The 85370-nt window shown below is 65.4% G+C and carries 74 protein-coding genes, 1 other RNA gene and 3 pseudogenes; 41 read left to right on the plus strand and 37 right to left on the minus strand.

Going from position 1 to position 85370, the window contains the following annotated elements; all coding sequences use genetic code 11:
* Positions 1 to 55: 55 nt before the first annotated feature.
* Both ACFFWD_RS39115 and ACFFWD_RS39120 read right to left on the minus strand, forming a co-directional pair.
* On the minus strand, positions 56 to 898 hold the full coding sequence (locus tag ACFFWD_RS39115) for a GNAT family N-acetyltransferase (RefSeq protein WP_376974731.1): 843 nt from the start codon (positions 896 to 898) through the stop codon (positions 56 to 58).
* 109 nt (positions 899 to 1007) lie between these two features.
* Entirely contained in the window at positions 1008 to 1652 is a 645-nt protein-coding gene (locus tag ACFFWD_RS39120) for a TetR/AcrR family transcriptional regulator (RefSeq protein ID WP_376974732.1), read from the minus strand.
* Positions 1653 to 1839: 187 nt separating this feature from the next.
* Between ACFFWD_RS39120 and ACFFWD_RS39125 the strand changes: the two genes are divergently transcribed.
* The 4 genes from ACFFWD_RS39125 (at position 1840) to ACFFWD_RS39140 (ending at position 7158) form a co-directional block, all read left to right on the plus strand.
* Complete coding sequence (locus ACFFWD_RS39125) at positions 1840 to 3135, plus strand: HlyD family secretion protein (RefSeq protein WP_376974733.1); 1296 nt, start codon at positions 1840 to 1842, stop codon at positions 3133 to 3135.
* Between the two features lie 62 nt (positions 3136 to 3197).
* Positions 3198 to 4787 carry a DHA2 family efflux MFS transporter permease subunit gene (locus ACFFWD_RS39130; RefSeq protein WP_376974734.1) on the plus strand — a complete coding sequence of 530 codons (1590 nt, stop codon included), beginning with the start codon at positions 3198 to 3200 and terminating at the stop codon, positions 4785 to 4787.
* A 342-nt stretch (positions 4788 to 5129) separates the two neighbouring features.
* Positions 5130 to 6932, plus strand: a complete 1803-nt coding sequence (locus tag ACFFWD_RS39135) for an ABC transporter ATP-binding protein (protein ID WP_376974735.1) — start codon at positions 5130 to 5132, stop codon at positions 6930 to 6932.
* Between the two features lie 64 nt (positions 6933 to 6996).
* On the plus strand, positions 6997 to 7158 hold the full coding sequence (locus tag ACFFWD_RS39140) for a hypothetical protein (protein ID WP_376974736.1): 162 nt from the start codon (positions 6997 to 6999) through the stop codon (positions 7156 to 7158).
* A gap of 19 nt (positions 7159 to 7177) precedes the next feature.
* Here ACFFWD_RS39140 and ACFFWD_RS39145 read toward each other — a convergent pair whose 3' ends face one another.
* Positions 7178 to 7921 carry a sulfite exporter TauE/SafE family protein gene (locus ACFFWD_RS39145; protein ID WP_376974737.1) on the minus strand — a complete coding sequence of 248 codons (744 nt, stop codon included), beginning with the start codon at positions 7919 to 7921 and terminating at the stop codon, positions 7178 to 7180.
* A gap of 124 nt (positions 7922 to 8045) precedes the next feature.
* Between ACFFWD_RS39145 and ACFFWD_RS39150 the strand changes: the two are divergent.
* Positions 8046 to 8159: pseudogene (locus ACFFWD_RS39150) on the plus strand (alpha/beta fold hydrolase); the annotation flags it as partial.
* Between the two features lie 81 nt (positions 8160 to 8240).
* On the opposite strand, the pseudogene ACFFWD_RS39155 reads toward ACFFWD_RS39150, so the two are convergent.
* The 4 genes and pseudogenes from ACFFWD_RS39155 to rnpB form a co-directional block, all read right to left on the minus strand.
* Positions 8241 to 8379: pseudogene (locus ACFFWD_RS39155) on the minus strand (ClpX C4-type zinc finger protein); the annotation flags it as partial.
* Between the two features lie 173 nt (positions 8380 to 8552).
* Entirely contained in the window at positions 8553 to 10352 is a 1800-nt protein-coding gene (locus ACFFWD_RS39160; RefSeq protein WP_376974738.1) for an adenylate/guanylate cyclase domain-containing protein, read from the minus strand.
* Between the two features lie 135 nt (positions 10353 to 10487).
* On the minus strand, positions 10488 to 12146 hold the full coding sequence (locus ACFFWD_RS39165) for a tetratricopeptide repeat protein (protein ID WP_376974739.1): 1659 nt from the start codon (positions 12144 to 12146) through the stop codon (positions 10488 to 10490).
* A 200-nt stretch (positions 12147 to 12346) separates the two neighbouring features.
* Positions 12347 to 12771: RNase P RNA component class A (gene rnpB / locus ACFFWD_RS39170), an RNA gene on the minus strand.
* 134 nt (positions 12772 to 12905) lie between these two features.
* Here rnpB and ACFFWD_RS39175 point away from each other — a divergent pair.
* Entirely contained in the window at positions 12906 to 13805 is a 900-nt protein-coding gene (locus ACFFWD_RS39175; RefSeq protein WP_376974740.1) for a LysR family transcriptional regulator, read from the plus strand.
* A gap of 104 nt (positions 13806 to 13909) precedes the next feature.
* Positions 13910 to 14335: a PAS domain S-box protein gene (locus ACFFWD_RS39180; RefSeq protein ID WP_376974741.1), complete on the plus strand. Its 426-nt coding sequence runs from the start codon at positions 13910 to 13912 to the stop codon at positions 14333 to 14335.
* Between the two features lie 30 nt (positions 14336 to 14365).
* Here ACFFWD_RS39180 and ACFFWD_RS39185 read toward each other — a convergent pair whose 3' ends face one another.
* Positions 14366 to 14545, minus strand: a complete 180-nt coding sequence (locus tag ACFFWD_RS39185) for a hypothetical protein (protein ID WP_376974742.1) — start codon at positions 14543 to 14545, stop codon at positions 14366 to 14368.
* Between the two features lie 282 nt (positions 14546 to 14827).
* Here ACFFWD_RS39185 and ACFFWD_RS39190 point away from each other — a divergent pair, with 282 nt between their 5' ends.
* On the plus strand, positions 14828 to 15181 hold the full coding sequence (locus ACFFWD_RS39190; RefSeq protein ID WP_376974743.1) for a YciI family protein: 354 nt from the start codon (positions 14828 to 14830) through the stop codon (positions 15179 to 15181).
* A gap of 152 nt (positions 15182 to 15333) precedes the next feature.
* Positions 15334 to 16569: an RNA polymerase sigma factor gene (locus ACFFWD_RS39195; protein ID WP_376974744.1), complete on the plus strand. Its 1236-nt coding sequence runs from the start codon at positions 15334 to 15336 to the stop codon at positions 16567 to 16569.
* A gap of 90 nt (positions 16570 to 16659) precedes the next feature.
* Here the strand turns inward: ACFFWD_RS39195 and ACFFWD_RS39200 are convergent, their stop codons facing one another.
* Positions 16660 to 16878 (minus strand): hypothetical protein, encoded by a 219-nt coding sequence (locus ACFFWD_RS39200; protein WP_376974745.1) that lies wholly within the window; start codon positions 16876 to 16878, stop codon positions 16660 to 16662.
* Positions 16879 to 17044: 166 nt separating this feature from the next.
* Positions 17045 to 17926 (minus strand): N-acetylmuramoyl-L-alanine amidase, encoded by an 882-nt coding sequence (locus ACFFWD_RS39205; RefSeq protein ID WP_376974746.1) that lies wholly within the window; start codon positions 17924 to 17926, stop codon positions 17045 to 17047.
* A gap of 470 nt (positions 17927 to 18396) precedes the next feature.
* Between ACFFWD_RS39205 and rsmH the strand changes: the two genes are divergently transcribed.
* The 7 genes from rsmH (at position 18397) to murD (ending at position 27104) form a co-directional block, all read left to right on the plus strand.
* Entirely contained in the window at positions 18397 to 19386 is a 990-nt protein-coding gene (rsmH, locus tag ACFFWD_RS39210) for a 16S rRNA (cytosine(1402)-N(4))-methyltransferase RsmH (protein WP_376974747.1), read from the plus strand.
* 2 nt (positions 19387 to 19388) lie between these two features.
* Positions 19389 to 19805: a cell division protein FtsL gene (gene ftsL, locus ACFFWD_RS39215; RefSeq protein ID WP_376974748.1), complete on the plus strand. Its 417-nt coding sequence runs from the start codon at positions 19389 to 19391 to the stop codon at positions 19803 to 19805.
* Positions 19806 to 19816: 11 nt separating this feature from the next.
* A complete protein-coding gene (locus tag ACFFWD_RS39220) occupies positions 19817 to 21562 on the plus strand; it encodes a peptidoglycan D,D-transpeptidase FtsI family protein (protein ID WP_376974800.1) in 1746 nt (581 codons plus the stop codon).
* Between the two features lie 65 nt (positions 21563 to 21627).
* Positions 21628 to 23133, plus strand: a complete 1506-nt coding sequence (locus ACFFWD_RS39225; protein ID WP_376974749.1) for a UDP-N-acetylmuramoyl-L-alanyl-D-glutamate--2,6-diaminopimelate ligase — start codon at positions 21628 to 21630, stop codon at positions 23131 to 23133.
* Between the two features lie 8 nt (positions 23134 to 23141).
* The gene (locus ACFFWD_RS39230) at positions 23142 to 24575 is read left to right on the plus strand and encodes a UDP-N-acetylmuramoylalanyl-D-glutamyl-2,6-diaminopimelate--D-alanyl-D-alanine ligase (protein WP_376974750.1); all 1434 of its coding nucleotides are present in this window, start codon (positions 23142 to 23144) and stop codon (positions 24573 to 24575) included.
* A gap of 10 nt (positions 24576 to 24585) precedes the next feature.
* A complete protein-coding gene (gene mraY, locus ACFFWD_RS39235) occupies positions 24586 to 25692 on the plus strand; it encodes a phospho-N-acetylmuramoyl-pentapeptide-transferase (RefSeq protein WP_376974751.1) in 1107 nt (368 codons plus the stop codon).
* 11 nt (positions 25693 to 25703) lie between these two features.
* Positions 25704 to 27104: a UDP-N-acetylmuramoyl-L-alanine--D-glutamate ligase gene (gene murD / locus ACFFWD_RS39240; protein WP_376974752.1), complete on the plus strand. Its 1401-nt coding sequence runs from the start codon at positions 25704 to 25706 to the stop codon at positions 27102 to 27104.
* A 172-nt stretch (positions 27105 to 27276) separates the two neighbouring features.
* Here murD and tnpC read toward each other — a convergent pair whose 3' ends face one another.
* Together tnpC and tnpB (ACFFWD_RS39250) are read right to left on the minus strand one after the other, a co-directional pair.
* The gene (gene tnpC, locus ACFFWD_RS39245) at positions 27277 to 28941 is read right to left on the minus strand and encodes an IS66 family transposase (RefSeq protein ID WP_376974753.1); all 1665 of its coding nucleotides are present in this window, start codon (positions 28939 to 28941) and stop codon (positions 27277 to 27279) included.
* Between the two features lie 45 nt (positions 28942 to 28986).
* On the minus strand, positions 28987 to 29160 hold the full coding sequence (gene tnpB, locus ACFFWD_RS39250; protein ID WP_376974754.1) for an IS66 family insertion sequence element accessory protein TnpB: 174 nt from the start codon (positions 29158 to 29160) through the stop codon (positions 28987 to 28989).
* A 23-nt stretch (positions 29161 to 29183) separates the two neighbouring features.
* Here tnpB (ACFFWD_RS39250) and ACFFWD_RS39255 point away from each other — a divergent pair, with 23 nt between their 5' ends.
* The 4 genes from ACFFWD_RS39255 to ACFFWD_RS39270 all read left to right on the plus strand — a co-directional run bounded on the left by ACFFWD_RS39255 (position 29184) and on the right by ACFFWD_RS39270 (position 32515).
* Positions 29184 to 29513, plus strand: a complete 330-nt coding sequence (locus ACFFWD_RS39255) for a DUF5372 family protein (protein ID WP_162136713.1) — start codon at positions 29184 to 29186, stop codon at positions 29511 to 29513.
* A gap of 118 nt (positions 29514 to 29631) precedes the next feature.
* On the plus strand, positions 29632 to 30096 hold the full coding sequence (locus tag ACFFWD_RS39260; protein ID WP_376974755.1) for a helix-turn-helix domain-containing protein: 465 nt from the start codon (positions 29632 to 29634) through the stop codon (positions 30094 to 30096).
* 29 nt (positions 30097 to 30125) lie between these two features.
* On the plus strand, positions 30126 to 30401 hold the full coding sequence (locus ACFFWD_RS39265; protein ID WP_376974756.1) for a hypothetical protein: 276 nt from the start codon (positions 30126 to 30128) through the stop codon (positions 30399 to 30401).
* On the plus strand, positions 30398 to 32515 hold the full coding sequence (locus ACFFWD_RS39270) for a recombinase family protein (protein ID WP_376974757.1): 2118 nt from the start codon (positions 30398 to 30400) through the stop codon (positions 32513 to 32515). Before ACFFWD_RS39265 ends, ACFFWD_RS39270 begins: the two co-directional genes overlap by 4 nt.
* A gap of 6 nt (positions 32516 to 32521) precedes the next feature.
* On the opposite strand, the gene tnpB (ACFFWD_RS39275) is transcribed toward ACFFWD_RS39270, so the two are convergent.
* On the minus strand, positions 32522 to 32731 hold the full coding sequence (gene tnpB / locus ACFFWD_RS39275) for an IS66 family insertion sequence element accessory protein TnpB (protein WP_376974758.1): 210 nt from the start codon (positions 32729 to 32731) through the stop codon (positions 32522 to 32524).
* Positions 32728 to 33132: an IS66-like element accessory protein TnpA gene (gene tnpA, locus ACFFWD_RS39280; RefSeq protein WP_376974759.1), complete on the minus strand. Its 405-nt coding sequence runs from the start codon at positions 33130 to 33132 to the stop codon at positions 32728 to 32730. The genes tnpB (ACFFWD_RS39275) and tnpA overlap by 4 nt, the downstream gene beginning before the upstream one ends.
* A gap of 816 nt (positions 33133 to 33948) precedes the next feature.
* Between tnpA and ftsW the strand changes: the two genes are divergently transcribed.
* The 3 genes from ftsW (at position 33949) to murC (ending at position 37886) form a co-directional block, all read left to right on the plus strand.
* Positions 33949 to 35100 carry a putative lipid II flippase FtsW gene (ftsW, locus tag ACFFWD_RS39285; protein ID WP_376974760.1) on the plus strand — a complete coding sequence of 384 codons (1152 nt, stop codon included), beginning with the start codon at positions 33949 to 33951 and terminating at the stop codon, positions 35098 to 35100.
* A gap of 140 nt (positions 35101 to 35240) precedes the next feature.
* Positions 35241 to 36341 carry an undecaprenyldiphospho-muramoylpentapeptide beta-N-acetylglucosaminyltransferase gene (murG, locus tag ACFFWD_RS39290; RefSeq protein ID WP_376974761.1) on the plus strand — a complete coding sequence of 367 codons (1101 nt, stop codon included), beginning with the start codon at positions 35241 to 35243 and terminating at the stop codon, positions 36339 to 36341.
* Between the two features lie 141 nt (positions 36342 to 36482).
* Complete coding sequence (murC, locus tag ACFFWD_RS39295; RefSeq protein ID WP_376974762.1) at positions 36483 to 37886, plus strand: UDP-N-acetylmuramate--L-alanine ligase; 1404 nt, start codon at positions 36483 to 36485, stop codon at positions 37884 to 37886.
* A gap of 59 nt (positions 37887 to 37945) precedes the next feature.
* On the opposite strand, the gene ACFFWD_RS39300 is transcribed toward murC, so the two are convergent.
* Positions 37946 to 38281: a GIY-YIG nuclease family protein gene (locus tag ACFFWD_RS39300; RefSeq protein WP_376974763.1), complete on the minus strand. Its 336-nt coding sequence runs from the start codon at positions 38279 to 38281 to the stop codon at positions 37946 to 37948.
* A 20-nt stretch (positions 38282 to 38301) separates the two neighbouring features.
* Here ACFFWD_RS39300 and murB point away from each other — a divergent pair, with 20 nt between their 5' ends.
* The 10 genes and pseudogenes from murB to ligA all read left to right on the plus strand — a co-directional run bounded on the left by murB (position 38302) and on the right by ligA (position 51066).
* Positions 38302 to 39225, plus strand: a complete 924-nt coding sequence (murB, locus tag ACFFWD_RS39305; protein WP_376974764.1) for a UDP-N-acetylmuramate dehydrogenase — start codon at positions 38302 to 38304, stop codon at positions 39223 to 39225.
* Positions 39225 to 40211: a D-alanine--D-alanine ligase family protein gene (locus tag ACFFWD_RS39310; RefSeq protein ID WP_376974765.1), complete on the plus strand. Its 987-nt coding sequence runs from the start codon at positions 39225 to 39227 to the stop codon at positions 40209 to 40211. Before murB ends, ACFFWD_RS39310 begins: the two co-directional genes overlap by 1 nt.
* A 67-nt stretch (positions 40212 to 40278) precedes the next feature.
* A pseudogene (locus tag ACFFWD_RS39315) lies at positions 40279 to 40604 on the plus strand (D-alanine--D-alanine ligase); the annotation flags it as partial.
* Positions 40544 to 41536 carry a cell division protein FtsQ/DivIB gene (locus ACFFWD_RS39320; RefSeq protein ID WP_376974766.1) on the plus strand — a complete coding sequence of 331 codons (993 nt, stop codon included), beginning with the start codon at positions 40544 to 40546 and terminating at the stop codon, positions 41534 to 41536. The pseudogene ACFFWD_RS39315 and the gene ACFFWD_RS39320, both read left to right, overlap by 61 nt.
* Positions 41533 to 42849 carry a cell division protein FtsA gene (gene ftsA, locus ACFFWD_RS39325; RefSeq protein ID WP_376974767.1) on the plus strand — a complete coding sequence of 439 codons (1317 nt, stop codon included), beginning with the start codon at positions 41533 to 41535 and terminating at the stop codon, positions 42847 to 42849. The genes ACFFWD_RS39320 and ftsA overlap by 4 nt, the downstream gene beginning before the upstream one ends.
* Positions 42850 to 42936: 87 nt before the next feature.
* Positions 42937 to 44745 (plus strand): cell division protein FtsZ, encoded by a 1809-nt coding sequence (gene ftsZ, locus ACFFWD_RS39330; RefSeq protein WP_376974768.1) that lies wholly within the window; start codon positions 42937 to 42939, stop codon positions 44743 to 44745.
* Between the two features lie 353 nt (positions 44746 to 45098).
* Entirely contained in the window at positions 45099 to 46061 is a 963-nt protein-coding gene (lpxC, locus tag ACFFWD_RS39335) for a UDP-3-O-acyl-N-acetylglucosamine deacetylase (protein ID WP_376974769.1), read from the plus strand.
* Positions 46062 to 46322: 261 nt separating this feature from the next.
* Complete coding sequence (locus ACFFWD_RS39340; RefSeq protein WP_376974801.1) at positions 46323 to 47216, plus strand: outer membrane protein assembly factor BamD; 894 nt, start codon at positions 46323 to 46325, stop codon at positions 47214 to 47216.
* Between the two features lie 13 nt (positions 47217 to 47229).
* The gene (gene recN, locus ACFFWD_RS39345; RefSeq protein WP_376974770.1) at positions 47230 to 48903 is read left to right on the plus strand and encodes a DNA repair protein RecN; all 1674 of its coding nucleotides are present in this window, start codon (positions 47230 to 47232) and stop codon (positions 48901 to 48903) included.
* Positions 48904 to 48918: 15 nt separating this feature from the next.
* Positions 48919 to 51066: an NAD-dependent DNA ligase LigA gene (gene ligA, locus ACFFWD_RS39350; protein WP_376974771.1), complete on the plus strand. Its 2148-nt coding sequence runs from the start codon at positions 48919 to 48921 to the stop codon at positions 51064 to 51066.
* Between the two features lie 118 nt (positions 51067 to 51184).
* Here the strand turns inward: ligA and ACFFWD_RS39355 are convergent, their stop codons facing one another.
* Positions 51185 to 52462: a multidrug effflux MFS transporter gene (locus tag ACFFWD_RS39355; protein ID WP_376974772.1), complete on the minus strand. Its 1278-nt coding sequence runs from the start codon at positions 52460 to 52462 to the stop codon at positions 51185 to 51187.
* Positions 52463 to 52735: 273 nt separating this feature from the next.
* Positions 52736 to 54565: an aminopeptidase P family protein gene (locus ACFFWD_RS39360; protein ID WP_376974773.1), complete on the minus strand. Its 1830-nt coding sequence runs from the start codon at positions 54563 to 54565 to the stop codon at positions 52736 to 52738.
* Between the two features lie 242 nt (positions 54566 to 54807).
* On the opposite strand from ACFFWD_RS39360, the gene ACFFWD_RS39365 reads away from it, so the two are divergent.
* Entirely contained in the window at positions 54808 to 54990 is a 183-nt protein-coding gene (locus ACFFWD_RS39365; RefSeq protein ID WP_376974774.1) for a hypothetical protein, read from the plus strand.
* A gap of 119 nt (positions 54991 to 55109) precedes the next feature.
* On the opposite strand, the gene ACFFWD_RS39370 is transcribed toward ACFFWD_RS39365, so the two are convergent.
* From ACFFWD_RS39370 to ACFFWD_RS39380, 3 genes are all read right to left on the minus strand, one after another.
* Positions 55110 to 55616 (minus strand): hypothetical protein, encoded by a 507-nt coding sequence (locus ACFFWD_RS39370; RefSeq protein ID WP_376974775.1) that lies wholly within the window; start codon positions 55614 to 55616, stop codon positions 55110 to 55112.
* Complete coding sequence (locus ACFFWD_RS39375) at positions 55613 to 56497, minus strand: 50S ribosomal protein L11 methyltransferase (protein ID WP_376974776.1); 885 nt, start codon at positions 56495 to 56497, stop codon at positions 55613 to 55615. The genes ACFFWD_RS39370 and ACFFWD_RS39375 overlap by 4 nt, the downstream gene beginning before the upstream one ends.
* A 328-nt stretch (positions 56498 to 56825) precedes the next feature.
* Positions 56826 to 58427, minus strand: coding sequence for a phytoene desaturase family protein (locus ACFFWD_RS39380; RefSeq protein ID WP_376974777.1), 1602 nt, complete (start codon positions 58425 to 58427; stop codon positions 56826 to 56828).
* A gap of 260 nt (positions 58428 to 58687) precedes the next feature.
* Between ACFFWD_RS39380 and ACFFWD_RS39385 the strand changes: the two genes are divergently transcribed.
* On the plus strand, positions 58688 to 60952 hold the full coding sequence (locus ACFFWD_RS39385; protein ID WP_376974778.1) for a fused MFS/spermidine synthase: 2265 nt from the start codon (positions 58688 to 58690) through the stop codon (positions 60950 to 60952).
* Positions 60953 to 60976: 24 nt separating this feature from the next.
* Here ACFFWD_RS39385 and ACFFWD_RS39390 read toward each other — a convergent pair whose 3' ends face one another.
* Complete coding sequence (locus tag ACFFWD_RS39390) at positions 60977 to 61816, minus strand: alpha/beta fold hydrolase (RefSeq protein ID WP_376974779.1); 840 nt, start codon at positions 61814 to 61816, stop codon at positions 60977 to 60979.
* 257 nt (positions 61817 to 62073) lie between these two features.
* Here ACFFWD_RS39390 and ACFFWD_RS39395 point away from each other — a divergent pair, with 257 nt between their 5' ends.
* Complete coding sequence (locus tag ACFFWD_RS39395; RefSeq protein WP_376974780.1) at positions 62074 to 63357, plus strand: hypothetical protein; 1284 nt, start codon at positions 62074 to 62076, stop codon at positions 63355 to 63357.
* A gap of 20 nt (positions 63358 to 63377) precedes the next feature.
* Here ACFFWD_RS39395 and ACFFWD_RS39400 read toward each other — a convergent pair whose 3' ends face one another.
* Positions 63378 to 64154, minus strand: a complete 777-nt coding sequence (locus ACFFWD_RS39400; protein ID WP_376974781.1) for a L,D-transpeptidase — start codon at positions 64152 to 64154, stop codon at positions 63378 to 63380.
* Positions 64155 to 64441: 287 nt separating this feature from the next.
* Between ACFFWD_RS39400 and ACFFWD_RS39405 the strand changes: the two genes are divergently transcribed.
* Positions 64442 to 64771: a hypothetical protein gene (locus ACFFWD_RS39405; RefSeq protein WP_376974782.1), complete on the plus strand. Its 330-nt coding sequence runs from the start codon at positions 64442 to 64444 to the stop codon at positions 64769 to 64771.
* A gap of 113 nt (positions 64772 to 64884) precedes the next feature.
* On the opposite strand, the gene ACFFWD_RS39410 is transcribed toward ACFFWD_RS39405, so the two are convergent.
* The 7 genes from ACFFWD_RS39410 to ACFFWD_RS39440 all read right to left on the minus strand — a co-directional run bounded on the left by ACFFWD_RS39410 (position 64885) and on the right by ACFFWD_RS39440 (position 71606).
* A complete protein-coding gene (locus tag ACFFWD_RS39410) occupies positions 64885 to 65646 on the minus strand; it encodes an ABC transporter permease (protein WP_376974783.1) in 762 nt (253 codons plus the stop codon).
* Positions 65643 to 66566, minus strand: a complete 924-nt coding sequence (locus ACFFWD_RS39415) for an ABC transporter ATP-binding protein (protein ID WP_376974784.1) — start codon at positions 66564 to 66566, stop codon at positions 65643 to 65645. Before ACFFWD_RS39415 ends, ACFFWD_RS39410 begins: the two co-directional genes overlap by 4 nt.
* Positions 66567 to 66692: 126 nt before the next feature.
* Positions 66693 to 66983 carry a type II toxin-antitoxin system HicB family antitoxin gene (locus ACFFWD_RS39420; RefSeq protein ID WP_376974785.1) on the minus strand — a complete coding sequence of 97 codons (291 nt, stop codon included), beginning with the start codon at positions 66981 to 66983 and terminating at the stop codon, positions 66693 to 66695.
* 84 nt (positions 66984 to 67067) lie between these two features.
* Complete coding sequence (locus ACFFWD_RS39425; RefSeq protein ID WP_376974786.1) at positions 67068 to 67742, minus strand: OmpA family protein; 675 nt, start codon at positions 67740 to 67742, stop codon at positions 67068 to 67070.
* Entirely contained in the window at positions 67739 to 68152 is a 414-nt protein-coding gene (locus tag ACFFWD_RS39430; protein ID WP_376974787.1) for a hypothetical protein, read from the minus strand. Before ACFFWD_RS39430 ends, ACFFWD_RS39425 begins: the two co-directional genes overlap by 4 nt.
* Positions 68153 to 68216: 64 nt before the next feature.
* Positions 68217 to 70742 carry an ATP-dependent helicase gene (locus ACFFWD_RS39435; RefSeq protein ID WP_376974788.1) on the minus strand — a complete coding sequence of 842 codons (2526 nt, stop codon included), beginning with the start codon at positions 70740 to 70742 and terminating at the stop codon, positions 68217 to 68219.
* 378 nt (positions 70743 to 71120) lie between these two features.
* On the minus strand, positions 71121 to 71606 hold the full coding sequence (locus tag ACFFWD_RS39440; RefSeq protein ID WP_376974802.1) for a thioesterase family protein: 486 nt from the start codon (positions 71604 to 71606) through the stop codon (positions 71121 to 71123).
* 155 nt (positions 71607 to 71761) lie between these two features.
* Here ACFFWD_RS39440 and ACFFWD_RS39445 point away from each other — a divergent pair, with 155 nt between their 5' ends.
* The 3 genes from ACFFWD_RS39445 (at position 71762) to ACFFWD_RS39455 (ending at position 75243) form a co-directional block, all read left to right on the plus strand.
* Positions 71762 to 73180 (plus strand): FAD-binding oxidoreductase, encoded by a 1419-nt coding sequence (locus ACFFWD_RS39445; protein WP_376974789.1) that lies wholly within the window; start codon positions 71762 to 71764, stop codon positions 73178 to 73180.
* Between the two features lie 132 nt (positions 73181 to 73312).
* Complete coding sequence (locus ACFFWD_RS39450) at positions 73313 to 74701, plus strand: Spy/CpxP family protein refolding chaperone (protein WP_376974790.1); 1389 nt, start codon at positions 73313 to 73315, stop codon at positions 74699 to 74701.
* 152 nt (positions 74702 to 74853) lie between these two features.
* Positions 74854 to 75243 (plus strand): hypothetical protein, encoded by a 390-nt coding sequence (locus ACFFWD_RS39455; protein ID WP_376974791.1) that lies wholly within the window; start codon positions 74854 to 74856, stop codon positions 75241 to 75243.
* Between the two features lie 9 nt (positions 75244 to 75252).
* Here the strand turns inward: ACFFWD_RS39455 and ACFFWD_RS39460 are convergent, their stop codons facing one another.
* The 8 genes from ACFFWD_RS39460 to ACFFWD_RS39495 all read right to left on the minus strand — a co-directional run bounded on the left by ACFFWD_RS39460 (position 75253) and on the right by ACFFWD_RS39495 (position 82492).
* Positions 75253 to 76941, minus strand: coding sequence for a SulP family inorganic anion transporter (locus ACFFWD_RS39460; protein WP_376974792.1), 1689 nt, complete (start codon positions 76939 to 76941; stop codon positions 75253 to 75255).
* Between the two features lie 105 nt (positions 76942 to 77046).
* Positions 77047 to 78036, minus strand: coding sequence for a hypothetical protein (locus ACFFWD_RS39465; RefSeq protein WP_376974793.1), 990 nt, complete (start codon positions 78034 to 78036; stop codon positions 77047 to 77049).
* Positions 78033 to 78806 carry a creatininase family protein gene (locus ACFFWD_RS39470; RefSeq protein WP_376974794.1) on the minus strand — a complete coding sequence of 258 codons (774 nt, stop codon included), beginning with the start codon at positions 78804 to 78806 and terminating at the stop codon, positions 78033 to 78035. Before ACFFWD_RS39470 ends, ACFFWD_RS39465 begins: the two co-directional genes overlap by 4 nt.
* Before the next feature lie 12 nt (positions 78807 to 78818).
* Complete coding sequence (locus tag ACFFWD_RS39475) at positions 78819 to 79604, minus strand: HvfC/BufC family peptide modification chaperone (RefSeq protein WP_376974795.1); 786 nt, start codon at positions 79602 to 79604, stop codon at positions 78819 to 78821.
* Positions 79601 to 80449, minus strand: a complete 849-nt coding sequence (gene bufB / locus ACFFWD_RS39480) for an MNIO family bufferin maturase (protein ID WP_376974803.1) — start codon at positions 80447 to 80449, stop codon at positions 79601 to 79603. Before bufB ends, ACFFWD_RS39475 begins: the two co-directional genes overlap by 4 nt.
* A 162-nt stretch (positions 80450 to 80611) precedes the next feature.
* Positions 80612 to 80869, minus strand: coding sequence for a BufA2 family periplasmic bufferin-type metallophore (bufA2, locus tag ACFFWD_RS39485; RefSeq protein WP_376974796.1), 258 nt, complete (start codon positions 80867 to 80869; stop codon positions 80612 to 80614).
* A 289-nt stretch (positions 80870 to 81158) separates the two neighbouring features.
* A complete protein-coding gene (locus ACFFWD_RS39490; RefSeq protein ID WP_376974797.1) occupies positions 81159 to 81623 on the minus strand; it encodes a DoxX family protein in 465 nt (154 codons plus the stop codon).
* Positions 81624 to 81760: 137 nt separating this feature from the next.
* Positions 81761 to 82492: a cytochrome c biogenesis CcdA family protein gene (locus ACFFWD_RS39495; protein WP_376974798.1), complete on the minus strand. Its 732-nt coding sequence runs from the start codon at positions 82490 to 82492 to the stop codon at positions 81761 to 81763.
* Positions 82493 to 82682: 190 nt separating this feature from the next.
* Here ACFFWD_RS39495 and ACFFWD_RS39500 point away from each other — a divergent pair, with 190 nt between their 5' ends.
* Positions 82683 to 84728 (plus strand): adenylate/guanylate cyclase domain-containing protein, encoded by a 2046-nt coding sequence (locus tag ACFFWD_RS39500; RefSeq protein WP_376974799.1) that lies wholly within the window; start codon positions 82683 to 82685, stop codon positions 84726 to 84728.
* Positions 84729 to 85370: the final 642 nt, after the last annotated feature.

Genomic DNA, 85370 nt, shown 5'->3' on the forward strand with positions numbered 1-85370 from the left:
ATGCGCAAGCTACTTCGCAAACTCAGGATATGGACGAACCTAACTTCATCATGCTTTAGCCCAGCTCGAACGTGGTGACGCCGAAAATCCGCTGCAGCGCAAGTTGCGGGATGGCGCCGGTGTACATGCGCGCGGTCTCGAACACCGGCGAAAGCTTGAGGTCCTGCGCCAGCGCGACTGCGTCGCGGTTGACCGCGGGAACATCGAGGAAAATCTCGCCGCCGCCTGCGTCGGCCAGCAACGCAGATAAAACAATCTCGGCGCTCGCGCGGTCGTCGGCAATGAGCGGACCGATCTTGCGGCCGCTCCGGCATGGCCGGATCACACCCCAGCCGGCAAGCCGGCCGTCGCGCATCAGCGCGCGTCCGATGTGTCCCGGAGCGTTGATCCAGGCGCGCAAGAACGCCGGCCGCGGTGCCGGGAATACCGTTGCGTCGTCAGCTTCCAGGATCGCCGTCGACACGTCGCCCAGCGCGATGACATTGGCCGTCGGCGCAATCGGTCCCGTCACGCTGCCGCCATAGCGCACGTTGGCGTAAGCGAGCCGGAAACCGGACTTCGCGTAGTTCGCCTGTTGCGCCACCACGCCGTCGAGCCCGATCACGCGCGGATCGGCATGCGCGATCGCCGCGTTCCAGATCCGCAATCCATGGCCGCGGCCGCGCAAGTCGGCGCGCACGATATAGAAGCCGAGGAAGGCAAAGCGTGCGCCGTAATTGATGCAGGAGATGACCGCAGCCGGCCGGCCGTCGAGTTCGCCGATGAAGAAACCCTCAGGGTCTTCGGCGGCAAAGCAGGCGGCGTCGCTAAGGCCGGGATTCCAGCCCTCGGCCGCAGCCCAGTCGACGGCGAGCGCGATCTCGCTCGGCTGCATATGCCGAATGCGCAGTTCGGACATTGATGATCCTCGAGCTGGCGTCGCGGTATCCAGAGTAGCGTGCCAATCTCTCTCCGTCATTGCGAGGGATTGCTTCGTCGCTGACGCTCCTCGCAATGACGGCGAGGGCTCAATCCGTCTTCTTCTGCCGGTACGCCGCAAAGAACACCCGCGTCGCGCTGTCGACCACGGTTGCGATCCGCTCAGCCGAGGGCGAGGGCTTGGCCTGGAAGATGAACGCCTGGAACAGCGTCGCCTGGCACATCTGCATGAACTGCCAGGCGGCGAGCTGGGTGTCGTCCATCACGAGCTCGCCGAGCTTGGCGCGCGCCTCGAGATAGGCCGCGAAGCGGTCGACGGTGTGGGCGATCACGTGGGTATAGAACCGGCTGCCGACCTCGGGCATCCGCTCGGCAATCGCCATCACGGTTCGGATCGCCGAACCGCCGCCGGGCCGACACAGCAGGGCGACATAGGCGCGCCCGAATTCGGGGAGGGTGGTGTCGACGTCGCGCTCGGGATCGAAATTGAAGGCGGTCTTGCCCTGCTCGATCTTCTCTTCCTCGACGATCGCTTCGAACAGCCCGCACTTGTCGGCGAAATACACATAGAGCGTGCCCTTGGAGACGCCGGCCGCGCGGGCGATCTCGCCCATGCTCGCGCCGTCAAAGCCGAGGTCCATGAACACCTTGCGGGCGCCATCCAGGATCTGGCGGCGCTTCGAGGAATCCTCGTCGCCGACGACGTGGAGGGGATCTTGGGACGCTGCAACCATTGGTTCAGGCTCTCAGGAACGAAATCAGCCCAAAGTCGGCAAGGGCGAGAATCGAAACATTATAATCCACCGCATGGCAATATAGATTGACCGAACCGTTCGGTCAATGCTATCTGTGACAAGGACGATGCTCTCGTGGGCTGTTTCCGGCCGCGCGACCATCGGGATTTTTGTGAGGAGGCCACTGATGGCCGCTGCGAGAGACCAGGCCGCGCGTATCGTCCGTTCCGAGCCTGAAGTGGCCGAGGACGAAGTCGCGCGCGAGGCGGCCGCCAATCCCGGCGAGCAGCTCAGGGCTCCACTCGCCGACGAAGCGAAGCGCCGTCCGGCCGACGCGCCCGTTGAGCCTGCGCCCGAGAAACCGGCGGCCTCGCCCGCCGCTGCCGCGCCGAAATCCGGCAAGCGAAAATTCATGATGATGGGCGTGCTCGGCCTGCTTGCGCTCGCCGCCGCGAGCTACGCCGCCTATTACCTGATGGTCGGCCGCTTCTACATCTCGACCGACGACGCCTATGTCCGCGCCAACAACACCATGCTCGGCGCCCGGGTCGCGGGCCATGTCGCCGCGATCTTTCCGGCCGACAACACGCTGGTGCGTGCCGGCGACGTGATCTTCCGGATCGACGATGGCGACTATCGCATCGCGGTCGACGCCGCGCGCACCAAGATCGCAACCCAGCAGGCGACCATCGACCGCATCGGACGCCAGGTCACGGCGCTGGAAAGCGCGGTCGCGCAGGCCAAGGCGCAGCTCGTCTCCGCCGAAGCCGGCCTGAAGCGCGCCGATCTCGATTACGACCGCCAGCAGGCGCTGAGCAACAAGGGCTTTGCCTCGCGCGCCACCTTCGAGGTCTCCGAGGCCGGCCGCGACCAGGGCGCCGCCGCGGTGAAGTCGGCGCAGGCCGCCTATGATGCCGCCAAGGACAATGTCGAGGTGACCAAGGCGCAGCAGGCCGAAGCCCGCGCGCAGCTCGCGGAATTGCAGACCCAGCTCGCCAAGGCCGAGCGCGATCTCGATTTCACCTCGGTACGCGCGCCGGTCGACGGCACCTTTTCCAACCGCCTCGTCAATGTCGGCGATTTCATCCAGGCCGGCCAGCGCCTCGGCAATGTGGTGCCACTCGACGAGGTCTTCATTGACGCCAACTACAAGGAGACGCAGCTCAAGCGTATCCGCAAGGGGCAGCCGGTGACGATCAAGGTCGACGCCTACGGCTTCCGCAAGTTCACCGGCACGGTCGATAGCCTTTCACCGGCGGCGGGTTCGGTGTTCACGCTGCTGCCGCCCGACAACGCGACCGGCAACTTCACCAAGATCGTGCAGCGCCTTCCGGTGCGGATCCGTGTGCCGCGCGGCGTCGCCAGGCAGGGCCTGCTGCGTGCCGGCATGTCGGTCTACACCACCGTCGACACCCGCGAGGGCGCGGCGGATGCCGACAGCGACGCCGACCTCGACGCGCCGATGATGATCCATCCGCAGTGATGTCTGAGCTTCGGGCCGCCGGTCCGAAGTCCAGGAGCCCGGTGAGCCCATGGCTGATACGAATGGCTGATACGACCACCGCTTCCCCCTCAATGATGAGCGCCGCGCCGGCCTCGGAACGGATCCAGCCGAAGCGGCTGTTCGCGTTCATCATCATGGTGTTCGGGATGTTCATGTCGATCCTGGACATCCAGGTCGTCTCGGCCTCGCTCACCGAAATCCAGGCCGGCCTGTCGGCGAGCTCGACCGAAGTGTCGTGGGTGCAGACCGCCTACTTGATCGCCGAGGTGATCGCGATTCCGCTGTCGGGCTTCCTGTCGCGCGCGCTCGGCACGCGGCTGTTGTTTGCGATCTCGGCGTTCGGCTTCACGGTCTCGAGCCTGCTCTGCGGCTTCGCCACCACGATCGAGCAGATGATCCTGTGGCGTGCGCTTCAAGGCTTTTTGGGCGCCGGCATGATACCGACGGTGTTCGCATCGGCCTACACGATCTTCCCACGGACAAAATTCCACATCGTGGCGCCGATCATCGGCCTCGTCGCGACGCTGGCGCCGACCGTCGGTCCGACGGTGGGCGGCTTCATCACCGACCTGATGTCGTGGCACTGGCTGTTCTTCATCAACGTCGTGCCCGGCATCGGCATCACCATTGGCGTGCTGGCGCTGATCGATTTCGACCAGCCGAATTTCGCGCTGCTCGACCGCTTCGACTGGTGGGGCCTGATCTTCATGGGTGGCTTCCTCGGCACACTGGAATATGTGCTCGAGGAAGGTCCGCAATATGAATGGCTGCAGGACACATCGGTCGCGGTCTGCGCCGCGATCTGCTTCGTCTCGGCGATCGCCTTCTTCTGGCGGGTGCTGACGGCGGAGGAGCCGATCGTCGACCTCTATGCCTTCGCCAACCGCAACTTCGCGGTCGGCTGCGTGCTGCAATTCTGCATCGGCATCGGGCTCTACGGCCTGACCTATGTCTATCCGCGCTATCTCGCCGAGGTACGCGGCTACAGCGCGCTGATGATCGGCGAGACGATGTTCGTCTCCGGCGCGACGATGTTCTTCATGGCGCCGGTGGTCGGGCGTCTGATGCAGAAGGTCGACCTGCGCTACATCATCGCCTTCGGCCTCGTCACCTTCGCGCTGGGCTCCTGGCAGATGACCTGGATCACCCGCGACTATGATTTCTACGAGCTGTTGCTGCCGCAGATCCTGCGCGGCATCGGCATGATGTGCGCGATGGTGCCGACCAACAACATCGCGCTTGCCACCTTGCCGCAGGACCGCGTCAAGAACGCCTCGGGTCTGTTCAACCTGATGCGCAATCTTGGCGGCGCGGTCGGCCTTGCCGTCATCAATCAGGTGCTGAACGATCGCACCGACCTGCACATCGCCCGCCTGCATGACCGCGTCACCTGGGGCAACGCGACCGCGGTCGAGACGCTCAACATGTTCACCCAGCGCATGCAGGGGATCGGCGATTCCGCGCTGATGGCGATGAAGCAGCTGTCGCAGATCGTGCACCGCCAGGCCACGGTGATGAGCTATGGCGACGCCTTCCTGATGCTGGCGCTATTCTATGTCGGCCTTAGCCTCCTGGTGCTGCTGGTCAACAAGCCGCCGTCGTTGACCGCGGCCGGCGGCGACGCGCACTGAGTCTTCGCGGTCACACTCGCGCGGTTTGAATCGCGACAAAATGCGCTCACGCGTTTGTCAACTTGCAAATCGCGCGTGACGCATTTATAAGCAGCGCATCGTTGCTCGAACCGGGGAGATGTGCATGATTTCGACATATTCGCAGATCGCGCGCCCGCGTTCGATGGTCCTGCTGGACGCCCTCGCGCGTTGAGCACCAGCTCTGATCGGGCGTGATCCCCGATCGCCCAAACTTCCCAACACGTTACCGATTGTTTTCGACGACGCTTGCGGCCGGATTCCGTCCGCGCGTCGTCTCAAGTGGAGCCGGTTGGCGCGGATAACGCGTGGCCGGAATTTGCAATGACCCGACAGACGACTAAACGCCCCGCCGCGATCCGGATGGTGATCCCGTTCGTGTTCCGCCACTGGCTGGAGCAGCCGCTGCGCGCCTGCGTGGTGACCGCAGCCTTCCTCGGCGCGACCGTCGCCGACCTGTTCATGCCGCTCTATTCCGGCCATCTGGTCGACGCGCTGACCGCGGGCGCCTCGGAACCCGCCGCGCGCCATGCGGCGCTGCTCGCGTTCGGCGCGATTGTCGCCCTCGGCCTCGCGCAGGTGATCGTGCGCATTGTGGGCCTGCAGGCGATCGTGCCGTTCACGCTGAAGACGATGTCCGACGTGGCGCAGCAGGCGTTCATGCGCGTGCAGCGCTTCTCGACCGACTGGCACGCCAACTCGTTCGCCGGCTCGACCGTGCGCAAGATCACGCGCGGCATGTGGGCGCTCGACCTGTTGAACGACACCATCCTGATGGCGCTGCTGCCGTCGCTGGTGGTGCTGGTCGGTTCGATGATCCTGCTCGGCCTGCACTGGCCGTCGCTCGGCGCGGTGATCGCGATCGGCTCGGTGATCTATGTCGCGATGACGATGGCGTTCCAGGTGCGCTACGTCGCGCCGGCCGCGCGCGTCTCCAACGCATGGGACACCAAGGTCGGCGGCACGCTGGCGGACGCACTGACCTGCAACGCGGTGGTGAAGTCGTTCGGCGCGGAAGAGCGGGAGGACGCGCGCCTCGCCGGCGTCGTCGGCCGCTGGCGCCGTCGCGTGCGGCGGACCTGGTACCGCTATAACCACACCGGCGCGGCGCAGCTCGTGGTGCTGTTGTGCTTCCGCACCTCGGTGATCGGCGGCGCGATCCTGTTATGGGCCGCCGGCCACGCCACGCCGGGCGACGTCACCTATGTGCTGACCAGCTACTACATCATCCACGCTTACCTGCGGGACGTCGGCATGCACATCAACAACCTGCAGCGTTCGGTGAACGACATGGAGGAACTGGTGGCGATCCATGGCGAGCCGCTCGGCATCGTCGACGCCGTCGATGCCACGCCGATCGACATCCAGGGCGGCCGCATCGTGTTCGACGACGTCACGTTCCACTACGGCGGTCACCGCCGGCCGCTCTACGACGGGCTGGCGGTCGACATCCGCGCGGGCGAGCGCGTCGGCCTGGTCGGACGCTCCGGCTCCGGCAAGACGACCTTCGTCAAGCTGGTGCAGCGGCTCTACGACGTCTCCGGTGGCCGGATCCTGATCGACGGTCAGGACATCGCCAAGGCGACGCAGCAATCGCTGCGCAGCCAGATCGCGATCGTGCAGCAGGAGCCGATCCTGTTTCACCGCTCGCTGGCGGAGAACATCGCCTACGGCCGGCCGGGCGCCAGCATGGACGCGATCGAGCACGCGGCGCGGCTTGCCAATGCGCACGACTTCATCATGCGGCTGCCGAAGGGCTACGGCACGCTGGTGGGCGAGCGCGGCGTCAAGCTGTCGGGCGGCGAGCGGCAGCGCGTGGCGCTGGCGCGCGCATTCCTCGCCGATGCGCCAGTCCTGATCCTGGACGAGGCGACCTCGAGCCTCGATTCGGAATCGGAGGCGCTGATCCAGGAGGCGATGGAGCGGCTGATGAAGGGCCGGACATCGATCGTGATCGCGCACCGCCTGTCGACGGTGCGCAGCATGGACCGCATCCTGGTGTTCGATCGCGGCGAGATCGTCGAGCAGGGCACACACAAGGCCCTGACCGCTCGGCCGGGCGGCATCTATCGCGGCCTGTTCGAGCGTCAGGTGACCGAGTTCGGCCGGATCGACGCGGCGGAGTGAGTTCGACGTGGTCGAAGGAGCTTCGCCGAAGCGGCGGCGTCTAAACGCTGATCAGAAGCGTGCCTTGGTGGCAGCAACAGTGCGCGTGTTCGTGCAGCAATGCGGTCGCAAGGCGCAACGCGGCGTCGAGCCAAACGACCGCCGTTATAGTCGAGAGGTGGAGAGGGCTCTCAGGCAATTGAAGGCGGAAGAGCTCGATCGGTTGATGCGAGACAACGAGGAGTAGCAGCGCCGTTCGCGGCGCGCTATCTCGGCACAAATCCGCTCCACAATAGTCCGAGCCCAGAGAGCACCAGCAGCGCCAGCACGACGTCGGAGAAATTCCGGTCGCTCATCGCGTGATAGACCCGCGCGCCGAGCCATGCGCCGAGCAATGTCCCGGGGAACGCGCAGACCACGAGCCAGATGATCTCGAGATCGACCAGGCCGCTTGCGACCTGCACGCACAGCGCCGTTGCGAGGATGGTGAAATTGAAGGTCTGGAAGATGCCGCGCCGTTCTTCCTTGGCCCAACCGCGGATGCTCGCCCACAGGATCGGAAGCGGGCCGGAGAGGCCGGCCAGGCCGCCGAGGATGCCGCCGGCAAATCCAATCGCAGCATCGGCCCATTTGCCGCCGATGCGGACCGCCATCGGCTTCTTCTGGAGATAAAGCACGATCGGAAACACCACCAGGAACACGCCGATGGTGCGCTTGAAGACAACCGGGTCGGCATGGGCGATCAGGAGGATGCCGATCGGCACGCCGGCGAGGCCGCCGACGATGAAGGGCCAGACCAGGCGGAAATCGATGGTCTTCCAGATCGACGGCAGCGTCGAGACCTGCGCGATGACAGAGCAGATCAATACCAGCGGCACCGCAAGCGTCGGCGGCAGCACGTAGAGCCAGATGCCGAGCGCCATCAGCGCGGTGCCGAAACCCGCAAGCCCGGATACAAATCCTCCGGCAAGCGCGCCGGAGAAAAGGATCGCGTAGGTCGCCGCGGTCATAGTCGTCTCGTTTTCTTGGTCATTGCCGCGACGTTTACACGACGCCGCCTGCGGGTACTATTCGAAATCGCTCTTCTCCAGCGATAATCGAAAGTGGACGCATCGCCATGAATGCCAGCTCATTTTTGCGAAGCGCACGAAGAGCGAGCCGGGCTGGCGCTATTTCGAGATCGACGCCAGCCACGCGCCGAACGTCACCGCGCCGGAGGCGCTGATGGCGCTGCTGGAGGAGATCGTTCACCGAGTCAGGGCTTGCCCGTCAGGCTGTCGACATACTTCCGGTGCTCCGGCAACCATTCCGGGTGCTTGATGGAAATCAGTTGCACGCACAGCTGGACGCATTCGTTGCAAATGAATCCACTCGGTCCGGCGATCAGTTGCAGGACCTGCGGCTGGGCCTTTCCGCAGAACGAACATGCAGGGTCCGACGCCTGCGCCGGATCGTCGGCAAGCCGGATTCCTTCCTCCCTGAGAGCCGCAAAGATCGCCTCGATATCCTCGGCCCCAAGGTCCTTCGGGCACAGCTCACTCAGTTGATCTGATGTGATGACGCCGGATTGACCGCTGATCGCGCGTGCGGACTGGATGATCTTTTGCAGGTCCATCTGCGATTCTCCTGAAAGCGCGCGCCTCAATCCGGCACGCCGGCTTGGCGCAGCGCCTCGGCATATTTGGCAAAGCGTTCGGGAAGCAGGGGTCCAATGCGTGAACTCAGATTGGAGAGGCTGAGATCGGGGTCGAGCTGAAGGGCACGGGCTGCGAACGCCCGTGCCTCCGCCAGGCGTCCGGCGGCGGCATTACTGGCCGCGGCGACGCGCAACGCCAGCAGGAAGTGGGGCTGATCGCGGCACGCCCGTTCCGCGAGCGGCCACGCCGCATCGGCCTGACCGGCGAGGAAATTGGCGAGCGCGGCGTAGCTCAGCGTGCAGAAGCTGAGGGGATCAAGCGGGCTGAGCCGCAGCGCATGCGACAGCCGCTCGCTCGCTTGGTCCAGCGGCCCCCGCGGGACACAAACCGAGCCGGAGGCATGCCAGGCGATCGCGAGATTGGTGTTCAGCAGCCGCGCCCGGTCGGCGAGGGCAAGACCCGCCTCGGCCTCGCCGGCAACATGGCCCAGAGCCATGCCGGCATAGGAAAGGGCGATGGCATCGTCCTGCCCGAACGCGGCTGCGCTGGCGGCCAGGCGTGCGGCGTCGCCGATCTCCCGTTCATGCTCGGTGGTCCAGCGATTCACACGGCGCCAGTAATAGCACCAGGCGCCGAGGCCGTACGCGGTGGCGAACCCGGGATCGAGCTCGATCGCCTTCCCCACAAATTCCATCGCCTCGGCGATGCTCTCCCGGTCCATGCGATAGCTGCAGGCGAGGCCGCGCAGATAATGGTCGTAGGCATCGAGGCTGCCGGTCGGCTTGCGCCGCGCGCGCTCGATCTCGGCCTGCTCGAGCCGGGGCGCGATCGCGCCGACGACGTCATGCGTCACCTGGTCTTGCAGCTCGAAGATCTCGGCCAGCTCGCCGTCGTAGCGGTCGGCCCAGATATGGGTGCCGGTGTCGGCCTTGATGAGCTGGCCGCTGATCCGCACGCGGTTGCCCGCCTTGCGTACGCTGCCTTCCAGCACGTAGCGCACGCCGAGCTCGCGGCCGACCTGCTTGATGTCGACGGCACGACCCTTGTAGGTGAAGGTCGAGTTCCGCGCGATCACGAACAGTGACTTGAAGCGCGACAGCGCGGTGATGATGTCCTCAACCAGACCGTCGACAAAATACTCCTGCTCGGGATCGCCGCTCATGTTCTGGAACGGCAGCACCGCGATTGACGGCTTGTCGGGAAGTTGCAGTGGCTGAGAGGTTTCGGCCGCGGAGGTCACCGGGGTTGTCGAACGAGGCGCGTTACCCAGCCGTGCACGCCAGGCGCGCATCGGCTCGGTGATGTTCTTGAGCACCTGCGGTCCCATGTCTTCGAAGGCGGTGTCGACCTTGCCGCGGATCTGGCGGTGCGCATCCTCGGACAGGCAGACGCCGCCGGGCTCGGCGAGGCCTTCAAGACGCGCGGCGATATTGACGCCGTCGCCAAAGATATCGTTGTCATCGACCATGACATCGCCGACGTGAATGCCGATCCTGAAATCGATCCGGGCCTCTTGCGGCAGCTCGGCGTTGTACGCTGCCATGCCACGCTGAAGCTCGACCGCGCATCGTGCCGCGTCGACAGCGCTTGCGAACTCCACCAGCATGCCGTCGCCCGTGGTCTTGACGATGCGGCCACGATGCGTCGCGACAGTTGGATCGATCAGCCTCTGCCGGAGCGATTTCAGCTCGGCAAGCGTGCGCTCTTCGTCACGGCCCATCAAGCGGCTATATCCCACGACATCGGCCGCCAGCACCGCAGCCAGTCGCCGCTCGACACGTGATTCCGGACCGCGCTGCTCCATCGTCGACCCCAAGCGTTGCTTAACAAGCAAGCGTTACTCAGCAAGAATGTCACGATGCGCGATCGATGCCAACTCGCACGGCGGGCCCGGCGCAGTCCGCATCATCATGTCCGCCCTTGGGTTGGCGACGAATGCCTACGCGGCCGCCATCGCCGTCCGTCGACAGAAGCAGGAGGCCTTGATCGGAATCTCCGCCCGCGCCTGCGCGAGATCGAGCCGCTGCTTGATCAGCGCGCTCTCGGCCTTCTCGCCGCGGCGAAGCAGGCATTCGTGCAGGCCATGGAGCGACCACAGATTGTCGGGATGCTGGCAGGCCCGGCTGAGCGTGCCGTCGAGACCGAGATCGGAACGGTAGACCGCCTCGGCTTCCTCGATCCGTCCCTGCTCGAGCAGCAGCGCGCCGAGCGCGTGCCGCGGCGGCTGCATCCATCCCCAGGGCTCGTCATAGGGCAGCGCGTCGGAGAGCTCGACCGATTTGCGCAGCTCCGCGAACGCGGTGTCATAGTTGCCCTTGCGGTATTCCAGCTCGCCGTTCAGCATCGCCTCGGCGACGTTGAGCAGGTTCACGATCAGGTTGTTGTGGACGCGCCGGGTCTCCGGCACGCGGGCCTTCGCCGCCGCGAACTGCGCCCGCTCGGCCTCGGCCTCGGCGACATTGCCGAGCGCCGAATGCGCGACTGCCTTGGCGTAGTGGATCATGGCCGTCACCGAGCAGTAGAGGTCGCGATCGTCAGGCAGCTTCTGTGCGATGATCTCGCGCCATTTGCCGAAGCGCACGAGAACGTGCTGCTTCATCGTCAGATAGCCTTCGAGGAAATCGGCCATCGGCGGCGACGTGATGCGGAGCACCGGCTCCGGCACGGTTGCGATCAGCTCTTCGGCGGCCGCGATGGCCGGCGTGTACTGGCCGAGGAACATCGCGCCGTAGATCGCGAAGTGGAAATTGTGGATGACGTAGACCAGGTAGACGCCCGGATCGTCAGAATAGGCGAGGAAGCTGCGGTCGGTCGCCAGCGCCTTCTGATTGTAGCGCAGCACGTCGTTGTACTGTCCGCACAGCACGTCGAGATGCGTCGGCATGTGGATCAGGTGACCGCTGTCGGGGACGATCTCGCGGAGCCGGTCGCCGGCCCGCAACGCCCGCTGCGGAAAGGGCGACATCTCCATCAGGTGGACGTAGAGATGCAGCAGGCCGGGGTGATCCCACGCCGCCGGCGCGCGCTCGAAAGCCTGTTCGAGGATCGCCGTGCATTCCTCGGTGCCCGCGCCCTCGGCCGGTTTGCCCGAGGGCAGATCCCACATCTGCCACGGGGTCTCGTTCATGATCGATTCGGCCAGGACCGCGCGGACCTCGAGATCATCGGGAAAGGCCGCGAACACCTTGCGCACCTCCTTGGTGTAGGCCCTGTCCCACGGCGCCATGTCCTCGATTGCCTCGCGCTGCGGATAGCGCGCGGGCAGGGCCTGGATCATCGCCCGCTCGACCGCGCTCGCTTTCGCCGCATGCGCGAGCGCGTCCTGCATGGCGTCGTAGGAGGCCGACAGGGCCATCTGCCGCCCCTGCGCGTCATAGCGAACCCACGGCAGATTGTAGTTTGGTCCCGAGGCGTAGCTGACGCCCCAATGCGCCATCGCGCATTCGGCGTCGTGCGCGAGCGCCTTGCGGAAGCACTTGATCGCCTCGGCATGGTTGAAGCCGAACAGCCAGTTGAGCCCGCGGTCGAACCAGAGCTGCGCGTCGGGCGAGGATGTGGTGACTTTGCGGCTGTACGGTCCGAGATCAAAATAGGTCATGCCTTTTTGCCTCCTGCGTGTGTCCTGCATCACGGATTGCTTCGGGGAAGTCAGCAGCGTGGCTTGGTGCTGCCGAAGGTGCAGTGCCGTGCCGGGACCTTAGCAAAGAGGCGATCGACATCACAGCGGGGGGATACGACCGGGGGGGCGCCCAAAATGGCGAGGGGCCCGGCGCATTACGCCGAGCCCCTCATTGGTCAAGCATCAGCCGGCCTGTAAGCCGGGTTCTGTAGGGCACCATTCTCGCGAATGGTACGTGACGGCCATTCCTCTGGGACAAGGTTCGCACCTTGCCTCGAGCAACCTACCCGGACGGCGGGCCTGACATCGCCCTGCGGTGTTATCGCTATTTGCGAACTGACCGCGCTGCCGTCCCTATTCGGTTTTGCTCCCGGTGTGGTTTGCCATGCCGTCTCCGTTGCCGGAAACGCGGTGCGCTCTTACCGCACCTTTTCACCCTTACTCGCCCCCTCCCTTTCGGGTGGGGGAAGCGGTTCGTTCTCTGTGGCACTTTCCCTGGGGTTGCCCCCGCCGGACGTTATCCGGCACCGCATGTCGATGGAGCCCGGACTTTCCTCTCCCGCGGCCTTTCGGCGCTTGCAGGAGCGGCCGTCCGGCCGACTGACGGGCTAGGCATGAAGTCTTTGGCGTGCGGCGTCAAGCGATTGCGATGGTTAATCCGGGCCAGTTTGCCAGGTTTTGACATCCGCAAAAGATAACCCTTTGATATCGAATTCATCGATCCAAGGGTTTCGCACCATGGATACCGAACTGGCCCGGACGTTCCTGACGGTGGTGAGCGCCGGCAACTTCATCACCGCCGCGGAGCGCCTTCACGTCAGCCAGTCGACGGTCAGCACCCGCATTCACACACTCGAGCAGCAACTCGGCTGCGTGCTGTTCGTGCGCAACAAGGCGGGGACGACGCTGACGCCGGCGGGTCGGCAGTTTCAGCGTCACGCCTCGGTGCTGGTTCGCACCGTCGAGCAGGCGCGCCACGATGTCGGAATCCCGAAGGGGTTTTCCGCAACGCTCGTGGTTGGTGGCCGCATCGGGCTGTGGGAAGAATATCTGCTGCGCTGGCTGCCGCTGATGACGCGCGCGCATCCGGATATTTCGATCCGGGCCGAGAGCGCGCTCGAGCCCGAGCTCATGCAGGGGCTGGTCGAGGGCCGCATCGATATCGGCGTCATGTACACGCCGCAAAGCCGCCCCGGCCTCAAGGTCGAGCTGTTGTTCGAGGAGCAGCTCATTTTGGTGTCGAGCGATCCCAAGAGCGCGCCGGAGCCGGGGCAGGGCTATGTCTATGTCGATTGGGGACCCGAATTCTACGCGCGCCACAGCACGCTGTTTCCGAATTTCGCTGGCCCCGCGCTGACCGTGAACATCGGCTGGCTCGGATTGCAGCACCTCCTGGAGAATGGTGGTTCCGGCTTCTTCGCGCGCCGCATCGTCAAGCCGCTCCTGAAGGCGCGGCAGCTTCACGCCGTCGCCGGCGCGCCGGCATTTGCGATGCCGGCCTATGTCGCCTATCCGGCCGACCGGCAGGACGATCATCTGGCGCGCGCGATCGAGATCATGCATAGCCTTGCCGCGTCCCAGACGCATGCCGGCACGGAAGCGCCGCGGACAAAGTCCGGCGCGCGAAGGCGGCGCTGACCGCGATTGATATCGGTATCGCCGATTGATTCCATCGCCATTCTTCGCTTGTCACGGCGAACGGCTGGGTCCAGAGCAGGATCGGGACCGGCAGGAGGCGACCGATGGATATTGCGGCAGCCGTGGGGGATGCGCTGCTCGCCGGCGCGTCCGACGCGATCATCGCGACCGATCGCGAAGGCCGTATCACCTTCTGGAATCCCGGCGCGGCCAGGGTGTTCGGCTTCACCGCCGATGAGGCGATCGGACAATCGCTCGACCTCATCATTCCCGAGAACCTGCGCGCGCGCCATTGGGCCGGCTTCCGCCACACGATGGCGACCGGGACCAGCCGCTACGATCACGGCGATCTCCTGTCGGTGCCGGCGCTGACAAGGGACGGCGCGCGCATTTCCGTCGAATTCACCATCGCGATGCTGCGCGACGCGACGCACGAGATCGCTGGCACCGTGGCCGTGATGCGTGACGTGACCAAGCGCTTCGAGGAGCTCAAGGAGCTGCGGCGGAGGGCTGCGCAAGCGAGAACGTAACAGTGATGCCGGGCGGGCGCCGCCCTCCGGTCATTTCCCCGAGCGCAGACGGGTTTCGGCAACCGCGGTCACGACGCCGATGATCAACATCGAGGCGACGATTTCGGACTCCGCACCGAAGCCGAACGCCATCACGCTCGCCGTGGCGACTGTTGCGAGGATTGCAATCGTCAACCCTTCGTCGGCAATCAGCCGGCGCAGCTTCCTCAAGAATACTGCGTCTCGTTGCATCGCCGGTCCCGATGGCTTCACGGCCGGTTCCACCCGGCACATGGCTTAAGGCTACGCGGCCCGATAGCTTTGACAAACGAATAATATTGGCCGTTATCATCGGCTTGTTAGATACAAAGCGTGGCCTGGGGCGCCGGTGGCGGCCGTGAGCGGATGCTTTCGCCGGCACGGGTCAAAATAATTTATCCTGACGATGTCGTCTTGCGCGTCGCCCGTTCGACTGGGTGTCGGCGATCCAGCCGATCAAAAAGGAGTTTCAAGATGCAGTACCTGCTGTTGATCTACCAGAACGAAGTCGAATACGCGAAGAATGATGAGGCGACCTCCAAGCGGATTCTCGAGGAATATGGCGCGTTCACCCAGTCGATCATCCAGAGCGGCAATTTCAAGGGCGGCGACCGGCTGCGTCCGACCACGACCGCGACCACCGTCCGCGTCCGCGACGGCAAGACGCTGCATACCGATGGTCCGTTCGCGGAGACCCGCGAGCAACTCGGCGGCTACTACATGATCGACGCCAAGAATCTCGACGAGGCGACCGCGATCGCTGCGCGAATTCCCAGCGCGCGGATCGGATCGATCGAGGTGCGGCCGATCTGGGTGTATGACAAGTGACGGCGTTGCCGGCATTCCGGGGCGCATCGACGATGCGAACAATGATGTGCAATTGCACATCTGAGAATCTCGAGGTTCTCTGGCGCGCAACCGCGCGCCAGAGTTCGATGCTTCGCATCGCCCCGGAACGACGGTGATCAACCGGCACTCCCATGACCCCCACCCAGATCGAAAAAATCTTCCGCGACGAGGCGGGCCGGGCGCTGGCGACGCTGATCCGGCTCGTCGGCGATTTCGATCTCGCCGAGGATTCGCTTCAGGACGCTTTCGCGGTGGCGATGGAACGTTGGCCGATCGGCGAGCTGCCGTCGAACCCGCGCGCCTGGCTCGTCAATGTCGGCCGCAACAAGGCGATCGACCGCGTGCGCCGGGCGATCGCATTTCGCGGCAAGCAGCAGGAGCTGACCCATCAATTTTTGCTCGATGCGACGTGTCCCGCCGAGGCCAGCGAGGCCGTGCTCGACGACGACGTGCTGCGGCTGATCTTCACCTGCTGCCATCCGTCCTTTGCGGAGCAGGTGCAGGTCGCGCTGACCCTGCGGACGGTGTGCGGGCTGACGACGGCGCAAGTCGCGCGCGCCTTCCTGGTCGGCGAAGACGCGATGGCGCAGCGGCTGTTGCGCGCCAAGCAGAAGATCAGGCTCGCCGGCATCCCCTATGAGGTTCCCGAGCGCGAGGCGCTGGGGCCGCGGCTCCGTGGTGTACTTGCGGTGATCTATCTCGTCTATACCGAAGGCTATGCCGCGACCTCGGGCGACGATCTGATGCGGCCCGATCTGGTGCACGAGGCGATCCGGCTGGCGCGGCTGCTCGATGCGCTGATGCCGGCGCGAGGCGAAATCAAGGGCCTCCTGGCGCTGATGCTGCTGCATGATGCGCGGCGCGCCGGGCGCCAGACCGAGGGCGGCGACATCGTGCTGCTCGAGGAGCAGGACCGTTCGCTGTGGGATGCCGGCCAGATCGCCGAGGGCTTGCGGCTGGTCGAGGATGCGCTGCGGACGCCGGGCCCACCGCAATCCTATGCCGTGCAGGCTGCGATTGCGGCGCTCCATGCCCGCGCGCCCAGTTACAAGGATACCGATTGGCCGCAGATCGCGGGCCTCTACGAGGTGCTGCTGCGGATCAGCCCGTCGCCCGTGATCGAGCTCAATCACGCCGCCGCGGTGTCGATGGTCGACGGCCCGGCGCGCGCGCTCGATTTGATCGACGCGCTGGACGCGCGCGGCGGTTTGAAAGGGTACGAGTTATTGCCTGCCGTGCGCGCCGACCTGCTGCGCCGGCTCGGCCGGAAAGCGGATGCGCGGAAGGCATATCTCGCGGCCACCGACGCGACGCAACTCCAGCCGCTCCGGCGGCTCTATGCACGGCGAATCGCGGAGATGGGGTGACTTCACCTCACCCCCGCGTGTGGCCTGCAAGAGGGACCACGCTCGCATCAACGATCAACGACCGTCAGCGTGCCGCGACGTTAGACGTCCTCAGTACCCCGATTTTGCCTTTGCACCACCAGTCGTTTTTTCGGTCGCCGCTCCGCTCGACATGCCGGTCGTGGTGCCGGGTGCCATCTTCTTCTGCGCGTGATGGATCTTGTGGGTCTTGTGGGTCGAGGTCTTGTGCTGGGTCGACATGGCGCCTGCGGCTACTGGAGCGACGATGAGGCCGGTGGCGACCGCTCCCGCAATGAGTGCTTTGAACATGGATGAATCTCCACTCAAATCGCCCCAAGAAAAAACCGGCGCAGGGATGAAAAGTTCCTCTTTTTGCGCGTGCTCGCGTGGCCAGAAAGGCGACGCGAACTCGCGGGACCCGTTGGCTCGCAACGCCGGCGGAGAGGCTGCCGGCCTACTTCGCCTGCGCCACGACCTACTTCGCCGCAACCACCGGCAGGCTCGCGAGCAGGGCGTGCAGCGTCGCCATGGTCGACTGGTCGGCGATGCCATCGACCTTTTCGGGGCGGAAGTGGCGCTGGAACGCGGTGACCACCTCCATGGTCGGGCCGTCGAACTTGCCGTTGGTCGGCATGTTGTAGCCGTAGCGCGCAAACGCAGCCTGCATGTCGGCGACGGCGTCGCTGATGGCGCCGAGCTTCAGCGCGTCGCCGCGCACGATCGGCGCCGGCTGTACCCAGTGGCCGACGCCGGAATTGGCCAGCGAATGCCACGGGAATTTCTCGCCGGGATCCTTCTTGCGGCCCGGCGCGACGTCGGAATGGCCGAGCACGCGATGCGACGGCACCTTGCGGCGGAGCATGATGCCGCGGCACAGCGCGATCACGGCGGCGATCTGGCGCAGCGGAAAGTCCGGATAGCCCCAGTCATGGCCGCGGTTGATGATCTCGATGCCGATCGAGCAGGAATTGATGTCTTCCTCGCCGGCCCAGAACGAGACGCCGGCGTGCCAGGCGCGCTTGCTCTCCGGCACGGATTGCACGATGCGGCCGTCCTCGAGCACGATGTAATGCGCGGAGACCTCGGTGCCGGCGGTCACGAGCTGCGCGATCGCTCCCTCGACGTCGGGCATGCCGGTATAGTGCAGCACGATCATGTCGGGCTGGCGCCCGTTCGCGCGCTCGCCGTAGTTCATCGAGGGGATCACGTCGGAGGCAATCGAGGAATCGGGCGTGAACGTCTTCATGTCGGCAATCGCCCTGGGAACGGGAAGGGCGCGTTGACGCTTCGAATCAGAGTCTTTCGAATCGGGGCCCTTCGAACCAGGACCTGGAGACATGAACGAACCTGAAGCCATCAGATAACCTAAACCCGGCAGGAGAACGGCAATACCGATTGGTGAACGATATGCGTTTACTATTCCTTTACCCTGCGAGGCAGCGCAATCGGCCCGCGGGTTCCCGGTGCCGCATTTTACGGCGGGTGTGTGCCAGGGGCATCACCCCGGTTCCGGCCCAATAAAAGGCGTGCAATTCCGCTAACGGATCATCAACGTTTTCTTAACGCTAAGTGCCGTTACTGAGTGGTGAATAGCCGAACCGGTTTGAGGGACGGCCGAGGTCCGCTTTTGCGCGAAATCCCATGGAAGCCCAGCAAATTCCGGTCGGAAATCAGGATTTGCGGCCGAAAACGGGAACCAGCGCGCGCATCTCGCAGCGGCGCTTTCACCGGAGCGGCCAGGCAAGGCGCGAGGATTCGAGGCGCAATGGGCCGGCGCGCATCCATTTTCGTCATCATCTGCGCGGCGTCCTTTGGGGGCGGCGAATAATGACCGCTGCGCGTCACATCTCCGTGCTCGGCCGCGAGGCGGTGGACTATCTCGCGCCGCGCGCGGGCGGGATCTACGTCGATGCCACCTTCGGCGCCGGCGGCTACAGCCGTGCCATCCTCGATGTCGCGGGAACCCGCGTGATCGGCATCGATCGCGACCGCACCGCTGTCCTCGGCGGGTTCGATCTGGTCGATCGTTCCAACGGACGGCTGACGCTGGTCGAGGATCGCTTCTCCGAGCTCGGCGAGGTCTGCGCCGCGCAAGGGATCGACGCGGTCGACGGCGTCGTGATGGATGTCGGCGTCTCCTCGATGCAGCTTGACCAGGCCGAGCGCGGCTTTTCGTTCCGTCTCGACGGCCCGCTCGACATGCGCATGGCGCAGCACGGCCCGACCGCCGCCGACGTGATCGCAAAGGCGTCCGAGAGCGAGCTCGCCAACATCATCTACATCTTCGGCGAGGAGCGGCATTCGCGTGGCGTCGCCCGCGCCATCGTCGCCGCGCGCAAGAATGCACCGATCACGACGACGCAAGGACTGGCCGAGATCGTCGCCAAGGTCGTGCGCGCCAAGCCGAACGAGATCCATCCCGCGACGCGGACGTTCCAGGCGCTGCGCATCTTCGTCAACGAAGAACTCGACGAGCTGCATCTGGCGCTCACCTCGGCCGAGCGTGTGCTGAAGCCGGGCGGCCGGCTCGTCGTCGTCTCCTTCCATTCGCTGGAAGACCGCATCGTCAAGAACTTCCTTGCCGAGCGCGGCAAGGTCTCCGGCGGGTCGCGGCATCTGCCCGAGGTCGCGCAATCCGCGCCGAGCTTCCAGATCCTGACCAAGCGCCCGGTGACGCCTGGCGAGGCCGAGATCGCGGCCAATCCGCGCGCGCGGTCGGCCAAGCTGCGGGCGGCGGAACGGACCGCGGCGCCGGTGCACAAGATCGACGCGCTGCCGTCATGGCCGCGGCTGTCCGACGTGATGAAGGGGGGCTGAGATTGCGCATCCTCCACTTCCTCGTCATCGGCATGCTGATCTTCGCCGCCGCCTATGTCTATCGCATCAAGATGGAATCGACCTCGCGTGTCGAGCGCGTGCTGCGGCTAAACGCCGAGATCCGCGAGCAGCGCGATGCGATCGCGACGCTGCGCGCCGAATGGGCCAAGCTCGACGCGCCGCTCCGGCTGCAGGGGCTTGCCGAGCGGCATCTGCAGCTCAAGCCGATCGGTGCCAACCAGTATGATTCCCTGAAGAACCTGCCCGAGCGGCCGCCGAACTTCGCGCGGCCCGGTGCGCGCGATCCGATCGGGGCGATGCTCGACACCATCGAGGCGGCCACCGACGCCAATACCGTGACCGGTTCGGTCCCGGCGGCGACGCCTGAAACCGAGCAGGCCGGCGGAGATCAGCAATGACTGGATCAGCGATGACCGATCCGGCCCCAGCCAAAAAGCGCGCCGAGCCATGGCGCCAGCGGCTGATTCGCACGCTCCTGTATGGCAAGAATGTCGACCGTGCCGCGAAGGCGCGCGCCCGCGTCGGCTTCGCGATCCTGGCCTTTGCCGCGGTCTATTCCATTCTCGCCGGACGCCTCGTGCTGTTTGCGCTCGGCGCCGACAGCCATGGCGCGCGGCGCGCCGCCTCGCAGGATGCGATCGCGACCGCGCGGCCCGACATCGTCGACCGCAACGGCGCGATCCTGGCCACCGACGTCAAGGCGCCGAGCCTGTTCGGCGAGCCGCGCCGCATCATCGACAAGGACGAGGCGATCGAGCTTCTGACCGCAACCTTGCCCGATCTCGACACCGGCGAGGTGCGCGACCGCCTGTCGTCGCGCAAGGGGTTCGTCTGGCTGAAGCGCGAGATCTCGCCGAAGCAGCAGCAGGACATCCACCGCCTCGGCATTCCCGGCATCGGCTTCCTGCGCGAGAACAAGCGCGTCTATCCGACCGGCGCCGAGGTCGCCCACCTGATCGGCCTCGTCAATATCGACAACCAGGGCATTGCCGGCATGGAGAAATGGCTGGACAGCAACGGTCTGGCCGATCTGCACCGCGCCGGCTTCGCCACCGACCGGCTGCAGAAGCCGGTGGAGCTGTCGGTCGACCTGCGCGTCGAGCACGCGCTGCGCGACGAGCTCTTGAAGGCAAAGGACAAGTACAAGGCCAAGGCCGCCTCCGGCCTCGTCTCCAACGTTCGGACCGGCGAGATCGTCGCGCTGGTGTCGCTGCCCGACTTCGATCCCAACAATCCGAAGGAAGCGCACGATCCCGATCGCATCAACCGCCTGACCACCGGCGTGTTCGAGATGGGTTCGACCTTCAAGACGCTGACGCTGGCGATGGCGCTCGACTCCGGCAAGGCGACGCTCAACACGCTCTATGACGCGCGCGGCGCGCTGCATTACGGCAAGTTCGCGATCCACGATACCCATCCGCTCGGCCGCTCGATCTCGTTGTCGGAAGTGTTCACCTTCTCCTCCAACGTCGGCGCGGCGCGCGTCGCGCTGAGCCAGGGCGTCGAAGCGCATCGCGCGTTCCTGAAGAAGGTCGGGCAGCTCGATCGGCTGCGCACGGAATTGCCGGAGAGCGCCTCGCCGATCGTGCCGAAGCACTGGGGCGAGCTCAACACGATCACGATCTCATTCGGCCACGGCATCGCCGTCGCGCCGCTGCAGGCGGTGATGGGGATCAATGCCATGGTCAATGGCGGCTATCTGATCCCGCCGACCTTCCTGAAGCGTTCGGAGGACGACGCCAAGGCGGCCGCCAAGCGGGTGATCAAGCCCGAGACCTCGGAGAAGATCCGCTATCTGATGCGGCTCAATGCCGAGATCGGAACCGCCAAGAAGGGCGACGTGAAGGGCTATTACATCGGCGGCAAGACCGGCACCTCGGAAAAGGTCGTAGGCGGCCGCTACTCGAAAAAGCAGGTGCTGAACTCCTTCACCGCCATCATTCCGGCCGATAATCCGCAATATCAGCTGCTGGTCATGCTGGACGAGCCGAAGGCGATACCGGAGACCATGGGCTTTATCACCTCGGGCTGGAACGCGGTGCCGACCGGCGGTAAGGTGATTGCGCGCATCGCGCCGCTGCTCGGCCTCGAGCCCCGCTTCGATTTGCCGCCGTCCGACCGCCTTATTCTTGCGGCATCCAGAGCAACCCAGTAAGGCGTACATTCACGAGGCGCGCCCGCATACACGAGAGAGAGCCGCGCCGGCCAGACTGGAAGATCATGAACCTTCGCGACCTCTTCAGCGATGATGCCAAGATCGATCCGGGCGCGAATGCCGTCGTGATCAAGGGACTTGCGGTCGACAGCCGCGCGGTGAAGCCGGGCGATCTGTTCTTCGCGCTCGCCGGGAGCAAGACCGACGGCGCGCGCTTCATCGATGCGGCGATTGCGGCAGGCGCGGTCGCCGTTGCCGGCGATCACCCGCCGCAGGGCGAACTGCGCGTTCCCTTCGTCGTCACCGCGAATGCGCGCCGCGCGCTGGCGCTTGCCGCGGCAATATTCTATCCGCGGCAGCCCGCGACGATCGCGGCGGTCACCGGCACCAGCGGCAAGACCTCGGTCGCGGCCTTTGCGCGCCAGATCTGGCAGCGGCTCGGTCACGTCTCCGCGAGCATCGGCACGATCGGGCTGGTGTCGCCGGCGCGCACCGTCTATGGCTCGCTGACCACGCCCGATCCGATCGCGCTGCACCGCCAGCTCGACGAGATCGCGGGCGACGGCGTCACCCATCTGGCCTTCGAAGCCTCGTCGCATGGCCTCGATCAATATCGTCTCGACGGCGTGCGCGTCTCGGCCGGCGGCTTCACCAATCTCTCGCGCGACCACATGGACTATCACCCCGACGTCGCGCACTACCTCAACGCCAAGCTGCGGCTGTTCCGCGATCTCGTCGCTGATGGCGGCGCGGCGGTGATCTCGGCCGATCATGACTGCTCGGACGAGGTGATCGAGGCGGCGCGTGCGCGAAAACTTCGGATCGTCGCGGTCGGCCGCAAGGCCGATGGCACAGGCGAGGGCATCCGCCTGGTCCAGGCAGCGATCGACGGCTTTGCGCAGAAGCTCTTAATCGAGCATCGCGGCCGCAAGCATATGATCAAGCTGCCGCTGGTCGGTGAATTCCAGATCGAGAACGCGCTTGTCGCCGCGGGACTGGCGATCGGCACCGGCAGCGCTGACGATGCGGTGTTCGGCAGCCTCGAACATCTCGAAGGCGCCAAGGGCCGGCTGGAATTGGTCGGCGAGCACAATGGCGCACCGATCTTCGTCGACTATGCGCACAAGCCCGATGCGCTGGCCAAGGCGCTGCAGGCACTCAGACCCTACGCCAGGCGCAGGCTGGTCGTGATCTTCGGCGCCGGCGGCGACCGCGATGCCGGAAAACGGCCGATCATGGGCGCGATCGCGGCCGAGAACGCCGACGGTGTGATCGTTACCGACGACAATCCGCGCAGCGAGAAACCGGAGACGATCCGCGCCGCGATCCTCGCCGCCGCCCGCGGCGCACGCGAGATCGGCGACCGTGCGGAGGCGATCCGCACGGGGATCGCGGATCTTCAGCCGGGCGACGCATTGCTCGTCGCCGGCAAGGGCCATGAGGTCGGGCAGATCATCGGCGACACGACGTTGCCGTTCAGCGATCACGAGGCGGTTGCATCAGCATTGGAGCATGATCCGGAAAAGTGTGGAGCGGTTTTCCGGACAGATCATGCTCAAGAAAAGAGCTAGAGGGGTGCATGAACGCATTGTTGTGGACGTCGGATGCGATGGTGAAGGCGATGCGCGCCGCGACGCAGGGCGTGCTGCCGGACGGCGTCACCGGCCTTTCGATCGACAGCCGCACCATTGCCAAGGGCGAGGCCTATTTCGCGATCAAGGGCGACGTCCATGACGGCCACAGCTTCGTCGAGGCCGCGCTGAAGGCCGGCGCCGCGCTGGCGGTGGTCGAGGCGGCGCAGCGCGACAAGTTTCCGGCGGACGCGCCGCTGCTGGTGGTCGACGACGTGCTCGGCTCTCTCGTCGAACTGGCGCACGCCTCGCGCGCGCGGCTCAATGCGCAGATCATCGCCGTGACCGGCTCGGTCGGCAAGACCTCGACGAAGGAGGCGCTGCGGCGCGTGCTGTCGGCGCAGGGCGAGACGCATGCCTCGGTCGCCTCGTTCAACAATCACTGGGGCGTGCCGCTGTCGCTGGCGCGCTGCCCGGCAGCCACGCGCTTTGCGGTGTTCGAGATCGGCATGAACCATGCCGGCGAGATCACGCCGCTGGTCAAGATGGTGCGCCCGCATGTTGCCGTCATCACCACGATCGAGCCGGTGCATCTGGAATTCTTCGCAGGGCTCGAGGCGATCGCCGACGCCAAGGCCGAGATCTTCGAAGGTGTCGAGCCCGGCGGCGCCGTCGTGCTCAACCGCGACAATTCCCAGTTCGCCCGATTGCAGAAGCAGGCCAAGAAGGCCGGCATCAAGCGCATCGTCTCGTTCGGCACCAACAAGAAATCCGATGCGCGGCTGATCGACGTCTCGCTGCACGCGACCTGCTCGGCCGTGCACGCCGACATCCTCGACCACGACATCACCTACAAGATCGGCATGCCCGGCCGGCACATGGCGATGAATTCGCTCGCGGTGCTGGCGGGGGCTGCGCTGCTCGGGGCCGATCTCGCGCGCGCGGCGCTGTCGCTGTCGCAGCTCGAGGCGCCGACCGGCCGCGGCCTGCGCCGCGCCCTCGAGGTCGGCCATGGCGAAGCGATGCTGATCGACGAGAGCTACAATGCCAATCCGGCCTCGATGGGGGCCGCGCTGAACGTGCTCGGGCAGGCTCCGGTCGGGCCGCACGGCCGGCGCATCGCTGTGCTCGGCGATATGCTCGAGCTCGGCCCGACCGCGCCGGCGCTGCACCGTGGCCTCGCCGAGGCGATCAAGGCCAATCACATCGACCTCGTATATTGTTGTGGTCCGCTGATGCGGAATTTGTGGGATACCCTTTCCACCGGCAAGCGGGGAGGCTATGCCGAGAGTTCGGCGGCCCTCGAGGCCCAGGCAGTCGCCGCGGTCCGCGCCGGCGATGCGATCATGGTCAAGGGATCGCTGGGGTCGAAGATGAAGGTCATTGTCAGCGCACTGGAAAGGCGCTTTCCCGGCAAAGCCGCGCATGAAGAAGCGGTATAAGGCTTTTTGAATGTTTTACTGGTTGATCGAGCTGTCCAACACCGTCCCGGGCTTCGGGGCGTTCCGCAGCGCGTTGAACGTGTTCCGCTACATCACCTTCCGCACAGGCGGCGCGATGGTGACGGGCGCGTTGTTCGTGTTCCTGTTCGGGCCCTGGATCATCGATCATTTGCGGCTGCGGCAGGGCAAGGGCCAGCCGATCCGCACCGACGGCCCGCAGTCGCACTTGATCTCCAAGAAGGGCACGCCGACCATGGGCGGCCTGATGATCCTGTCGGGCCTCGTGGTGTCGACGCTGCTCTGGGCCAACCCGATCAACCCTTACGTCTGGATCGTGCTGGCGGTGACGCTCGGCTTCGGCTTCGTCGGCTTCTATGATGACTATCTGAAGGTCACAAAGCAGTCACACAGCGGCTTCGCCGGCAAGCTGCGGCTCCTGATCGAAGCGGTGATCGCGCTCGCGGCCTGCTACGCGCTGGTGCGGCTCGGGCGCGACGTGTCCTCGACGTCGCTCGCGATCCCGTTCTTCAAGGACATGGTGTTCAATTTCGGCTGGTTCTTCGTGATCTTCGGCGCCTTCGTCATGGTCGGCGCCGGCAACGCGGTGAACCTGACCGACGGCCTCGACGGCCTCGCCATCGTGCCGGTCATGATCGCGGCCGCAAGCTTCGGCATGATTGCCTATCTCACGGGCAATGCCGTGTTCTCCGACTATTTGCAGATCAACTACGTCGCCGGCACCGGCGAGCTCGCGGTGCTGTGCGGCGCGGTGCTCGGGGCCGGCCTCGGCTTCCTCTGGTTCAATGCGCCGCCCGCCTCGATCTTCATGGGTGACACCGGCTCGCTCGCGCTCGGCGGCATGCTGGGCGCCACCGCGGTCGCGGTGAAGCACGAGATCGTGCTCGCCGTGATCGGCGGATTGTTCGTGCTGGAAGCGGTGTCGGTCATCGTGCAGGTGGTGTCGTTCAAATTGACGGGCAAGCGCGTGTTCCGGATGGCGCCGCTGCACCATCATTTCGAGCAGAAGGGCTGGACCGAGCCGCAGATCGTGATCCGCTTCTGGATCATCTCGGTGATGCTGGCGCTGGCCGGCCTCTCCACACTCAAGCTGCGCTGAGCGGTAAGCCGATGATCCCCGTCACCTCCTTCGCAGGCAAGACGGTCGCGGTGTTCGGCCTCGGCGGCTCCGGGCTTGCGAGCTGCCACGCGCTGAAGGCCGGCGGCGCCGACGTGGTGGCCGCCGACGACAATGCCGACAACGTCGCCACGGCCGCGCAGGCCGGCTTCCTCACCGCCGATCTGCGCACCGTATCGTGGGAAAAGTTCGCCGCGCTGATTCTGACCCCCGGCGCGCCGCTGACCCATCCGGCGCCGCACTGGAGCGTGCTGAAGGCGCGCGAGGCCGGCGTCGAGGTGATCGGCGACATCGAACTGTTCTGCCGCGAGCGGCGCCGGCATGCGCCGAACGCGCCGTTCGTCGCGATCACCGGCACCAACGGCAAGTCGACCACGACCGCACTGATCGCACATCTGATGAAAGTTGCGGGCTACGACACCCAGATGGGCGGCAATATCGGCACCGCGATCCTGTCGCTGGAGCCGCCGCGGATGGGCCGCGTGCATGTGGTCGAGATGTCGTCCTACCAGATCGACCTCGCGCCGTCGCTCGACCCGTCGGTCGGCATCCTGCTCAATGTCAGCGAGGACCATATCGACCGTCACGGCACGCTCGCGCATTACGCCGCGGTGAAGGAGAGGCTGGTGGCCGGCGTGCAGGGTGATGGCACCGCGATTGTCGGCGTCGACGATAGCTGGTGCCGCGACATCGCGGATCGGCTCGATCGCGCGGGCAAGCGCGTGGTGCGCATCTCCGTGAGGAACCCGCTGCCCGACGGCATCTATGTCGAGCATGAGACCATCGTGCGCGCCTCCGGCGCGGCACGCAGCGAGGTGGCGCGGCTCGGCGGCATCGGCTCGCTGCGTGGTCTGCACAATGCACAGAACGCGGCGTGCGCTGCGGCCTGCGCGCTGGCGATGGGAATTTCCACCGACGTGCTGCAGAACGGCCTGCGCAGCTTCCCGGGACTTGCGCACCGCATGGAGCAGGTCGGCCGCCGCGGCAATGTGCTGTTCGTCAACGATTCCAAGGGCACCAATGCGGACGCTGCCGCGCACGCGCTGTCGTCCTTCGCCGACATCTTCTGGATCGCCGGCGGCAAGCCCAAGGCCGGCGGCATCACCAGCCTCGCCGGCTTCTTCCCGCGGATCCGCAAAGCCTATCTGATCGGCGAGGCCGCGCCGGAATTCTCCAGCACCCTCGGCGACCGCGTGCCGCACGAGATATCAGGCACGCTCGACGTGGCGATCGCCAGCGCCGCGCGCGATGCGGAAGCGTCAGGCGTCGCGGAGGCCGTCGTGCTGCTGTCACCGGCCTGCGCCTCGTTCGACCAGTACCGCAATTTCGAGATCCGCGGCGCCGCGTTCCGTGACCTCGTCAACGCGCTGCCGGGTGTGAAGCCGGTGGTGTGAGCTCCGATCTGCGTAGGATGGGTAGAGCGAAGCGAAACCCATCACTTCATGTCCGCGGTGCGAATGATGGGTTTCGCTGCGCTCTACCCATCCTACGTGCGCACACGGGCAAGGCCGCGGGATTGTCGCAGGCGGGCGAGCGCTGGCGGGTTTATGATGTTGCGCGAGAGGTTCAGGCGGTCTGCTGATCGGCGGGCTTGTCGGCTTGGCGCAGGCGCTTCCATTCCCAGGGCAGCAGTTCGTGCAGACGCGAGGCGGGAAGATCGGCGATCCGAGCGAGGACGTCGGCGAGCCAGGCTTTCGGGTCGACGTCGTTGAGGCGTGCGGAGGTGATGAGGGTAAGCATGACGGCGGCGCGGTCGGCGCCGCGTTGGGAGCCGGCGAAGGTCCAGTTGCGCCTTCCCAATGCGATGCCACGCAACGCTCTCTCAGCCGCGTTGTTGCTGAGGCAGATCCTGCCGTCGTCAAGGAAGCGGGCGAAGTCGTCCCAGCGCCTGAGCATGTAATTCATGGGCTTCAGGACGTCGGAGGAGCGCGAGAGGGTTTCGCGCTCACACAGCAACCAGGCGTGCATTTCGTCGAGGAGTGGTTTGCTCTTCTCCTGGCGCACGGCACGCCGCTCGTCCGCGCTGCGGCCGTTGATGGCGCGCTCGATCTCGAACAGCGCGTCCAGACGCCTGACCGCCTCCAACGCGATCGGGGAGACCGGTTTGCCTTTCTGGCCTTCCCGGACGGTTTTCTCGATGTCAGCCAGTTCGAAGAAGCCCCGCCGCGCATGGGCGAAGCAAAATGCCGGCGTGATCGGCAGCACCTTCTTCTGCGGGTCGAACAGCGGCTCGAAGCCATTGTAGCAGTCGGCTTGCAGGATGCCGGTGAAGGCGGCCAGATGCTTCTGCGGATGCTGGCCGCGTCGGTCGCTCGAGGCGTAATAAACCGCCGCCGGCGGCGCAGGTCCGGCGAAGGGGCGGTCATCGCGGACATAGGTCCAGATCCGCCCGGTCACGCACTTACCTTTTGCCAGGATGCGGATGGAGGTGTCGTCGCCATGCAGGCGCTCGGCCGCGAGCACATGACGCTCGATCAGGTGGAAGAGCGGCATGACGGCGAAGGTCCCGTGGCCGACCTGGTCGGCCAGCGTCGACAACGGCAGGTCGATCCTCTCGCACTTGAAGCGCGCGCTCTGGCGGTTGAGCGGGATATGCATGCCGAACTTGTCGAACAGGATCGTTGCCAGCAATTGCGGGCCGATGAAGCCGCGCGGCGTGGCATGGAACGGCGCCGGCGGCTGGCTGATCTTCTCGCAATCGCGGCAGGTGAACTTTTCGCGCACCGTCTCGATCAGCTTGAACCGGCGCGGGATCTCTTCCAGCGTCTCGGTCACATCCTCGCCCAGCTTCGACAGCCGCGATCCGCCGCAGCAGGCGCAGGTGGTCGGAGGCTCGATGACGACGCGCTCGCGTTCGATATTCTCTGGCCAGGGCTTACGCACTGGCCGCTTGCGCGTGAAGGCGCGCACGCTCTGGGTCTTCGCCGCCGCGGCAGCCGCGGCAAGCTCATCCTCGCTCGCCGTGGTGACGAGTTCTTCGAGCTCCAATTCCAGCTGCTCGATCAGCCGCGCCGTGCGCTCCGAGCGTTGCCCGTACAGTTCGCGTTTGAGCTTCTCGATCCGCAGCTCGAGATGCGCGATCAGCGCCTCGTTGTCCGACAGCTCCGCCCGCGCGTTGGCGGCATCCGCGACGGCCACATCGCGTTCAGCCTGCAACGCCTCACGCTCGGCCAGCAGCGCCATGTAGGCACTCGCGAGGTCCGAAGGAAGAGCGCCCGGCTTCGATGTCATGAAGCCATTGAATCAGATCAGGCTGCAGATTCAATCGTAAAAAGGCTATCCAACTCGCGTTGGACGCCGTGTTTCTTGAGGGTTGCGCCAGTCGATTCCAGATAAGAGATAACTCAACTGCGCCGGAGAGATCGTCACTGCTTCGCCCGCAACCGAAGGCCAGATGAATCTTCCTCTCTCAAGTCTTTTGTAACTCAGTTGGAAATGCAAGCGGTTCATCGGCCCCGTTGCAGCTTGTGACGGTGACCCATCCCTTTCATCCGTATTCCGGTCAGAGAGGTGCCTGCGTCGGGAGGCGTGGCAACCGAGCGGGCAAGCTGTTGCTGCTGCGCTTTGACGATGGCCGAATTTGCTCTGTTCCGCCGCAATGGACCGATGCAGCAGGCCCCAATCTCGAGGGTGTGGTGGGAGATGGGCGCGCACTGTGCAGTCTCGCCGATCTACTGGCTCTCAGCGGCCTTGTAGAGCGCCTCATGTTGCAAGGCAGGTGCGTGACGCCGAAAGGCTGTAAAGTAAATTTTGCCGGAAATGTAAGAGAAATAACGCCGCAAAGCCCATGGACGCTTCGCTGAATGTTGCTTATTTGCAGATCAAATACACCATTAGGCGGCAGCGTGGTGCTTGACGATTTAGTCTTGTGCGGCATATTAATAATTACGTTTATTGAGTCGACCTTGGAGAGCGACGCAGGTGTCGGACGGCGTCAAACACAAGCGATCGAAGGTCAGCGCTCTGGCCGCGGATGGGGTGCTCAATCCGGCTCCGGAGAAAGTCGGCGACCCGAAATTCCAGGAGAACGGCTTCTTCGACCCGCGAGACATCGTGCAAGTGAAGTACGAAATGCTGCGGCGCGTATCGGTCGACAAAATGTCGGTAACGGAGGTGTCCGACGAATATGGCGTCTCTCGGCCAACTTTCTACCAGGCCAAAGCGGACTTCGAGGACGCGGGTCTGGCCGGTCTGGTGCCCAGGAAACGCGGACCGCGCGGGCCACACAAGATCCAAGGCGACGTACTGGCCTTCCTCAAGGCACAGGTGGAGCCCGGCGAACCCATTCGGGCGCGCGCACTGGCAAACCAGCTTCGGACCGAGTTCGGCCTCGATATCCACCCCAGAACAATCGAACGTGCGCTCGGCGTAAAAAAAACAGCGTGACCAATCGTGGCCCGGGACCGCATTGCACGATGTCGTCCAACGCCACCGAACAATACGAAATACTGCGCGCAGCCGCGCTCGGCGCCGTTTTGCCGCCGGAGGCGCGCAGCGGCCTTACCATCCTTCTACACCGCGGCATGTGGGCGTGGACGCGTGCGATTTTGCGTGAGCCTTACCGGCGCCAACCCATTGCCGTGCCGCTGAGGGCTGGCCTGCCCATCGCGGACGAAACTTCCGAGCGACACACAATCATCCACTTGCTCGCCGCCATCGTGATGGCGACCCCTGAACGGAAAACAGCATGAACGAAAAGCTCAAGGTCCAATCGCATCATCTCGAGCGGAGCGCCTATCTCTACATCCGGCAGTCGTCGATGCGACAGGTCATGGAGAACGTCGAAAGCACCAAGCGTCAATACGATCTTCGCGGTCGCGCGATCGGACTTGGATGGCGCGACGACCAGATCATCGTCATCGACAGCGACCAGGGCGAATCCGGCGCATCTGCGTCATGGCGCGAAGGCTTCCAGCACTTGGTGTCCGATGTCGGCATGGGGCGCGCGGGGATCGTCATGGGGCTGGAGGTATCCCGCCTCGCCAGAAACAATGCAGACTGGCACCGACTGCTAGAGATCTGCGCCTTGGCTGACACGCTTATCCTCGATGAAGACGGCGTGTACGACCCGGCCAACTTCAATGACCGCCTGTTGCTCGGGCTCAAGGGCACGATGAGCGAAGCTGAACTGCATGTTATCAAGGCCCGATTACGCGGCGGCATCCTCAACAAGGTGCGTCGTGGTGAATATCGTTGCCCTCTGCCGACCGGCTTTATCTATGATGAGATTGGCGATGTCGTTCTCGATCCGGACGCTCAGATCCGGGAGATGATCTCCCACTTCTTCGAGACGTTCTCGCGGGTCGGGTCGGCTACGCAGACCGTCAAGACGTTCACCAGGGAAGGTCTGCTCTTCCCCTCACGTCTGCGCAACGGCAAACAAGTGGTCTTCCAACAGCTGACCACATCGACCGCCATGCGCATGCTGCACAATCCTCGTTACGCGGGTGTCTATGCCTATGGCCAGCGCCTTTACCGCCGGACCGTCGATGGAAAGAAACAGCTCCGCAAACGGGACCCCAAGGAATGGCTCGCCTGCATTCCGGACGCCCATCCCGGCTATATCAGCTGGGAGCAGTTCCAGCACAACCTCAAGGTACTCGAGGCCAATGGCCAAGGTTATCAAGCCGTCCGCGCTTCGCCACCGCGCGAAGGCGCGGCTTTACTGCAAGGGCGTGTCATATGCGGGCGTTGCGGCAGTCATATGAGCGCCCGTTACGCGGCTCGACGCGGCCAGGTGGACACCTGGTATGTCTGTCACCGCGCTTACGCCTCTCGCGGCGAACCCCACTGTCAGTCGATCGCAGGCTGGCCTGTCGACGAAGCGGTCGGCAAATTGATCGCCGCCGAAATGACGCCTGCCGTCGTGGAGTTAGCATTGGAGATCCGAAAAGAGATCGAAGCGCATCATGACGAAGCGGACAAACTCCGGCTCCGTGCCGTCGAACGCGCCCAGATCGATGCCGATCTTGCACAGCGGCGGTTCATGCTGGTTGATCCGAACAACCGCCTGGTTGCCGACACTCTTGAACGCGAATGGAACGAAAAACTGCGTGTGCTGGCTAATGTGCGAGAAGAAAGAGAACGTGCTCTGTGCGAAGTTCGGGTGACGCTCGACGATGCGCTCCGGGATCGATTGATCGCCATGACGGCCGACTTCAAAACAGTCTGGTGTGATCGGACCTTGCCGAACCGCGAACGCAAGCGGCTCCTTGCCTATCTCGTCGAAGACGTCACCTTGCTCAAGTTCCCGGCCGAGGGAGAGACCCGGATCCACATCCGCTTCAAAGGCGGAAAGACCGAAACATTGACCACTCAGAACCCAAAATCCTCCGCACAACAGGTAAAGACCCGGCCCGAGGTGGTCGAACTGGTCGACAAGCTTCTCGACGATCATATCTGCGCCGAAATCGCGGACATCCTGAATGCCCGAGGGATCCGCCCCGGCGGCTCAGCACGCCGTGCTAAAGCCGACGCGAAGTTCACTGATTTGCGGGTCATCTATCTTGTTAAACAATATGGTCTGCGCTCTCGCTATGACCGGCTGCGCGAACGGGGGATGCTGACAAAAGCGGAGGCCTGCGCCAAACTCGGCATCACCGAAAGTACCCTGGTCAGATGGGCGAAATACGGCATCGTGAAAAGACATGCCTACAATGGCTATATCGGCCTCTATGAACCGCCAGGACCGCACGTTCCGGCCAAGCAATGCAGCCGATGGAATCAGCTTGCCCACCGCGCTGAGATCATTCGTCAGCTCAACTCTTCAAAATGCACCGATCCCAAAGAAAGGGCTGTAGTATGAAGCCAATTAGTTTGTAAACAGGCATGCCCCCTGGCCATCATGCCAAATCACCTTCAAAAGATCGCCGCGTTTTCCCCTGAAGCAGAAAAGACCACCGCCCATGGGGTTGTGCTTGAGCACTTCCTGTACGCGGAGAGCCAGGCTCGGAAAGCCGCACCGCATGTCCGTATGGCCCGTGGCAATCCAGACCCTGACGCCGCTTGGGATCGGGATCATCGCCGCCTCAGAAGCTCAAGGACGCGCTGCAGCGCTTCACCGTCTACGTCCCGGTCAACCCGAACGCGACAGCCTCCGCCAAGTTCGATCTCGATGATTCCAGTCCTCGCACGCTGCGCAGGCGGCGAAGACGCCGGTCGCGGCGCGCTGATCGATATCGGAGCCGGCGCCGGAGTGATTTCGACAGGAACGAGAACTGACACGGCGTCACCGCCCAGGCGGCCCTGGCGCGCCTGCCGACGCCAGGTGAACAGCAGGCTCGGAGCTACCCCATGCCGGCGCGCGATCCCGCAGACCGTCTCACCAGCTTGCAAGGTCTCCTCAACAAGTCGGACCTTCTCGTCGTAACTCCATCGGCGCCGGCGCTCGGCGCCCAATACCTTCACCTGCATTAGCGGCATGACCTTAAGGCTAGACTTAAGGTCACATCCTCAGAAAGACGCCCAAACTTCACAAGACGGCCGCCGCCGGAGGGATACCATCCTACGGACCTGTAGCGGCGTCCGCCCATGCCACTGATTTGCCCGACGGCGCAAGGCCTCTCGGCAAAAATATTTCGGTTTTCCGGAAAACAAAATCAGTGTAATGATCCGCCCGTCTCACCCGGCACGAGGGGCGGCTCGCGATCGTCACGAACGTGGTGTGGGATGCGGTGGACGCGGAATGCGCAACTGACGAGTGCGTATTAAGCGGACGGTGAAGTCGTGTGGTCCTGACGCCCCAGTGGCTGGTGTCTCATCCGCAGCAGCAAGCTGCTCGCAGATGACGGTGGCAAAAAAGCCCGGTCTCGCCGGGGAGAGCACGAAGGAAGCCGTAAAACCATCGCGCAGGGAAAGCCGGGATTCCGGTTACACCTGTGGTCCTACCCCCGTGCTTTTTGTTGCACGGGACCCATGGGTGCGATCGGCGCCTGTGCTTTTTGTTGCACAGGGCCCATGGGTGCGATCGGCACCCGGCTTTCCCTGCGCCCTCTGCTTCTGGGGAGGGCGGAACGAGATGCAAAGCTCGGGCAGATCATGTCGCGAGAACGCGAGCCTGCGAGTTATTTGAGATTGAAGCGCACCACGCATTCGGTGTCGTCCTGGCGTTCGCCAGGACGACGATGGGGAGAGGGCCACGCAAGGCCCTGCCTCCCTCAAAAGTTACCCAACCCATTAACCCCTTGGAAACCATCCTGCGCCACCAATGGACGTTACCTCTGCCATCTGGGGACGCCCATGCTCGCCCGTGACCAACGCACCCCGTTCTCGGACTGGTGGTGGACCGTCGACAAGCTGCTGCTTGCCGCGATCCTTGCGCTGATGCTCGGCGGGGTCATCCTGTCGCTGGCGGCGAGCCCGCCGGTTGCGACCCGGATCGGGCTCGACCCCTTTCATTTCTTCTCCCGCCACGTGATGTTCGTGGCGCCGTCGCTGTTCGTCCTGATCGCGGTGTCGTTCATGTCGCCGCGGCAAATCCGGCGCACCGCGCTCGTCGTGTTCGCCGTCTCGATCATCCTGATCGTGGCGACGCTCCTGATCGGGCCCGAGGTCAAGGGCTCGCGGCGCTGGATCACGCTGGTCGGCGTCAACATCCAGGCCTCCGAATCCGCCAAGCCCGCCTTCGTCGTGATCGCCGCCTGGCTGTTCGCCGAATCCACCAAGCGGCCGGAGATGCCGGCGACCTCGATGGCGCTGGTGCTGCTGTTGATGCTGGTGTCGCTCTTGGTGATGGAGCCGGACTTCGGCCAGACCATGCTGATCCTGATGGTGTGGGGCGCGCTGTTCTTCATCGCGGGCATGCGGATGATCTGGGTGGCCGGCCTTGCCGGCGCCGCCGCCGCCGGCCTGTTCGGCGCCTATCTGCTGGTGCCGCACGTCGCAGGGCGCATCAAGCGCTTCATGAACCCGGCCTCCGGCGACACCTTCCAGGTCGACACCGCGATGGAAGCGTTCTGGAACGGCGGCTGGTTCGGGCTCGGGCCGGGCGAAGGCATCGCAAAGCGCAGCCTGCCGGACAGCCACACCGACTTCGTGTTCGCGGTCGCCGCCGAGGAATTCGGCATCATCCTCTGCCTGGCGCTGGTTTCGCTGTTCGCCTTCGTGGTGATCCGCACGCTGAGCCGCGCCTATTCCACCGACGACATGTTTGCGCGCTTCGCGGCCTCGGGGCTCGCCATCCTGTTCGGCGTGCAAGCCGCGATCAACATGGCGGTCAATTTGCAACTGATTCCGGCCAAGGGCATGACGCTGCCGTTCATCTCCTATGGCGGTTCCTCGATCGTGTCGCTCGCCTACGGCGTCGGCATGATGCTGGCCCTGACGCGGCAGCGTCCGCAGACCGAAATCGAATCGATGGAAGGCGCCAGCACCCGGCAGGCTTACGCGTAATGCCTACTCTCGTCATTGCGAGCCAACGGGTCGCGCGAACGTGCGCCCGATGACAGGCTCCGCGAAGCAATCCATCCATCCGATCTGCTGCATCATGGATTGCGTCGCTTCGCTCGCAATGACGGTGTAAAAGACCGGCCATGGATGACACACCTCTCATACTCCTGGCGGCCGGCGGCACCGGCGGCCATCTGTTCCCGGCCGAAGCGCTCGGCGTGGAATTGATCCGCCGCGGCCTGCGCGTGCGGCTTGCGACCGATGCGCGCGCACTGCGCTACAGCGGCCTGTTCGCGCGGGAGAACATCGACGTGGTGCCGAGCGAGACGGTGCGCGGCCGCAATCCGCTCTCGCTGGCGCGCACCGTCTTGATGCTCGGTTACGGCACCATGGTCGCCGCCAATCTGGTGCGCCGATTGAAGCCGGCGGCCGTGGTCGGCTTCGGCGGCTACCCGACGGTGCCGCCGCTGATGGCGGCGAAGCTGCTCGGCGTTCCCGGCATCATCCATGACGCCAACGCCGTGCTCGGTCGCGCCAACCGCTTCCTCTCCAGCCGCGTCAACGCGATCGCGACCTCGCTGCCCGGCGTGCTGGATCGCGATCCCGCGCTCGCCGGCAAGACCACGACTGTCGGCACGCCGATGCGTCCGGCGATCCTCGCCGCGGCGGCGGTGCCTTATGCGACACCCGAAGTGAACGGCCCGCTGCGTCTGCTCGTCGTCGGCGGCAGCCAGGGCGCGCGGGTGATGAGCGACATCGTGCCGCCGGCGATCGAGAAGCTCGAGCCCGCGACCTGGAGCCGCCTCGTCCTCACCCAGCAGGTGCGCGAGGAAGACATGGCGCGGGTGCGCGCGGTCTATGACCGGCTCAAGATCAATGTCGAGCTCGCGCCGTTCTTCAGCGACCTGCCGGCGAGGCTGGCGTCGAGCCATCTCGTGATCTCGCGCGCCGGCGCCGGCACCGTCGCCGAGCTCGCCGCGCTCGGCCGGCCCTCGATCCTGGTGCCGCTGCCCGGCGCGATCGATCAGGACCAGTTCGCCAATGCCGGCGTGCTGGCGCAGGCCGGCGGCGCGCTCCGCATTGCGCAGGGCGATTTCACGCCCGACCGCCTGGCATCCGAAATTTCCGCTCTTGCCGCCGAGCCTGCGAAGCTGACTGCGATGGCGCAGGCCGCACGCGGCGCCGGCCGGCTCGACGCGGCGGAACGGCTGGCCGATCTGGTGACAAAAGTTGCCGGAATCTAGGCAGTCGCGAAGAATTTTCGACCCCGGGGCGTCATGGCCGGGCTTGTCCCGGCCACCCACGTCTTTCATAAGTCGTGTCGGAATCACAACGTGGATGCCCGGGATACGCCCGGGCATGACGGAGCAACCGCGAGACCTATCATGAGACTGCCGCGCGAGATCGGGCCCATTCATTTCGTCGGGATCGGCGGCATCGGCATGAGCGGCATCGCCGAGGTGCTGATCAATCTCGGCTACACTGTGCAGGGCTCGGATGCCTCGGATAATTACAACGTCGAGCGGCTGCGCCAGAAGGGCGCCAAGGTTTCGGTCGGCCACAAGGCCGAGAATGTCGACGGCGCCGACGTCGTCGTGGTCTCGACCGCGATCAAGCGCGACAATCCGGAGCTGATGGCCGCCCGCGCGCAGCGTCTGCCGGTGGTGCGCCGCGCCGAAATGCTGGCGGAGCTGATGCGGCTGAAGAGCTGCGTCGCGATCGCCGGCACCCACGGCAAGACCACGACCACCACGATGGTGGCAACGCTGCTCGATGCCGGCGGACTCGATCCGACCGTGATCAACGGCGGCATCATCAATGCCTACGGCTCGAATGCGCGGCTCGGGGCCGGCGACTGGATGGTGGTGGAGGCCGACGAGAGCGACGGCACCTTCCTGAAGCTGCCGTCCGACGTCGTCATCGTCACCAATATCGACCCCGAGCATCTCGACCACTTCAAGACCTTCGAGGCGATCCAGGACGCCTTCCGCAACTTCGTCGAGAACGTGCCGTTCTACGGCTTTGCGGTGATGTGCACCGATCACCCCGTGGTGCAGAGCCTGGTCGGCAAGATCGAGGACCGCCGCATCATCACCTACGGCCAGAATCCGCAGGCCGATGCGCGGCTGATGGATCTGACGCCGATGGGCGGCGGTTCGACATTCAAGGTGGCGATCCGCGACCGCAAGACCGGCGCGACGCACGAGATCACTGACATCACGCTGCCGATGCCCGGGCGCCACAACGCCTCGAACGCGACGGCGGCGATCGCGGTCGCGCATGCGCTCGGCGTGTCCGATGAGGTCATCCGCCAGGCCATGGCCGGCTTCGGCGGCGTCAAGCGGCGCTTCACCAGGACCGGCGAGTGGAACGGCGTCACCGTGATCGACGACTACGGCCATCACCCGGTCGAGATCGCGGCCGTGCTGAAGGCGGCGCGGGAATCCACCAACGGCAAGATCATCGCCGTGGTGCAGCCGCACCGCTTCACGCGCCTGCAATCGCTGTTCGAGGAATTCTGTACCTGCTTCAACGATGCCGACGCCGTCGTGGTCGCGGAGGTCTATGCCGCCGGCGAGGCGCCGATCGCGGGCGTCGACCGCGATCATTTCGTCACCGGCTTACGCGCGCACGGCCATCGCGACGTGATCCCGCTGCCGAACGCCGGCGAGCTTGCCAAGATCGTGCACGGCCTCGCGAAGTCAGGCGACCTCGTCGTCTGCCTCGGCGCCGGCAACATCACGCAATGGGCCTACGCGCTGCCCGGCGAATTGAAGGCATTGGGGTGATGGGCGCGCGGTGGTGCCCACTTTCGTCATGGCCGGGCTTGTCCCGGCCATCCACGTCTTTAGCTCGCGATCGTGTCGTAGAGGTCGTCCCAATTCGGGTTCGTCGCGACGATCTTGCGAACCTTCCATGCACGGGGCCAATGCTTGATGTTGTGCTCGCGCTGAATCGCGTCGCGGATGTCGTCGAATTGCTCGAAGTAGACGAGCTGCTTCAATCCGTATCGCTTCGTGAAGCCGTCGACGAATCCGGATCGATGCTCAAATATCCGGCGAACAAGATCGCTGGTTACGCCGACGTAGAGAACGCCGTTCGGACGGTTGGTCAGAAAATAGACGTATCCACCTGCCGTGCCGAGATACTGCAAGACGTGGATGGCCGGGACAAGCCCGGCCATGACGAGTTGAGAGAACCTGCGTGACCTTTCCCGATATCACGCCCGAACTGAAGGCTGAGATGCCAGAGTTGCGCGGGCGGCTGCTTGCCAACCAGTCGCTTGCGGGATTGACCTGGTTTCGCGTCGGCGGGCCGGCGCAGGTGCTGTTCACGCCGGCGGACGAGGATGATCTCGCATACTTCCTCAAGCATCTCCCCAAGGAATTGCCGGTCTATGTCGTCGGCGTCGGCTCAAACCTGATCGTGCGCGACGGCGGCATGCCGGGCGTGGTGATCCGACTGGCGCCGCGTGCCTTCGGCGACACCAGTGCCGCGGGCGACATCGTCACCGCAGGGGCGGCTGCGCTCGACAAGCGCGTGGCCGAGAAGGCGGAGAGCGCCGGCATCGGCGGCATGGAATTCTTCTTCGGCATTCCCGGCACCGTCGGCGGTGCGCTGCGGATGAATGCGGGCGCCAATGGCGGCGAAACCAAGGACGTGCTGGTGGAGGCGACCGGTATTGGCCGCGACGGCGCGCGGCACACGTTCAGCAATGCCGACATGAAGTTCGTCTATCGCAACAGTGGCGTCGACCCGTCCATCGTCTTCACCTCGGCGCGCTTCCGCGGCACCATCACGGACGCGGCCACGATCCGCGCCCGCATGGACGCGGTGCAGAACCATCGCGAGACCGCGCAGCCGATCCGCGAGAAGACCGGCGGCTCGACCTTCAAGAACCCGCCTGACAACAGCGCCTGGCAGTTGATCGAGGCCGCCGGCTGCCGCGGCCTCAAGGTCGGCGGCGCGCAGGTGTCGGAGAAGCACTGCAATTTCCTGATCAACACCGGCGATGCCACCGGGCACGACATCGAAACCCTCGGCGAGACGGTGCGTGAACGGGTGAAGCAAACCAGCGGAATCGAGCTACACTGGGAAATCAAACGGATCGGGATCGGGAAGAACTGATGCGTGTGACAATTCTGTTCGGCGGCACCAACAAGGAACGGCTGGTCTCGGTGGCGAGCGCGCAGGCGCTGCATCGCGCGTTGCCGGAGGCGGATCTCTGGTTCTGGGACGTCGACGACACCGTCCATGAGGTGACGTCGGGGAAACTGCTCAATCACGCGCGGCCGTTCGAGGTCGATTTCAAGCCCGACGATCGCGGCATCAGCCTCGAACAGGCGCTCGACAAGGCGGCGACGGACGAGCGGGTGCTGGTGCTCGGCCTGCATGGCGGCCGGGCCGAGAATGGCGAGCTGCAGGCGATGTGCGAGATCCGCGGCGTCGCGTTCACCGGCTCGGGCTCGGCGTCGTCGCATCTCGCGTTCGACAAGCCGTCGGCGAAGCGTTTCGCTGCGATCGGCGGCCTGAACGCGCCGCAGGAGATCGCGCTCGCCGATATCGATGCCGCCTTCGCCGAATACGGCAGACTGATCGCAAAGCCCGCGAAGGACGGATCGAGCTACGGGCTGATCTTCGTCAACGCGCAGCAGGACCTCGTCGCGGTTCGCAATGCCGCGAAGTCCGAGGACTATCTGATCGAGGCGTTCGTCTCCGGCATCGAGGCGACCTGCGGCGTGCTGGAGCGCGCGGACGGCGCGATCATCTCGCTTCCGCCGATCGAGATCGTCCCGGGAGAAGGCGCCTTCGACTACGCGGCCAAATACCTGCTCAAATCGACACAGGAGATCTGCCCCGGTCGCTTCGCGCCGGAGGTGACGGCGGCGCTCATGGACCATGCGTCGCGGGCGCACCGTGCGTTGTCCTGCACCGGCTACTCCCGCAGCGATTTCATCGTCTCGCCGAAGGGGGTGGTCTATCTCGAGACCAACACGCTGCCTGGCCTGACGGCGGCATCGCTCTACCCCAAGGCCTTGAAGGCACAGGGCATCGCGTTTGCCGATTTCCTGAACGACCAGATCGAGCTCGCCCGGCGCCGCGTCCGGACGTGAGGGGCGGCAAGGGAACCCGCGAGTCGTCGGGGGGAAATGGAACCCGGCCTGTTGCTAAAATGCTAACGAGTTCGCGGCAAAGTACTCACAGGGTTGACTAAAACACGCCTTGGGCGGGCCCCCTTTACCTTTTGTTTACCAGGAAGCCCGAAGGTTAACGCTGGCGGCGCATGTAGCGCTTGGCTGCCGGGGCGTGAGCTGTCGCGGATTTCCGCTTCGAGGAACGCAACCAGGGAACAGGGGGCCTCTCTATCCCGACCGGTATCGCCGAGCCGTCACCTGCGCCGGGGACCCGCGAGGTTTGCGGGCACAACATGTGACGAGCTCGTGCAATGGACGGTGCAGGACGCCTCACCCGATCGCCGCGATCGCTGGGGCCTCAAGCTGACCTGAAGGCAGCCGCTATTGGAGCGGTCGTGCTGCTGCGCGAGTATCTCGCCCGCCGCCGAAATCGCCGCCCGGCCAAGCCGCCGGTGATCGACCGCGAGCCGCCCAATCGCTTCATCCTGATGGTCGAGCGCTATCTGCCGCGTCGCGTTGGTCTCGCCGCGACGCTTGCGATCCTGCTCGGCAGCGCCGGCTTCGGCATCGTCAAGGGCGGCCATGTCGACGAGTTCATCACGACGCTGAGCGACACCCGCAATGCGCTCGCCAATGCCGCCGGCTTCCGCATCACCACGGTCGCCATCAACGGCCGCAAGCAGTTGAGCCAGGACGAGGTGCTCGCGGTCGGCGGCGTCAACGGCCGCTCCTCGCTGCTGTTCCTCGATGCCGCAACCGTGCGCGACCGGCTGAAGGCCAACCCGTGGATCGCCGACGCCACGATCCTGAAGCTCTATCCGGGCCGGCTGCAGATCGACATCGTCGAGCGCACCGCGTTCGCGCTGTGGCAGCAGGACGGCCGGCTCTCCGTGATCGCCTCCGATGGCGCGGTGCTCGAGCCTTATGTCTCACGCCGCTTCCTCAATCTGCCGCTGGTGGTGGGCAAGGGCGCCGACACCCGTGCCAGGGATTTCCTGGCGCTGCTCGACCGCTATCCGCAGGTGCGCTCGGTGACCAAGGCCGCGATCTTCGTCGGCGAGCGGCGCTGGAACCTGCGCCTCAAGGACGGCCTCGACATCCGCCTGCCCGAGAACGACGTCGGCAATGCGCTCGCTGCACTCTCCAAGCTCGACAAGGAGGACCACCTGTTCTCGCGCGACATCGTCGCCGTCGACATGCGCCTGCCGGACCGCCTGTCGGTGCAATTGTCGGAGGAGGCCGGCAAGGCCCGCGACGAGCTGTTCAAGGACAAGAAGTCCAAGAAGAAGGCCGGTGACGCATGACCGGCCTCGACCGCAACCTGACCCCGAAGACCCGTCCGATGCAGAAGCGCACCGCGCTCGTCGCTTCGCTCGACGTCGGCTCCAGCAAGATCGCCTGCATGATCGCGCGGCTCAAGCCGTCGCCGCCGAACGAGGCGCTGCGCGGCCGCAGCCACGCGGTCGAGCTGATCGGCTACAGCCAGATCCAGTCGCGCGGCGTCAAGGCCGGCGCGGTGGTCGACCTTGCCGAATGCGAGAAGGCGGTGCGCCATGCCGTGGCGCTGGCCGAGCGCATGGCCAAGGTCCGCGTCGAATCCGTGCTGCTGTCGGTGTCCGGCGGCCGGCTGCATGGCCAACTCGTCGAGGCGGCCGCCGATATCCGCGGCGGCTCGGTGACCTCTGACGATATCAGCCGCGTGACCTCGGCCGGCATGCGCCACGCCACCGGCGAGGGCCGCACCGTGCTGCATGCGTTGCCGGTCGGCTACGCGCTCGACGGCGTCAAGGGCATCCGCGATCCCCGCGGGATGGTGGCGCGCCAGTTCGGCGTCGACATGAACGTGGTGACCGCGGACGCGACGGTCGCCAAGAACCTGATGCTGGTGGTCGAGCGCTGCCATCTCAACGTCGAGGCCATGGCGGCGAGTCCTTATGTCGCAGGCCTGTCGGTCCTGACCGACGACGAGGCCGATCTCGGCGCCGCCGTCGTCGAAATGGGCGCCGGATCGACCACGATCGCCACCTATTCCGGCGGACGCTTCGTGCACGCGTCGGGATTTGCGCTCGGCGGGCAACACATCACGATGGATCTTGCGCGCGGCATCGGCGCATGCATTGCGGATGCCGAGCGAATCAAGACTTTATACGGCACTGTGCTGACCGGCGGCTCGGATGCGCGCGAGCTGATGTCTGTTCCGACTGCAGGCGATGATCGGGAGTCTCCGCAGATCGTTTCCCGCGCCACGATCGCGAACATCGTCCGGCATCGCGCCGAGGAGATTTTTGAAATGGTCCGGGACCGCCTTGCGGATTCCCCCTTCGCGGCCGAGCCGAGGGCGCGCGTTGTGTTGAGCGGCGGCGCATCCCAGCTCACCGGCACCGTCGAACTCGCCACCCGCATTCTCAACCGGCAGGTCCGTATCGGCCGCCCGCTCGGCTTCGGCCGGCTGCCCAACGAGGCCAAGGGCGCCTCGTTCTCGGTGCCGGCGGGCCTCCTGGTCTATCCGCAATACGCTCATCTTGAACATGTCGAACCGCGGCGCACGCGGCAGCTCAGGACAGGGACTGACGGTTATCTGGGAAAGGTCGGACGATGGCTTCGCGAGGGCTTCTGATGACCGCAACCCGGCTCACACGATTTTCACCAACTCCCGCGGCCGCCGGCCGGGGCGAACCCACGCGCGCGTAATCGAGAGGCAACCATGGCACTCAATCTGACCCCCCCTGACATCAGCGAGCTGAAACCGCGGATCACTGTCTTCGGCGTCGGTGGCGCGGGTGGCAATGCCGTCAACAACATGATCACCGCCGGGTTGCAGGGCGTCGACTTCGTCGTCGCCAACACCGATGCGCAGGCGCTGACCATGTCGAAGGCGCAGCGCATCATCCAGATGGGCACCCAGGTCACCCAGGGTCTCGGCGCCGGTTCGCAGCCCGATGTCGGCGCCGCCGCCGCGCAGGAGGTCATCGACGAGCTCCGCGATCACCTGACTGGCGCTAACATGGTGTTCGTCACCGCCGGCATGGGCGGCGGTACCGGCACCGGCGCTGCACCCGTGATCGCCAAGGCCGCGCGTGACATGGGTATCCTCACGGTCGGCGTGGTGACCAAGCCGTTCCACTTCGAAGGCCAGCGCCGCATGCGCACCGCCGAGTCCGGCATCGCCGAACTGCACAAGGTGGTCGACACGCTCCTGATCATCCCGAACCAGAACCTGTTCCGGGTCGCCAACGAGAAGACCACCTTCGCCGACGCCTTCGCGATGGCCGACCAGGTGCTCTATTCCGGCGTCGCCTGCATCACCGACCTGATGGTCAAGGAAGGTTTAATCAACCTCGACTTCGCCGACGTCCGCGCCGTCATGCGCGAGATGGGCAAGGCGATGATGGGCACCGGCGAGGCCACCGGCGAGAAGCGGGCGCTGACCGCGGCCGAAGCCGCGATCGCCAACCCGCTGATCGACGATAGCTCGATGAAGGGCGCCCGCGGCCTCCTGATCTCGATCACCGGCGGCAAGGATCTCACGCTGTTCGAGGTCGACGAAGCCGCGACCCGCATCCGCGAGGAGGTCGATCCCGACGCCAACATCATCGTCGGCGCTACCTTCGACGAGTCGCTTGACGGCATCATCCGCGTCTCGGTGGTCGCAACCGGCATCGAGCAGGCCGCGATCGCCCGTAATGTCGCAGGTGCTGCCGCCGCCGCCGCGCCGTCCAACGGCTCGCCGGAAAGCCGGCTTGCCGATCTCACCGCGCGCCTGCGTGCCGACAATCAGCGTCTTGCCGAACGCGCCCAGAAGCTCGAGGCGCCGACCGGCGTGACCGTCACCCCGATTGCCGCACCGGCTCCCGCCGCCCCGGCGCCGCAGCAGCGTCCGGCCGCCAACAATGTCGAGCGCGCCGCGCTCGCCGCGATCGCCGCCGCGGTGGCTCCGGATACAGTTCCGGCTCCGATGCAGCCGGCGGCCTATGGTGACGTCACCGTGCGTCCGATCGCCCAGAAGCCGACGCTGTTCCCGGATCACGACGTCGCCAAGGTCGAGCAGCACGAGCCGGCGCCGCCAGAGACCTTCATTCCGCATGCGGCCGAGCGTTCGCCGGTCCGCGCCCCGCGGATGCCGAAGTTCGAGGACCTGCCGATGCCGGCCCAGGCCGAGATCCGCCAGGCCCGCGGCGACGGCGAGGAGGAACATCCGCAGAAGACCCGCCTCTCGCTCTTGCAGCGGCTGGCCAATGTCGGCCTCGGCCGCCGCGACGAAGAGACCGAGCCGCCGATCGCGGCCCGCGCCTCGAATCCGGCCATGCCCGCGATGCCGCCGCTGCCCGATCGCAAGCCCGCCCGCAGCGTGGCGCAGCAGATCGCGGCCAACGAAGCGCCGGTATCGGAATATGCGAAGCGCCCCGCGCCGCAAGGATTGGACGCTCATGGGCGCCCGGCACCTGTTGCGCCGGCGCCACAGGGCGACGACCATCTTGATATCCCGGCCTTCCTGCGCCGGCAGGCAAACTGAAGTTTGTTACAATTCTGGTGGCCAAAAAGGCCCCGGCGGGAACCGCCGGGGCCTTCGTCTTTTGGTCGCGCCCCGATCTCGGGCTGATGATCAAGCAACTGATATTAAATGATTAATTATCCTTTGCGTGGTCAGATGGCGACGCCAAACCTGCCCCTCTCGCTGCCGCAATTTGGTTAACCTTGGGCGCCAATGCGGCAGAGATGGGGTAACAATCGGTAAAGAAGCGTGAGTTGGCGCGCTTTGGGGCAGTGACTATGGTCCTGCCCGTGACTTGGGGAGCTCAAGCGAGTCGGCCTTGGGGAAAATAGGCCACTTGAATTGAGTGAAGTCGGGTAGTGGGCATTTATCGGATGAAGTTCAGCCGTCAAACAACGCTTCGGTCGCAAGCCACCGTGACGGGCGTCGGTGTTCACTCTGGTCTTCCTGTCAGCCTCACGCTGGGACCTGCACCTGTTGATGCAGGTTTTATTTTTGTCCGCACCGGTCTCGACGGTGCCGACCGCGAAATTCAAGCGACCGCCGACGCCGTGATCGCAACCGACTTTGCGACGGTGCTGGGTGACCGCGAAGGGCCGCTGGTCTCCACCGCCGAGCATGTGCTCGCCGCACTGCGCGGCATGGGCGTCGACAATGCGACCATCGAGATCGATGGGCCCGAAGTTCCGATCATGGACGGCAGTGCCGCGGCCTTCGTCGCCGCGATCGACCAGGCCGGCATCGTCACCCAGCCCGCCGTCCGCCGCTTCATCCAGGTGCTGAGGCCGGTGCAGGTCAAGATCGGCGAATCCCTCGGTGAACTCTGTCCGTTCGCCAACGGGTTCCGCGCCGAGATCGAGATCGACTTTGTCAACCCGGTAATCGGCCGCCAGAGCTACACGTTCGACCTGTCCCCAGAAGGCTTCCGCCGTGACGTCGCCCGTGCCCGCACCTTCGGCTGCATGAACGACGTGGCGCGGCTCTGGAGCGCCGGTTTCGCGCTCGGCGCCAACTTCGACAATACCGTCGTGTTCGACGACACCCGCCTGCTCAACACCGAAGGCCTGCGCTACGCCGACGAATGCGTCCGCCACAAGGTCTTGGACGTTGTTGGCGATCTCGCGCTGGCCGGCCTGCCGCTGCTTGCCGCATATCGCTCGGTGCGCGGCGGTCACAAGCTCAACAATGCGGTGCTGAAGGCGCTTCTCGCCGATCGCAGCGCTTGGCGGGTGGTCGAATCGGAGACCGCGCGTCGGCCGTCCCGTGGCCATGTGGAAGCCGGCGCCGGCACGGTGGGCGGCATGATTGCCCCGGCCTACGGCCCGGACGTGTCCTGACCGCGGCCGGCGACCGCCGTTCGCGCCGATTTTCGTAGTCAACACAGTCGTTAACGGGCGTGCCCGGTCGCCTTAATCCGGGCGAAATGGCTGCGTATTCGATTGGTGAAGGGCCATTTTTCGGCTAAGCAGGCCAGCGGTTGCACGGTACGGCGCCAACGGCACTGGAAGTATGCGTCCATGAACGCGGTCCATGGATGGAGTGGGGGTCGCCGTTAACCGCATCACAGGCGTCAGGTTTTATATTTCATGTCGGCACGTATGGCGCTCGAACCACGCAATTCTTCAGACGTCTCCGGCCTGAAACAGGCCGCCCGCTCGCTGCGCCTTGCGGCGGGCCTGATTGTGCTGGCACTGCCGCTGAGCGGCTGCGGCACAGGCTCGCTGTGGGACAAGTTTCTGGCCAAGGACGACACGTTCGTCGAGGAGCCCGCGGACAAGCTCTACAATGAGGGCTTGTACATGATGAACCAGAAGAAGGATCCGAAGGCCGCCTCGAAGAAGTTCGAGGAAGTCGACCGCCAGCATCCCTATTCGGACTGGGCGCGCAAGTCGCTGCTAATGTCGGCCTATTCGTTCTACCAGGCGGGCGATTATGACAGCTGCATTGGCGCTGCGACCCGCTACGTCACGCTGCATCCCGGCAGCCCGGACGCGGCCTACGCGCAGTACCTGATCGCAGCGTCGCACTACGACCAGATCCCGGACATCTCCCGCGACCAGGGCCGCACCGAAAAGGCGATCGCCGCGCTGGAAGAGGTGGCGCGCAAATATCCGACCTCGGAATACGCCACGTCCGCCAAGTCCAAGCTCGAGGGCGCGCGCGACCAGCTCGCCGGCAAGGAAATGGCGGTCGGCCGCTACTACATGGAGAAGCGCGACTTCACCGCCGCGATCAACCGCTACAAGACCGTGGTCACGCAATACCAGACCACGCGCCACGTCGAAGAGGCGCTGTACCGGCTCACCGAGGCCTATCTGGCGATCGGCATCAACGGCGAGGCGCAGACCGCCGCGGCCGTGCTTGGCCACAATTTTCCTGACAGCCGCTGGTACAAGGACGCGTATAATCTAGTAAAGTCCGGCGGTCTCGAGCCGAGCGAGAATCAGGGTTCCTGGATCAGCAGGACCTTCAAGAAGATGGGCCTCGGCTAGGAATTTACGTCGAATGCTGGCGCGTCTGTCGATCCGTGACATCGTCCTGATCGAACGGCTCGATATCGAATTTTCCCGTGGCCTCGCGGTGCTGACCGGCGAAACCGGCGCGGGCAAATCCATCCTGCTCGATGCGTTTGCGCTGGCGCTTGGCGGCCGCGGCGACGCCGGCCTCGTGCGTCATGGCGCGGAGCAGGGGCAGGTCACCGCCATGTTCGATGTGCCGAAGGGCCATCCGGCGGCTCGGATCCTCGCCGAGAACGGCCTCGACGATACCGGGGAGATGATCCTGCGCCGCGTGCAGCTCGCCGACGGCCGCACCCGCGCCTTCATCAATGACCAGGCGATCAGCGTGCAGACCCTGAAGGCGGTCGGTGCTGTCCTGGTCGAGATCCACGGCCAGCACGACGAACGCGCGCTGATCGACGCCTCCACCCATCGCCAGTTGCTCGACGCCTTCGCAGGCCTCGAGATGGACGTCGCGGCGCTGGAAGCGCTGTGGGACGCCCGCCGCACCGCCAACGCCGCGCTCGACGAGCATCGCGCCGGCATGGAGCGCGCCGCGCGCGAGGCCGATTACCTGCGCCACGCCTCACAGGAGCTGAAGACACTGGCGCCGAAGGAAGGCGAGGAGACCGAACTCGCCAACCGTCGCACCACGATGATGCAGGGCGAGAAGATCGCGACCGACCTGCGCGAGGCCCAGGAGGCGATCGGCGGCTCGCATTCGCCGGTGCCGGCGCTGTCGGCGGCCGTGCGGCGGCTGGAGCGCCGCGCCGCCAATGCTCCCGACCTGATCGAGCCCGCGGTGAAGGCGATCGACATCGCGATCAACGCGCTGGAAGAGGCCGACCAGCATCTCAATGCCGCGCTCGCCGCGACCGATTTCGATCCGGCCGAGCTCGAGCGCATCGAGGAGCGGCTGTTTGCGCTGCGCGCCGCCTCGCGCAAATATTCGACGCCGGTCGACCTGCTCGCGGCGCTGGCCATGCAATACGCCAACGACGTCGCGCTGATCGACGCCGGCGCGGACCGGCTGAAGAAGCTGGAGGCGGCTGCGCGCGAGGCTGACACGCGCTATGGCGCCGCTGCGGCGAAACTGTCGGCCGCGCGGGTCAAGTCGGCCGAGAAGCTCAACAAGGCTGTCAATGCCGAGCTCGCGCCGCTCAAGCTCGAGCGCGCCAAGTTCATGACCCAGGTCGAGACCGACGCGGCTTCGCCGGGCCCACAGGGCATCGATCGCGTCGAGTTCTGGGTCCAGACCAATCCCGGGACCAAACCCGGGCCGATGATGAAGGTCGCATCCGGCGGCGAGCTGTCGCGCTTCCTGCTGGCGCTGAAGGTGGTGCTGGCCGATCGCGGCTCGGCACCGACGCTGGTCTTTGACGAAATCGACACCGGCGTCGGCGGCGCGGTGGCGGATGCGATCGGCTCGCGGTTGTCCCGCCTCGCCGGCAGGGTGCAGGTGATGGCGGTGACCCACGCGCCGCAGGTCGCCGCCCGCGCCAGCCAGCACCTCTTGATCTCCAAGGACGCGCTCGACAAGGGCAAGCGCGTCGCCACCCGCGTCAACGCGCTCGCCGCCGACCATCGCCGCGAGGAGATCGCCCGGATGCTCGCCGGCGCCGAGATCACCGCGGAAGCGCGGGCCGCCGCGGAACGGCTGCTCCGCGCGGCGACGGCTTGAAGAACGGCGTCGTCCATGTCCACCAAGGCGAAGAAACCGCTGGTCGACGTCGCGAAGCTCACCAAGCCTCAGGCCAGGGTCGAGCTGACCCGGCTGGCGCTTGAGCTCGAGGGGCACGACAAGCGCTACTACCAGGACGATGCACCCAGCATCACCGATGCCGAATATGACGTGCTGCGCCAGCGCTACAATGCGATCGAAAAGCGCTTTCCCGAATTCGTCACCTCGGAGTCGCCGTCGCAGAAAGTTGGCGCGGCGCCGTCGGGACGCTTCAGGAAGGTCCGCCATGCGGTGCCGATGCTGTCGCTCGACAACGCGTTCTCCGAAGCGGACGTGGTCGATTTCGTCGGCCGCATCACGCGCTTCCTGAAGCTGCCGGACGACAAGATCGATTTCTCCGCCGAGCCGAAGATCGACGGGCTCTCGATGTCCTTGCGCTACGAGGGCGGCGAGCTCGTCACTGCCGCAACTCGCGGCGACGGCGCCGAGGGTGAGGACGTCACCGCCAACATCCGCACGCTCGAGGACGTGCCGCAAAAATTGAAGGGCCGCAACGTGCCCGACATCTGCGAGGTTCGCGGCGAGGTCTACATGACCAAGAAGGCATTCCTCGCGCTGAACGAGCGGCAGCGCGCCGCCGGCGACACCATCTTCGCCAATCCGCGCAACTCGGCGGCAGGCTCGCTGCGGCAGAAGGATCCGACCATCACCGCCTCGCGGCCGCTCGGCTTCTTTGCCTACGCCTGGGGCGAAATGAGCGCGATGCCGGAGGACACCCAGACCGGCATGATCCACTGGTTCGAGCGCTGCGGCTTCAAGACCAATCCGCTGACCAAACTGTGCCATTCGGTCGACGAGCTCGTCGCCTTGCATCGCAAGATCGAGGAGCAGCGCGCCGAGCTCGACTACGACATCGACGGCGTCGTCTACAAGGTCGATCGCATCGACTGGCAGGAGCGGCTCGGCTTCGTGTCGCGCACGCCGCGCTGGGCGATCGCGCACAAATTCCCGGCCGAACGCGCCATGACCGTGCTGCGCGACATCGAGATCCAGGTCGGCCGCACCGGCTCGTTCACGCCGGTCGGCAAGCTGGAACCGGTCGGCGTCGGCGGCGTGATCGTGCAGAATGTCACGCTGCATAATGAGGATTACATCAAGGGCATCGGCAACAAGGGCGAGGTGCTGCGCGAGGGCCGCGACATCAGGATCGGCGACACCGTCGTGATCCAGCGCGCCGGCGACGTGATCCCTCAGGTCGTCGACGTCGTGATCGACAAGCGGCCGAAGGGCGCGAAGGAATTCCACTTCCCGAAGAAATGCCCATGCCCGCTGCACACCGACGTGGTGCGCGAGGAGACCGCGACAGGCGAGGAGGGTTCGCGCCTCCGCTGCAGCGGCGAGTTCGCCTGTCCGTTCCAGAAGATCGAGCACCTGAAGCTGTTCGTGTCCCGCCGCGCCTTCGACATTGACGGCCTCGGCGAGAAGCAGCTGCAGTATTTCTTCGACGCGGGATGGGTCAAGGAGCCGGCCGACATCTTCACCCTGCCCAAGCGCAACGCGAAGCTGAAGCTCGAGGACATCGAAGGCTACGGCGAGACTTCGGTGCGCAACCTGTTCGCCGCGATCGAGCAGCGCCGCAGGATCTCGCTGGAGCGCTTCATCTATGCGCTCGGCATGCGCCATGTCGGCGAGACCACGGCGCTCGCGCTGGCCCGCGGCTATGGCTCCTGGGACGCCTTCCACGATGCCTGTCTCAAGGTCGCCAACGGCGACGAGGAGGCGATGGCCGAGATGGATGCGCTCGACCAGATCGGCGACACCGTGATCAAGAGCATCGCCGACTATTTCGGCGAGAAGCACAACCGCAGCATCGTCGAGCGGCTGACCGGGGAGCTGGAAAAGATCATCGATGCCGAGAAGCCGAAGAGCAATTCGGCGGTCGCCGGCAAGACCGTGGTGTTCACCGGCTCGCTCGAGAAGATGACCCGCGACGAGGCCAAGGCCACCGCCGAGCGGTTAGGGGCCAAGGCCGCAGGCTCGGTGTCGAAGAAGACCGACTATGTGGTCGCGGGCCCCGGCGCCGGCTCGAAGCTTGCGGAAGCCCAGAAGCACGGCGTCACCGTGCTGACCGAGGACGAGTGGCTGAAGCTGATCGGGGAGTAGCAGAAGCTCGCTCTTCCCCCGTCATGGCCGGGCTCGTCCCGGCCATCTACGTCTCTTCGTGCCGCGAGACCGTTAAGACGTGGATGCCCGGGACAAGCCCGGGCATGACAAGCTTTGATCACATCATCCCCTGTTCTTCCTCCTCCGCCTGCTCGATCAGTTCCTCGCTCACCACCACAGTCCGCCGCGGCACGATGAAGATCATCGCCGCGGCGCAGGCGATCGAGATCGCGAAGATCGCTGACGTCAGCGGCAGCGTCGTGGTTGAGTGGCCGCCGAGATAGGCGCCGAATTGCGAGATCAGCGCGCCGATGCCCTGCTGCAGGAAGCCCATCGCGCCTGACGCGGTGCCGGCGGCCTCGGGGCGGACGCTGATGGCGCCGGCGGCGGAATTGGCCATCACGAAGGCGTTGGCGATCATCACGATCATCTGGGTGCCGAACAGCCAGAGCGGCGCCTGGTTCAGCCCGGCAAGGCTCCAGATCAGGTTGAGCAGGCTGCCACCGAGCTGCAAGCTGAGCCCGAACCAGATCAGCTTCTCCAGCGAATGCCGCGGCGCGAAGCGCACGCACAGGAGATTGCCGACAAAGTAGCCAAAGCCCGTCATCGCGAACCACGCGCCATATTCGGCGCTGCTGCGGCCCATCTGGGTCACCACGATATAGGGACCGCCGCCGGCGAAGGCGAAGATGATCTGTGACGCGAGCACCTGGCACAGCAGATAGCCGACGAAGGCGCGGCTCCTCATCAGCTTGCTGAGATCGCCGCGAAAGCTTGAGCTGTCGGCACGGTCGCGACGGGTCTCGGGCAGCGCCAGCGCAATGAAGATCGTGATGGTCAGCGATGCCGCGGTGATCAGGTACAGGATCGCGCGCCAGCCGAAGGCGGTCTCGAGCAGACCGCCTGTCAGCGGGCTCACCATCTGTGCGATCATCAGCGCGGCGACGACCAGGCTGATCATGGCGCCGACACGCTCGCGCGGATAGAGATCGCGAATGATCGCGCGGCTGATCACCATGCCGCTGGCGCCGCCCAGCGCCTGGAAGAATCGCGCGCCGATCAGCTGCGGCAGGGTCTCGGCGAAGACCGAGCCGACGCCCGCGATCACCATCAGCGCGAGGCCGGCGAGCAGCACCGGGCGGCGGCCGAACTTATCCGACAGCGGCCCCATGATGAGCTGCGAGCAGGCGATGCCGACCATGTAGAGCGACACGGTCATCTGCGCGACGGAGATGTCGCGGTCGAACGTGGTCGCGAGCACCGGCAGCGCCGGCACCAGCATGTAGAGCGAGATCGGCGCCACGCCCGTCATGACGACGAGCATCAGCAGCATGACCTTCGATGTCGCGATGCCGTCCGTAACCGCGCCGGGCGGCTTGCCCATCACGCCGTGCATTCAGGTCCGTTTCCGTGTTGTGACATCGGACTGTAGCGATCCCGTCCGCGCCGAATACGCGCGTTTCGGCATGCGGCCATGCGATTTCGGGAGGCGCGCCGATGGAGTTTCGCCTCGCGCAACAAACACAATTGTCGTCCTCCGCGAAAGCGGGGGACCCAGTATTCCAAAGGCAGCGGTCATTGAACGGATCGGCCGCGGCGTACTGGATCCCCCGCATGCGCGGGGGATGACAGTTGTGCGCGTGTTGCGGATTGCGGCCCGAAAAGGCCGCTATTTCAGCACCGCCGTCGCTTCATCCAGCCACAGCCTGGTCGCGTTGTCGTCGAGATGCGGGCGCACCGCGCGGTTGACGCGGGCGTGGTAGTCGTTGAGCCATTTCAGCTCATCCTCGCGCAGCATGCTCACCTCGATCAGGCGGCGATCGATCGGCGCCAGTGTCAACGTCTCGAAGGCGTTCACCGGCTTCTCGGCGCCGGCGATGTCGATGCCGACCACGAGCTCGAGGTTCTCGATCCGGATGCCGTAGGCGTCGGTCTTGTAGTAGCCGGGCTCGTTGGACAGGATCATGCCGCGCTTCAGCGGCGCGGTGCCGAGCTTCGAGATGCGGGCCGGGCCCTCATGCACCGAGAGGTAGCTGCCGACGCCGTGACCGGTGCCGTGATCGAAGTCGAGGCCGGACTGCCACAGATATTGCCGTGCCAGCGTGTCGAGCTGCGCGCCGGTGGTGCCGTCGGGGAAGATCGCACGCGCGATCGCGATGTGGCCGCGTAGCACGCGGGTGAAGCGGTCGCGCATCTCGTCGGTCGGCTGGCCGATCGCGATGGTGCGGGTGACGTCGGTGGTGCCGTCTTCATATTGCGCGCCGGAATCGATCAAGAGGAGATCGCCGGGCTCGATCCGGCGGTTGCTCTTGCGGGTGACGCGGTAATGCACGATGGCCCCGTTCGGCCCGGTGCCGGCGATGGTCGGGAACGAAACGTCCTTCAGCGCGCAGGTCTGGCGGCGGAACGTCTCCAGCGCCTCGACGGTGTCGATTTCGGTGAGCCCGCCCGACGGCGCCTCGCGATCGATCCAGGCAAGGAAGCGGGTCAGCGCCACGGCGTCGCGCTGGTGCGCGGTGCGCGTGCCCTCGATCTCGGTGATGTTCTTCACCGCCTTCAAAAGGCTGACCGGATCGCTGCCGCGCACCGGCTTGCCGCCGGCGCGGGTGATCAGGCGGCTCAGCGCATCGGCCGCGGTCGCGGCGTCGAGCGCGATCGACGCGCCGCGCTTGACAAGCTCGGTGAGCTTTGGCGTCAGGGCCGCCGGCTCCTCGACATCGGCGGACTGCTCGAGATGGTCCCGCGTCGCGTTGGACAGCTTGCGGTGGTCGATGAACACCAGCGGTCGGCCTTCCTTCGGCACCAGCGCGTAGGACAGCGGTAGCGGCGTATGCGAGACATCGGCGCCGCGGATGTTGAAGGTCCAGGCCACGGCGTGGCTGTCCGACAGAACCAGCGCATCGACGCCGAGCTTGTTGATCTCGAGCCGGATGCGCTTGAGCTTTTCGGCCTCGATCTCGCCGGCGAATTGCGCGCCGTGGATCGAGACCGGGCCGAGCGGCGCTGCCGGCCGCTCGGTCCAGACCGAATCGACCGGGTTGCTGTCGACCGCGATCAGCTCCGCCCCGGCCTTGCTGCACGCCGCCGCCAGCCGCTCCGCTGCCGCAGAAGTGTGCAGCCACGGGTCAAATCCGAGGCGGTCGCCGGCCGAAAGGTGCCGCGTCAGCCAATGCTCCGGCGGCGGATCGGCCAGCGGCTCGACCTCCCAGGCCTTGCGGTCGACCTGCTTGCCGGCCTGCAGGGTGTAACGGCCGTCGACGAAGATCGCGGCCTGCTTCGGCAACACGATCGCCAGTCCGGCCGATCCGGTGAAGCCGGCCAGCCAGGCCAGCCGCTCTTCCGACGGGGCGACATACTCGTTCTGCTGCTGATCGGCGCGCGGAATCACGAATCCGGTGAGCTTGCGCCGTACGAGCTCCTCGCGGAAGGCGCTCAGCCGGGCGGCCAGCGCCACGCCGCTTTCGGGCTCCTCGAATGTCTGGAAGTGGGCTTCGAACATCGCCTTCGCACTCTCTCTTGATTGAGCATAGCCTTTTCGGAAAACCGGTTCCCATTTTTCCGGATTATGCCCCTGTCGGGTGAACACGTCCGCAATGCGGCCGGCACCGGCATGGTTTGGCATAGCTTATGCTTGAATCTTGGCGTCAACAAAAGACGGAACGGATTTCACGGCAAGCCGTTCGTCAGAGGCGTATGGGGAGTGTCCAGGAGTGGCTCAACTCAACGGCGAGGAGATGCACCATGCCTGCTGTCAGTTTTGAGAAGATTTCACCGCCGGTCCGCCGCGGTCCGATCGCCCCCATCGAACAGAAGCAGCGTGGTGTCATCGTCCAGATCCTGGACCGCTTCGTCGAAGCGCGCGTCAAGCGCGCGCAGAAGGACGACAAGGGCGTGATCGTTCATCGGGATCCCGCACCCAAATAGGCCGAGAGCATTTTCGGTTCTGATTGAATCAGAACCGAAGCTCTGGATTCTTGTTTTGACGCGTTTTCTTCACGCGAACCGGTACCCACTTCGCTCGAAAACGCTCCAGGGGATCGCGGTCACTGCCCGAGGTCGGGCGCCTTCGCAACCGTGGCATTGACGACCTTGGTGCCTTCGAGCTCCCGCACGATCCGTTCGTCGGGGCCAACGACGCCGAGGTCGAATTCGCGATCCGGCGTCACCAGCGTCATGCGCTGACCGACGATGATGACGACGGTCATGTCGAGCGGCTCGCCGGACACGGCCCATTCCCGTATTTCGCTGCGGAAGGGGGCCTTGCGCCAGGCGTCGGGGAAGCCGGGGTCGCATCTGACCTCGAGGCCGTCGTCCGACGTCGTCAGGACCAGCTTGGACCTGCTCGGCTTCCACTGCTCGTCCAGCAGCTCATTGACGAGCCAGCCGCAGGCGAAGGACCGGCATTCCGCCGGCCGGTTCGTGTAAATCTGGCATCCGCGCCCGGGCTTGCAGTGCGGGCACCACGCGTTGGCGGACTTGGCCAATTCCTCGATCGCCATGACCTTGCAGCACAGCGTGCAGTCGCCGCACTGTCTGCCGGCGGTGGTCATTTCACCGCGCGCAGCAGGAGGCTGCTCCAGCCGTCGATGCGCAGGTGGCGCAGCGGCACCAGCCCGCGGGCACGATAGGCGGCGATGACTGATGGCGCCTGGTGGGTCAACAGGCCGGAGAGGATCACGCGGCCAGCGGGGGCGAGGTGCAGCGCCATCGGCCCGGCGAGCTGCCGCAGCGGATTGGCGAGGATATTGGCGAGCACGAGGTCGAACGGCCCTTGCGTGGCAAACTGCGGTGCCGCGAAGCCGGTGGCGCGGATCACGTCCACCAGATGCCCTGATACGTTCAGTTGCGCATTCTCCTCGGCGACGCGCACCGAGGGCGCGTCGATGTCGCTCGCCAGCACCCTGCCGTGCCGCGCCTTGGCGGCGGCGATCGCCAGCACGCCGGTCCCGGTGCCGAGGTCAAGCACGCGGCGCGGCTGGCGTGACTTCAGCACATGGTCGAGCAGCAGCAGGCAGCCGCGCGTGGTGCCGTGATGGCCGGTGCCGAAGGCGAGCGCCGCCTCGATCTCGATGCCGAGCTTGTTCGGCGGTATCCGTTGCCGGTCGTGCTGGCCGTGGACGACAAAACGGCCGGCGGGGACGGGGATCAGGTCCTCCAGGCTGGCCTTGACCCAATCCTTGGCCTCGATCGTGTCGAAAGCCATCGCGGCTGCGGCATCTGGTCCCACAGCCTGGCCGACGAGCTCGCGCAGCAGGGCCTGGTCGGGCGCGGCGGCGAAATGGACGGTGACATCCCAGCGGCCGTCCGGCCGCTCGAATGCCGCAAAGGCCGCTTCATCCTCGAAAAACGCCTCGGAAAGCGCGTCGACGGCACGTTTTGCGGTTGTTTCGTCTGGCAGCGTGACGCTGGCGCGATGCGTGGATGGGGTCATCGGATGGCGGTAGCGCAGTTTTTGCTAAAACTTCAACTTTGATTTCATTCGATTTTCGCGAGAATTGAGGCGTCGCCTGCAAAAACAACCTTAGATGTTGCCGTACTATTACGTAACCGGAACTGGAAGAGAGGATGTCCACAGGGTGCCCTGGGGGCCATCAACAGGGCAGCAGCGGCTTGGTCCCCGAATATGAGGTGGCCCTTCCACAGGCTTTCCACCGCCTCTCAACCGGCTGTTCCGGCGTGCGGCGGGATGATTGTGCAGGCGCTATCCACCGGTTGTTCACAAGGCTGTCCACCGGCGAGGGCGCGGGCGGCCGTCGTTCTCAGGAAAACAGCGCGCGGTGGTCGGCCAGAATGGCCCGCGCGGCATTGTGGCCGGGCGCGCCGGTGACGCCGCCGCCGGGATGGGCGCCGGAGCCGCAATGGTAGAGCCCCTTCAGCGGGCCGCGGTAATCGGCATGGCCGAGCATCGGGCGCGCCGAGAACAACTGGTTCAGCGTCAGCGCGCCGTGGAAAATATCGCCGCCGAGCAGGCCGAACTGCCGCTCGAGGTCGAGCGGCGACAGGACCTGGCGGCCGATCACGCTTGACGCGAAGCCGGGCGCGTAGCGGTCGACGGTCGCGATCATGAGGTCGGCGACCTCCTCGCGGTGATCGTCCCAGGATTTGCCGTCGGGCAATTGCGGCGCGACGTGCTGGCAGAACAGGCTGGCGACGTGCTGGCCGGGCGGGCTTAAGGAATCGTCGAGCGTCGAGGGGATCAGGACCTCGACCACGGGGTCGCGGCTCCAGCCGAAATCCTGCGCGTCGCGGAAGGCGCGATCCATGTAGCCGAGGCTCGGCGCAATGATGATGCCCGCGGTCAAGTGATCGCCGCTCCCGGGCAGTGCCGTGAACGAGGGCAGGGCAGAGAGCGCGACGTTCATCCGGAACGTGCCCGAGCCATTGCGCCAGCGCGAGATGCGGGCGAGGAACTCCGGCGCCAGCGCACCCTGCGGCACCAGGTGCGTGTAGAGCAGTTTTGGATTGACGTTCGAGGCGACATATTTGGCGCGGATCGTCTCGCCATTGTCGAGGACGACACCAGTAGCGCGACCGTTCTCGACGATCACCTCGCGCACGCCGGCGTCGATCTCGATCTCGGCGCCGTGACCGCGCGCGGCCTTTGCCATCGCCTGCGTGATCGCGCCCATGCCGCCGATCGCATGGCCCCAGACGCCCTTCTTGCCGTTCACCTCGCCGAAGGCGTGATGCAGCATCACATAGGCCGAGCCCGCGGCGTAGGGGCTCGCGTAGTTGCCGACGATGGCATCGAAGCCGAACAGCGCCTTGACGAGGTCGCTCTCGAAGCGCTCGTCGAGCATCTCGCCGGCCGAGCGCGTGAACAGATCGAGCAGGTTGCGCTGCTGCTCGAGCGACAGCCGCCGCAGGATGTTGGCGGTACCGAGCGCGTTGAAGGCCTCGCTCACGGCGCCGACGCCAAATCCTTCGACGACATTTGGCGGCGAGCGGAGCACAAGCTGGCGCAGGACATCGGCAATGGCTTCGAGCTCCTGCGAGAAGGCGTCGATTTCGACGGCATCGCGCTGGCTGAGTTTGGCGACGGACGCTCTGGTGCGGCCCTCGCCGGTGAGGAGATAGCTGCCGTCGGGCGCGGGAAGGAAGTTCTGGGCGCGGCGCTCGACGATTCTGAGGCCGTGATCGGCGAGCTTCAGGTCCGCGACGACCTGCGGGTTGAGCAGGCTCACCGTGTAGGAGGCAACCGAATTGCGGAAGCCCGGGCAGAACTCCTCGGTGACCGCGGCGCCGCCGACCACCTTGCGGCGCTCCACGACGCGGACCCGCAGCCCCGCCATCGCGAGATAGGCTGCGCAGGTGAGGCCATTGTGCCCCGCACCGATGATGACGACGTCCGTTTCGTTCATGTCCGCTTCAAGAAGGAGTGATTAGAGCATGACCCGGACCCGGAGGGCCGCGTTAGCGCAAAGTGGAATCCGGTTTTCCGATGGGATCATGCTCGAGACAATAGATCTGGCGTGCTGTCGCGCCGTATCGGCGCGACGTCAAGTCTGTGTGAGGGCGGTTTCTTGCCCGTGATGTTGCCATATGCTCAACTCAAACCCTCCGGTGCGGTGCCGCCGGACCAGCCGCCTCCGGCGCCCGCCGGGTCCATGCCGGAGCCTTCATGAATTCTGAGCCGTCCGCCTCGCGAAACCGGCTGGTGCTGGTTGTCTACACCGCTGCGATCTTCGTCAGCGCGCTGCTCCTGTTCTCGGTGCAGCCGCTGTTCACCAAGATGGTGCTGCCGCGGCTCGGCGGCTCGCCGGCGGTGTGGTCGGTGGCGATGGTGTTCTTCCAGTCGCTCCTGCTCGCGGGCTACGCCTACGCGCATGTGCTGATGAAATCGAAGAGCCGCCTGGTTCCGGTGGCGGTGCATCTCGTGCTGCTCGTCGTGGCGTTCCTGACGCTGCCGTTGTCGATCCGCGACGGCTGGGGCGAGCCGCCGACCTCGGGCTATGCGTTCTGGCTGCTCGGTCTGTTCGCGGTGTCGATCGGGCTGCCGTTCTTCGCGCTCGCGGCCAACAACCCGCTGCTGCAGGCCTGGTTCGTGCGCACTGGCCATCCCAACGGCCCCGATCCGTATTTCCTGTACGCGTCCTCGAATATCGGCAGCTTCCTTGCGCTGTTGTCCTATCCGGTGCTGCTCGAGCCGATGTTCACGCTGCGCACCCAGAACCTGATCTGGACCGGCCTCTATGGCCTCCTGATCGTCTTGATCGCGGGCTGCGGCGCGCTGCTGCTGCGCGCCCCGGCGAAGGTGGCCGCGCTCGACCTGCCGGCCGACGATGCCAATGTGCCGGCACCGTCTTGGCTCACGCGCGCCCGCTGGATCTTCCTCGCCGCGGTGCCGTCGGGGCTCCTGATCGCAGTGACCGCGCATATCTCGACCGACGTCGCCGCCGCACCCTTGCTCTGGGTGCTGCCGCTCTCGCTGTATCTGTTGACCTGGGTGCTGGTGTTCCAGTCGCGGCCGCTATTGCCGCACAAATGGATGCTGCTGGCGCAGCCGCTCGCCATCGCCGGCGTCGTCATCCTGCTTGCGGTCGGCGGCGAGCAGAACCTGCTGCTGACGCTCGGCGGCCATCAGCTCTGCTTCTTCATCATCGCGATGGCCTGCCACGGCGAATTGGCACGGACGCGCCCGGCGGCGAAATATCTCACCGGCTTCTATGTCGCGCTGTCGTTCGGCGGCATGGTCGGCGGTCTGTTCGCCGGCCTGATCGCGCCGTTCACCTTCTCCTGGGTCGCCGAATATCCGATCCTGCTGGCATTGGCGGCGCTGTGCCGCCCGCCCGGCGGCGCCGAACGGCTGCCGCGCTGGAGCGGCTGGTACTGGCCGTTCCTCGCCGCGCTCGCGGTCGCGCTGATCGCGCCGTCCTATTCGGCCGGCGACACCTTCAACTGGCTCGACGACCACCGGGTCTGGGTGATCGGCGCGGTCGGCGTGCTCTCGGCGCTCCTCGCGCTCGCGCTGAATGCCAACCGCTGGAAGATCTTCGCCACCGTCGTCGTCGCGCTGGTGCTCTTGCGCGCCTATCCCTCGGACGACGGCCGCGTTGAAACTGTGCGCAGCTTCTTCGGCGTGCACAAGATCGTGGTGACGGCGAACGGGCAGTATCATGTGCTGATGCACGGCACCACGATCCACGGCGCCGAGAAGTTCAAGAACGACGACGGCACGCCGGCCGCCGGCCGGCCCGAGCCGATCACCTACTATCACAAGGACGGCGGCATCGGGCGAGCGATCACGGCGATGCGCGAACGGAAAGCGGCGCCGCTGAAGGTGGCCGTGATCGGCCTTGGCTCGGGCACGTTGACCTGCGCGTCGGCGCCGGGCGAGGACTGGAAGTTCTTCGAGATCGACCAGACCATGATCGATACCGCGCGCGACCCCAAATATTTCACCTACATCCAGAGTTGCGAGCCAGACCTCAAGCCGGTCATCGGCGACGCGCGGCTGACCTTCGCCAAGGAGGCGGACGGCATCTACGATCTCATCATCGTCGACGCCTATTCGTCGGACGCGATCCCGATCCACCTCGCGACCGAGGAGGCGATGGCGATCTACAAGCAGAAGCTGGCGCCGCAGGGCGCGGTGGTGATGCACGTCTCCAACCGGCATCTCGAGCTCGCCAGCGTCGTGGTCGGCATTGCGGACGCCAACGACATGAAGAGCTGGGTCTACAGCGAGGATTCCGGACGCGACAACGAATACATCTTCTCGACCTCGGTGGTGGTCTCGGCGCGCGAGGAGGCCGACGTCGGCAAGCTCGCTTCGTCCGAGGTGTGGACCGAGACCGAGGCCGACGAGAAGCAGCGGGTGTGGACCGACGATTATTCCAACGTGCTGGGCGCGGTCTTCCGACGCTTACTTGACGGCGAGCAATAGGGCAGAGCGCTTTCGAGCGAAACGCTATTTCTTGTCGTCCGCCGCTGCATTGGCCCGGTTCGGCGCCGCCGCTGCGAGCAGCGGAATTGTCGGCGGATCGTCCTCGTCGAGGAATTGCTGCACCGTCGCCTGAATCGACGACTTGACCTGATCCGGGCCGCGGTCGCTGAGGTCGTTGTGCTGAAACTCGGTCCTGACCACCTTGATGCCGGCCTTGTTCAGGGTCGCGTCATCAGGGACGACGCCGGGATCCGCCTTGAAATGGGGGTCCTTCGAGCGGATCGACAGGATCTTGATCTTGCCGTCGGTGATGAAGGGAACGCGCAGATTGTCGAGCGTCACGACCTTCTTGACCAGGTCGGGATGCTGCCTGGCAAAGAACATCGAGATGTCGCCACCGTTGGAATGGCCGATCAGGGTCAGGTGACGATAATCTGCGTTCGGGTAGGTCTTCTTGATCTCGTCGAGCGCGAACATGATGTTGAACGCGCCGCGATTGTATTGCATGCGGCGGCCGACATATTCCTCGCCGACCTTGGTCACCATCGGAGCATCGGTTTCGAGGTCATGCTGGATGCTGATGACGAGGTAGCCGCGGGCCGCGAAAATGTTCGAGAGGAAGGAGTATTCGGTGTGTTTGACCGTGTTGCCATGGCTCAGCACCGCGACCGGCAGCTCGATCATCTCGGCCATCGCCTGCATCTCCCGATCGCGGCGGACGGCGATTTCGATGGTGACGTCGCGATCTTCGCGCAGGATGTCATGGAAGGCCAGCGTCGCGTGACGGATCGCCCATTTGTCCGTCGTGACATAGGCGGCGATCGCCACGGCGCACAGGCAAAGCACAACGATGCCGCGTTTCATGTGAACTCCGATATTTGCGAAGCGTGACGAGCTCTGGCTCGGATATGGTCCGGTGCTCCGCGAAAATGCCTCCGAAAGGCCGAGCGGGCGCGGTCGGGGGGAATATCGAGGGCGATTTTTACAATCGGATGACAGGTCGCGGCGCCCGAACGCGGCAACGGCGCGAAGCGGTCACAAGCAGGTGAACGGGTTGCAAAATCGGTGATAATGGAGGTGTCTGAGACGTGACAAGACGATCACCGCCGGGAGGATATCGGATGCCGGGATGGCGTGTGTTCATGGCAATGGTGGCGATCCTGATGCTCGATCATTCTGCTGCTGCCGAAGACTTCCTTTCAGGTCCCAACCTCTACGCGGACGTGGCGCGATACGCCTCCTTCGGCCTGCACCGGTTTGGCTCGCCCGGCGATCGTGCGACCACCGACTGGATCGCGGACGAATTGCAGGCCGCGGGCCTTCGTGTCGAGTTTCAGCGCGTCCTGCTTGGCCGGCAATATGTCGTCGAGCGTGCAAGCGCGGAGGCCGGCGGCAGCTCGGTCGAGGCCACGCCGTTCTGGTGGCCTCCGGAGGACAAGGCTTCGTTTCGTCTGACTGCGCCGCTGGTTCGCGACGGCGACGTTGCCGGCAAGATCCTCTGGATCGAACTTCCGTTTGACCGCGGCGCATACCTCGGCGCCGTCCACCGCGCAGCGATCGCGCAGGCCGCGGCACGAGGCCCGGCGGCGATCCTGCTCGTGATCGGCAATCCTGCCGACGACCGCTTCGCCTACAACGTGACCCAGGAGGACAAGCCCTGGCCGGTGCCGGTGATGGTCGCAGCCGGCAAGGACAGGGGCGTGTTCGAGCCCGCGGCTGCATCCGGCGCGCCTGTCACGTTCGATGTCAGCGGGCATTACGACACCAATGTTGCCGGCCGTAACGTTGTCGCCCGTCTGGGTGATGGCGCCGGGCCGTCGATCGTGGTCTCGACGCCGCTGACGGGCTGGTACGGCTGCGCCTGCGAGCGCGGGCCGGGAATTGCCAACTTCCTGGCGCTGGCCCGCACCGCCGCAGCCGAGAAATGGCGCGGCAATTTCACCTTCGTTGCGACCGTCGGCCACGAGATCGGGCACGGCGGCATGGAATTGTTCCTGAAGCACGGCGCGCCGTCACCACAGGACACCCTGGCCTGGGTGCATTTCGGCTCGTCGAACGCCTGCTACGCGGTTTCGGCAGGCGCGCAGGGGCCGGTGCGCGCCGACCGCGCCGACGGCGAGCGCGTGCTCGTCGTCTCTGCTTCGGCTGTGTCGCTCGCCGGCGAGGCATTGGCGGGGATCGAGGCCAGGCGGATGGTCGCGGAGAAGCAGGCGGTTGGGGAATTACGCGACGTGCACACGGCCGGCTACCCGAACTTCCTCGGGCTCGCGGGCCGCCATCGCACCTTTCATACGCCGGCCGACGATCCCGGCGCGACCGGTCCCGATATCCTCGAGCCGGTGGCGCGCGCCTTCGTCGATGCCGTCCGCAAGATCTCCGAGCGCGGCGAGGGCGCGTTCAGATAGGCGCGCGCCCCGCGATTCAGCTAGTTCTGGTAATAGCCGGGCTGCTGCCCGTAATACTGGCGCGGCTGATAGTAGTAGCCCTGTGGCGCCGGGTAGTACCCCTGATTGCCGTATTGCTGCTGACCATAGCTCTGCGCACCGTAAACGCGACGGCTGGTGCGCGGCGCCGGATAGCGCTGGTCGGTCGCGCTGCCGTCGGCCGGATAGATGTAGCCGTCGTCGGCGCGCGCCTGAGCGGGGTATTCACGCGGCTGCGGCGTCAACACGACAGGATCGCCGGCGACATCATTCTGCTGGTCATACTGCTGCGGCGCGCGGCGGGCCATCGCCGTGCCGTTGCGCGAACGCGGATTGCGGGCCAGCGCGACCTGCGACGAACCGGTCAGCGTCACCGTGGTGTTGAGCACGCCCTGCTCCTGCACCAGCGCGTACAGCGTCGATGCATTGGCGCGCGACAGCCGCACGCAACCATGCGAGGCCGGACTGCCGAGCCTGTTCACGGAATCGGTGCCGTGGATCGCATGGCCGATCTTGGTGAAGAAGATCGAGTGCGGCATCGGCGCGTCGTCGAATTCCTTGGAGTAATGGTCCTCTTCCATCCGGAACGTGCGGAATGAGCCGTTCGGCGTCTCGTAAGAGGGAATGCCTGTCGAGACCGGCCAGTGGTAACGCTCGACGCCGTCGACTGCGACGGTCATCTCCTGGTTGTCCTTGTCGACGGTGATGGCAATCTTGGCCTGCGCGGCACTTGCAGTGGCCAGTGTCAGGGCGGTGAACGCAATGAGGAACGTACGCATTTAACTTTGGCCCTCCAGGCCCGATTGCAGCGCCGTGGTTCTCCGTCCCCGGCACTCACTATGCCCGGAATTGGGCTCGAGTTCCAGTGGCGCGCATCTCCAACGTCAATGTGAGGCGCGGCACAAACAAGGCGTCGGTGTGCGCAATCGCGGCGTGCGCTGACATTTTCGCGAGCGGCCCGCGACAGTGCGACTCGAATTGGTCACGGTCACGCAACGATTTGGCCGCAGCGGCGTTTCAGAGTCCCGCCCGGCGATGCCGATGCGTCGTGTTTTAAGGAATCAAGATGAACAAAACCAAGGTTAAGACTGCGACCGTCGCGGCCGGCCTGCCGGTGCGGCTGCTGCTTGCCGCCGCAGCGCTCATCCTCGCGCTGCTTGCGATCCCGCATGCCGGCCATGCCCAGGGCATCGTCCGCGGGGCGCAAGAGGGGGCCCACGAAGGTAACCGGATCGCAGGCCCCGTCGGCGGCGTGGTCGGAGGCGCCGTGGGCGCCGGCGTCGGCGGCGCGATGGGGGCCGTCAAGGGCGTGTTCGGCATTCCGGATCGCGGCTGGCATCGCGGCCACCGCTGCCGCGGTTATTACAACCGGCACGGCCACTTCCGCTGCTATTGAGGTAGAAATAATTTGTAGCCCGGATGGAGCGCAGCGAAATCCGGGGGCCATATGCTGGGCGACAGCGGTCCCGGATTTCGCTGCGCTGCATCCGGGCTACGAGCTTCCGCGCGTCAGTTCTTCAGCCGGTAACCGGTCCGGAAGATCCAGGCCACGATGATCATGCAGGCGACGAGGAAGCCCACCGTCATGCCGAGGCTCAGCGCGACGCTGACATCGGCGATCTCGTAGAAGCTCCAGCGGAAGCCGGAGATCAGGTAGACCACGGGATTGAGCAGGGTGATGGTGCGCCAGCCCGAGGGCAGCATGTTCACCGAATAGAAGCTGCCGCCGAGGAAGGTCAGCGGCGTCACCACCAGCATCGGGATCATCTGCAGCTTCTCGAAGCCGTCGGCCCAGATGCCGATGATGAAGCCGAACAGGCTGAAGGTGACCGCGGTCAGCACCAGGAAGGTCAGCATCCAGACCGGATGGGCGATGTGCAGCGGCACGAACAGGCCGGCGGTCGCCATGATGATCAGGCCGAGGATGATCGACTTGGTGGCGGCGGCGCCGACATAGCCGATCACGACCTCGAAATAGGAGATCGGCGCCGACAGGATCTCGTAGATCGTGCCGACGAATTTCGGGAAGTAGATGCCGAACGAGGCGTTGGCGATGCTCTGGGTCAACACCGACAGCATCACGAGGCCCGGCACGATGAAGGTGCCGTAGCTGACGCCTTCGACCTCGGTGATGCGCGAGCCGATCGCGGCGCCGAACACCACGAAATACAGCGAGGTCGACACGACCGGCGAGACGATGCTCTGCAGCAGCGTGCGCCAGGTGCGCGCCATTTCGAACAGATAGATTGCGCGGATGGCCCGGAAGTTCATGGCGCCCTCACCAAACTAACGAAAATGTCTTCCAGCGAACTCTGTTTGGTGTCGAGGTCGGAGATGCGGATGCCGGCATTGCGGAGATCGCTGAGCAGGCTGGTGATACCGGTGCGGTCGCCCTTGGTGTCGTAATTGTAGGTCACGGCGCGGCCGTCGCCTGACAGTTCGAGATTGTAGGCGGCAAGCGCCTCGGGAAGACAATCGACCCTGTGCTGCAATTGCAGCGTCAACTGCTTCTGGCCGAGCTTCTGCATCAAGGTCGCCTTGTCCTCGATCAGGATGATCTCGCCCTTGTTGATGACGCCGATCCGGTCGGCCATCTCCTCGGCTTCCTCGATGTAATGCGTGGTCAGGATGATGGTGACGCCGGAGGCCTGCAGCGCCCGCACTACCTCCCACATGCCCTTGCGCAGCTCGACGTCGACGCCGGCTGTGGGCTCGTCGAGGAACAGCACCCGCGGCTCATGCGACAGTGCCTTCGCGATCATCACGCGGCGCTTCATGCCGCCGGACAGCGTGACGATCTTGTTGTCCTTCTTGTCCCACAGCGACAGGTCCTTCAGCACCTTCTCGATATGATCGGGGTTCTTCGGCTTGCCGAACAGGCCGCGGCTGAAGCTGACGGTGGCCCACACCGACTCGAACGCGTCGGTGTGCAGTTCCTGCGGAACCAGGCCAATCATGGATCGCGCGGCGCGATAGTCCGTGATGATGTCGTGGCCGTTGACGGTGACCTTGCCATGGCTCGGATTGGCAATGCCGCAGATGATGCTGATCAGCGTGGTCTTGCCGGCGCCGTTCGGCCCGAGCAGCGCGAAGATCTCACCGCGGTTGATGTCCAGGTTGATGTTGTTCAGCGCCTTGAAGCCGGAGCCGTAGGTTTTCGAGAGATTGGAGACGGAGATGATCGGCGACATGAATGGTCGGCTGCCGTGAGGGATGTGGTTGGTCGCGCCGATTTACGGCCCGAACGGGGCGGGAGGAGGGTCAAACCCAGATAGGAACGCGCAATCCGTTCCGCAATCGCCCCGGCGAACAGAAATTTATTCTGCGGCGTGCGCCCTGACAGGCAATTCGACCAGCGCGACCATGTAGGTCTTCAGGTCGTCAGCGACTTCCGGATCGGCCTTCAATTCGGTCAGCGTCCGCGGGCGTGGCAGTTTCTTGCCATCTTCCTGCAGGCCCTCTGCATATAGCTCCAGGGCCTCTGGCGCGTTGCGCAACGCTTCGTCGATGTCATCTCCGGCGGAGGTGCAGCCGGGGAGGTCCGGAAACCAGACGCCGATGGCGTGGTCCGGTCCAGCATCCTCAATGATGGCGACGTAATGGGCCAAGGCTTGCCTCAATCGGGTTTCCAACCCGCACCTTTATAAATGGCACGCGCGAGGCCTTTTCCCAGGCCTTGAGGGGAAGCTCGACTATCGCTTCTTCGCCGGCTTCTTGGCGGGCGCGGCCGGCGCCGGATGCGCGGGCGGTTCGGTCTCGGGCACCTTCCCGACCAACATGATCTGGAGCTGGCCGTTGACCGCTGCGTTGGGGCGCGCGGGATCGAGCAGTTGCTCCTCGCCGAGGCCAACCGACTGCAATCGCTTCGCCGAGATCTTGAACGTGTTGACGAGGATATCGCGGACCGCGTCGGCCCGGCGCTGGCTCAAGAGCGCGTTGTTCTCGCGCCGGCCGGTCGATTCGATGTGGCCGACGATCAGGAACGTGTAGGGCAGCAGCGAGGCATGGGTCAGGGCGTCGGCGATGCGCCCGATCGTTTGATAGGACGCCGGCAGGATGATCGGCGTGTCGACGTCGAACTGGATGTCGACGTCGAAGGTCGGCAGCCTGGCGAGGTCGGGTGCGATCGGCGACCGCTTCTGCGGCGGCGGCTCGTTCTTCGAACGGGATTTCGAGCGCTCGGCGACCTGCTGGCGCAGCGCTGCTACGTCGATCTCCGCCGGCGCCTCGAAGCGATTGAGCTTGGCGATGATGTCGTCGCGCGTGATCGTAGCCTGCCCATGCGCCGGCGAGAGCGATGCAGCCAGCAGCAACAGCGCGCACAGCAGGCCGGCCTCACGCAACCCTCGCGTCAGCGGGCGCATCATTGATACCCCGCGTCGGACATGGCTTGCGTGCAGTTGCGGCTGACGCCCTTGGCCGCGACGAGGCAGGGCACCGACTTGCTGGTTTCCTTGGTCGAGCCGCCGCACAGCTTGACGATCTCGCGGGTGCAGGCATTGGCGACGGTGACGCGCGCCGCGATCCGCTTCTGGATCGCATCGAAGGTCAAGAGATAGTTGGCCTTGCAGTCCGGCGTCATGACGTCCTGATTGCGCGACAGGCACTCTTTCAGGCGATTGGCATCAAGGTTGACGCCGCGGCAATTGGCGGTGATCACCGCGCCGCAGTTCTTGGCGAGCTGGGCCGCTGCATCGGCAAAGCTGATCGTCTCGGCGACCGCCAGCGACGGCGCCGTCAGCGCAACGATAAAAAGGATAACCCCTCCCCGAACCATGAGGCTATCTCAACCGATCAAAGCGCGGCTGGTCAAGGGCTTGGGTGAAGAGAAAGTCCTTGTGTCACACCCGCTCCACAAAGCTGTCGACCACCTTCTTCTCGCCGGCCTTCTCGAAGGCGATGGTGAGCTTGTTGCCGTCGATCTTCACCACATGGCCGTAGCCGAATTTCTGGTGAAACACCCGATCATCAAGCGAAAACTCCGACGTCGTGCCCGTGGATTTCGCCACCAGCTCGCCTTCGATCACCATCGGCCCGCGCTTGGCGCGGCCGAAGCCGCCCCCGCTTGAGAAGGACGACTGCCGCTCCTCGAACCCGCCGCCGCCACCGCGGGCCTGGCCGCCGCGGCGGTTGGCCTGGGCGCGCTGCCAGCCCGGCGTCGAATAGCTCGAGCCGAACGATTCGAGGTTGTCGAAGCGCGACGCGCCATAGCCGCCGCTGCCGCCCCAGCCGGAGCCGCCCTTTGATTCCGTGATTTCGACATTGTGCGCCGGCAATTCGTCGAGGAAGCGCGAGGGGATCGTGGTCGACCAGGTGCCATGGATCCGGCGATTGGTCGCGAAATAGATCTTGGCGCGGCGGCGGGCGCGGGTCAGCCCGACATGGGCGAGGCGGCGTTCCTCCTCGAGCCCGGCGCGGCCCTGTTCGTCGAGCGTGCGCTGGCTCGGGAATAGGCCTTCTTCCCAGCCGGGCAGGAACACATTGTCGAACTCGAGGCCCTTGGCCGAATGCAGGGTCATCAGCGACACCGCCTCGCCGCCGGTGTCGCCGTCGCGGTCCATCACCAGCGAGATGTGCTCCAGGAAACCTTGCAGGTTCTCGAACTCCTCCATCGAGCGAACGAGTTCCTTCAGGTTCTCCAGCCGTCCCGCGGCATCCGCCGAGCGGTCCTTCTGCCACATCTCGGTATAGCCGCTCTCGTCGAGCACGATCTCGGCAAGCTCGGTATGCGCCGTCACCTCGGACTGCGCGCGCCAGCGGTCGAACTGCATCACGAGGTCGCGCAAGCTGCCGCGCGCCTTCGGCTTCAGCTCGTCGGTCTCGACCACGGCGCGTGCCGCCTCGAACAGCGGAATGCGCCGCTTGCGGGCATGGTCGTGCAGCATCTGCACGGTGGCGTCGCCGAGCCCGCGCTTCGGCACGTTGACGATGCGCTCGAAGGCGAGATCGTCGGCCGACGAATTGATCGTACGCAGATAAGCCAGTGCGTCGCGGATTTCGGCGCGCTCATAGAAGCGCGGGCCGCCGATCACGCGATAGGGCAGGCCGAGCGTGACGAAGCGGTCTTCGAACTCACGCATCTGGAACGAGGCGCGGACGAGGATCGCAACGTCGTTGAGGTTTTCGCTGCCGCGCTGCAACTCCTCGATCTCCTCGCCGATCGCGCGCGCTTCCTCTTCCGAATCCCAGGAGCCGGTGACGGTGACCTTCTCGCCGTCGACATCCTCGGTGCGCAGGGTCTTGCCGAGCCGGCCTTCATTATGCGCGATGAGATGCGAGGCGGCGGCGAGGATGTGGCCGGTGGAGCGGTAATTGCGCTCGAGCCGGATCACCTTGGCGCCGGGAAAATCGTGCTCGAAGCGCAGGATGTTGTCGACCTCGGCGCCGCGCCAGCCGTAGATCGACTGGTCGTCGTCGCCGACGCAGCAGATGTTCTTCGTCGGCGAAGCCGGAGGCGGCAGAGCGGGCTGTGCGACCGGTTCGGCGGCCTCAGCGCTCGCGTCATCGATCGGTCCCGGGATGACGGCGGAGAGCGGCACGCCTGGCCGCGACGGCGCCTGCGACAGCAGCCTGAGCCACAGATACTGCGCAACGTTGGTGTCCTGATATTCGTCGACCAGGATGAACTTGAAGCGGCCCTGGTACTGCCTGAGCACATCGGGGTTCTCGCGGAACAGCCTGATGTTCTCGAGCAGCAGGTCGCCGAAATCGGCGGCGTTGAGGATCTTCAGCCGCTCCTGATAGGTCGCGTAGATCTTGCCGCCCTTGCCGTTGCCGAACGAGGCGGCCTCGCCCGACGGCACCTGCGACGGCGTCAGGCCGCGATTCTTCCAGCTGTCGATCAGGCCGGCCAGCATCCGCGCCGGCCAGCGCTTGTCGTCGATGTTCTCCGCCTGCAGGAGCTGCTTCAGGAGTCGCACCTGGTCGTCGACATCGAGCACCGTGAAATTGGATTTCAGCTGCACCAGCTCGGCATGCATGCGCAGGATGCGGCCGCCGATCGAATGGAAGGTGCCGAGCCACGGCATGCCCTCGACCGCCTGGCCGAGCATCTGGCCGAGACGCAGCTTCATCTCGCGCGCCGCCTTGTTGGTGAAGGTCACCGACAGGATCTCGTGTGGCCGCGCACGGCCCTGGCTCAGGATATGCGCGATGCGCGTGGTCAACACCCGCGTCTTGCCGGTGCCGGCGCCGGCCAGCACCAGCACCGGGCCGTCGAGCGTCTCGACCGCCTCGCGCTGCTCGGGATTGAGCCCGCTGAGATATTGCGGCCCGCCCGCCGCCGCCCGCGCACGCGCGGCGATGCCGCCAGCCACCGGCTGGTGCTCGGGAACGCCGTGATGGGGCTGTTTGCTCGGTTCGGTCATGCGCGAATCGTCTGAGGTCCCACGATGGCACTGCGGGACGATGAAGGGGAGCCTTCTTAGCAGGGATTGAAGGCCATATAGGGCCTGATCGGCCGTTTTGACAGGTTTTATCGGACGATCCCGACAGGTCCCTGTCGGCGCCTCATCGGCGGTTTGGTTCCTGATTCAAGCAAAAATTTCCCGGATTCTCGGCCAGGAGCCCCGTTTCCGCGAAGGATCGTTTCCGCGGGCATTGCGCGGAGATCGGCCCGCGCGACAAGCGGGTCTAGGTGAGAAAATGAACCGACGTGGTTACGGCGACGGCGGTGCCTCACCTCTCCCGATGGGAGAGGTGACGAGCTCGCGGCGAGACCTTCTCAAACAGGATCTGATGTGAATTTACTTTGAGGGCATCGCCACGCTGCGGCCGATTCCCTCGGGCCGCGGCACCCCCGCGTAGCTGGCTGCGATCGCCTGGGTGCGGGCGCGGATGTCAGGCGGGAATGGCGCAACCTTGCGCGCCTGCATGTCGACATGAAGCGTGATGTTCTCCGAGGTCGCCGAGAGCCAGCCTTCGGTGGCGTGGCGCAGCTCCTCGAATGTGTGCAGCCGCTTTTCGTCGGCGCCGAGCAGGTAGACCGAGACCTGCACGGGATCGCCGAGGTGGATTTCCTGCAAATAGCGCACGTGGCATTCGGCCGTGAAGGTCGAGCAGTGCCGCTCCTTCATGTAGGCCGGCCCGATGCCGAGCTGCAGCCACATCTCGTCGATGGCGCGGTCGAACATCACGTTGTAATAGGCCATGTTGAGATGGCCGTTGTAGTCGATCCATTGCGGATCGATCTGCATGACCGAGGACAGGAACGGGGCAGGTGGAAGCGGCATCTCGCTTGCGGCAGTCACTGAAGTCATTATCCATCCCTGTTTGGTCAACGTGGCCAGCGTGACCCGAACGACCGGTGCCCAGTTTTTCGGATCATGCTGCTTGACCCCTTATATAACCTTTGCCACGGTCGGCTAAAGCCGGGAGGAAATTTGACGTGGCGACAACGATTTCGAGCAATGTGACGCGGCCTGAACCGCAGGCGCTGAAGAGCGCGATCGACGCCCTGGCGGCGCGGTTCGGCAACAGGCTCGTGACGTCGCAAGCCGTACGCGAGCAGCATGCCCATACCACCACGTGGCTGCCGACCCAGCCGCCGGATGCCGTGGTGATGGCGCTGGAAACCGCCGACATCCAGGACGTGGTGCGGATCTGCGCACAATACCGCGTGCCGGTGATCGCCTTCGGCACCGGAACCTCGCTGGAGGGCCAGGTCAACGCGCCGGCGGGCGGCGTCTGCATCGACCTGCGCGACATGAACAAGGTGCTGGAGGTCCATGCCGAGGACCTCGACTGCGTGATCCAGCCCGGCGTGACGCGGAAAGCGCTCAACGAGCATCTGCGCGACCAGGGCCTGTTCTTCCCGATCGATCCGGGCGCCGATGCCTCGCTCGGCGGCATGACCTCGACCCGCGCCTCCGGCACCAACGCGGTGCGCTACGGCACCATGCGCGAGAACGTGCTGGCGTTGAAGGTGGTGCGCGGCGACGGCGAGATCATCACAACAGGCACGCGCGCCAAGAAATCCTCGGCGGGCTACGACCTGACGCACCTGTTCGTCGGCGCCGAGGGCACGCTCGGCATCATCTCCGAGCTCACCATCCGTCTGCGCGGCATTCCGGAGATGATCGCAGCCGCCGCCTGTTCGTTCGAGACCGTGCGTGGCGCCTGCCAGGCGACGATTCTCGCGATCCAGACCGGCATCCCGGTCGCGCGGATCGAGCTGTTGAACGCCGAACAGGTGAAGGCTTGCAACAACTATTCAAAACTGTCGTTGCCGGAGACGCCGCTCCTGCTGCTCGAATTCCATGGCAGCGAGGTCGAGGTCGCCGAGCAGTCGAAGAACTTCAAGGAGATCGCGGCCGAGTGCGGTGGCGGCGACTTTACCTGGACCACCAAGCCGGAGGATCGCACCAAGCTGTGGCAGGCCCGGCATGATGCCTATTGGTCGGTGAAGGCGCTGCGGCCCGGCGCCGGTGTGGTTGCGACCGACGTCTGCGTGCCGATCTCGCGGCTTGCCGATTGCGTCACCGAGACCGAGGACGATCTGAAGCGGCTCGGCCTGCTGTCGCCGATCGTCGGCCATGTCGGCGACGGCAACTTCCATTGCTCGCTGGTCTGCGACGTCGAGAACAAGGACGAGATGGCGCGCGGCGAGGAGTTCATGCATCGCCTGGTCGAGCGCGCCCAAGCGATGGGCGGCACCTGCACCGGCGAGCATGGCATCGGCCAGGGCAAGCAGAAATATCTCAAGGCCGAGCTCGGCCCCGAGGCGCTCGACGCGATGCGGGCGCTGAAGGCCGCGCTCGATCCGCAGAATATCTTCAACCCCGGAAAGATCGTCCCGGCCGCCTGAGGCGTCGTCACGCACGCCGGGTTCGTGACCGGCCGCGCGCCGCGGTCGCGTGGAACTTTTCCGTCCGCCCGGCGTCTCTCTTAAGCCGTAGTGTGATGCCGCAATGCGTGCGGCGCGCCAAGGGAGAGAGCCGTGTTCGGACGGGCAATCGGAATTGCAGTCATTGTCCTCGCGATGGTGCTGTCGGGCGACGCGATCGCCCGCGGCGGCGGTGGCGGTCACGGCGGCGGCCATGGTGGAGGTCATGGCGGAGGTCATGGTGGCGGCCATGGATTCGGCGGTGGGCATGGCGGTGGCCATGGACATGGCGGGCATGGCTTCGGCCACATGCATTTCGGCGGCGGACATCACGGTGGGTTCGGCCGTTCGCACGCGTTCCGGCAATCAGGCTTCGCCGGCCATCGCGCCTTCGCATCGCGCGGGGCCGCGCATTTTGGCCAGATGCGAAATGCCGCGCTCGGATCCGGCAATATGCGCAATGCGTTCAACTCGCTGTCGCGCACCGGCGCGCTGCGCAACGGCCGGCTGTTGAGCAATCCGGCGGCGCGCGCGCAGATCGCCGCGGCTGCGGCGCTCGCGGGCTGGCAGGGCGGGGTCGCCGCAAACGGCTGGTGGGCGCATCCCGGCGGCGGTTACGGCTGGGTCGGCCCGTTGTTCTGGCCGTTCGCCTACAACGACATCTATGACTACGCGATCTGGGGCGACGACATCGGGTTCTGGGGCTACGGCTATCCGGACATCTATGCCGGCATCTTCGGACCTTATGGCTATGATGATCTCAGGGGCTATCTGCCCGATCGGCGGCCGAGCCGCCGCTATCGCAGCGGCGGACGGATCGAGCAGATGTGCGGCAATGACAGCCGGTCGATTGCCGGCCTGCCGGTCGATCAGATTGCCGATACGGTGCAGCCGACGGAGGCGCAGTTGGCGGCGCTCGGCGAACTCGGCAACGCCTCGCTCGCGGCCGCGCGGACCATACAGGCCGCATGTCCTGCGCAAGTGGTGTTGACTGCGCCGAACCGCCTCGCCGCCATGCAGCAGCGGATCGAGTCGATGGTCACGGCCGTTGGAATCGTGAAGCCGCCGATGGAGAAATTCTACGGCCTGCTCGACGACGAGCAGAAGGCGCGGCTCAACGCGCTCGCCGAGAACCAGCGCAAGGAAGCCGCAGCGCGCGATCCCAGGGCGGCGGTTGCCCAGAACTGCGGCGCTGCGCAGGGGGCCGCGCAGGAATGGCCGACGAGCGAGATCCAGGCGCGCATGCAGCTCAACGACACCCAGCGCGCGGCGCTTCAGGTGCTCCAGGACACCAGCTCCGACGCAGCCGAGAAACTGAAAGCCGCGTGCCAGACCAACGAGGTGATGACCCCGCCCGCGCGTCTTGGCTTCGTCACCAAGCGGCTCGACGTCATGCTGCAGGCGGTCAAGGACGTCCGCGCCGCGCTTGAGGATTTCTACGCCACGCTCAGTGACGAGCAAAAGGCGCAGTTCGAGGCGATAGGGCCGAAACGATCTGCTTAATCCATCAACCTGCCATCAATTTCGCGTGCGGATCGGCCGGTTCAGTGTGGCCGCCGCGCCATAGTTTGCATCTCGCTCCGCGTGGAGCGGACTCTGCGGTTCACAGGTTGTGCCAAGGCCGGCTATGCTCGCCGCACTTTCAGGGTACGGCGATGTGGTGGTTCAGCAAGGCCAAGCGCAAGGAGGTCTGGGACGATCCCGTCGAGGGGCAGCTCGGCGACATCGAGGCCGCGCAGAAGATCCGCGCGATCTGCCGCACGGCGGCCGACAGTGCCGAAAGGATCGGAGCTCCCGACGGCCGCTCGACGAAGCATCAAGGCGAGCGCGAGCGCTATGAGCGCGCCGCGCGGGCCGCGATGGAGATCGCGATGAAGGTGTCCGACGAGTTGGTCCGCGACTCCGCGGTGCGCGAGATCGTCAGCCTCTGCATGAAGGCCAACAACATGAAGACAGCGCGAACCCTATTCCGCGCCATTCAAGCCTCTTCGATCAAGGCGGAAGTCCTCAAGGAATATCCGACGTTGCAGGGCGAGCTGCCGTGATAGCTTCGATCAGCTCTGCCCGCCGAGCGCGCGCACCGCTTCGTCGACGCTGCGGAAGACGTGGTTCCTCGGCAGCATGTCATAGAGATCGAAGCGTTCGAACGCCTCCTGTGCGCGGGTCGATTCGAGCCGCGCGACGGCGACCGTCACGCCGGCGTCGCGGCATTCCCGGAACAGGTCGAGCAGGGCCTGGGCAGCGGTGAAGTCGATCTCGACCACGCCGCTGGCCTCGATGACCAAGAGCCGCGGCCGCGGTGTCGACGCATTGATCACCTTGAGCACGTCGCCGTGGAAATTCGCGGCGTTGAGGAACGACAGCGGCGCCTGCTGGCCGACCACGACAATTCCGGTGCTGTGTTCGCCGCCGACACGCCGGCCGGTCGGCCACCAGATCGTGGTGCCGGGCACATGGACGAACTCGACCAGCCGTCCCCGTGTCGTGGTCCAGATGCCGTGCAGGAGCGACAGCGCGATGCCGACGGCGACGCCTTGCTCAATTGGCAGCACGATGATCGCAGCCGCTGTCGCCACCACCAGCAGGAATTCGCCGAACGACTGCCGGAAGATTTTCACGATCTGCTTGACGCGGATGATGCGCAGCGCGACGAACAGCAACACGCCGCCGAGTGCCGCATCCGGCACATGGCGCAGCAGCGTCGCTCCGAAGGCGAGCAGCGCCAGAACGATGGTCGCGGCGAACAGCCCGGCCAGTTGCGTGCGACCACCCGTCTCCGACACGATGCCGGTGCGCGGCGGGCTGGCATTGACCGGAAACGCGCCGAACAGGCCGGACAGGATGCTGCCGGCGCCGGCGCCGAGGAAATCGCGATCGACGTCGGCCGGCTTGTCGGGATCGGACAGGAAGGAGCGCGTCGTTGCCGCGGTCTGCACCATGACGACGATCGCGATCAAGAGCGCCAGCGACGCCAGCTTCACCCAGCGCTCCGGCGCGACGTCCGGCAGCGTGGGCGTCGGCAGCGTCCCGGGCACCGTGCCGACGACATTGACGCCCTTGCTTTCGAGGTGACCGACGATGACAGCGATGGTGGCGGCGACGAGGCCGATCAGCGCGCCGGGAATCCGCGCGCTGATTGTCTCCGATCCGGCGACGACCGCGAGCACGCCAAGCCCGATGACGAGCGTGTAGGGGTTGGTCCGGCCAAGCTCCTGGGCGAGAACGCCGACCTTGTAGAGCGTCGGGCCGTTCGGCGACGCGAGGCCGAGCACGCCGGGCAGCTGCGAGACCAGGATGTGCACGGAGATGCCGGCGAGGAAGCCGACCGTGACCGGCGTCGACAACAGGTTGGCGATCCAGCCGAGCTTGAACAGGCTGCCGGTGATCATGATCGCGCCGACCATCAGTGCCAGAGCCATCGCGAAGGCCTGGTAGTCGGGCGAGCCTGACGTCGCCATCAGCGCGAGCCCGCCGGCGAAGATCGGCGTGATGGTGGAATCGGCGCCGCAGGACAGATAGCGGTTGGCGCCGAACATCGCGAAGCCGAGCGATCCGGCGATGAAGGCGAAGAAGCCGATCTGCGGCGGGAAGCCGCCGAGCCGCGAGGTCGCCATCTGCTCGGGGATCGCGATCGCTGCCAGCGTGAGCCCCGCGATCAGGTCGCCGGGCAGGTCGCTCGGCCGGAACGCGGCGAGCGAACGGAAGACCGGCCACCGTGCGGCTGTCGCGTGATCCTGGGCCATCAATTCCTGCTCTCCGCTCGCGGCTGCAACGAAGTCATACGGAAATATTCCGCCAACGCGCGATCAAAAGCCAGCGGAGTTGTTCGATGTGCACGGAGGAGGAAGCTATCGGGCGTGCGCCTCGGTGATCGCCTTGCGGATCTGAGCCAGCGGGGCGGCGTCGTCGAAGGCGAGGTTGTCGCCCTGCGCCTTCAATCCAAGGTCGCGCCACAGCGCGGCGAGATCCGGCGTCACCGGCTTCGGCCCCATCTCGTCGTGCAGGCTCCTCAGCACGTCGACGCCTGTGGCCTTGTCGGCGGCAGCCAGCACGCGCTCGATCGACCAGTCCTTCTCGTGATTTCCGCCGGCGGCGATGACGCCGCGCATCGCGTCCTGCAATCCGAGCCGGTTGCCGGTGCGCTTGCGGATCTCGATATCCGCGAGCAGGCCGAACAGCGCGCCGCCCCAGTACTTCCGGCCCCAGGTGTTGGTGTTGTCGAGCCCCTGGTCGCCGGCCTGCGGCAAGCCCTTGGGCATGTCGCGCATCATCGCCTGCCAGATCTCCTGCGCGGTGAGGTCGCCGGCCTCGACCCGCGCGATCGGCTCGATGTAGACGGCGAGCCCCTCGGAGAGCCAGCCGTAGCGGTCGTCGAGATCGGGCAGCGCGAGATGCACCATCTCGTGCACCATCACCCAGTCGCGCTTCAGCGCATCCTCGTCGGACTCACGTCCGATCAGCACGCGGATCGCGGCGCCGCGATAGCCCCAGGTGGTGCCGCCGCGGACGCGTTGGCCGTCCACCGGCACGAGCAGCAAGCGGAGTGAATCGACCGGAAACCGCCCGTAATAGGTCGACACCGCCTTGGCCGACTTCCTCACCCAGTCGAGGATCCTGTCCCTCGGCAAACTGATCTCGCCCGGCGCGAACGCCACATGGATGGTGCAGCCGGCAATGTCGAGGTCGGTCTTCGGCAGCCTGTCGAAGGCGTCGTAGGGCATGCGGTCGCCGCGCATGAATTCGGACTGCGCATCAACGCGGCAGAAGGCGATGCCGATGAGGATGGCTGCGACAAGCATCGCCGCGGCAATCAGGCGATATGTCGAGATGCTCCTCACGACGACACGCCGCGCCCGGCGGCATCGTGATCGCCCAGGAACACCTGCGCCTGCTCGTGGAGATCCTCGAGCAGCGCCGCCAGCAGGACCTCGCCCTTGGCGCGCGTCGCCAGTGTCGGATCGCCGTAGCTGCCGGAGCGGCTGTAGTTCGGCGAGCGCGGGTCGGTCGGCGTCAGGCGACCGCTCACCTCATGCGTGAGGGCAGGGCTTGCTTCCGCGCGCGCCATGTCGACGAGATCGGGCGCGATCGCCAGCATCAGGGAGGTCTCGATTTCGTCGGCGTGGCTGCCATGGCTCTGCTCGCGGAGCGCCTCCGCGGCACGGCCGTAGCGTGGGCCGTGGTAGAGCCGCAGGTGACAGACCGCGTTGCCATCGAGCCGGGACAGCGCCCGTTCGGCCGGCGCCAGCGTGCTGATGCCGGTGTCGAGCACGAACAGCGCCCGGCAGCCGCTGCCGAGAATCCCGGCGGCGATCTCGTGGATGACAGCCTCGAAGGTCGCGCAGGACAGGCTGGCGCTGCCGGCATAGTCGACGAAGGCGGGATAGTAGCCGTAGGTGACGGTCGGCCAGATCAGCGCATCGATCCGCTCGGCGAGCCGTGCGGCGAACCACTCGGCCTGCACGCGATCGGCATTGAGCGGCAGATGGAAGCCGTGCTGCTTCGCGGCGGCGCCGATCGGCAGGATGGCCGGGCTGTCAGCCGCAATTCGCCGCGCGACCTCGTCCCAGGTGAGATACTCGATGAAATGGTTGATGGTGTCGGCACCCATGCCGCGGGCCCTTTATTCGCGCAGCGACGCTGCCGTCAGGAGTCCCGCGGTGATCCAGCCATGCAGGTAGCCGGCGCCGCGCGCGGCCGCGCCGTCGGGATCGTCATAGGTCGCCAGCATCTCGCAGAGCACGCCGAACGGAATGCGATCAGCGGCCTCGTCCCACATCATGGCTTCCTCGCTCGACAGCTCGCGGAACATCGGCGTTGTGTCTTGCCGCCAGATCAGGAGGCGCGACGGCTCCTCCAGCGTCGCAGCGTCCGGCGGCGTGTCCTCGTTCTTCAGCGCCATCCAGATCGCAGCGGCGTTGGTCGACACGTCGATCCGGCGTGCGCTCGGATGCGGTGCGAACACCAGGTCGTTCCACTGCTCCGGCGCAAACGCCGCCATCGCGTCCAGCGCCAGCACCTCGCCCTCGGCGGCGTCGAAGGCGTCGTTGAGCGCCTTCTCCAGGGCGGCGAGATCGGACAGCACCGGATGCTCGCTGTAGGGCGCCGCCGCTTTCAGGAAGTCGGGCAGCCCTTGCGAGAACCAGCGCAGGTTCGGATGCTCCGACGGTCGCGCCCGGACATAGGCGTGGCCCATTTCGTCGAACATCTCGTCGCCGAGATAACGATGCAGCAGCTCGTGGTCCTTGCGCATCGACTCGACCAGGCGCGAGCCGTAGGCGTAGCGATAGACGCCGAACAGCGCCACGCGCGTCTCCCTGGGGCTGTCGAGGATTTCACTCAGGATCGTGTCGTCGTCGGCGAGGATGCCGCGCTGGAAATCGCTCTGCTGGCGCGCGAAGTCGCTCATCGCGGAGGCTGCCCCTCGGGCAGCACCTTGTCGGCGATCTCGCGGGTCCTGTTGACCTCGACCAGCAGCTCATCCAGCGGCGGGATGTTGTCGTCGCGCTCGATCATGGTCGAGATGCGGCCGAAGCGCTTCAAGGCCGCGACGTAGAGCTCCCAGACGTCCTCGCACACCGGATGATCATGGGTGTCGATGATGTGCGTGCCCATGTGGCTGTGGCCGGCCATGTGGAATTGCACGACGCGATCGGCGGGAATGCCGTTAAGGAACGTCAGCGGGTCATAGCCGTGATTGAAGGCGCTGACATAGACGTTGTTGACGTCGAACAACAGCCAGCAGCCGGAGCGGCGCGACAGTTCGGCGAGGAACTCCCATTCCGTCATCTGGGAATTGCTGAACTGCACATAGGTCGAGACGTTCTCGAGCACGATGGCGCGGCCGAGGAAGTCCTGCACGAGCTGCACGCGGCTGACGACGTGGTCGAGCGCTTCCTCGGTGTAGGGGATCGGCAGCAGATCGTGCAGGTTCTTGCCGTGTACGCCGGTCCAGCACAGATGATCGGAGACCCATTGCGGCTGCACGCGCTGCGCCAGCTGCTTCAGGCCCTGCAGATAGTCGAAGTTCGGCGGCGCGGTGGAGGCGATCGACAGCGACACGCCGTGCATCACCACGGGATAGCGCGCGCAGATCCGGTCGAGGATGCGCAGCGGCTGGCCGCCGGGCAGCATGTAGTTCTCGCTGATCACCTCGAACCAGTCGATCGGCGGATTGCCGTTGAGGATATCGTCGTAGTGCTGCGCGCGCAGGCCGAGGCCGAAGCCGAGGAAACGCGGCTTGACCGATTGCATCGGCCGCTCCGCATGCGCCGTCGATTGGTCAGGCAATCGGCTTGCGACGTTCATGGCGTCTCCGCGCAGATGGGGTCGCGCTCCAGGCGAAACCCGTGGCTTGCAAACTATCATGGAAGCGAGGCCCGGCCTACACCGGGCCCCGTTGCGGATCTGGTCCGATCAGCCCGCCTTGAACTTGCCCTTGGCCGCCGCGCACTGCTCCTTGGTCATTTCGGAGAAGCCCTGACCCTTGCAGGCGTTCTGGCCCTTGCAGGCATGGTTGCCGCCCTTGCAGGCGCTCTGGCCCTTGCAGGCGTTGGCGCCGACGCATTTGCCTTCGCTCGCGGCGTAGGACGGCGTCGACACGACGGCGCCAGCCAGGAACAGCGTGGCTGCAGCGGCGGCAATTGCGGCTCCGGACTTGGTCATAACCTTCATCTGCGTCTCCTTGTGGAAGAATGTCGAAGGTGCGCCGCCCGCAAGCCGCGACAGTCCCGGCCCAAAAGGCTGCACCCAGCGATAGCTACGCGCGCGCTACCGCATTGGTTACGCGACCGGCAAATTTTTTTTGCTCCACTCGGGAATAAGGAAGGCCCGGCGGCGCCGCCGGGCCCCTCGTTGCATCAATCCGGTACGCTCAGCCCTTGACGAACTTGCCGCCCGCGGCGCCGCACTGCTTCTCCGAGGCCATCGAGAAGCCGGTGCCCTTGCAGGCGAGCCGGCCCGCTCAGGTCGATTCCTTCGGGTGGCCCGAGCGGTTCACCAGCAGCCTGTCCAGCGAGGCGGCGCCGGGACCTGCGATCGCGAGCCACATGAAGGCGGCAAAATAGGTCGCCTCCTCGAAGCCGAGCAGCGTCTCCAGCGAGTCGATGTCGCCCCACTTGGCCGACCTGATCGCCACGATCATCACCACCGCCAGCATCGCGGCGGGGATCCGGGTGAACAGGCCGAGGATCAGCATCGCGCCGCCAAAACATTCGACCGAGGCGACGAAGGGCGTGAGCAGTTTCGGGAACGGAATGCCCCAGCCGGCGAAGTTCTCGGTGACCTGGGCGAGGTTGTTGAGCTTGCCCCAGCCCGCCAGCATGAAGGTGTAGCCGACGATGAGGCGCATGATCAGCGGGCCTGCCCAGGAGAAATAGGAGGCGATCCGCGCCGGCAGCAAAATCAGCAGGTTGACGATGGCTTTCATGGCAAACCCCTCTCGAATATGTCGCCACGCGGCCTGCGCCGGCGTCCAAAACGAACGCGCGCCAAAGGGCCAAGCCTGAGGCTACGGCCGCGTCATGGCAGGAGTTTCGCTGCGGCCGGCCCGCTTGTTACGGGGCCTTAGCCGATATTTTGCAGGGCCGGGAAGGTTTCCAGCAGCCAGACGCTGACGCTGGACACGGCGCCGGTCAGGAACCCGATGCCGGTGATGACCATTAGCACGCCCATCGCGCGCTCGACCGTGTCGAGATGCTGCTTCATCCGCGCGAACAGCGAGGAGAACTGCTTGATCATGAAGGCGGCCAGCAGGAAGGGAATGCCGAGGCCTGCGGAATAGACCGCGAGCAGGGCGGCGCCCTTGGTCACGGTGGCCTCGGCGGCCGCGATCGAGAGGATCGCGGCGAGGATCGGGCCGATGCACGGCGTCCAGCCGAACGCGAAGGCAAGGCCCATGACATAGGCGCCCCACAGCCCGACCGGCTTCGGCGCGGTCAGCCGTCCCTCGCGCATCAACAGGCCGATCCGGGTCACGCCGAGGAAGTGCAGGCCCATGATGATGATGACGATGCCGGCGAGGATCGAGAGCTCGGCCGACCAGGCCCGCACCAGCCCTCCGATAATGGACGCGCTGGCGCCGAGCGCGACGAACACGGTGGAGAAGCCGAGCACGAACATCAGCGCCGCTGATATCACCGCGCGCTTGGAGGCCGGGCTCGCCCCGTCCTGGTTGACCTGCTCGATGGTCGCGCCGGTCAGGTAGATCAGGTAGGGCGGCACCAGCGGCAGCACGCAGGGCGACAGGAAACTGACAAGTCCGGCGATCATGGCGGCCGGGATAGAGACGTCGTGCATCAATGAGCCTTCGAGAGCGTATCGTCCTGTCTTGGCGTCTACGCGGCAAACAATCCAGAAGTTTCGTCGTCTGCCGGGTCAACTATGGTCACAGGGCCGTGTTCGGAGTGCCGCGCCGCGGGGCGCGGGCGAAACAATCCCCGATGTGTTCCGTATTGCGGTAAAGGAACCGCTGACACGGACCTGATTCATGCGCATTGGCATCCGCAGCGCCATCTCCGCCCTGGTGCTGACCTCGATCGTGATCAGCGCGGTCGGGGTGCACCTGTTGTGGTGGCGCACCGCACAAAAGGTGAGCCAGACGCTGGCCAATACCATCAACGACCAGATCGTCTCCGCCGTCGGCGACGAGTTGCAGTCGATTACGACCGAAGCGCGCTCCGCGATGACCGCGGTGCGGACGCTGCTGACCGAGAAGGTGCTGGACGCGCATGATGCGCGGAAGCGGGAGTTCGTCTTCCTGTCGCAGCTGCAATCGCAGCCGACCATCTCATGGGTCGCCTTCGGCTGGCCGGAGGGTTCGTTCTTCGCCGGCCACAAGCTCGGCGAATCCGGCGTCGAGATGCTCTCGATCACGCCGGACCGCAAGCTCAAGGTCGACCAGTACGACTATGCCGGCAACGAGCTCAAGCTCAGGACCAGCAAGGTCGAGGACAGCAAATACCTCGTCACCGACCAGCAATGGTTCCGCGACGCGATCGGCGCCGATGACGAGCATTGGTCGATCCTGACGGTCCATCCGCGCGGCGAACGGCTGGCTGCGATGCTGGCGGCCCCAATCGATATCGATGGCAAGCGCGAAGGCGTCCTCGCCATCATCATCGAGCTGACCCGGGTCTCCAACTTCCTGTCGCAGCTCACGGTCGGCAAATCCGCCGGCGCCTTCCTGCTCGATCGCGATGGCGGCGTGGTGGCGGCGCCCGATCCGAACGCCGACGAGCTGAACGCGTTGAAGACCGATCACCCGCTGTTTCCGGTTGCGGTCGACGCCATCAGGCAGGTCGGCAAGGCCTACGATCCCGGCGACAGCGAGGCCTTCCGCTCGCAGTTGACGCGCGACGGGCGGGCCTATCAGGCGGTGCTGACGCCGATCTCGTTCCCTGGCTGGTCGCTGGTGACGGTGGTGCCGGAATCCGAGTTCCTCGGGCCGGTGCAGATGACGATCCGCAACCTGGTGATCGGGCTCGCGGTGTTGATCGTCGCCGCCGGGCTGTTGTCGGCCTGGCTCGCGCAGCGCCTAATCGCGGCGCCCCTGATCAAGGTGGTCGGCGAGATCAGGCATGTCGAGCGCTTCGACCTCGACAAGGTCGAGCGGCATCCGTCCCGGCTGACCGAGATCGAAAACCTCTCGGGCGCGATCGGCGACATGGCGCAGGGCCTCGCCGCGTTCCGCAAATATATTCCCGCAGATCTGGTCCGGCGGCTGGTCAGCGACGGTAACGCGGCGCAGCTCGGCGGCGCGGTGCGGCCGATGAGCGTGATGTTCATCGACCTCGCGGGCTTCACCGGCATGTCGGAGCGGCTTGGCGATCGCATCATCCCGCTGCTGTCGCGCTATTTCGACGCCGTCTCGGGCGAGATCCAGAAGGAGGGCGGCACCATCGACAAGTTCATCGGCGATGCCGTGATGGCATTCTGGGGCGCGCCGTCGGCCAATCCTGAGCACGCCACCGATTGCTGTCGCGCGGCGCTCGCCTGCCAGCGCGCGGTCGCGGAGGCCCACCTGATCGACGACAAGGGCGAGGCCGTCAGGATCCGCATCGGCATCAATTCCGGCGACATGCTGGTCGGCAATATCGGTTCCGAGGTGCGGCTGAACTACACGGTGATCGGCGATGCCGTGAACATCGCAAGCCGCCTCGAGGGCACCAACAAGACCTACGGATCGACCATCATCATCGGCCCCGAGACGCGGCGCCTCGCGGGCGACCGCATCGTGGCCCGCGAGCTCGATCGTCTTGCGGTCTATGGCCGCGCCGGCGGCCTCGAGATCTACGAGCTGCTCGGAATGGCCGACGCGAGCGCCGGCACGCCCGATTGGGCGACGTCCTACGAGGCGGGACTTGCGGCCTGGCGCGCCGCCGAGTTCACCGCCGCGATCGCCGCGTTCGAGAAGACGTTGGAGCTCCGCGGCGAAGATGCCGCGTCAACGCTGATGATCGCGCGCTGCAAGCACCAGCTCGCGAATCCCACGGATGAAGATTGGGACGGCACCACGGTGGCGCGAACGAAATAGCGGGATCGGGCCAGACTTGTTGCGTCGTCGTTGCGGAGCGTTGGGCCGCAACGATGGAGTGGACGCTTGATTCACATTTCAAACAGCGATGAGGTATGTGCCCGCGTTCTCGCGACGTGAATCGTCCGAGGTTTGCCATTCGTTTCGCCACTCCGAAGACCAGAGGGCGCAGGGAAAGCCGGGTGCCGATCGCACCCATGGGTCCCGAGCAAAGGAAAGCTCGGGAGGTAGGACCACAGGTGAAACCGGAGTCACACCGGCTTTCCCTGCGCGATGGTCTTACGGCTTCTTTCGTGCTCTCCCCGGCGAGACCGGGCTTGTTTGTCACCGTCTTCGCAGGACGTTTCGCCTCTTGCGAGGAGACACCTGCCACTGGGGCGTCAGGACCACACGACTTCACCGTCCGCTTCACGCGCGCTCGTCAGCCGCACGATCAACGTCCACCGCATCTCACCGCAACACTCGTGACGATCGCGAAGCGCCCCTCAATCGGGTGAGACGGGCGGATTCATACATCGATTTTCACTTCCGAAAAACGGAAATATTTTGTCCGAGAAGGCTTGACAGGTTTTTGCTGATTTGCCCGTCGAGGCTGGGCAAGTTGTGGTGATCATCCGACAGGGCTGGGGCCGAAGCGCCTGA

The sequence above is a fragment of the Bradyrhizobium erythrophlei genome (assembly GCF_042430365.1).
Lineage (GTDB): Bacteria > Pseudomonadota > Alphaproteobacteria > Rhizobiales > Xanthobacteraceae > Bradyrhizobium > Bradyrhizobium erythrophlei.

Coding starts and splice junctions, on each gene's coding strand:
- ACFFWD_RS39400 (WP_376974781.1), bottom strand. CDS start 64,154: ATGCGTACGTTCCTCATTGCGTTCACCGCCCTGACACTGGCCACTGCA.
- ACFFWD_RS39125 (WP_376974733.1), top strand. CDS start 1,840: ATGGCCGCTGCGAGAGACCAGGCCGCGCGTATCGTCCGTTCCGAGCCT.
- ACFFWD_RS39230 (WP_376974750.1), top strand. CDS start 23,142: ATGAACGCATTGTTGTGGACGTCGGATGCGATGGTGAAGGCGATGCGC.
- ACFFWD_RS39190 (WP_376974743.1), top strand. CDS start 14,828: ATGCAGTACCTGCTGTTGATCTACCAGAACGAAGTCGAATACGCGAAG.
- murG (WP_376974761.1), top strand. CDS start 35,241: ATGGATGACACACCTCTCATACTCCTGGCGGCCGGCGGCACCGGCGGC.
- ACFFWD_RS39355 (WP_376974772.1), bottom strand. CDS start 52,462: ATGCACGGCGTGATGGGCAAGCCGCCCGGCGCGGTTACGGACGGCATC.
- ACFFWD_RS39130 (WP_376974734.1), top strand. CDS start 3,198: ATGGCTGATACGACCACCGCTTCCCCCTCAATGATGAGCGCCGCGCCG.
- ACFFWD_RS39395 (WP_376974780.1), top strand. CDS start 62,074: ATGCCGGGATGGCGTGTGTTCATGGCAATGGTGGCGATCCTGATGCTC.
- ACFFWD_RS39195 (WP_376974744.1), top strand. CDS start 15,334: ATGACCCCCACCCAGATCGAAAAAATCTTCCGCGACGAGGCGGGCCGG.
- ACFFWD_RS39165 (WP_376974739.1), bottom strand. CDS start 12,146: ATGACCTATTTTGATCTCGGACCGTACAGCCGCAAAGTCACCACATCC.
- ACFFWD_RS39475 (WP_376974795.1), bottom strand. CDS start 79,604: ATGAGCGACTTCGCGCGCCAGCAGAGCGATTTCCAGCGCGGCATCCTC.
- ACFFWD_RS39300 (WP_376974763.1), bottom strand. CDS start 38,281: ATGGCCGGGCTTGTCCCGGCCATCCACGTCTTGCAGTATCTCGGCACG.
- ACFFWD_RS39310 (WP_376974765.1), top strand. CDS start 39,225: ATGCGTGTGACAATTCTGTTCGGCGGCACCAACAAGGAACGGCTGGTC.
- ACFFWD_RS39490 (WP_376974797.1), bottom strand. CDS start 81,623: ATGAAAGCCATCGTCAACCTGCTGATTTTGCTGCCGGCGCGGATCGCC.
- ACFFWD_RS39180 (WP_376974741.1), top strand. CDS start 13,910: ATGGATATTGCGGCAGCCGTGGGGGATGCGCTGCTCGCCGGCGCGTCC.
- ACFFWD_RS39205 (WP_376974746.1), bottom strand. CDS start 17,926: ATGGCTTCAGGTTCGTTCATGTCTCCAGGTCCTGGTTCGAAGGGCCCC.
- tnpA (WP_376974759.1), bottom strand. CDS start 33,132: ATGCCGCTAATGCAGGTGAAGGTATTGGGCGCCGAGCGCCGGCGCCGA.
- murC (WP_376974762.1), top strand. CDS start 36,483: ATGAGACTGCCGCGCGAGATCGGGCCCATTCATTTCGTCGGGATCGGC.
- bufB (WP_376974803.1), bottom strand. CDS start 80,449: ATGCAATCGGTCAAGCCGCGTTTCCTCGGCTTCGGCCTCGGCCTGCGC.
- ACFFWD_RS39265 (WP_376974756.1), top strand. CDS start 30,126: ATGTCGTCCAACGCCACCGAACAATACGAAATACTGCGCGCAGCCGCG.
- ACFFWD_RS39435 (WP_376974788.1), bottom strand. CDS start 70,742: ATGACCGAACCGAGCAAACAGCCCCATCACGGCGTTCCCGAGCACCAG.
- ACFFWD_RS39145 (WP_376974737.1), bottom strand. CDS start 7,921: ATGACCGCGGCGACCTACGCGATCCTTTTCTCCGGCGCGCTTGCCGGA.
- tnpB (WP_376974754.1), bottom strand. CDS start 29,160: ATGAACCGCTTGCATTTCCAACTGAGTTACAAAAGACTTGAGAGAGGA.
- ACFFWD_RS39370 (WP_376974775.1), bottom strand. CDS start 55,616: ATGACCACCGCCGGCAGACAGTGCGGCGACTGCACGCTGTGCTGCAAG.
- bufA2 (WP_376974796.1), bottom strand. CDS start 80,869: ATGAAGGTTATGACCAAGTCCGGAGCCGCAATTGCCGCCGCTGCAGCC.
- ACFFWD_RS39415 (WP_376974784.1), bottom strand. CDS start 66,566: ATGTCGCCGATCATCTCCGTCTCCAATCTCTCGAAAACCTACGGCTCC.
- ACFFWD_RS39430 (WP_376974787.1), bottom strand. CDS start 68,152: ATGGTTCGGGGAGGGGTTATCCTTTTTATCGTTGCGCTGACGGCGCCG.
- tnpC (WP_376974753.1), bottom strand. CDS start 28,941: ATGACATCGAAGCCGGGCGCTCTTCCTTCGGACCTCGCGAGTGCCTAC.
- ACFFWD_RS39200 (WP_376974745.1), bottom strand. CDS start 16,878: ATGTTCAAAGCACTCATTGCGGGAGCGGTCGCCACCGGCCTCATCGTC.
- ACFFWD_RS39425 (WP_376974786.1), bottom strand. CDS start 67,742: ATGATGCGCCCGCTGACGCGAGGGTTGCGTGAGGCCGGCCTGCTGTGC.
- ACFFWD_RS39495 (WP_376974798.1), bottom strand. CDS start 82,492: ATGCACGACGTCTCTATCCCGGCCGCCATGATCGCCGGACTTGTCAGT.
- recN (WP_376974770.1), top strand. CDS start 47,230: ATGCTGGCGCGTCTGTCGATCCGTGACATCGTCCTGATCGAACGGCTC.
- ACFFWD_RS39385 (WP_376974778.1), top strand. CDS start 58,688: ATGAATTCTGAGCCGTCCGCCTCGCGAAACCGGCTGGTGCTGGTTGTC.
- ACFFWD_RS39440 (WP_376974802.1), bottom strand. CDS start 71,606: ATGCCGCTTCCACCTGCCCCGTTCCTGTCCTCGGTCATGCAGATCGAT.
- ACFFWD_RS39410 (WP_376974783.1), bottom strand. CDS start 65,646: ATGAACTTCCGGGCCATCCGCGCAATCTATCTGTTCGAAATGGCGCGC.
- mraY (WP_376974751.1), top strand. CDS start 24,586: ATGTTTTACTGGTTGATCGAGCTGTCCAACACCGTCCCGGGCTTCGGG.
- ACFFWD_RS39460 (WP_376974792.1), bottom strand. CDS start 76,941: ATGGCCCAGGATCACGCGACAGCCGCACGGTGGCCGGTCTTCCGTTCG.
- rsmH (WP_376974747.1), top strand. CDS start 18,397: ATGACCGCTGCGCGTCACATCTCCGTGCTCGGCCGCGAGGCGGTGGAC.
- ACFFWD_RS39320 (WP_376974766.1), top strand. CDS start 40,544: ATGGACGGTGCAGGACGCCTCACCCGATCGCCGCGATCGCTGGGGCCT.
- ACFFWD_RS39340 (WP_376974801.1), top strand. CDS start 46,323: ATGGCGCTCGAACCACGCAATTCTTCAGACGTCTCCGGCCTGAAACAG.
- ftsW (WP_376974760.1), top strand. CDS start 33,949: ATGCTCGCCCGTGACCAACGCACCCCGTTCTCGGACTGGTGGTGGACC.
- ftsA (WP_376974767.1), top strand. CDS start 41,533: ATGACCGGCCTCGACCGCAACCTGACCCCGAAGACCCGTCCGATGCAG.
- ACFFWD_RS39220 (WP_376974800.1), top strand. CDS start 19,817: ATGACCGATCCGGCCCCAGCCAAAAAGCGCGCCGAGCCATGGCGCCAG.
- ACFFWD_RS39175 (WP_376974740.1), top strand. CDS start 12,906: ATGGATACCGAACTGGCCCGGACGTTCCTGACGGTGGTGAGCGCCGGC.
- ACFFWD_RS39115 (WP_376974731.1), bottom strand. CDS start 898: ATGTCCGAACTGCGCATTCGGCATATGCAGCCGAGCGAGATCGCGCTC.
- ACFFWD_RS39405 (WP_376974782.1), top strand. CDS start 64,442: ATGAACAAAACCAAGGTTAAGACTGCGACCGTCGCGGCCGGCCTGCCG.
- ACFFWD_RS39160 (WP_376974738.1), bottom strand. CDS start 10,352: ATGGAGCAGCGCGGTCCGGAATCACGTGTCGAGCGGCGACTGGCTGCG.
- ACFFWD_RS39270 (WP_376974757.1), top strand. CDS start 30,398: ATGAACGAAAAGCTCAAGGTCCAATCGCATCATCTCGAGCGGAGCGCC.
- ACFFWD_RS39365 (WP_376974774.1), top strand. CDS start 54,808: ATGCCTGCTGTCAGTTTTGAGAAGATTTCACCGCCGGTCCGCCGCGGT.
- ligA (WP_376974771.1), top strand. CDS start 48,919: ATGTCCACCAAGGCGAAGAAACCGCTGGTCGACGTCGCGAAGCTCACC.
- ACFFWD_RS39470 (WP_376974794.1), bottom strand. CDS start 78,806: ATGGGTGCCGACACCATCAACCATTTCATCGAGTATCTCACCTGGGAC.
- ACFFWD_RS39375 (WP_376974776.1), bottom strand. CDS start 56,497: ATGACCCCATCCACGCATCGCGCCAGCGTCACGCTGCCAGACGAAACA.
- lpxC (WP_376974769.1), top strand. CDS start 45,099: ATGAAGTTCAGCCGTCAAACAACGCTTCGGTCGCAAGCCACCGTGACG.
- murD (WP_376974752.1), top strand. CDS start 25,704: ATGATCCCCGTCACCTCCTTCGCAGGCAAGACGGTCGCGGTGTTCGGC.
- tnpB (WP_376974758.1), bottom strand. CDS start 32,731: ATGATCCCGATCCCAAGCGGCGTCAGGGTCTGGATTGCCACGGGCCAT.
- ACFFWD_RS39455 (WP_376974791.1), top strand. CDS start 74,854: ATGTGGTGGTTCAGCAAGGCCAAGCGCAAGGAGGTCTGGGACGATCCC.
- ACFFWD_RS39225 (WP_376974749.1), top strand. CDS start 21,628: ATGAACCTTCGCGACCTCTTCAGCGATGATGCCAAGATCGATCCGGGC.
- ACFFWD_RS39390 (WP_376974779.1), bottom strand. CDS start 61,816: ATGAAACGCGGCATCGTTGTGCTTTGCCTGTGCGCCGTGGCGATCGCC.
- ACFFWD_RS39500 (WP_376974799.1), top strand. CDS start 82,683: ATGCGCATTGGCATCCGCAGCGCCATCTCCGCCCTGGTGCTGACCTCG.
- ACFFWD_RS39380 (WP_376974777.1), bottom strand. CDS start 58,427: ATGAACGAAACGGACGTCGTCATCATCGGTGCGGGGCACAATGGCCTC.
- ACFFWD_RS39360 (WP_376974773.1), bottom strand. CDS start 54,565: ATGTTCGAAGCCCACTTCCAGACATTCGAGGAGCCCGAAAGCGGCGTG.
- ftsZ (WP_376974768.1), top strand. CDS start 42,937: ATGGCACTCAATCTGACCCCCCCTGACATCAGCGAGCTGAAACCGCGG.
- ACFFWD_RS39120 (WP_376974732.1), bottom strand. CDS start 1,652: ATGGTTGCAGCGTCCCAAGATCCCCTCCACGTCGTCGGCGACGAGGAT.
- ACFFWD_RS39135 (WP_376974735.1), top strand. CDS start 5,130: ATGACCCGACAGACGACTAAACGCCCCGCCGCGATCCGGATGGTGATC.